The following is a 115,343-nucleotide window of genomic DNA, read 5'->3' as shown; positions in this document are numbered from 1 at the left end:
CAGGCAGCCCCAGAGCAGGAACTTGTCCATCCGGTTCTGATACCAGACGCTCAAAATCGTCAGCGCCACCGCAAGCAAACATAAGCCCGCCGCGAAAAATAGCGTGTTCTGGTCTAGCTCCAAGATTAGCTCTGCCCCCTTAAAACGCTTGTCGATCCGACAATGTCGGATCAGCGCCTCAACCATTTATTTTCACGCACAGTCTGCCTGAAATCCGCGTTTTGCAGCGTTCGACATGTGCTCTTGCCCATATTGGGCGGGGAGTTTAGCGGCAGAATGGCAAAGAATCGATACTTACTTATTTAAGTTAAGATCAAATTCTTAAGCCCCGCGCACGCCACGTGGAAATTCTTTACTTCTCCGCGCAAGCCACTCCTGCATAAACAGAGCGTAACAACTGCTTTATCTTCAATCTTTTCAATGAGTTTCAGCGCTCAACAAAAATCCTCTTGCCTATAAATTTACGCAAAGAGGCTTTTGCCATAACCGCTTATTTGCCCCGCATCTGCTCGCCAGCATTCTTAGCAAAGCGCAGGTTCCAGAAGGTTGCCGTCAGCGAAATGCCGGTAACGACAAGAAAAGCTGTCGAAAAATCGGACATGACGGGCACTTCGCGGGCATGCAGATTCATGGATGCATGAAGAACGAGCGCCGCCACGCAAACCCCGACTGAAAGCATGAGCTGCTGGAAGGTCGAATAGAAGCTGTTGGCCGAACTCATGCGCTTTGCATCCACCCGGTCGTAGGCCACCGTGTTATAGGCGGTAAACTGGAACGACATTGAAAACCCCGACATGGCAAGCACGATGAAGATCAGCCAGTGCGGCCATTCCGGGGTAAAAAAGGCGCAGATCGCGTAGCTGCACGCGGAGAAGATGCCGTTGACCACCAGCGATGTCCGAAAACCAAATCGCCGGATGATCCGCGGTGCAAAGGCTTTCATTGCCAGCGCGCCGAGCGCAGTCGCAAGCACCATATTGCCCGCCGCCACCGCCGACAGGCCGAAACCGATCTGAAGCATCAGCGGCAGCAGGAAAGGATGCGCGCCCTGCGTGATGCGGGTGATCGACCCCGCAATCATCGATGTCCCGAAGCTTTCAATCCGCATCAGCGAAAAGTCGAGCATCGGCGCAGGATGACGGCGGGAATGAACGATGGTGGCAACACCGAAGACCACACCGACGACAAAAAGTTTCAGCGCAAAATTTCCGCCCTCGGGATTGCTCGCCGTTTCCAGACTGAACAGCAAGGCACCGAGCGCGATCCCAGAGAGGATCAGACCCACGAAATCGAACGGTTCACGCGTTTCGCTTTTATATTCGCCGATGTAGAGCGACACGAAAACCATGCCGAGAATGCCGATGGGGACATTGATGTAGAAAATCCAGCGCCAGTCCAGATATGTCACGAACAAACCGCCAAGCGGTGGCCCAAGGATAGGTCCCATCAGGGCTGGCACCAGCATCCAGGACATGGCAGCAATAAGATCCTTGCGCTCAACAGAACGGATCAGCACCAGACGCCCAACCGGCAGCATCATCGCGCCACCAGCGCCCTGCAGCAGTCGGGCCGCCACGAGACAGGGCAAGTTCGGCGCCTGCGCGCAGAGCACGGAGCCCAGAATGAAGATTGCAATCGCGAACCGGAAAACTGTGCGCGTGCCGAAGCGGTCGGCGATCTTGCCGCTGGCCGGGATGAAAATTGCAAGGCTGAGCAGATAGGAGGTCAGGGCAACGCTCATAGAAGGCGCGCCGACATCGAAATCGCGTGCCATGGTCGGCAATGCCGTGGCCAGAATGGTCGCGTCGAGCTGTTCCATCAGCATGGCGCTGGCGACGATCAGTGCAATGATGCGAAAATTACTCTTGCCCTCCGAAGCGGTGGCTCCGGCGGTTGAACTCTGGCTCTCGAGGCTGATACTCATGGCTATTCCAGCTCAGCGGCAATAAACGGGCGACCGCCGTCAAACATTGATGGCGGAAATTCACGAGCCTGGCTTATTCATCCGGGAAAGGTGGTGCGCGCCTTTGGGAGATATCCATGCCGCAAATGACGGTCGGCTCAAAAGAAACTGCGAGCAATAAACAATCTTGCTGACCGTCGAGGCATATATCACAGATCGCGGCGAAACAAAGCCGCTCAAGAGAATTTGACCTCGGATTCATTTTTGGATCAGGGCGTCGTCGCGCTTGCGGTGCGCTTGAGCGACAGGCTTCGCTCACGGAACATAGAGAACAGGCCAGCGCCAACGACGATAAAAGCACCAGCGATAACGTTCCATGTCAGTGTTTCGTGGAACACCAGCGTTGCAATAAAAGCGGTTATGACCAGCTGGAAATAGGTCAACGGCTGCAATTCGCCGGCTTCAACAGTGTGATAAGCGCGAATGAGGCAATAATGGCTGGCAATGCCGCAGATGCAGAGCGCTGCCAAACAGAACCAGTCATGCGGCGCGATGGGCACAATGAAAAAGACGCCGACCGCAGTCAGCACCACGACGCCGCCGATCCCGGTGTGGAAGAAGCTGGTCATGGCGCCGTCGTCGCGGCTGACCGCGCGCGTTGCCACGACATAGATTGCCAACAGCGAGGCCGAGGCCACGGCGAACAGAACATTGGCGTTGAAGTGCGCATTGGCCGGATTGATGATCAAAAGCACGCCGCATAAGCCAAAGATGACCGCTATCCAACGCGACCAGCCGACATTTTCGCCTAGAAATAGCGAGGCAAGCATGGTGACCAGCAAAGGCGTACTCTGAAAGATCGTCTGAGCAATAGCTAAACCGGCCCGGCTCAGACCAAAAATGGCCGTAACAACACCCGCAGCCAGTATGACGCCACGAGCAATCTGGAGAAAGGGACGCTTCGTAGACGCCACCTTGGCAATCCCTCCGGACCGCATGGCCAGCAGAATGACGACCGCCGCGAACACCCAATAACGGACCATCGCGATGAAGATCGGTGAATAAGCCGCGCCAAGATGTTTCGACAGGCCGTTCTGCACCGCAAAGATCGCCACGGAGACGATCTTGAATAAGTAACCTTGGCTCTGGGGGGACATACGCTACACTCAAAACCGCCCGCAACAGGTGAAAATTTGCCTGAAGGAATGAGTTTGAGTAATCCCTAAATAACCGGATTGATACAACAAAACCCGTTATTTTTCGCAGTCGAAAGCGTAGGAATTTGAATTCATCTATGGATCACGGCGTTGTCGCGCTTGTGGTGCGTTTAAGAGACAGGCTCCGCTCCCGGAACATGGAGAACAGACCAGCGCCAACCACAATGAAAGCACCGGCGATCACGTTCCATGTGAGAGTTTCGTGGAACACCAGTGTGGCGATAAAGGCGCCGATGACCAGTTGCAGATAGGTCAGCGGCTGCACGTCGCCCGCTTCGAGAATGTCATAAGCGCGGATAAGGCAATAATGGCTCGAAATGCCGCAAACACAGAGCGCCGCCATCCAGAACCAGTCATGTGGCGCGATGGGGACGACATAGAAGACACCCACTGCCGTCAATACCACGACACCACCGATCCCGGTATAGAAGAAGCTGGTCATAGCATCGTCATCGCGGCTGACTGCACGCGTCGCCACGGCGTAGATCGCAAACATGAAGGTCGCGGCGACGGAAAACAGGATGTTTGCATCAAAATGTGCATTGACGGGATTGATGATCAAAAGCACGCCGCACAGGCCGATAATGATCGCGGTCCAGCGACGCCAGCCAACCTTTTCGCCGAGAAAGGGTACGGAAAGCATGGTGACCAGCAAAGGCGCGCCCTGAAAGACCGACTGTGCCATGGCCATTCCGGCCCGGCTGAGGCCGAAAATAAAGGTGACGATTTCCGCAGCCAGTATCACACCGCGGACGATCTGCAGAAAGGGACGCTTCGTGGAAGCGACCTTGACGATACCGCCGGACCGCATGGCCAGCAGAATGACGAATATAGCGAACACCCAATAGCGGATCATCGTGATGAAGATCGGCGAGTAATGCGTGCCAAGATATTTCGATATGCCGTCCTGCGCCGCAAAAATGGTCACCGCGAGGATCGTGAAGAAGTAGCCTTGGCTCTTGGGGGTCATACGCCATACTCTAAGCCGCCCGAAACGGGTGACTGTCTGTCTTGAGGGGAATGAGTGTGAGTAATCCGAACTGCGCCCGATTACTATAACAAAGCCCAATATTTTTTGCCCGTAGCAACGGAAACCCGATTTCACCTACCTTTAACGTCGAGGAAGCATCACGCGCCTAGCTTCCTGTTTGCTTGCTTTTTTGCACGTTCCGGCCACCAGCGAGGGGCCGAATATTGCAGCCTGTCGCATGTTGTGCACGCCGCATAGGGAACAGATTGCCCGTGTACAGGTTTATCCACCGCTGCGGGGCAAGACAGAAAGTGAGACTATGCAATGAAAAAGGCTCTTATTCTTACAACGGCGGCGTTTCTTGCAACAACCGGTCTGGCCGTTGCGCAGGATGCTGTCATCATCGAAGTGCCCCAGTCTGCACGTGATTATGTCATCGCTCATCCGGTGGATCCGGTTGTCATTCCGGACGATATCGCTGAAGGCTACGTGGTGCCGGAAGCCGTTGTCGTGCGCCCCATCCCGGACAATCCCGACTTCGGCTATATCTATGTTAATGGCGAACCGGTGATCGTTTCGATGCAGAACCGGCAGGTCGTCTATTATGACGAAGCGCCCAATGCGGGACCACCCGTGCCCGTTGTGCCGGATGATGTCGTGACCTTCGTCGAGAGCCATCCGACCGACCCGATCACAATCGAAGGCGATGTGACGGAAGGCATGGTGATCCCGGAGGACGTGCCGCTTGTGGCCGTCCCGGACCAGCCGAATTATTCTTACGTCTATATCGATCAGCGTCCGGCACTCGTGGAGCCGCAGACGCGCCGCGTTATTTGGGTGAAGTAATGCCCTTTGATCCCCGCGCTTCAATGCGCGGGGGTTTTCCGGCTTCAGCCTGCTGGCTGATTCCTGTACCTTCCGTCAGATCTTCGCTGCTTTCGTCGCGTTTCAGGCCGTAGCCGGTGCAAGCCGCGCGCGCCCTCCTGCCGACCGGCTTTTTTCTTCCCACGGAATACCTTCCCCCACGATACAATCATTAGCGACTTGCGCAGTCACGACCTCATAAAATATAGATAATTTCGGAATCATATCTATTAAAAGAGGGATATTCGGCTAGATGATTGAGATTAATGAGATAATTCGCAAAAATCCGGACAATGATTCAAGCGGGAAACAGTGCGAGTCGCACAATCTTGCTAAAATTATCTATAATTTACCGTTCATACAGCTGATCTTCCGCGCGCAGGAAATTCACCGGCAGCATTTTGACCCCGACGCCATTCAGATGAGCAGGCTGCTTTCGATCAAGACGGGCGGTTGCGCGGAGGATTGCGGCTATTGCAGCCAGTCGGCGCATTATCCAACCGGATTGAAGGCTTCGAAGCTGATGGAGGTTGAGCGCGTGCTTGCCGAAGCGCGCAAGGCGCAGGAAGGCGGCGCGACACGCTATTGCATGGGAACGGCATGGCGCAGTCCAAAGGACCGCGACATGGACATGCTTGTCGCCATGGTCGAAGGCGTCAAGGCAATGGGCATGGAAACCTGCATGACCCTTGGCATGTTGACGCCTGAACAATCGGTCCGCCTCTCCGACGCCGGGCTTGATTATTACAACCACAATATCGACACGTCGGAACGCTTCTATCCCGAGATCATCACCACCCGCACTTTCGAAGACCGGCTGGAAACACTGGCCAATGTCCGCGATGCGGGCATCAAGGTCTGCGCGGGCGGGATTCTCGGCATGGGCGAAACCGTAGACGACCGCATTTCGATGCTGGTCACGCTGGCCAATTTGCCAACACCGCCCGAAAGCGTACCGATCAACATGCTGATCCCTATCCCCGGATCGCGCCTTGCCAATGCCGAGCCCATCGACCCGTTCGATTTCATCCGCACCATCGCGCTGGCCCGCATTCTCATGCCGACATCTTATGTGCGGCTTTCCGCAGGGCGCACCGATATGAGCGATGAAATGCAGGCGCTTTGCTTCTTTGCAGGCGCCAATTCTATCTTTGTCGGCGACACGCTTCTGACCGCCGACAATCCCGGCGAAGACCACGACAGCGCGCTTTTCCGGCGGCTCGGCCTAAAGCCGATGTCCCTGGAGCAGTCGCGTTGAGCCGTGCCGCCATGGGCCGTTATCAGGCGACGCTGGAGGGCCTCGCGCGGAAATCGCGCCTGCGCAGCCTTTCCCCGCAACAGGGCGTCGATTTTACCTCAAACGACTATCTGGGCCTCGCCAATTCGCCCCGCCTCAAGGCCGCTATCGCTGATGCTCTCGACCGCGGCGTTCCGGCGGGCGCTGGCGGATCGCGGCTGCTGCGTGGCAATCACCCCGAGCATGAAGCGCTTGAAAGTGAAGCGGCTGCCTTTTTCGATGCGGAAAAGGTGCTCTATTTCGGCAGCGGTTTCGCGGCCAATACGGCGCTTTTCGCGACCCTGCCGCGGCGCGGTGACCTGATCGTCTGTGACGCACTGATCCACGCCAGCGCCCATGAAGGGATTTCATCCAGCAAGGCGGACGCGGTCTTCGTACGACATAATGATGTCGATGCTTTCGATACGGCAATCACGGACTGGCGGCGCAAGGGCGGCAAAGGCCATCCGTGGGTTGCGGTTGAAAGCCTCTATTCCATGGACGGCGATATGGCCCCCATCGCAGAGCTGGCCGCACTGGCAGCCCGCCATGACGGATTTCTGGTCATCGATGAAGCTCACGCCACGGGCATTTATGGCTCGCAAGGACGTGGGCTGGCGGCAGACCTCGAAAATCGCGACAATGTGCTGGTGCTGCATACATGCGGCAAGGCGATGGGCCTGTCCGGCGCGCTGCTTCAATTGCCCGCCATATTTGGCGATTATCTGGTCAACCGCGCCCGCAATTTCATCTACTCGACTGCGCCGTCGCCCTTGATGGCAGCCGGTGTGCGCGAAGCATTGCGCGTGATCGCAGACGAACCACAGCGCCGCCAGCAACTGCAAGACCTGACTGGCCTCGCCGGGTCGCCGGTCGTTTCGCTTCTGGGTCTGAAGTCCAGTGGTTCGCAAATCGTGCCGATCCTGATCGGTGACAATTGTCGCGCCATGCGGATTGCCGAAACGATGCGCGCCGAGGGGTTCGATATCCGGGCGATCCGCCCTCCCACCGTGCCGGAAGGAACCGCACGGCTCAGACTATCCATCACGCTCAATGTCAATGAAAGCCAGATTAGCCAGATGTTCGAACGGCTTTCCATAGCAATCGGGAAAGACAGATCATGACAACGCGCTTCGTCGTCTCCGGCACGGATACCGGCATCGGCAAAACGGTCTTTTCAGCCGCGCTCACCGCCGCCCTCGACGGCTCTTACTGGAAACCGGTGCAGTCCGGTCTCGACGCGGAGACCGACAGTGAAGCGGTAGCAAAGCTCGCCGGCCTGCCCCAAAATCGCATTTTACCCGAAGCCTATCGGCTCTCTGCACCGCTTTCGCCCCATCAATCGGCAGCGCTGGACAGCACGGCAATCTCCGCCGACGCACTCACTGTCCCCGAAATCGACGGACCGCTGGTGATCGAAGGCGCAGGCGGGTTGCTGGTGCCGCTTTCGGATCAGCTGGTTTTTGCCGATATATTCGCGCAGTGGCAAATCCCGGTCATTGTCTGCGCCCGGACCAATCTCGGCACGATCAATCACACGCTCCTGTCCGTCGAAGCGCTGAAGCATCGGCGCACGCCCATAGGCGGCATTGCCTTCATCGGTGATGAAAACCCCGAAACCCAGCGCATCATTGCTAAAATGAGCGGTGTGCGCGTTCTCGGTCGTCTGCCATTGCTTCCGTCACTCTCCGAAGGCGCATTGATGCACGCCTTTGAAGAGAATTTCGATCTCGGCAGTTTCGCAGAGGTGTGCGCATGAAGCGGCAGACCGTCTGGCACCCCTTCACCCAGCATGCGCTGGAACCGGAGATGCAGCGCATCGTCTCGACGGATGGCGTTTATCTGATCGACGAGAACGGCAAGCGCATTCTCGATGCAATCTCCTCCTGGTGGGTCATTACCCATTGTCACCGCCACCCTCTAATCATGCAGGCAATCCGCGACTCCACGGAGAGCTTCGATCAGATCATCTTTGCCGAATATTCCCATGCGCCTGCCGAACAACTGGCAGAAGGGCTGATTGAAATCGCGCCGCCCGGCCTGCAGCACGTCTTTTATTCGGATAGCGGTTCGACAGCGGTAGAAGTCGCGCTGAAGATGGCGCTCGGCTATTTTCACAATACGGGCCAAGCACGGGACCGTATCGTCGTGATGGAGCACAGCTATCACGGTGATACTATCGGCACCATGTCCACCGGCGAGCGCGGCGTGTTCAATGCCGCCTACGAACCTTTGCTGTTTGGCGTCGACCGGCTGCCCTTTCCCGAAAAGGGCAACGAGCAGCGCACACTGGACATGTTCGAGCAACATTGCAGGGCGGGCCACGTGGCGGCATTGCTGATCGAACCGCTTGTCCTCGGGGCGGGTGGCATGAAAACCTATCGCCCGGCGCTCCTGACCGCTCTGAAAGAGATCGCCGAACGCTTCGACTGCCTGCTGATCGCCGATGAGGTGATGACCGGCTGGGGAAGAACCGGAACGCTGTTTGCCTGCGAGCAGGCGCGCATTACTCCGGATATTATGTGCTTATCCAAGGGGCTGACCGGCGGTGCCTTGCCACTGGCCGCAACGCTCTGCACCCCGGCGATCTTCGACGCGCATCTATCGACCGACCGCCGAAAGAGCTTCTTTCACTCTAGCTCCTATACCGCCAATCCGATTGCCTGCGCCGCCGCCGTCGCCAATCTTGATGTCTGGCGACAGGAGCCTGTCTTAAGCCGCATTCGCTCCATTGAGGAGTTTCACGAACACAATCTGACGCGCTTTGCAGGCGACCGGCGTTTTGCGAATATCCGGCAGGCGGGAACCATTGCCGCGCTCGATATTGTTGTGCCCTCCGGCGGCTATCTTGCAGAAATCGGCCAGCATATGCGCAAGCTATTCAGAGAGCGGAACTTGCTGATCCGTCCGCTTGGTAATGTGATCTATCTGATGCCGCCCTATTGCGTGACCAGCGAGGAGTTGACCACGCTTTACGACGCGATTGACGAAGTGGCATCCATCGTGACGGGGCAGCCACAATGAGCCCGTGCCGCTCCTCGCGCATGGCAGGCTTCGGCCACGCCGTGCCCGAACGTTGTGTGGAGAACCGAGAGATCGAACAACAGCTCGGTCTTGAACCGGGCTGGATCGAACGTCGCACGGGCATCCGCTCGCGCTATTGGGCAGGCGATGGCGAGACCTTGAGCGGGCTTGCGGCCATGGCGGGAGACAAGGCGCTGAATAATGGGGGCATCGCTCGTGAAGAGGTCGCGCTGACATTGCTTGCCACCTCGACACCGGATCATCTGTTACCGCCGTCAGCTCCGCTGCTGGCTCACAAGCTCGGCCTTGCGCGGTCAGGTGCCATTGATCTGGCGGGCGCTTGTGCGGGTTTTCTTTATGCCCTTACCCTCGCTGACTGCTTTGTACGCACGCATGACCGCCCCGTGCTTGTGGTCGCCGCCAATATTCTGAGCCGCCGTATCAATCCGGCTGAGCGCGCAAGCGCCGTCCTCTTCGCCGATGCAGCAGGAGCCGTCGTACTGGTGCCGGACGAAGACCCGCAACGCGGGCTCCTATCCGCTGATCTGTCGTCAGACGGAAGCGGCTATGACCTGATATCGATCCCATCCGGCGGCAGCAATCAGCCTTTTTCGCCCAGCTTGGCACCAGAGCAGTTTCTGATGACGATGCGCGATGGTCGCGAGGTGTTTTCCCGCGCAGTCGATCTGATGACCGCGACTTCCAGAAATGCGCTTGAGAAAGCAGGAATCGAATCGGCACGCATTGATCACTTCATCCCGCATCAGGCCAATGCGCGTATGTTTGATGCGGTCGCCCATAATCTGGGAATCGACCCGGCTAAAACAGTCAGGACAATCGCAACCTTTGGCAACTCCTCCGCCGCGACGGTTCCACTGTCGCTATCGATTGCCAATGAAAGCCGAGCTTTTGCACAAGGCGAAACGCTTCTGCTCACCGCCGCAGGCGCTGGTATGATGGGCGGCGCAGCGGTATACGTCGCTTAATCCCGGATTTAACCCACCCACCTCATGGCCCGACAGACTGTGAGTTAATTATTAGCCTTCAACATATTTGACTTTACAGTAAAGTGAAAATATCTTCTGTAATATCAGTCTCTTGACGAACGCATGAGGCGTGGGAGGGCCTGAGAAACATGGATAGAAAATTGAATGTGAGTACCGAAACGGTGCTCGACGCCACACGAAAAATGCTGTCCCAGCACGGTTCGGCTGTCAGCCTGGAACTGGTGGCAGCAGAAGCAGGTCTGACACGCCAGACCCTTTATAACCGGTTTGGCAGCAAGCAAACCCTTCTGCGCGCGGCTTTCGACGATCTGCGCCAGCAGATTCATACGCGTTTGGACAATGCACCTTGGGAATCAGAACCCGAAGTTCTGCTCCCGGTGATCGCCCGCATCGTGGCGGACAGTTTTCTGGATCTGGCAATGGCTAAATTGCTGCGCGCCATGATTCAGGCTGTTGAGGACATTCCGGAAATCAGCGTCAGTCTCAGGTCGGACCAGACCGGACAGGTTCTGAACAAAATGATCGAATATCTGCAGGAAAAAACCCAAGCTGGCGAATTTTATGTCACCGACCCGGAAACACAGGCCATGCTTTTCCTGGGCAGCATAAACGGCTTTCTATTCCCACGCTTGCTGCTTGGGATCGTCCCTCCCGACGAAAGGGTCAATCAGAAACTCATCGATGCATCCATCGAAAGTTTTCTCCGCATCTGGCGAAGCCCGGAATAATATTCTTTCAACCTGCCCGCTTCCCGCTTGTTTCCACCGACAAGCGATCCTACGATATCGCAATTCACCGGCCCACTGCGCCCTTCCCACACAGATCAGCAGCAGTCTACAGCGTATCACGCTCGCCGGTGCCATGGGTTACCGTCGGAAGACAAACGAATTAAGGACTTGAGAAATGACCGACAAGCAGGCCTCGAAAGCAATGTGGACCTATTACAAGGGCGAGTGGCGCGAAGGCGACGTGCGCATTCTGGGTGCGGCATCGCACGCGACCTGGCTTGGTTCTGCAGTGTTCGGCGGCGCGCGCCTGTTCGAAGGCGTCACGCCGGACCTTGACCGTCACGCAGCTCGCGCCAACGATTCCGCCCGTGCGCTGGGGCTGGCGCCGACGCTTTTGGCCAATGACATTGAAGCACTGGCCCTCGAAGGCCTGAAGAAATTCGCGCCCGGCACTGATGTCTATATTCGCCCCATGTACTGGGCCGAAGAAGGCGACAGCAGCACGGTTGCGCCGCTCGCCTCCTCGACCGATTTCGCCTTGTGCCTAGAAGCCATTCCGATGGTCGAGCCGAAGGGCTTTACCATCACCACGACCTCGTTCCGGCGTCCTTTTCTGGAAGTCATGCCGGTCAACGCCAAGGCGGCCTGCCTCTATCCGAACAACGGCCGCATGCTGCTCGAAGCCAAGGCCAAGGGTTTTCACAATGCAATCGTGACCGATGTGCTGGGCAATGTTGCGGAAACGGCAACCTCCAACATCTTCATGGTTCGCGGCGGCGAAGTCTTCACGCCGGTGCCGAATGGCACCTTCCTCAACGGCATCACCCGCCAGCGCGTCATCAAGCTGTTGCGCGCTGCTGGCGTGACCGTGCACGAAACAACGCTCAGAATAGAAGATTTCCGTCAGGCCGACGAAATCTTCTCAACCGGCAATATGAGCAAAGTTGTGCCGATCATCGGCTTTGATGATCGCAAGCTCGATTACGGCGCTGTCACCAAGCGCGCCCGCAGTCTCTATTGGGAATGGGCGCACGCCTGATTTTCTGCCACGAACTCCTCGCTCTTAACGCTCCGGGCTGTCCTGCCCGGAGCCAATCCCTGACAGCGGCTGGCGCATGATCGAACATACCCCCCTCTATCTGGCAGTCGCTATTACGGCGGCATTTCTGGTCGGCATGTCGAAAGGGGGCCTGCCCTCGGTCGGAACGCTCGCCGTGCCGCTGATGGCGCTCGTCATCTCGCCTGTCACCGCCGCCGCGTTGTTGCTGCCGATCTACGTTATCAGCGACATGTTCGGGCTTTACCTCTACCGGCATCATTATTCAGCGCGCAATCTCGCCATTCTCACGCCAGCAGCCATCGTCGGAGTCGGCATCGGCTGGCTGTTCAGCTCGCACCTTTCCGCCACCTTCATCGGCATGCTGGTCGGGCTGGTCGGCATTCTGTTCTGCCTGAATGCCTGGGTTGGCGCACGTTATCGCCGAAAGGCCCGTAAGGCCGATGTTCCGGGCGGTATTTTCTGGGGTATTCTCACCGGCCTTACCAGTTTCGTGTCGCATTCCGGTGCGCCACCCTTTCAGATGTATGTGCTGCCACAGCATCTGGAAAAGCTTGTCTTCGCGGGCACATCGACGATCCTCTTCGCCATCGTCAACGCCGTGAAGCTGGTGCCATACTGGCAGTTGCAGCAGTTTTCCAATCTTGATCTGTCGATGGGCCTCTGGCTGATCCCTTCCGCAGTGATCGGCACTTTTGCCGGTGCTAAACTGACCCGGCTTCTGCCTGACGGTCCCTTCTTCCTGCTCGTGCAACTGACGCTGTTCGGGCTTTCCATCAAGCTGATAGCCGATTGGGTCATGCCGTATTTCTTTGGTTGAGGGTCTTGCGCCAGTTCTTGCCAGATGCCTTCGCTTCCGCCACCATGCGCACAAAATGCGGGGAGGAATACGGGAATGGCTGATGCGGATGCGATCATTATTGGCGCGGGGCTCGCGGGCCTCGCCGCAGCGAACGAACTGACCAGCGCGGGCAAAACGGTCATCCTGCTGGAGCAGGAAGGCGAAAACTCCATCGGCGGTCAGGCCTTCTGGTCGCTGGGGGGCCTGTTCATGATCGACACGCCGGAGCAACGCCGTCTTGGCATCAAGGACAGTTTCGATCTTGCTGCGCAAGACTGGTTCGGCTCGGCGCAGTTTGACCGGCCAGAAGATCTCTGGCCCCGAAAATGGGCCGAAGCCTATCTGCAATTTGCCACCGGTGAAATGCGCCCATGGCTGCGCAGCCTTGGCATGCGCTGGTTTCCCGTGGTCGGCTGGGCCGAACGCGGCGGTGCGCTCGCTCATGGGCACGGCAATTCCGTACCGCGTTTTCACGTCACCTGGGGGACTGGGCCGGGTGTGGTAGCACCGTTTGAACAGCGGCTGCGGACCGCAATGGCGAAGGGCCTTGTGACCCTGAAATGCCGTCACCGTGTCAATGAAATCACCACCGAAAACGGACGTGTCACCGGCGTTTTCGGCGAAGTGCTGGCCCCTTCCACGGTAGAGCGCGGGCAACCATCTTCCCGAGAGGTGATTGGCGAATTCGCATTTGGCGCTGACAACGTTATCGTCACGTCCGGCGGCATTGGCGGCGATCCCGAACGCGTGCGCCGCGCATGGCCGCGCGAAAGGCTCGGCAACCCACCGAAAGAAATGGTGCTTGGTGTTCCGGCCCATGTGGACGGGCGCGGCATCGATATGGCGGTCGAAGCGGGCGGGCACGTCATCAATGCCGACCGCATGTGGCATTATACCGAGGGTCTGCGCAACTGGAACCCGATCTGGCCCAATCACGGCATCCGCATCCTGCCCGGTCCATCGTCCATGTGGTTCGACGCTCGCGGCAACCGTTTACCGGCCCCCTATCTGCCCGGCTTCGACACCCTCGGCACACTCAAGCACATTCTCTCCACCGGCTATGATTATTCGTGGTTCATTCTGACCGAAAAGATCATTCGCAAGGAGTTTTCGCTTTCCGGTTCCGAACAGAACCCGGACCTGACCGGCAAAAGCTGGAAACTGCTGCTGAAAAGCCGCCTCGGCAAAGCCCCGCCGCCGCCCGTCAAAGCTTTTATCGACAACGGCGCCGATTTCATAACCGCCAAGACGATTGAAGAGCTGGTCGCAGGCATGAACAATTTGAGCGGTGAGAAACTGCTCGATATGCGAAGCATTCGCGACCAGATCGAAGCGCGGGATCGTGAAGTGGTCAACCGCTACACAAAGGATGCGCAGGTCATGGCGATCCATAATGCACGCGCCTATATCGGTGACCGGCTGACACGCGCTGTACCGCTTCACGCGCTGCTCGATCCGGCCAACGGCCCGCTGATCGCCGTCAAATTGCATATTCTGACCCGCAAGACGCTGGGCGGTCTGCACACCAATCTTCAGTCGGCAGTTCTGGGCGAGAATGGCGAGCCGGTTCCCGGCCTTTATGCGGCAGGCGAGGCCGCGGGTTTCGGCGGTGGCGGCTATCACGGTTATAACGCGCTGGAAGGCACATTTCTTGGCGGCTGTATATTCTCCGGGCGGGCGGCAGGCCGGGCAGTCGCTTCAATCTGAATTGCCAGATAACTTCTGAAAAACCAGCAACCAACTGATTTCAAAAAATTTTCAACCGAATTTCTGCCCGCGAACCCATGGCGCGCTGTCCCGTTTTCTATATGAGATTTTTATATCGCGGCCCGTTTCCCTGTCTCGAAACCCTATGCCGTAAGGTCACATAATCCCTGCATGGCAAAAGCCTTCACAACAGGGAGCCCCGCAAGGGGACGACATTATGGACATCGCCGTCCTGGCAATCGGCATCGGCTTCTTCGTTCTGCTCTTCGGCTATCTGCGCATCTGCGAAAAGCTTTGAGGCCGTAACATGCTGATCGAATATATCGCTGGCGCTTTGGTCGCCATCTTCATCGCGATCTATCTTCTTTATGCGCTCATTCGCCCAGAGCGGTTCTGACCGACCCGCGAATAGCGGCCCTATAGGGGCTTGGGAAAAACCATGACAATCAATGGATGGATACAGATCCTCGTTTTTTGCGGGATCATCATTCTGCTCGTAAAGCCGCTTGGCTTCTATATAACGCGTGTCTTCAACGGTGACCGGACATTCCTTTCGCCGGTTTTCGTGCCTGTCGAACGCGGGCTATATCGTCTTGCGGGCACTGGCGAGCGCGAGGAACAGCACTGGACGAGCTACACCGCCGCCATGCTGCTGTTCAATCTGGCCGGGTTCCTTCTGCTTTATGCGATGCAACGGTTTCAGGGCGTATTGCCCTTCAACCCCATGGGCATGAGCAATGTGCCCGCCGACCTCGCCTTCAACACCGCCACCAGTTTTGTCACCAACACCAACTGGCAGAATTACGGCGGCGAAAGCACCATGTCCTATCTGACCCAGATGGCCGGACTGACGGTGCAGAACTTCGTCTCTGCTGCAACGGGCGTTGCAATCGCGATGGCGCTTATCCGAGCTTTCTCGCGCAAATCAATGAAAACGCTCGGTAATTTCTGGGTCGATCTCACGCGCTGCACGCTCTATATCCTGCTGCCGATCTGCATCGCGATCACGCTCGCCTTCGTCGCGCTTGGTGTGCCGCAAACGCTCGGCGCTTATGCGCAGGCCACGACGCTGGAAGGCGCGCGGCAGGTCATCGCGCTTGGGCCTGTTGCCTCGCAGCTGGCAATCAAGATGCTCGGCACCAATGGCGGCGGCTTCTTCAACGCCAATTCCGCACATCCGTTTGAAAACCCCGACGCCATCTCCAACATGATCCAGATGGTCGCGATCTTCGCCATTGGCGCATCGCTGACCAATGTCTTTGGTCGCATGGTCGGGAATGAAAAGCAAGGTTGGGCGATCTTTGCGGCCATGGGCGTGCTGTTCGTTGCAGGCGTAGCCATCTGCTATTGGGCAGAAGCAGCCGGCAATCCGCTGATCCACGCACTCGGCATCGACGGCGCGAATATGGAAGGCAAGGAAGCCCGTTTCGGTATCGCCATGTCCGCCCTTTTCGCGGTGGTCACGACTGCCGCATCCTGTGGCGCGGTGATTGCCATGCATGACAGCATGATGGCGCTCGGCGGTATGATCCCGATGATCAACATGATGCTCGGCGAAATCATCATTGGCGGTGTTGGCGCAGGCTTCTACGGCATTATCCTGTTTGTCATCGTGGCGATTTTCGTGGCTGGCCTGATGGTCGGTCGCACGCCTGAATATCTGGGCAAAAAGATCGAGGCCAAGGAAGTCAAGATGGCGATGCTGGCCGTCCTCTGCCTGCCGCTGTCGATCCTTGGCTTCACGGCAATCGCTGCCGTTATTCCGGTAGGCTTGAGTTCGATTGCCAATCCGGGACCCCATGGATTTTCGGAAATTCTCTACGCCTATACGTCGGGCACCGCCAATAATGGCTCGGCCTTCGGCGGCCTCTCCGGCAACACGCCCTGGTACAACATCACCATCGGCCTTGCCATGCTGATGGGACGGTTCCTCGTCATTGTTCCGGCCATGGCCATCGGCGGATCGCTGGTCGCCAAGAAAATCGCCCCGCAATCGGCAGGCACCTTCCCGACCCATGGTCCATTGTTCGTGGGCTTGCTGATCGGCGTCATTCTGGTTGTCGGCGGGCTCATCTTTTTCCCCGCGCTGGCGCTGGGACCCATCGCCGAACACCTCGCCTTGATCCAGGGAAAGACCTTCTGATGCTGAAACCGTCGAACTGCATTCTGTCGATCCTTGCCGTGATGTTCATCCTGTTTCTCGCCATCCGGCTGATCTGAGCGTCCGCTTCGCAAAACATCTACTGGAGCCTCGTTATGAGCCAGTCCAAATCTGCGAGCATTCTCGATGCCCGCATCCTTATCCCGGCGGTTGGCGATGCCTTCCGCAAACTGAACCCGAAAAGCCTCGCCCGAAACCCGGTCATGTTCGTCGTGGCCGTCGTTTCGTCCCTCACCACGGTGCTGCTTGCAAAAGATATCGCGACCGGTGGGGCCAGTGTCGGCTTTTCATTCCAGATCGTGCTGTGGCTGTGGTTCACGGTGCTGTTCGCCAATTTTGCCGAAGCGGTTGCCGAAGGGCGTGGCAAGGCGCAGGCGGAATCCCTGCGCCGCACGCGCACCGAAACACAGGCCAAACTTCTGAACGGCGACAGCAAGACCGATTACAAAACCGTACCCGGAACCAGCCTCAAGGTCGGCGATATCGTTCTCGTTGAAGCAGGCGACATCATCCCCTCCGATGGCGAGGTGATCGAGGGTGTCGCTTCGGTCAATGAAGCCGCCATCACCGGCGAATCCGCGCCCGTCATCCGCGAATCCGGCGGCGACCGTTCCGCCGTCACCGGCGGCACGCAAGTCCTGTCCGACTGGATCAGGGTGCGTATCACTGCGGCTCAGGGCTCAACCTTCATCGACAAGATGATCAGCCTCGTGGAAGGCGCTGAACGTCAGAAAACCCCGAACGAGATCGCGCTCAACATCCTGCTGGCAGGCATGACACTGATCTTCGTTCTGGCCGTGGTGACGATTCCAAGCTTCGCGACCTATGCGGGCGGCTACATCCCGGTCATTGTTCTGGTTGCCTTGTTTGTAACCCTGATCCCCACCACCATCGGCGCGCTGCTGTCGGCTATCGGCATTGCGGGCATGGACCGTCTGGTGCGCTTCAATGTGTTGGCCATGTCGGGCCGCGCGGTGGAAGCAGCAGGCGATGTCGATACTCTGCTTCTCGACAAGACTGGCACGATCACGCTCGGCAATCGTCAGGCAACCGCCTTCATGCCGGTAACCGGCATCAGCGAACAGGAACTGGCCGACGCAGCACAACTGGCCTCGCTTGCCGATGAAACGCCAGAAGGTCGTTCCATCGTGGTGCTGGCCAAGGAGAAATATGCCATTCGCGGTCGTGATATGCAGAACCTCCATGCGACATTCGTGCCCTTCACGGCGCAGAGCCGCATGAGCGGCGTCGATATTGACGGCTCGTCCATCCGCAAGGGCGCCGTGGATGCCGTGCTGAAACACGCGACTTCGGATGTAAAAGACGTTCACGAACTGCAAGCCATCGCCGACACCATTGCCAAGGCTGGCGGCACGCCGCTTGCCGTGGTCAAGGACGGCAGGTTGCTTGGCGTCATCCATCTGAAGGATATCGTCAAGGGCGGCATTCGTGAGCGTTTTTCCGAATTGCGGCGCATGGGCATCCGCACGGTCATGATCACCGGCGACAATCCCATGACCGCAGCGGCAATCGCGGCGGAAGCGGGCGTGGATGATTTTCTGGCGCAAGCAACGCCAGAGAACAAGCTAGCACTAATCCGCGAGGAACAGGCCAAGGGCAAGCTTGTCGCCATGTGCGGCGACGGCACCAATGACGCGCCTGCCCTTGCGCAGGCCGATGTGGGTGTCGCCATGAATACTGGCACCGTGGCGGCCCGCGAGGCCGGCAACATGGTCGATCTCGACAGCGATCCGACAAAGCTCATCGAGATTGTTGAAATCGGCAAGCAGCTTTTGATGACGCGCGGCGCGCTGACGACCTTCTCCATCGCCAACGATATCGCCAAATATTTCGCGATCATTCCGGCCATGTTTCTGGCTTTCTATCCGCAGCTCGGCGCGCTCAACATCATGAACCTCGCCACCCCGCAAAGCGCCATTCTCTCGGCCATTATCTTCAATGCTCTCATCATCGTGGCGCTGATCCCGCTTTCGCTGAAAGGCGTGAAGTACAAGGCCGTTGGCGCAGGCGCCCTACTCTCGCGCAACCTGCTCATCTACGGCCTCGGCGGCGTTATCGTTCCGTTCATCGGCATAAAGGCCATCGATATGGCCATTATTGCCCTTAGCCTCGCATAAGGATTTTCACCCATGTTGAAGCAACTTCGTCCGGCCTTGGTCATGATCGTCGCGCTGACCGTGGTTACCGGGTTCATCTATCCGCTCGGCATGACAGGCCTCGCGCAGGCAATCTTTCCGCAGCAGGCCAATGGCAGCCTGATCGAGAAGGACGGCAAGGTCATCGGTTCTGAACTGATCGGACAGAATTTCGCCGGTGACCGTTATTTTCACGGTCGCCCATCCGCCGCCGGCAAGGATGGCTACGATGCGTCCAGCTCCGGCGGCTCCAATCTCGGGCCAACCAATCCCGCTTTGATCGAGCGGATCAAGGCCGAGGCAGAAACCTTGAAACAGACAACGCCTGACACAACGATCCCCATCGATCTCGTGACCACCTCGGCCAGCGGCCTCGACCCGCATATTTCGCCGGAAACAGCGCTTTATCAGATACCCCGTGTTGCCAAGGCGCGGGGCATCAGCGAAGCCGCGCTGCGGGGCATTGTCGAACAACACGTGGAAGACCGCGAGCTCGGTTTTCTCGGCGAAGCTGTGGTCAACGTCCTGAAACTCAATCTTGTTCTGGACAGAACCGCAGCTAAATAAAGTAGAATACGGGCGGCACAAACGATGCCGCCCGCTTCGCAGGAGCATTATCAGTAATGTCGGACGACAGTCGCGCTGACAACACCCGGCCTTCTCCCGATGCCCTGCTCGAACAGGCGGAGCGCGAAACGCGTGGCCGCCTCAAGATATTTCTGGGCGCAGCGCCCGGTGTCGGCAAGACCTATGAGATGCTGATGTCCGGCAGGGCGCGCAAGGCCGATGGCGTCGATATCGTCATCGGCGTCGTCGAAACCCATGGTCGCCGCGACACTGAAGCCCTGATCGACGGGCTGGAATTGGTCCCGCGCGCCCGCGTCGCCTATCATGGCCATGAACTGGAAGAGATGGACATCGACGCCGTGCTGGCGCGCCGTCCACAGCTGGTTCTGGTGGATGAACTCGCCCACAGCAATGCGCCAGGCAGTCGTCACCCCAAGCGCTATCAGGATGTGGAGGAAATCCTCGGACAAGGGATAGACGTTTATACCACGCTCAACATCCAGCATGTCGAAAGCCTGAACGACGTGGTGGCGCAGATCACACGCATTCGCGTTCGCGAGACGGTGCCGGACAGCATTATCGACCGCGCCGACGATATCGAGCTGATCGACCTCACACCCGGCGACCTCATCAAGCGGCTCAATGATGGCAAGGTCTATCTTCCCAAGACAGCAAAGCGCGCAATCCGCAATTACTTTTCGCCCGGCAATCTGACCGCGCTGCGTGAACTTGCGCTGCGACGCACCGCGCAGCGGGTGGACGAACAGCTTCTCACTCATATGCGCGCCCACGCGATCGAAGGTCCATGGGCTGCAGGCGACCGCATTCTCGTTGCGGTTGACGAAAGGCCGCGCAGTGCATCGCAGGTGCGCTATGCGCGCCGTCTCGCCGACCGGCTGCGCGCGCCCTGGGCGGTCATTCACATTGAAACGCCACGCTCGGCCAATATGTCGGAGGATGAAAAGGATCGGCTGTCGGCGACCATGCGCCTTGCCGAACAGCTGGGCGGCGAGCCGATCATCATTCCCGGCCAGTCGGTGGCCGAAGACATTATCCGCTATGCCAACACGCATAATTTCACGCAGGTTGTCGTCGGCAAATCGGCCAAGCCGCGCTGGCGCGAAATTGTCGAAGGCTCGGTCGGGCACGACCTGATCCGCCGGGCGGGCGCCATAGATGTGCACATCACGGCAGGCATCGATCAGGATGCGGTCAGCACCGCCCGCAAGGTCAAGACTGCCGCGCCATCGGCAAGCCTGCAAATTTTGCCCTATGCGATTGGCACGGCAGTCGTCGGAGCCGCGAATGGCATCGGGCTGCTGCTCGACCAGTTTCTCGATGTTCGCAGCATAGCGCTGGTCTTCGTGGTCGGCGTGCTTGGCGTCGCGGTTACGCTTGGTCTTTGGCCTGCGCTGTTCGTTTCCATCATCAGCGCCTTCGCCTATAATTTCTTCTTTCTGCCGCCGCTTTACACGCTGTCCATCGCGGACCCGGAAAGTGTGGTGGCGCTCGTCTTCTTCCTCCTTGTCAGCTTTGTGGCCAGCAATCTGGCAAGCCGCGTGCAGCGTCAGGCGGCATCGGCGCGCCAGCGCGCGCGTATGACAGAGGATCTCTATCTTTTCAGCAAAAAGCTGGCGGGCACCGGCTCGCTGGACGATGTGCTTTGGGCAACAGCCTTTCAGATCGCATCCATGCTGAAGGTGCGTGCGGTCATCCTGCTGCCGGAGCGCGAGAGCATAGCGGTGCGCGCCGGATATCCGCCGGATGACACACTCGATGATGCCGATATTGCGGCCGCCCATTGGGCTTGGGAGCACAATCTGCCCGCGGGACGTGGTGCCGATACGCTGCCCGGTGCGCGCCGTCTTTACCTGCCGCTGCGCACCGCGCGAACTTCAGTCGGCGTCATCGGTCTCGACAATGACCGTCAGGGACCGATCCTCACGCCCGAACAGCAAAGACTGTTCGAAGCGTTGGCCGATCAGGCCGCCATCGCCATCGAGCGCGTGCAGCTGGTGGAAGATGTCGAGCGCGCAAGACTTGCCGCAGAAACCGACAAGCTGCGCTCTGCACTCCTCACCTCGATCTCGCACGACCTGAAAACGCCGCTTGCGGCCATCATGGGTGCCGCCACCACATTGCGCGAATATCACGGCTCTTTGCCCCCTGAAGATCAGGCCGATCTTTATCAAACCATCGTGGATCAGTCGGAGCGCCTCAATCGCTTCATCGCCAATCTTCTCGACATGACCCGTATTGAAGCGGGGGCAATGGAGCCGAACCTGTCTCCGCATTATGTCGGCGATATTGTCGGCGCTGCCCTGCACCGCGCCGCCAAAATTCTTGCGCGTCACGCGGTGCGCGTGTCTGTGCCCGCCGATCTGCCGATGCTGCGGCTGGATGCGGTTCTGTTTGAACAGGTTCTGTTCAATCTTCTCGACAATGCCGCGAAATACGCGCCGGAAGCCTCTGAAATTGCTATCGAAGCCCATATCAGCGGCACGCGGCTCATTCTAGAGGTCGCCGATCAGGGGCCGGGCATCCCCGCCGATGACCGGGAACGGATTTTCGACAGCTTCTATCGCGTTCGCAAAGGTGATCACGTACAAGCAGGCACAGGCCTTGGCCTCTCCATCGCGCGCGGCTTTGTCGAAGCAATGGGCGGCACTATCACAGCTCGCAATCGCAGCGACCATGACCACAATCGGTCTGGCGCAGTCTTCGTCATCTCACTGCCGCTTCCATCCGGCGACGCTGAAACGGAAACAACGCAATGAATACGCAGAGCGTCAAAGTGCTGATCGTCGATGACGAACCGCCAATCCGTAAGCTCCTACGCGTCGGACTGACCACCGAAGGCTATACGACCGTTGAGGCGGCCAATGCAGCCGAAGCGATAGAGAAGCTCGAGGCTGAAAGCCCTGACCTTGTGCTGCTCGACCTTGGTCTGCCGGATATGGACGGCCACCGGCTCTTGCTGCAATGGCGGCAGGAAGGGCGCAACCTGCCCATCCTCATTCTTTCAAGCCGCACCGACGAGTTGGGTATCGTCAAGGCGCTGGAACTCGGCGCCGATGATTATGTGACCAAGCCCTTCGGCATGCGCGAACTAGCAGCGCGCATCCGCGTGGCACTCCGCCACAAGCTGCAACAGCAAGGCGAAAAGCCGATTTTCCAAAGCGGCGGACTTTCGGTCGATCTGGTACGCCGCATCGTGAAAGTCGATGGCAACGACATCAAGCTGTCGCCCAAGGAATACGATATTCTGCGCCTTCTCGTGCAATATGCGGGTAAGGTTTTGACGCATCAATTTATTCTCAATCAGGTCTGGGGTCCGGCGGCAGATGTGCAATATCTGCGCATTTATGTGCGCCAGCTTCGTCAGAAGATCGAAGCCCTCCCCGACCAGCCGCAATATATTCTCACCGAAACCGGTGTTGGCTATCGCCTGCGCGAAGCCGACGCCCTATAATCAGAAAGACACTGAGAAGGCCGGTAACGGAGGACATTCGATGGTCGAGTTGACGAATAATCTGGAGAATCTGGAATTCATCATTGCCAAGGCGCGCGAATATGACGTGCAGGTGCCAGCGGTGGACGAAGACTCCGGTTCCAATCCCGGTGACGACAGAGATGTCGATATTCTGGATGCCTCGCTCGACAATCCGACCCGAAAAGAGCTTTTCGCGGCCATTCGTTCCCTCAATGAAGACCAGCGCATAGAATTGCTCGCCTTGATGTGGGTGGGACGTGGCGATTTTTCGCCCGAGGAATGGGACGACGCCCTGTCCACCGCAAGCGAACGCCATAACGGGCGCGAGGCAAAATACCTGATCGGAACACCGCTTTTGGGCGATTATATCGAGGAAGGCCTTGTGTCGCTCGGCATCGATGTCGAAGCCTACGATAATGAATAAGAAAAATTGATGATTCCATCCGTCCTTCTGTTTTGACGCTGCCATATCCGGGCATTAAGGTTGCCCGCAAATACGAGCCGGTTCGATTTGGATCGGCTTGCAGAACAACATATGGGAATTCAAAAACGACGGAGGAAAGCGCCATGCTTCAAAAGAACTTGGTTCAGAAAACGGATTTTTACATCGACGGCGCTTGGCGAGCTCCAATTGAGGCCAAGAGCATTGAAGTTGTAAATCCGGCCAATGAAAAGCCCTATGCGGTGATCTCGGGTGGTTCGGCTGGCGATATAGACCTCGCCGTGGCTGCTGCGCGCAAGGCTTTCCCGGCATGGGCCGAAACGCCAGCGAAAGAGCGTATCGCCTATATCCGCCGCATCGCAGAAGTCTACGATTCCCGTATGGAGGAAATGGCCAAGGCCATTTCGCTCGAAATGGGCGCACCGATCACGCTTGCGCGTGAATCACAGGCTGCAGTTGGCGTGTCGCACATCAAGGCTTTTGTCGCTGCCTTCGAGAATTTCGAGTTCGAAGAAATTCTCTCTCCGAAATTTCCAAACCAGACCATCGTGCATGAACCTATCGGCGTTTGCGGGCTGATTACGCCCTGGAACTGGCCGATGAACCAGATTGCGCTGAAGGTCATCCCGGCGATTGCGGTTGGCTGCACGGTCGTGCTCAAGCCATCCGAAATCGCGCCTATGTCGGCGATGCTGTTTGCGGAGTTCGTCGATGCCGCCGGTCTGCCAAAGGGCGTATTCAACCTCGTCAATGGCGAAGGTCCCGTGGTCGGTGAAGCGCTGTCGCAGCACCCGGATGTGGACATGATGTCGTTCACCGGCTCCACGCGCGCGGGCACGGCGGTTTCTCGCGCCGCAGCGGCGACCGTCAAGCGCGTTTCGCTGGAACTCGGCGGCAAGTCGCCCAACATCGTCTTTGCCGACAGCGATCTGGAAAAGACCATTGAGCGCGGCCTTGCCCATTGCTTCGAAAACACTGGTCAGTCCTGCAATGCGCCGACGCGTATGCTGGTCGAGCGCTCGGTCTATGACAAGGCCGTCGAACTCGCCAGGAAGGTGACCGAAGGCACCAAGGTCGGGGATCCGGCGGAAGAAGGCGATCATATCGGGCCGCTTTCCTCGTCGATCCAGTTCGAAAAGGTACAGAAGCTGATCCAGAAAGGCATCGATGAAGGCGCGCGCCTCGTTGCTGGCGGCACGGGCCGCCCGGATGGCTTCACGGAAGGCGACTTCGTCAAGCCGACCGTCTTCGCCGATGTGAACAACGACATGACCATCGCGCGCGAAGAAATCTTCGGGCCGGTTCTGGCCATGATCCCGTTTGAAACGGAAGAAGAAGCCATCGCCATCGCCAATGACACGCCTTACGGCCTTGCCGCCTATATCCAGACCGGCAGCCCGGAACGCGCCAAGCGCGTTGCGCGCAAGCTCCGCGCCGGCATGATCCAGATCAACGGCACGTCCCGCGCTCCGGGCAGCCCGTTTGGGGGATACAAGCAGTCGGGCAATGGTCGCGAAGGCGGCAAATGGGGTCTTGAAGACTTCATGGAAGTGAAGCTCATCAGCGGCTGATCTGAACCAGCAGATGTTAAACATGAAAAAGCGCCCCTAAACGGCGCTTTTTTCTTTATAAAAGCTTGCTCTTCAAACCGGACAGCTCAAGCAATCGGCGTGGATGGCAACAAGGCCTGCAAGGCATCGTAACATGCCAGCACGGTTTCCATTTGCGCGGTGTGGCCTTTGATAAAAGCGTCCCCATAGATTGTTTGATCGGGATATTCCGTGATGAGCGTCAATGGCACCCTGTGGCGGTCATCGACGCCGACGAGGCACGGGAAGCCGTTGATGATGCGGAAGCCCGTTTCGCCAGCATGTTGCTCGAAAAGCTTGATCCGCGCGTTGTTATAGGCAACCAGCCCGTCAGCCGCGGCCAGATGTTTCGTCACGCGGTCGATCAGTTCTTCTGCTTGCCTCTCCCAGGAGGCATGGTGGCGGATGATCAGGAAAAAGCCCTTCGGCAGCGTCCACATGGCAAAGGAACGCGGCACATAGCCGGAAAGCGGACGCGTCCATTCATGCGACGGATAACCGTGCAGGTTGACGTGCAGTTTCGCATCAGTCCGCTTTTCCGCCTCGACACGACTGGCCTTTTCGTAAAGCCCTTCGCCGCTGCGATATTCCAGATCATCACCGAACGCCGTATAGCGCGCCGCATGATGCATATGATGCGGCTGAAGCGCGCAAAGCCGCTTGTGTATCTCGTATCCGTCGGGATTTTCCTGAGGGGAGATCGTGAAATGCGCGCCTTCGCGCGCAGCAAGCCGGTTGGCTGCGCGCAACGCGCCGACAACGCCCGTCGTCTCATTGGCATGCTGTCCGGCACTGATCATCATCGCGGCATCGCTTCCCTTAATATAAGCCGCGCGCACCGTTCTGCCCGAACGGGTTTTCGCCTCAAAGGACTCACCGCCCAGACGGACGATTTCACGGCGGATCTGATGGGCGGAAAGCGGTGCTTGCGCTGTCTCCAGAACCTGTTCCGCAGTCAGCATATCATCGGTTGAAAGCGGGCGTGTTTCCACTTTGACCGAAGGTTCAGCATAACGGAAGCGGACTTCCGGCACAATCTGGCCCGGCTGCAAGCCACGGTCGCCAAGGGGGCGACCGGACTTTTTCTGAAAGACTTCGAGCAGCGAGAAATAAATATCCTCATGCATGGCCTCGGTCAGGCTCAGCGTCTCCTCATCGTGAGGCAGGCGGCGGTCGGTGATCGGCAGACTGACGGCGATGTTCAGCTCATCGAAATAGGGTTCGCCACGTTTCCAGTCATGGGCGGCGATGGTTGAGACAGTGTCATGAAACAGCTTTTCATACGAAGTCTCATAGCGCGCGCTTTCTGTCTTGCCGTCCTGCGTGACAGTCAGCCAGCCGGTTGGCGAGACCAGCGTTTCGCCGATGAAATCCACATGCACGCGGTTCGGCGCAAAAACGCGATGGTTCTCGCTACGGCCATCGGCAAAGACCAGATCGACGTCATAATGAAAATCGTCTTTGCCCGACCCGGCGAAAGTCACCTCCATTTTCGGCAGCAACGCAGACAAGGGATAGGTTTCGAGCAGGAAACGGTTCTGTACGCAGGCCTCATGACGCGGATAGCGGATCACAGCCGACTTCAGCGCCCCGCCATCCACTTCCTCCAAAAAGAAATGCAGAAGCGGCTTGTAAGCCGAATAGAGTCGCGCCTCGACGCCCGCTTCGCGCAGCTTCGTCTCAGCGGCAAAGCGGCTCGGTTGATCATCGAACAACCAGGCTTCCACCTTCGCGCCGCGCATTTCCGGTTTCAGAAAGTGCTCGACAAGCGCATGAACGGTGCGCTGATAGGTTTTCTCAAAAAGCACGCTCATCGGGACGTCCTGCCCATGGGATCGAATTGGGGACGAGGCTGTCACACAGCCAGTCGCCAAGAAGATTTTGGAATATAACCCGAAAAGGGTGAAACGGTTTTCGGGATGTGCGTATAAACAAATACTGAGAGCACGTCACGCAAACAGCTAGAAATTTGTGTAAGGGAGCCAGCAATGAGCGGAACGGAACGCGGCGTATGGGACTTCTGGATCGACCGCGGCGGTACGTTTACCGACATCATCGGGCGTGATCCGCAAGGCCAGCTCCATGCACGCAAGGTTCTCTCGGAAAATCCGTCTGCCTATAAGGATGCCGCCGTGCACGGCATTCGCCTGCATCTTGGCCTCGAGACCGGCGAGCCAATTCCTGCCGGTATCATCGGCGAAGTTCGCATGGGCACGACGGTTGCCACCAACGCGCTTCTGGAGCGCAAGGGCGAGCGGCTGGCCCTTGTCACCACCAAGGGTTTTCGGGACGCGCTGCGCATCGGTTATCAGGAACGCAAGAAGATTTTTGCGACCGAGATCATCAAGCCGGAAGCGCTCTACGAACAGGTCGTGGAGCTGAACGAGCGCGTTCAGGCAGACGGCACGGTTGAAACGGCGCTCGATCCCGCCGAGGCGGAAGCCGTACTGGTTGCGCTGAAGGAACAGGGCTACAAATCCGTCGCCATCGCCCTCATGCATGCTTATAAGTTTTCCGCGCATGAGGCTGAAATTGCCCGCATAGCGCGCAGTCTCGGCTTCGAACAGGTCTCCGTCAGCCACGAGGTTTCCCCACTGATCAAGCTGGTCGGGCGTGGCGACACCACGGTCGTCGATGCCTATCTGTCGCCGGTCCTCCGCCGTTATGTTGCTCAGGTATCCAACGAGCTGGACGTCGAGCGCACCGGTGCGCGTGTCATGTTCATGATGTCGTCGGGCGGTCTCACGGCAGCCGATCTGTTCCAGGGCAAGGATGCTATCCTGTCGGGCCCGGCAGGCGGTGTTGTCGGCCTCGCCCGTACCGGCGAAACGGCTGGCTTCCCGAAAGTCATCGGCTTCGACATGGGAGGCACTTCCACGGACGTTGCGCATTTCGATGGCGAATATGAACGCGCTTTTGAAACGGAAGTGGCTGGCGTGCGCGTTCGCGCGCCCATGATGCTGATCCACACCGTTGCCGCAGGCGGCGGCTCGATCCTGCATTATGATACCGGGCGTTTCCGCGTCGGCCCGGATTCCGCAGGCGCCAATCCCGGTCCGGCCTGCTATCGCAATGGCGGACCGCTCGCTGTTACCGACGCCAATGTCATGCTGGGCAAGCTGCTGCCGGATTTTTTTCCCGCGATCTTCGGCCCCGAGCAGAACCAGACGCTCGATGTGGAACGGGTGCGCGAACTCTTTTCCGCGCTCGCAGCCGACATTGGCGATGGCCGCTCGCCGGAAGCGGTTGCCGATGGCTTCATCCGCATTGCGGTTGCCAATATGGTGGAGGCGATCAAGAAAATTTCCGTCCAGCGCGGCTATGACGTGACGCGCTATGCGCTCAACTGCTTTGGCGGTGCAGGTGGTCAGCACGCCTGCCTCGTGGCGGATGCGCGTGGCATGAAGAATATTCTTCTTCATCCGATGTCGGGCCTGCTTTCGGCCTATGGCATGGGGCTGGCCGATATTCGCGCAACCCGCCAAAAGGCGCTTGGCGTCGCACTCGATCCGGCTGCCCCCGCAGCCCTGAAGGAGTTGGGCGAAGAACTGGCGCAGGAATGCGTTGCCGAACTTCTGACCCAGGGCATTGAGGCCGCCGCCGTACAGCGTCATCTGCGCGCGCATATCCGCTATGCGGGCACCGACACGGTGCTGTCCGTTGAAGCCTCCTTCCCCGCAGAGGACAATGTGAACCGGCTTCGCGCCGAGTTCGAGGCCGCCCACAAGCGTCGTTTCGGCTTCATTGCAGAGAACAAGGCTCTGGTTATCGACGCTGTGGAAGTCGAAGCCGTGGGCGGGGGCGCAGGCGAAACCGAAAGCGCCCAATCGCTCGACAGCGATCTGGAAGCTGCGACCGCCAAGCGGACCCGATTCTTCTCGCAAGGCGAGTGGCACGATGCGGGCGTCGTCCTGCGCGAGCAGATGCAGCGCGGCCAGACCGTTACCGGCCCGGCGATCATCATCGAGACAAACCAGACTATCGTTATCGAAGATGGCTGGCAGGCCCGCCTGACTGCCCATGACCATGTGGTACTGACGCGCATCAAGGCGCTGCCTGCCCGCTCGGCCATCGGCACCGAAGCCGATCCGGTCATGCTGGAGATTTTCAACAATCTCTTCATGTCGATAGCCGAGCAAATGGGCGTCACGCTTCAAAACACCGCCTATTCGGTGAATATCAAGGAAAGGCTCGACTTTTCTTGTGCGGTTTTCGACGCGGCCGGCAATCTCGTCGCCAATGCGCCGCATATGCCCGTCCATCTGGGCTCCATGGATGCGTCCGTTGCCACCGCCATCCGCGAAAACAGCGACATCAAGCCGGGCGACGTGTTTCTCATCAACGCGCCTTATAATGGCGGCACCCATCTGCCCGACCTCACCGTCTGCACCCCGGTTTTCGATGACGACAATCGTGAAATTCGCTTCTGGGTGGCAAGCCGTGGTCACCACGCGGATATTGGCGGCATTGCGCCAGGCTCCATGTCACCGCTTGCGGTCAATATCGAGCAGGAAGGCGTCTATATCGATAATTTCAAGCTGGTGGATCGCGGCGCCTTCCGCGAGGAGGCGCTCGCCGCTCTCCTGACCGGAGCCACCTACCCCGTCCGCAATCTGACGCAGAACGTCAATGATCTGAAGGCGCAGATCGCCGCCAATGAAAAGGGCGTGGCCGAGCTGAAAAAGATGATCGGTCTTTTCGGCGAGGATGTCGTGAAAGCCTATATGGGCCATGTTCAGGACAATGCCGCAGAAAGTGTGCGCCGCGTGCTCGACAAGCTGCCGGACGGCCATTTCACCTATGAGATGGATCAGGGCTGCCAGATCGAGGTGCGCGTCACCATCGACAAGGAAAAGCGCGAAGCGACTGTCGATTTCACAGGCACATCGGAACAGCGTTCCGACAATTTCAATGCGCCGGAACCCGTGACCCGCGCGGCTGTGCTTTATGTCTTCCGCGTGCTGGTCGAAGGCGACATTCCAATGAATGCGGGCTGCCTGCGACCAATCAGGATCGTTGTGCCGGAAGGATCGATGCTCTCGCCACAGTATCCGGCGGCGGTCGTGGCGGGTAACGTCGAGGTCAGTCAGGCTGTCACCAACTGCCTGTTTGGCGCGACCAAGGCGATGGCCGCAGCACAGGGCACGATGAACAATCTGACCTTCGGCAATGACGAATATCAGTATTATGAAACCATCTGTTCCGGCGCGCCCGCCGGTCCCGGCTTCAACGGTGCGGATGCGGTGCACACCCACATGACCAATTCGCGTCTGACCGACCCGGAAATTCTGGAAACCCGATTCCCCGTCTTGCTGGAAGACTTTCATATTCGCAAAGGCTCCGGCGGCAAGGGCAAATGGCATGCGGGCGACGGCACCAAGCGCACCATCCGCGCGCTGAAGACGCTTGAATTCGCCATTCTTTCCGGTCATCGCCGCGTAGCGCCTTTCGGTCTGGAAGGCGGCGAAGCCGGTCAGACCGGTCGCAATGAAGTGCGCCGCAAGGACGGTTCCATCGATGTACTCGGCAACTGCGACCAGACTGTTCTGGAAGCGGGCGAAGCCTTTACCGTCATCACGCCGACGGGCGGCGGATTCGGCAAGCCTGAGTAAATCGGGTAAAATCAACGCTGGAGCAACAGGCAAGCGAACGCTTTTTCCACCCTACCGATCCACGTCGGAGAATGATAGAATTATCAACCCGAATTTGACATATAATTAGCAATTCATCCTAATAATTGTGCCTTAACGGTCGTTTTGGACGCATCTTTAGAATTAAATTTCTGCGATCAATAGAACATCAACCAGTTCACGGATACCGAACATGAAATTCGCTCAGATCATCGCTACCGCAGGCATTATTCAGGCAGCTCTCTTCACCGGCGCAATGGCCGGAGAAAATCTCGACGCCATCAAGTCGGCGGGCGTTCTGAAGATCGGCACCGAAGGCACCTATGCGCCCTTCACCTATCACGACAAGGACAACAAGCTCGTCGGCTTCGACGTGGAAATCGGTGAGGCCGTGGCGGCCAAGCTCGGCGTGAAGCCGGAATTCGTCGAAGGCAAGTGGGATGGCCTCATCGCCGGTCTCGACGTCAACCGTTATGATGCCGTCATCAATCAGGTCGGCATCACCGAAGAGCGCAAGAAGAAGTTCAACTTCTCCAACCCTTACATCGTTTCCAAGGTTGTTCTGATCGTCAACGACAAGAACGACACGATCAAGGATTTTGCCGATCTGAAGGGCAAGAAATCGGCACAGTCGCTGACCAGCAATTACGGCAAGCTCGCCAAGGAGGCCGGTGCGGAACTCGTCGCCACCGATGGTTTCGACCAGTCGATCCAGCTCGTTTTGACGGGTCGCGCCGATGCGACGCTCAATGACAGCCTGTCCTTTCTGGACTTCAAGAAGCAACAGCCGAAGGCTCCAGTTAAGATCGTGGCCGAGAAGGAAAACGCTGACGCTTCGGGCATCATCGTTCGCAAGGGCGACGACGATCTCGTCGCAGCCATCAACAAGGCGCTGGACGACATCAAGGCCGACGGCACCTACGACAAGATCGCACAAAAGTATTTCGGTCAGGACGTTTCCAAGTAAGCTCCCGAACGCCGGAAATAGAGAAGCCGGAACCCCGTTCCGGCTTCTTTTATTGTGGCGATAAACAATTACTTCTAGGCTAAGCGCCGCTTTTAGTGTCTGAATCAAAAAGCGGCAGGCCGTGGCGAAAAATGGTGATTTCGAGAACCGGAGCGCAGCGTACTTTTGGGTACGTGAGCACCGGAAGCCCCGCATAATCCCGAAAAGTTGCAGACTTTTCGGATCAGATTATGCGAATACAAAACTCAATTGCCATTTGCAGACCGGCGTGGCGACTTTTGGATCAGACACTCAGCGAAGGAGCCGAACTAAGTGCCTGACTGGCTACAACTCATGATCGAGTCGCTACCGACCCTTCTCTGGGCGGGGCTGATCTTCACCATTCCACTGACCTTGCTGTCCTTCATCTTTGGTCTGGCGCTGGCGCTGTTGACAGCGCTCGTCCGGCTTTTCGCACCGGTCTGGCTCTCGTCCATTGCGCGCTTCTATGTCTGGATATTCCGTGGCACGCCGCTGCTGGTGCAGCTTTTCGTGATTTTCTATGGCCTGCCGAGCGCGGGCATCTATCTCGACGCCTTCCCGGCGGCGCTCATCGGCTTCACGTTGAATGTCGGCGCCTATAGTTCAGAAATCATCCGCGCGGTGATCTCGTCCGTGCCCAAGGGCCAGTGGGAAGCCGCCTATTCCATCGGCATGAGCTGGCGTCAGGCGCTGACCCGCACCGTGTTGCCGCAGGCGACCAGAACAGCCGTGCCGCCGCTTTCCAACACGTTCATTTCTCTTGTGAAAGATACGTCGCTCGCCGCAGCCATCACCGTGCCGGAGCTTTTCCAGTCGGCGCAGCGCATCGTCGCCACGACCTACGAACCGCTGATCCTCTATATCGAAGCCGCGCTGATCTATCTGGCGCTGAGTTCGGTTCTGTCTGCCCTGCAGATACGGCTTGAGCGACGCTTCGGGCGTTACGGCGGCACGCTGGAGACAAACGCATGATCGAGCTGAAACATATTGTAAAGCGTTTCGACGACGCCGTTATCCTGAACGACATCAATGTCACGATCGCGGAAGGTTCGGTGACGGCTCTTGTCGGGCCGTCAGGCGGCGGCAAGAGCACGCTCCTGCGCTGCATCAACCTGCTGGAAGTGCCGACATCCGGCACCTTGTCGCTCGGCGGACAGACACTGACCTTCGAACCGGGACGCAAGCCAAGCTGGCAGGCCATTCAGTCCATCCGCCGCCAGACGGGCATGGTGTTCCAGAATTTCCAGCTGTTTCCGCATCAGACCGCGATCCAGAATGTCATGGAAAGCCTCGTCACCGTGCTGAAATGGCCAAAGGCCAAGGCCCGCGAGCGCGCCATGGAATTGCTGCAGAAAGTGGGTATGGCGCACAAGGCCGATGCCTGGCCGTCGACCCTGTCCGGTGGACAGCAGCAACGCATCGCCATTGCGCGCGCGCTGGCGCCTTCGCCACGCGTGCTGCTTTGCGACGAGCCCACCTCGGCGCTCGATCCCGAACTTGCCTCGGAAGTGGTGGACGTGCTGAGCAAGCTTGCCAAGGAAGGCACGACGATGGTGATCGCCACCCACGATCTGCGCCTTGCTTCCAAGATTTCCCGGAATGTCGTGTTTCTGGAGTCGGGCAATATTGTCGAAACCGGCTCTGCGCATGAAGTTTTCACGCGCCCCTCGCGCGAGCGTACCAAGCAGTTCGTCGCAACCATCAACGCCGCGCACACTTACGACATTTGACCGACCATTTTGCTTTCAAAAAATGGGCTTTCGCGTCTGCGGAGGCCCTTTCAATTTTAGCGTTATCGCAATTCAGTCGTTGTTTTCAAAATTTTCCGCAGAGTCTCACCGGCCTGCCCCTTGGTAAAAGAGGAAACCGCTGTTACATTAAGGGCAACGTAATAATTGAAGTGTCCAGCTTGCGTCCTCACGGTTCGCGCGGCGCTTATAAGGATCAGTACCTTGAAAAACCCCGAGGAGCGCCCCGTAGAAAAGGCGCATCAAGGGGCGTCCGGCGGACAATCGGGAAATGCTCAGGCCCGAAATCCGTCTAATAACGGCAAGCGCAAACCGCGCAAGGCAGCCGTTGCAGAAGCGGGCAATGCGCGTAGCGCACCCGATTCAGGACGCCCAAAGCCGCAAAGTGAAGCGGATGACAAGGGTTCCGGCAGCCAGCGGAAGCGTGCGCGCCGTCGTCACCGTGGCAAAGCGGGACGGCGACCGGAAGCAGCCATTGCGCAAAAAGCTGCCGAAGAAACTGCGCTTCAGGAAGCAAAGTCTCCCGGTAAAATCTCGAATCGCCGTAGGCGTGCCCGCAAGAAGAAGCAGGCGCAGCAGCAGAATAATGCCGCGCCGCGGGCCGCTGAACACACCACCAAGCAAGGCCATGAAGCGCCGCGCCGTGACAATCACGCGCAGGCGTCGTCTCAGTCCAAGCGCAAGAACGGCACGGCACAGCCGCCACGCCACAACCACGCCGAAGCGCCGCTTTATGCAGCACTTGACCTCGGCACCAACAATTGCCGCCTGCTGGTCGCATCGCCGACCCGACCGGGCCAATTTCGCGTTGTGGATGCATTTTCGCGGATCGTGCGTCTCGGCGAAGGCTTGAGCGCAACCGGCAGACTGAGCGACAACGCCATGCAGCGCGCCATCGAAGCGCTGAAGATCTGCCGCGACAAGCTGGCCGGAAAGAAAATCCGCCGTTCGCGGCTGATCGCGACGGAGGCTTGCCGCGCGGCTTCGAACGGCGAAGAGTTTCTGGTGCGGGTGCGCGAGGAAACCGGGCTTGAGTTGGAGATCGTCGATCGCCAGACGGAAGCGCGCCTTGCCGTTTCAGGTTGCGGAACCCTCGTTGCGCGCGAAACGGAAGCGGTCGTTCTGTTCGATATTGGCGGCGGTTCGTCTGAAATCGCGCTGATCGACGTTTCGCAGCGCCGCTCGCCGCGCCTTGCTGAACATATCATGGCCTGGACCTCCCTCCCCGTGGGCGTCGTCACGCTTGCCGAGCGTTTCGGTGGACGCAATGTCACGCAGGAAAGTTTTGAGGCGATGGTCGGTCATGTGACCGAACTTCTGTCCAGCTTTGCCGAACGGCATTGCCTTGGCCAACTGGCTTCAAGCCCGCGTTTCCATTTGCTCGGCACATCCGGCACCGTAACCACGCTTGCGGGTATTCATCTGGGTCTCGAACGCTATGACCGTCGCAGGGTCGATGGCATGTGGATGGGCTCGGACGACGTGACGCAGATGACAAGCCGGCTTCTCTCCTGGGATTTCGATGCGCGGGTGGCAAATCCATGCATCGGCGCGGACAGGGCCGATCTGGTTCTCGCGGGCTGCGCTATTCTCGATGCCATCCGCAAGGTCTGGCCGAGCGAAAAACTTCTGGTGGCGGATCGTGGTTTGCGTGAAGGCATTTTGACCGAACTAATGTCGCGCGACGGCGCATGGCGGCACAATCGCGCGCAATTGCGCCAATAAATGCGCTGTTGGCGCTAGAACAGGCAACTGAAAATGAGCAAAGCAGGCGGAAACAAGGGCGGCACGAAAACGGGCGGACGCGGCGGTGCGGGCACCAGCAATCTGCACGTGCGCGTGAAGAAAAAGGCAGGCACGATCAAGGAATCCTCGCGCCGCTGGCTGCTGCGTCACCTGAACGACCCCTATGTACACAAGTCCAAGCAGGACGGCTATCGCTCGCGCGCAGCCTACAAGCTGATCGAAATCAATGACCGCTACAATCTGCTCAAGAAGGGTCAGAAGATCATCGATCTTGGGGCGGCGCCAGGCGGCTGGTCGCAGATTGCGGCCAAGATTGTCGGTTCCACTGACGAAGACCCGCATGTTGTCGGCATCGACTATCTGCATGTCGATCCGCTGCCGGGCGTCATCCTGCTGGAAATGGACTTTCTCGACGATGAAGCGCCGCAGAAACTTATGGAAGCGCTTGGCGACAAGCCCGATATCGTCATTTCCGATATGGCGGCACCAACCACCGGTCACCGTCGCACCGACCATCTGCGCACGGTGCATCTGTGCGAAGTAGCGGCTGATTTTGCGGTTTCCGTGCTTAAGCCCGGCGGCCATTTCCTGACCAAGACCTTTCAGGGCGGCACGGAAAACGAGCTTCTGGCTATGCTGAAGCAGAAATTCCGCTCGGTTCATCACGTCAAACCGCCCGCATCGCGCGCGGAATCGGTCGAGCTCTATCTGCTCGCACGTGACTTCAAAGGCTGATTTTCAAACGAAATGCAAAGTCACGACAGGGGCCACCACGGCCCCTTTTATTTGCCCGCTGACGAGTTTGCCGCTTCGACTACGGCACGCTCCGTGCTCTTCGGTTTAACGACAGTCGGCCCGGCCAACTCGTGACCGGCATCGGGCGAAAGTCGCGCAAACCAGAAGAATGCGACAGCAGACACCAAAGCAACGACGATGAATCCGACATGGAAGTCGACTAAGGCGAGCGGCGCGCCGCGCACGCCGCTACTGATTTCCAGCACGCCGCCAGCAAGGGCAACACCAATCGCCAGCGAAACCTGCTGCGCAACGGCGGTAATCGGCGTCGCCTGACTGGTCTTTTCATCTGGGATTTCGGCATAAGCCAAGGCATTGACGCCCGTGAAGAACAGGGAGCGCGCAAAGCCGCCAACCAGCAGGAAGCCGAGAATGATCCAGATCGGCGTCATCGGCGTGAACAGGCTGTTGACCGCAATGAAGCCCGCCGAAATGATCGAGCCCGACATCAAAGCGCGCCGGAAGCCGATCCGCGCGAAAATCCGCTTTGCACCGAACTTCATGCTGATCGCACCGATGGCCGACACGAAGGTTATCATGCCCGACTGGAACGGTGTGAAGCCGAAGCCGAGCTGGAACATCAGCGGCAGCAAAAACGGAATTGCACCGATGCCGAAGCGGAAAATACTGCCGCCGAACACAGCCGAACGGAACACCTGATTGTCGAACAGCCGCAGATCAAGCAGCGGATCGGCGCTGCGCCGCGCATGGATGATATAAAGTACCGAACAGACGATACCGATGGCCAGAGTGACAAAGCCGACAGCGGGCGGCAGCGCAGGCAGGCTCACAACCGACAGGCCGAAGACCACGCCGGACATGGCAAAGCCGGATAGGACGAAACCCGACCAATCGAGGCGTTTCACGATGCGCTCGTCATTATCGGGCAAATAACGCGTGGCAAACCAGATACCAACAGCGCCGATGGGCACGTTGATCAGGAATATCCAGTGCCATGTGAGAAAGGTCGTGATGAAACCGCCGACCGGAGGGCCAACCAATGGGCCGACCATGGCGGGGATCGTCAGCCACGCCATTGCGGAAACGAGTTCGCTGCGCGGTGTTGAGCGCACCAGCACGAGACGGCCAACCGGCGTCATCATGGCGCCGCCCATGCCCTGCAAGAAGCGGGCGATGACGAAAGCGGTCAGAGAGTTTGCCGCCGCACAGGCAATCGAGCCGACGACGAAGACGGCAATTGCGGCCCGGAAGACATTCTTGGCGCCGAAACGATCAGCCATCCAGCCGCTGACGGGAATGAACACCGCTAGCGCAACGAGATAGGCCGTCAGCGCCAGCTTGAGCGCAATGGGACTGGTGCCGATATCGGCGGCGATCGCTGGCAAAGATGTCGAAATAACATTCGAATCCATCTGCTCCATGAAAAGAGCAATCGCCAGCACAAGTGGAATGATGCGGTTCACAATGAATATCCGAATAAGCCGTGCTTTTTAAATAAAGCCCGGCGAAGCTATGTCGAGCTTATAGATAGATTGCTAGCCAATTTTTTCTCACATTGTGTTGACTTGGGACCAATTTTCTCGGTTCGCCGGATCAAAAACACAGCGACAGCATTTATGTGAACAAAACCGCTCGTTCTCTCACGGCAAATTTCAGTCGTTCACATTTGTGTAAAGCGGGGTTGCGCTCACCGTAACGGACTGTTACATTCGGTAACAGTTTCACGAAGCTTCGAGTCTGGAAGGGGGATCCCGGCTCAAGGAGGTAGGAAATGAACGATATTACGAGAACTGCACTTGTTTATGGCATGATGATCATTTCGCTGAACACGGCACTTGCAATCGGTCTGTTGGGACTTGATTTCCTGCGCTAACTTGGCCGCCACATGAGGCTGGGCCAGTGTTTATGATGATCCCATATCGAATTTGATTTTGCCCTCCAGGCAAATTATGAAAAAGAGCGCTTCCGATTTTTCGGAAGCGCTCTTTTCAGTTTTAGAGGCCTTCGCGCTTTTAGAAGTCAATCACGCGCCTTTATCGTAGACAAATTTCAGGCCTTCCCCGAGCTTGCATTTGAAGATTCTGGTTTCTCCAATTTGGTCATGCGTCTTTGCAGAGAACCTCCAAATGATTATGTTCGCTGTTTCATCGGGCAGAACCCGATAACGGACAAACTGTTCAACCGGAGTGTCGTCGCGAACAGTCTCACGATTATACGCATACACAATTGCTTCATCCGGTGCAGGTCTGCTTAAAAAGGCGTCGATGACTAACCCACCGGTAAAGCCCTCAGGCTTTAACTTCATGCCCGATGTCTGCTCACACTTATCCAGCTCTAACAGCGATGTTGTCCGCTGCCCGGCGAACAGATGCTGTTTCAGCATTCCGAACTGATCAATGGCTTCTACGGCATGAGCGGGACAGATCCCGCTCATGCCGATAACCATCAGTAACATACCGATCTTACAGCGCATCTTGTGACCTTTCCTTTGATCATGATGCGCTCAAGGCTAAACCTCTCATAAACAAACACTATTCCAATAATTAGCTTACTAATTGTACCTCGATCAGAGTATACGCCCCTGACTGGTCGGGTCGAAGAACACCGCCTTGTCGAGATTGAAGGCGAGCCGCGAAGCTTGCCCGGCAGCAATACGCGCATCGGCGCGCAGGCGGGCAACCACATGCTTGCCGCCGAGACGGGTCACCGCAAAAGTGTCCGACCCTGCCGGTTCGACCACATCGATCAGGCAGTCGCCCTCCACAACCGCGCCTGCATTGCGATCCGCACCGTCGGGATCAGTCAAGGCTTCCGGGCGAATGCCGAAGACAACCTGCTTGCCCACATAGTCGCCAAGAGCTTGCGGCGCGTTTTTCAGCGGAAGTGTCAGAGCCTGACCGTCACCGCGATCAAGCGAGATTGCATAATCGGCGCCATTCTTCTCGACAGCAGCCGTCAGCAGGTTCATCGCAGGCGAACCCATGAAATCCGCCACGAACATATTGGATGGATTGTTGTAAATCTCCGCAGGCGTACCGAATTGCTGCAACACGCCGTCTTTCAGCACAGCGATCTTGGTCGCCAACGTCATGGCTTCGATCTGATCGTGCGTCACATAGACGATAGTTGTCTTCATGCGGCTATGCAGCCGCTTGATTTCGGTGCGCATATCCACACGCAGCTTCGCATCGAGGTTCGACAGCGGTTCATCGAACAGAAACACCTGCGGATTGCGCACAAGCGCCCGCCCCATCGCGACACGCTGGCGCTGGCCGCCGGAAAGCTGGCTCGGCTTGCGGTCAAGCAGATGGCCAATCTGCAACATATCGGCAACTTCCTGAATAGCCTTGTCGCGCTCGGGCTTCGGAACTTTACGGATTTCCATGCCGAATGCGATGTTTCCGGCAACCGTCATATTCGGATAAAGCGCATAGGACTGGAAGACCATGGCGATATCACGTTGGGACGGGTGCAGGCCGGACACCGATTTGCCGTTGATGGAAATATCGCCGGACGTGATCGGCTCGAGCCCCGCAATCGTGTTGAGCAGTGTGGACTTGCCGCAGCCCGAAGGACCGACGAGAACCAGAAAGCCGCCTTCCTCGATCTCGATATTGATGTTCTTCAGGATCGAAACGGTGCCGTAGGACTTGTAGAGATCGGTAATTTTCAGAAACGACATAGTGAACTTATCCCTTGACGGCGCCGGACATCAGACCGCGCACAAAGTAGCGGCCGGATACGATATAGACGATCAGCGTCGGCAGAGCGGCCAGAATGGCGGCTGCGAAATGAACGTTATATTCCTTGACGCCTGTGGAAGAGGAAACGAGGTTGTTGAGCGCCACCGTCATCGGCGTGGAATTCGCGCCGGAGAAGGATGCGCCGAACAGGAAGTCGTTCCAGATATTGGTGAACTGCCAGATCACGGACACGACGATGATCGGCCCAGACGAAGGCAGCAGAATACGCCAGAAAATCTGGAAGAAACTGGCCCCGTCAATCTGCGCAGCGCGCACCAGTTCGGTCGGGAACGCTTCATAATAGTTACGGAAATACAGTGTCGTGAAGCCTAGACCGTAAATGACGTGCACCATGATCAAGCCCCAGATCGTTCCGGCAATGCCGAAAAGACCAAGCATCCGCGCCATGGGGATCAGCACGATCTGGAACGGAATGAAGCAGGACAGCAGCAGCAGGCCGAAAAAGACATTCGAGCCGCGAAAGCGCCATTTGGTCAGCACATAGCCATTCAGCGCACCAACAATGGTGGAGATCGCCACGGCGGGAACGACCATCAGAATGGAATTGATGAAGAACGGCTTCAAGCCGGTCGGCTGCACGCCGATCTGCGCCGTCGACCATGCCGAAAGCCAAGGCTCGATGGTCCATTGCTGCGGCAGGTTCAACATGCCGCCCTGCCGGATTTCTTCCAGCGGCTTGAACGAGTTGACCAGCATCACATAGAGCGGCAACAGATAGTAGACGGCGAAGAGCAGCAGCGCGGTATAGATCAGCGCACGCGTCAGCTTGCCGCTGTTGATGGCGTTATCTTGCGACTGGGCGCTCATGACCGCGACCCTCCGCGAATTTCCGAATAAAGATAGGGAATAATGATCGAGAAGATCATCGCCAGCATGATGATCGCCGACGAAGCGCCGATGCCCATCTGGTTACGAGTGAACGTATAGGAATACATGAATGTCGCCGGAAGTTCGGTGGCCTGCCCCGGCCCGCCGCCGGTCAGCGCGATGACAAGATCGTAGGCCTTGATCGCCAGATGGGCCAGCACCACGAAGGCCGACAGAAAAACCGGGCGCATCAAGGGAATGATGATGCGGCGATAGATCGTGCCGGTCGAAGCCCCGTCGATCTGGGCGGCCTTGATGATTTCATTGTCAACACCGCGCAGACCCGCAAGGAACATGGCCATCACGAAACCGGACGATTGCCAGACCGCGGCAATCACCAGACAGTAGATCGCCATGGTGTTGCTCTTGATCCAGCCGAAGCTGAAGCTCTCCCAGCCCCACAGATGCATGGTATTTTCAAGCCCGATGCCGGGATCGAGAAACCACTTCCATGCCGTGCCGGTCACAATGAAGGACAGGGCCATCGGATAAAGATAGATCGGACGCAAAAAGCCTTCGCCACGGATCTTCTGGTCAAGCAAAATGGCCAGAAACAGACCGATCACCGAGCAGATGATGATATAGAGCGACGCGAAAATCGCCAGATTGGTGATCGCCCGCCACCAGTGCGGCAGCGCCCAGAGCTTCTCATAATTGGACAATCCCACGAAGCCGTAGGATGGCAGCATGCGGCTGTTGGTCAGCGAAAGCACGCCAGTATAGATGATAAACCCATAGACGAAGACGAGGACGATCAGGAAGCTTGGAGCCAAGACCAGCTTGGGGATGAATTCCTGCAATCGGCTGTTACGCTGCATATTTGCGCCACCCAGTTTGCGCCGCTCGTAATGCCCGATGAACAGGCATTCGAGACGATCGTTTCAGCGGCATTTATGCATGACCGGATAACGTCCCGGCTGCTAAATGCGTTGGTCCCACGATGCCTTCACTGGTTCCGATGGAACCATGCGCGACAACATCATGCAATGCTTGTTCTAAATTCCGAGATTACTGATCCGGCGCGTTGCAAGGCCCGCTCTGGAACCCTGGGGCCGGATAAAAAACGTCCGAGAGGTTTAAGCTCCCGGACGCCTGTTCAGCGTATTACTTCGCAGCAGCGACAGCCGAGACGAGTTCCTTGACAGCATCTTCAGAAGAAAGCTGTCCGTTGAACTCGCGGGTCACCACGTCGTAAATCGCGTTCTTGACGGCTGCCGGATTGGCATAGCCATGCGCCATGGAGCCCAGCATCGTGCCCTTGCCATCCGCTTCCTTCAGGTCGGCGATGGCCTTCTTGCCGCAAGCGTCGAAAGCAGTATCCGGCACGTCGGTACGTGCAGGCGCCGAGCCCTTGACCACGTTGAAGGCGGACTGGAAGGTCGGGCTTTCGACAGCCGAGGCCATTTCCATCTGAGCCGGGATCTTGTCATCGGCAACCTTGAACATCGCGAACATGTCGGAGTTGAAGGTCACAGCGCCCTGCGTGCCCGGATAGCGCATGCAGACGAAATCTTCGCCCGGCTTCTTGCCAGCCTTCACGAATTCGCCCTTGGCCCAGTCGCCCATGAACTGCAGACCGGCCTTGCCTTCGATGACCATGGCCGAAGCCAGATTCCAGTCGCGACCAGAGAAGTTGTCATCGACATAGCTGCGTAGCTTGGTCATGCGGTCGAAAGCCTGCTTCATCGTATCGCTGCCCAGGGTTTCCGGGTCGAGATCAATGAAAGCCTTCTTGTAGAAGTCGGTGCCGAACGAAAGGACGACGGCGTCAAAGATCGTCGCATCCTGCCAAGGCTGGCCGCCATGGGCGATTGGCGTGATCCCCTGTTCCTTGAACTTGTCGAGAAGCGCAATCAGCTCATCCCAGTTTGCGGGTTCCTTGCCGCCTGCCTTGTCGAGCGCGGCCTTGTTGATCCACATCCAGTTGGTGGTGTGGACGTTCACAGGCGCGGCAATCCAGTGATCTTCATACTTGGCGAATGCCTGCAACGGCGCTGGGATAACCTTGCCCCAACCTTCCTTGTTGGCAACTTCATCGAGATTGCCGAGTGCGCCCTGCTCGGCCCAGTCGCGAATGTCGAAACCGAGCATCTGTACGGCGGCCGGTGCGTTACCAGCAGTAACGCGGGCGCGCAGAACGGTCATGGCTTCGGTGCCGCCACCGCCTGCAACAGGCATATCGGTCCAGCTGATGCCCTTCTTTTCGAGGTCCTTCTTGAGAACGTCGAGCGCGGCAGCTTCACCACCAGCGGTCCACCAGTGCAGAACTTCAACATTCTGCTTGGCATCAGCAGCGTTTGCGACAGGTGCCATTCCGGCGAGCAAAGCGCAGGCGGCGGTGCCCATAGCGGCGAGTTTCAGAAGTTTATGCATGTCTACCTCCCGTAGAAACAAACGAAACTTGTATTTTCATCGTCCGCGCCTGAAGGCGCAAACCGAAGCCGGTCGTTGCATAGACCCAGCCCCTCCTCATTCACTGCCGCAACCCGGTGCAGAGAAATGATCTCCGCCGGATACCCCGGCCAACTGACGCGACGCTCTTCGATGTCCTCCATGCCATCTTTACGCCGCCTCACCCCGACTGACAACGTTGTCTTTTATGGATGAACCACATCCAGACGACAAGATGTGCCTCTAGGATAGGCTGAAACCGGGGATAGGTGTCAATATCCCCGATATGATAAATAGCGAGAAATTTAATCGATTAAAATTTGCAGTCTAATTCTGCGGGCTATTTCTCATGATAAATGAAGCGTTTAGTCCCTTTTCTGCTCGCCTCGCAACCATCGTCTAAACCCTCGCGTGACAGTAAATCGGAAATGCCGATACATCCTGTTTAATGGGATAAAAATCCTGTGAAATGGCTGGACAAAATCGCCTCGCCCACTTAATTTGAAGCCGCTTACGCAATAGTGCGTGGGCTTGTTCTCGGGGCGGGGTGAGATTCCCCACCGGCGGTATGGAAAGCGATTTCCAAGCCCGCGAGCGCCTGAAAGGCGGAAGCTGATTCGCTTCTCCTGTCAGGGTCAGCAGATCCGGTGAGATGCCGGAGCCGACGGTATAGTCCGGATGAAAGAGGGCAAAAGAGCGTGACGATTTGCGTCTCCCGACGCGAGCAATGCGTTCCTTTGTGCGCCCTGATTCTAGTTTCTTGAGGAACCTATGAACCAGAGCTATCCGAACAAGACTTCCTTCAAAGTAGCATTCATTCAGGCCCGCTGGCACGCCGACATCGTCGACGAAGCCCGCAAGAGCTTTATCGCCGAACTCGCCGCCCAGACCGGCACCAATGTCGAAGTCGAAGTCTTCGATGTTCCCGGCGCATATGAAATTCCGCTTCATGCCAAGACGCTCGCCAAGACCGGCCAATATGCCGCCATCGTCGGCTCGGCTTTCGTCATCGACGGCGGCATCTATCGTCATGATTTCGTGGCTACTGCCGTCATCAACGGCATGATGCAGGTGCAGCTGGAAACCGAGGTGCCAGTGCTGAGCGTCGTTCTGACCCCGCATCATTTCCATGACAGCAAGGAGCATCACGACTTCTTCTTCAACCATTTCAAGGTGAAGGGCGTCGAAGCTGCTCATGCGGCCCTGCAGATCGTCGGCGAGCGCAGCCGTATCGCCGCATTGGTCTGATCATTTACAGGAACGGCCCCGCCATGCGGGGCCGTATCTCAGTCGGCTACAATACGCTCGCCATGGGTATAGATGTCGAATTCCTCGCCGCGCACGATGGCGACCAGGGTGAGATTGGCCTCCTCTGCCGTGCGAATGGCAAGTGCCGTGGGCGCTGAAATAGCCGCCAAAACCGGCGCACCAAGCTTCACTGCCTTTTGCACCATTTCAACGGATACCCGGCTCGTGATCACGGTGATGCCGTGTTCGGTCTCGACCTCGCTGCGCGCCAGAGCGCCAACGAGCTTATCCAGCGCATTATGTCGGCCAACATCCTCACGCGCAGCAATCAAACCTTGCTGTGGCCTGTAAAAGCCTGCGGCATGAACGGAATGGGTGATCGCATTCAATTGTTGTTCGCGTCCAAGCGCCGCCATCGCCACAGCAATGGTGCTCGCCGAAAAGCGCTGTTTGTCGGCCTTTAGCGGCGTTACCGGGCGCAAGGCCTGCTCGATGGAATCGATGCCGCATAGTCCGCACCCGACCGGGCCCGCCATGAAGCGGCGACGCGCCGCCAGCCGCTGTTCGGGCAATTCAGCAAGGCACATCTGCACGTCAACGCCTTGCGCGAAAGCGACAAGCTCGATGCTTTCAATCTGGCTGGCGTCGTCGATAATACCTTCGGTCAAACTGAACCCGACAGCAAAGTCCTCCAGATCGGAGGGGGTCGCCATCATCACAGCCTGTGTCGAGCCATTATAGCTCATCGCGATGGGCACTTCCTCTGGAACCGCGCGATGCCCTTCCTGGAAACCCGAGACGCGATGTGCAAGGCGCGCCACATCCTGACTGATTTTGGGTATCGTCATGTCACTCGCCTGCTGTTTTCGCATCCCGACATATTGCTACAGTTTGATGTGGCATCATATCGGGTTTTATGTAAGGTGCCAGCGAACAGGCATGCAGCACAAAGCAATTCGGCCACGGTCGATTACGTATTTGTGTATGAAAAGCAGCGCCGATAGCGAGGATAAAATGGATATTCGCCAGATCGACGACAATTACTCAGTCTCGGGCCAGATCTCGCCCGACGACGTGCGCGACATTGCAGCAGAAGGCTTTCAGACGATCATCTGCAACCGTCCGGACGGCGAAGGCGGCCCGGAACAGCCGGATTTTGCAGAAATTGCGCGTGTTGCAGAGAAAGCTGGCCTCGCCACCTATTATATTCCGGTGGTTGGCGGCCAGCTGACGCAGGATGATGTCGATGCCATGGCGGCGGCTCTTGACGGGGCGGAAGGCCCTGTCTTCGCCTATTGCCGCTCGGGCGCCCGTTCTACGAATATTTACGGGATCGTACAGAGCCAAAAGCGCGGATAAAGAACGAACGCAGGCTATAAGGGCGGTGAGTGCGCAAGGGCATTGTTTCAGTTTTTGCAAACATGAGGCTCACCGTCCCGAAAGTCGCGTGCGGCGACCGAAGACGCCCTGCTGGTTATGGGCGCAATACTGACGATAATAGGAAAGACCGGCGCGAACCACAGTGGCGGCAACGCCACCGGCGACGAGCATCCAGCCGATTGCCTGCACCCAGTCGAACGTATCCAACCCGCCGCTCAGCGCGACGACCACGACACCGGCCCACAGAAGGGCCGCCGTGCGACGCCAGAACACCGGGTTGAGTTCATCGAAAACCGCCTTCCACAGCGAGTGGACGAGGCAGGCGAAGAAAAGAGCCGCGGCCAGCCCGATGTTGAGCAATTCGACCGGGAGCCATTGCTGCGAAGTAAGCATAGTATCTATCATCCAACTTAAGCCGCGATACGTCAGGTCAAAAGCCGCCACATGGCTTTTCCTTCCGAACCGAAGGTATTGTTTGCGTTCCTTTGCACCGTGCTTTTCAAAACGATGTCGTTTCTTGCCCGATGCTTCAGCCCATTGAGCTGTCAATTTGTGGCTTCAACGTGTTAGAAGCACGGAAAGCTCCACGTAATAAATTCACTTATTATTGCGATCACGCGAAATATCGTGTTGAAAACATTATACTATCCCGGCTCCCTTCCGAAGCGAAAAACGCCCCAATCCCCTTGATAGTCTTGCAGAATCCGCTTTCACGCATTGCGTGTGCAGGCCCCCACCCACGCTCCAAAAGCGCGTCGCGCTACTATCCTGTAACAGGGTTGTAACAATTTGGCAGAGTATTCAGCCCCGCCGCAGGGGGCAAAACTTGGGTTTATTCACAACACCAAGCAACGAGTTATGGTATCACTCGTCCACAAATTTCTTGTAAGGAACCATTTCCGATGGGTCGGTCGCGCCGGGTGCGTGGGCAGGACGCCCGAACAAAAACCCTTGCACCTGCGCGCAGCCCTCTTCGATCACCATGCGGTGCTGATGAAAGTTCTCGATGCCCTCGGCAACGACCGGTAGGTCGAGGCTACGTCCGAGCCCGACGATTGCCCGCACGATAGCGTGGGAGCTTACATCGGTTTCCATCGTATTGATGAAGCTGCGGTCGATCTTGATCTTGTCGAATGGAAAACTCTGGAGATTGTTCAGCGACGAATAACCCGTGCCGAAATCGTCCATCACGATGCGCACCCCGAGCTTCTTGATGCGGCGCAGCAATTCCAGCGTCGTCGGCCTGTCCTTGATGAGCGCCGCCTCCGTGACTTCCAGTTCCAGCCGGTAGGCCTGAAGACCGGTTTCCTCCAGAACGGCGGCAACCGTTTCCGGCAGATTGGTCAGGCGAAACTGGATGGGAGACACATTGACGGCAACCGTCAGGTGCCGGTCCCAACTCGCCGCCGTCCGGCATGCTTCCCGCAGCACCCATTCTCCAAGCGCGATGATCACGCCGGTTTCCTCGGCAATCGGAATGAACACTTCCGGCGGAATCGTTCCGCGCTCCGGATGGGCCCAGCGCAACAATGCTTCATAGCCTTTACAGGAACCGTCAGCGGTTCCGATCAGTGGCTGGTAGGCGATGGATATCTGCCCGCGTGACATGGCCTGGCGCAGATCGGCTTCCAGCTGCCGTCTCTCGGTGATCTCGCGATCCATTTCAGGCGAATAGAACGCAACCATGCCCTTGCCGCTGGTCTTGGCGCGATAAAGAGCGACGTCGGCTGCATGGCGAAGCGTTTCAGCATCCCGGCCATCGGTGGGGTAGATTGCGACACCGATGCTGACGCCCACCGCCGTCTGATCGGCGATCATGTTCATTTCCTTTTTGAATTCATCCAGTATCCGCTCGGCAAGCTTGCGCGCGCCGGATGGCTGCGGCACGCCGACCTGCAGGATCACAAACTCGTCGCCGCCAATGCGCGCCGCGGTGTCGACGCCACTGATCGTGCGGCGCAGAATATTGGCAACGGTTTTCAACACCCGATCGCCCTGCGCATGGCCGAAAATATCATTCACGGCCTTGAACCGGTCGAGATCAAGCGCGAAGACGGCGCAACGCTGCTGCGAGCGCCCGCCGACCGCATTGGACAGGCGCTGTTCGAAAAAGGCGCGATTGGGCAGGTCGGTCAGCGCGTCATGGTTCGCCATATGCTCGATCTGGCGTTGCGCGGCGCGCTTTTCCGTTAGGTCGCGCACGGCAAGAACCTCGCAAGCCTTGCCCTGATATTCAATCGTATGGACGGCGAGTTCGAAAATCCGCTCGTCATTTTCCTGCCGGGGTGTTGCCTCAACCGCAGTCGTGCGCGGCGTAGCGGCGGGCAAACCATCCGCCGTCAGCAACAAATCTTCCGGCGAACGCCCGATCAGTGCCCTTTCGGTGCTGTTCATTAGTCGGGAGAACCGCGCATTCACTTCGACAATCCGGTCATCGCGAATGACTGCAAGCCCATCCAGAGTGGCATTCGCAAAGCCCTTCAAATCCGTCATGTAACGGTCGATGAACACGGCTGCGACCGTCATGAAGGCGATGAAACAGGAGACTGTCGCAACCGCACCAACGATCCACATGCGGCCCGTGTCCAGCGGATCGGCCGCAGGCAGGCTCGGGTCGGGTATCAGAGTGCTGGACGACATGGTTGTGAAATGCAGGACGCAGATGGAGCTCACACCGAGAACCGTGGCCAGGGAGAGACGCATCCAACGACCTGAGAGGCGCATCACCTCGAAAGCTCCAGCCAGCAACAAAGTGGAGACGACCGCACCAACAATGATCGGCACCGTGTCGAATTCAATGGTCGCAGCGGCTTTGACAGCAGCCATGCCGGTAAAATGCATTGCCGCGATCACCAGCGCACCGCAGAAACCAGCCAGCAGATTTGTTTTCATGCTGTTGAAATCGAACAGGCGCAGCACGACCCAGAAACCGGCAATCGCAATAACGGCTGAAAGGGTGGTGATGATGAGATCAAACTCTATCGCCACCGTGCCCTGATAGGCCAACATCGCCACGAAATGCGTGGCCCAGACGCTCAAGCCTCCCGCAAAAGCGGCGGTCGCAAGCCAGCTCTCACGGCGATGATCAGCGCATTCTCCAGCTCGCGCGAGGAGAAGGAAAAAGGCAAAGACGCCAATAAGGGAAATGACCGCAGCCAGAACGACGATGGGTCTGTCATGTTGTAAGGATATGCATTCGATAACTTTGAACATAACACGCCCCCGCTTTCGTTTGTGCAAGGCCGCCGTCGGCCCTGACCGAAGCATTTTTGTGTTTTTGTTATACAACACATAATTGTTTAGCGCACACTACTTAAGCAATTATAAATCAGGCCTGACAGTTCATCCGAACCAAAAGTGTAAAGTCTATACTTAATTTGTTTATTATATTAGACCCTAATAATATTATTGAACTTGTTTGCCAGACCTGCGCCCCACACGCGCGAGCAGGATCACCGGCACAATGCCGATCACCACAATTGCGAGTGCGGCAATCGACGCTTCTTCATATGTACCGCGCGCCGCTTCGCCGTAAAGATGCGTCGCGAAAGTTTCCATATTAAGCGGGCGAAGAAGCAACGTTGCTGGCAACTCTTTTACGCAGTCCACAAACACCAGCAATCCAGCAGCAACAATTGCCGTCTTCGAGAGCGGCAGATGAATGGAGCGGAATGTCGCTGTCACGTTTCGTCCAAGCGTGCGCGATGCGTGATCGAGCGATAGCGGAATGCGCTCCAGCCCGGCATCGATACCGCCTGCGGCGATGGCCATGAACCGCACGGCATAGGCATAGACAACCGCGGCGCCCGAACCGATCAGGATCAAACCGGCGGGCACGCCGAAAAAATATCCCGCCAGCTGGTTGAAGACATGATCGAAGCTGCCGGAAACGACCAAAATACCGATGGCGATCACCGTACCGGGCGCGGCATAGCCCATGGTCGAAAGGCGGTAGAACCAGCGGGAGGCCGCGCCTGGAAACAGACGCACCGCATAAGCCACCATCATGCCGCAGACGAGCACGATCGCCGTCGCAATCGACGCCAGCACTATTGTGTTGAACGCTTCCCCGGCAAGACGCGGCGATATGCCTGCGAAGCGCGCACGCTTGGTCGCTTCAATGAGCAGATAAAGCGCCGGTCCGACAAAGCCTATAACGACCGGCAGCGACCCAGCAGCAAGAAGCCAAAGCCCCTTCCCTGCGGAGACTTTCGACGGCTCGAAACCGCGCGAATGGCGGATGTTGGAGGCAAAGCGTTGCTTGCGCCGCGCCCAGCGTTCCAGTGAAACCAGCGCGACTACAATCAGCAACAAGGCCAGCGCGAGCTGTGCTGCGCCCGGCAGATCGGACCGCGTGATCCATGTTGTGTAGATGGAGACGGTCAGCGTGCGCACGCCGAGAAACTCGGCCGCACCGACATCGTTCAGCGTTTCCATCAAGGCGAGGCTGACACCAACCGCAACAGCCGGGCGCGCCAGCGGCAGTGCCACACGCCAGAAAATACCGCGACGACTGACGCCAAGCGTCCGCGCCGCATCCATCAGGCTCGCCGACTGGGTGAGAAACATCGCCCGGGTCGGGATATAGACGTAAGGATAGAGGACAAAACCCAGCAGCAGAATGCAGCCGGTCATCGAGCGAATATCCGGCAAGCGAAACTGGCGCGGGCTTTCAAAGCCCAGCACATAGCGGATTGCCCCCTGCACCGGACCTATCGGATGAAGAATATCCAGATAGGCATAGGCGACGATATAGGTCGGCACCGCCAGCGGCAGCAACAGCGCCCATTCCAGAACGCCGCGCCCTCGAAAGTCATAGGCCGTCACCAGCCACGCCATCGACGTTCCGACCAGCGCCGCGATACAGCCGACGCCGAGCAGAAGAATGATCGTATCTGCAAAGGCTGTCGGCAATAAGGTGGAGAGCAGATGCTGCCACAGGCCTGCCGAACCCTGCAAAGCCTCGCGAGCGAGCGCCACAACCGGCAGGAATACGAGAAGCGCGGTTACCGCGGCAGCCCACAGCCAGACGCGCCCCGCCCTTGATGGCCGGAAAAGCGAATGTCGTGCTGTGGCGGGCATATTTTTCATGGTGCTCGTCATAATGAAACGCCGGCGCATGAAGCACCGGCGCTTTGTTCATACAGTCATTCCGGTTTTAATTGTCGAAACCAACCTTATCAACCAGTTCGCTCGCTTCCTTGCGATGGCTGACGATTTCAGCCAGCGGAACCTTGTCGATCTTCAATTCGCCGAACGACTTTACAATCGCATCGACCGGAGCGCCGGGCTTCACCGGATATTCGTAATTCGCCTCGGCATAGATCTTCTGTGCTTCGTCGGAAACCAGATATTCGAGAAGCTTGACGGCCTCTTGCTTGTGCGGGGCATTCTTGGCCACGGCTGCGCCGCTGATATTGACCTGCGTGCCGCCGTCCTTGAAGGTCGGGAGAATGACCTTGATCCCCTCGCCCCACGTCTTCTGCTCATCGCCGCCCTTGCCCGAACGCATCAAGCCGACATAATAGGAATTGGCAACGGCGATATCGCAAATACCGCCGACAATATCCTTGGCACCATCGCGGTCACCACCCGCAGCCTTGCGGGCCAGATTGGCCTTCAGGCCGGTCAGCCAGGCTTCGGTCTTTTCCGCGCCGTAATGCGCAATGTAATCGGCGAAAAGCGCGGTATTGTAAGGATGCTGACCGGCGCGGATGCAGATCTTGCCTTTCCACTTCGGGTCGGACAGGTCTTCATAATTGATGGCGTCGAGTTCCAGATCCTTGGCGGCATAAACCACGCGGGCGCGCAGCGACAAGGCATACCAGTTGCCCTTGGCGTCTCGAAGCTGTTCCGGCACGGCTTCATTCAGGGTCTTGGATTCGACCGGCTGGGTCAGCCCCTTTTCCGCGAGATCGACGAGATTGCCCGCATCGACCGTCATCAGAATATCGGCGGGAGAGCTTGCGCCTTCCCATGCGACGCGTTCCGCCAGACCGTCCTTCAGGAACACGGTATTGACCGTGATGCCCGTCGATGCCTTGAACGCATCAAGCAGAGGCTGAATGAGGCCCGGTTCGCGCGTCGTGTAAATATTCACCTCATTGGCGGAAGCAGCTCCGGATAGAAATGTCGCTGCAACGAGAGCAAGGCCGGCACGCGCTAAAATGGGCATATTACCTCCGTTTGGAATAGTTCCAAATTAAATGATGAGTGATGCAATCAACTTATATTAGCTGTTTCTGGTTCGGTCAATCGCCACGCCGGGCAAAAGAGAACCAATCGAAATCAGCTGTGGAAGATCAAGGCTTTATCGCGGTTGAAACGAACAAACACATGCGTGACGGTGCCTGGCACGTGAATGGGCGTGCGCAGACGCAAGCGCAAGGGTGCGGCGGCGGCGTGGAGCACCAGCTCCTCCGTTTCACCCAGAAAGCTGCGCATCTCGATCAGGCAGCGCAGATCCGCGGGACCGGCCTCTTCGTCGGCTACGATATCCAGATCGCTGGGCCGCAGATAGACGGACACGTCTTTGCCGGATTGCAGTGCTTTCGGCGCCTTGAAAGAACCGAAAGCGGTTTCAACCGCGCCATCTTGCAACACACCGGGAATGACGTTGAAATCGCAAAAGAAATCCGCCGCATAACGGCTTTCAGGCCGATCATAAAGATCACGCGCCGTGCCGCTTTGGACAATCTCGCCCGAACGCATCAGCACGACGCGATCACCGGTAGAAAGCGCTTCTTCCGCCTCATGCGTCACGATGATTGCCGTGGTGCCAAGCGCGCGCAACAGGCTGACCGTCTCGCGGCGCACCTTTGCCCGCAGGCCCCGGTCCAGATTGGAAAACGGCTCGTCCATCAACAGAAGATGCGGCTTCGGCGCGAGCGCGCGTATCAGCGCCACGCGCTGCTGCTCGCCGCCCGACAGCATATGCGGATAACGGTCGGTCATATGCGACAGGCCGACAAGGTCAAGCAGCTCGCGCACCCGGTCCTGAGCCGCATCGCGGCGCATCCTGCGCAGACCGAACAGGACATTGTCGCGCACGGTCAAATGCGGAAACAGCGCGTAATCTTGAAAGACCACACCGATATTGCGCTTGTCGGGTTCCACAAATGTAGTTGGAGAGGCCAGCACCTTACCGCCCATGGCCAGCGAGCCGCCATCTGGCGCGTCGATACCGGCGATAATGCGCAGCATGGAGGTCTTGCCGCATCCGGAATGGCCGACGAGACAGATGATTTCACCGGCCTGCACGTCAAGGGACACATTGTTGAGCGCAAGGACAGAGCCAAACTGGCGGGTAACGCCCGAAAGCGTCAGTGCCGGACCAGACGCTCCCGCGTCTTCCTTCAATTGCTCAATCTGATTTCGCGCGTCCATGCCTGACCGGAATCCCCTTGTCCATTCCGACGCATATAAAGCGAGTTTGCTGGCTTCGCCACTAAAACCGGACAGAATGCCTCAAGAACCGGATAGCCGCCCCATCTTTTTCGGATTTCGATATTGCTTTGGGTATCAACTTGGTTGATTGCGAGCAAAAAGCGGAGCATGTTCCGCACACTTCCGCATGCCCAATCACACTTCAGGAGAATGACCATGGGGCCCGTCACGGACAAGGTCGCGACCGCCGAACGCCTGCCGCAAGAAACGAAAATCGCCATTATCGGCGGCGGCGTTATCGGTGTTTCTACTGCCCTGTTTCTGGCCGAACGTGGCATCCCGGTTGCCCTGTTCGAAAAGGGTGAGATCGCGGGCGAACAATCGAGCCGCAACTGGGGCTGGTGCCGCCGCACAGGCCGCGATACCCGCGAAATGCCGCTGATTGTCGAAAGCATGCGCCTGTGGGAAAGAATGAACCAGCGCACGGGCCGTGAAACCGGCTTCCGCATCACGGGCATCGCCTATGCGGCGGAAAAAGCCGAACAAATGGCGCTCTACGAACAATGGATTGCTGCTGCCCGCGAGCACGGTATCGAAACCAATATTCTGAATAGCCAGCAGGCCGAAGCGCTGGCGCCGGGTCTGACCCGTCGCCTTGCAGGCGGAATGATCACGCCGCTGGACGGTCGCGCCGAGCCACAAAAGGCCGTACCCGCCTTTGCCGCCAAGGCACAGGAAGACGGCGCAGTCATCATGCAGAATTGCGCGGTGCGCGGCATCGAGACAACCAATGGCCGTGTGACTGCCGTTCTGACAGAAGGGGGTCGCGTGCGCTGTGAGGCTGTTGTGGTGGCTGGCGGCGCCTGGTCGCGCCTGATCATATCGGAGTTCAATGCCCGCTTGCCACAGCTCAAGGTGCGCTCGTCGGTTTTCCGCACCACGCCGATTGAAGCCGGTGTAGAACCGGCCATCGCCTATTCGGATTTCGCGCTGCGCAAGCGGCTCGACGGTGGCTATACGGTCGCCAGCCTCGGCGGCTCGATTGCCGATATCGTGCCCGACAGCTTCCGCTATCTGAAGGATTTTCTGCCTTCCCTGTCGAGCGGCGAGTGGTTCAATGTGCGCTTTCGTTTCGGACAGCGTTTCTTTGAAGAAGCCTTCCAGTGGAAGCTGCGCCCTGCCGATCAAGTCTCGGTCTTCGAGAAAATCCGCACGCTGGACCCGGAACCGCACCGCGCCGCTAATGCGGCCATTTTGGCAAAGCTGAAACAGGCGATCCCCGCCTTTGCATCGGTCTCGATTGCTCAGGAATGGGCCGGAATGATCGACACCATGCCGGATATCATTCCGACAATTTCCCCGATCCCCGGCGTTGAGGGCCTGATCGTCGCGACCGGCTTCTCCGGCCACGGCTTCGGTATCGGCCCCGGCGCTGGCCGTTTGGTTGCGGATATGGTCAGCGATGAAACCCCGGTGGTCGATCCATCGCCGTTCCACATTTCCCGCTTTTCCGATGGGTCAAAACTGCGCATCGAAACCTGGGGCTAGAGCATAAACCGCTTTCCCCGAAGCCGACAGCTCCGGGAAGAGCGGTGCGAGTTATTCAATCACGCCGCAGGCAAAGCGTGCGCCGCCGCCGCCAAGCGGCTTCGGTTTATCTGCATAATTATCGCCGCCAACATGGACCATCAGGGCGCGACCCTTGATCTCATCCAGCGATTTGAGACGCGGCGAAACCACGCTGCCCGTTACCTTGCCGTCCGCATCAGCCTTCAACAGTGGCAGGTCGCCCATATGACCCTCGCCTTCGGGGCCCATATGGTGCTTGGTATGGCCGGGGTCGTAATGCCCGCCAGCCGCCTCTGCGGGAGCGGTCTTGCCGTCCTTTTCCGCCGGAGCGCAGCTGCCCTTCTCATGGACATGGAAACCGTGTTCGCCCGCAGCTATGCCATGGAGATTGGGGGTAAATTGGAGTCCCTTCGCGGTTTGCGAAATCGTAATCGTACCCAGTTCCTTGCCCTGCCCCGTGGGCAGCGCCTCGAACATTTTCACGCTCACACCGTCCGCAAAGGCGGGCATGGTCGCAAGCGCCAATATCGAACCTAAAATCAAGCTGCGCATCGTCTCCTCCATCCTCAAATTCGTTTCGGGATAAAAACTAACGTATGGATCGGCAAATTGTTCGGTTTACAAAGTTTGCAAATGATTGCGCAGCAGTGGCCCACCGCGCAATCCGGTATTGGGTCAGACCGTTACGAACTGCCCCATCATGCCGACATCTTCATGCTCCAGCACATGGCAATGGAACATGAATGGATGACTGCGCACCGCTTCACGGTCGAAGTGTACCAAAAGTTCGGCCTTGCCATCAATCAGCGCTGTGTCTTTCCATCCCGACTGATGGGCGGGCGGAGCCTTGCCGTTCAAGGTCAGGATACGGAATGAGGCCCCATGGATATGGAACGGATGCGCCATTTCCTTCGTGGTAAGCTCCCATATTTCCCAGGAACCCATCTTGGCTTCGACATCGATGCGCTTCATGTCGAAAGGCTCTCCCGCTATCGCCATGCGTACGCCGGATGTCAGCGCCTCGACCGCAGGACCGATATCGGCTGATGTTCTTGTGCCATGCGCCATGTCGTCATTGGCTTGACTGCCCTGCATGGCACCCATATCCATATTGCCCATATTGTGGCCAGCATGCGGGTCTGCGGCAGGCATTTGCATCATCAGCTTCGAATTCTCAGCCAGGCGTTCATCGAAAAGGAATGAACGCCTGCGCACCGATTGTTTAGGGTCTGCCGCTTCCGGCGCTTCAATATCTGCCGGTATGTCTTTGACGCCTCCCTCAAGAGCGCTATCGACACTGAACCGCATCAGCATCTGGTCTTCGCCGCCGCTATCATCGCTGGCGGTTAGAAGTTCGACATCCTCGCCCCCTTTCGAAAAATCGACCAGCGCCTCGTAGCGTTCGCCGGGGCTGATCGTCAGGCGCTCGACGGCTTCCGGTTTGCCGGTAAAGCCGCCATCCGAAGCGAACACATGCAGCGGACGGTTATCGCTGAAACGCACATGGAAGTTGCGCGCATTGGCGCCGTTGAGAATGCGCAGGCGCACCACTGCCGCGGGCACCTTCGCTTCCGGCGAAATAACGCCATTGACGATCAGCCGATCTCCGCGAAAGCCATGCATCAGATCCATGATATCGGGCTGATACACCTTGTCCCCTTCGATGACACGGCGGTCCTGAAGCACCAGCGGAATATCGTCCACACCATAGGTTTCCGGCAGGCCGCGCTCGGCATCCTTGCCGTCGCTCACGATCATCAGCCCGGCAATGCCCATATGCGCCTGACGGGCAGTGCCGCCGTGCAGATGCGGGTGAAACCAGTTGAATGAGGCTGGCTGGTTGACCGTAACTTTGGGCTCCCAGCGCCCTCCCGCCGCAACGAGATTGTGCGGCCCGCCGTCGAGGATGGACGGGACGAACAGTCCATGCCAATGGAGGGTTGTCTCCTCATCCATGCCGTTTTCGACGGCAAGCGTGACGCTTTCGCCATTCTTGAGGCGCACGACGGGACCGAGATAGGTTCCGTTGATACCGGCGGACGCCGCCTCGCTGCCCGGCGCAAACGAATGGCGGCCTTTGCCAATCTTGAGCCTGACGACGCCCGCGGCATCGGGTTCCAGCAAGGGCGGCATGGGCAGGCTCTGGCCCTTGGTTACCGGGACCATTTCCATAGCGCCATGGCCCATAGTCTGATGCGCATCCTGCGCAAAGCCGGTCAAAGGGCGAATGGCGGCAAAGCTTGCCGCGCCCGCGCCAAGCGCGAGCAAGCGGCGGCGAGTTAATCCACGCATGGTGAAGTCTCCAAATAAAATTCCAGACAATAATCCTGTCGCCGCCGATGGATCGACAGCGTTCTGAGCGATTAAACCGGAAGTGCTATTGGAGGTCGCAGAAGGTCGTGACCGGGATGGCTGCTCAGTGCGGCAACGAGCGGCGGAAGACCGAAATCCTGTGACGGTGCCAGCACGCCGATATCGGCAGTCAACTGAACAATACAGCCGCAGGTCATCATCACACAGGCGGGGGGCGCTTTCGCACCATGATCCGTGGGCGCTTGCTGTCCAGCATGGTTCGACGCGACCATAGCACTGGCAGCGGATTGTTGTTCACTCACGTGGCAGCCAACGGAAACGCCTGCCGTCGGCATATCGTGGGCCATCGCATAGCAAAGCTGCGTGGAAACCAGAAACAGCAGCGACAGAACGGCAACCAGCATACGCGACGGCACGTGCAGGACGGAAAGCCCCCACAAGTTACGTCTACCGCTGATGTTCTGTTTCAAGAACTGCATATCCGCATCCGAATTGATGCCCAATTGGTACCGACCCGAATCTAGGGATGCTGTGCGACAATTGAAAGGCCTATTCTTACCTCCCATGATTTTGATAGCACTTTCACTTTTCTTTCGAAAAGAAGAGTTCCGCGTTCATAAAATTACGCAAAACCCCTTTTCTGCTTGCGATTCCGTATCACACGGTTTTAAAGAACCGCATCGAGGCTGCTCCCAATTATAACGGCCCACAAAAACGGATAAGAAAATGACTGTCGCTCAAGCGGTTGTTCCGCAGCAAAATTCCGCGCGCCGCGTTCTGGCCGCAAGCATGATCGGCACAACGATCGAATTCTTCGACTTCTATATTTATGCAACGGCCGCGGTGATTGTATTCCCGCATCTGTTTTTCCCGGCCAGCGATGGTAATTCGGCGCTGCTTCAATCACTTGCCACTTTTGCTATCGCCTTCTTTGCCCGCCCGATCGGCGGCGCGCTGTTCGGTCATTTCGGTGACAGGATCGGCCGCAAGGCAACGCTGGTTGCTGCACTTATGACCATGGGTATTTCCACGGTCGCCATCGGCTTCCTGCCGACCTATGAATCCATCGGCGTCTGGGCCGCTCTCCTGCTGGCGCTGTGCCGTCTCGGCCAGGGCCTCGGTCTCGGCGGTGAATGGGGCGGCGCAGTGCTGCTCGCAACCGAAAACGCACCGGAAGGCAAGCGCACCTGGTACGGCATGTTCCCGCAGCTTGGCGCGCCGGTTGGCTTCATTCTGGCAACGGGCATTTTCCTGTTTCTGGCCGAAGTTCTCACCGAAGAACAGTTCTTCGCCTTTGGCTGGCGCGTTCCGTTCATCGCCAGTGCAGTTCTCGTCGCGGTCGGCCTCTTCATTCGCCTGAAGATCGCTGAAACGCCGGAATTCCAGAAGGCCATCGACAAGGCAGAGCGCGTTGAAGTGCCGGTTGCCACGCTGTTCAAGCAGCACAAGCTGAACCTTTTCCTCGGAACCATCGCGGCGGTCGCAACCTTCGTGCTGTTCTACCTCATGACCGTGTTTTCGCTCGGCTGGGGCACGCGCGCGCTCGGCTATAGCCGTGAAGAATTCCTCGTCCTGCAGATGATCGGCGTCGTGTTCTTCGGCTTGACCATTCCGCTGTCAGCTATCCTGTCCGACCGCTACGGCATGCGCCCGGTCATGGTCATCGTCACGATGCTGATTGGCGTCTACGGTCTGATCATGGCTCCGCTTTTCATGGGCGGCACGGCTGGCGTTCTAGCCTTCCTCATCATCGGCTTCGGCCTGATGGGCATGACCTATGGTCCAATCGGCGCAGCCCTTGCCGAACCGTTCCCGACGTCGGTTCGCTATACCGGCGCATCGCTGACCTTCAATCTGGCCGGCATACTCGGCGCATCAGTCGCGCCCTATATCGCGACTTGGCTCGCCACCCATTATAGCTTCGACTATGTCGGCTATTACATGGTGGTTGCTGCCCTGATCTCGCTGATCGGCTTTGCCTTCATCTCATTCAAGCGCGGCAGATAAGGCCACGCCTGAAAGCAAAAAAGCCCGCGTGGAGCGATCCACGCGGGCTTTTTTCATTTCCGTTTGCCGAAAACTTATTCGACGTCGGCAGCTTCCAGCGCAATCGACACCGACTGGATGATCGCGGCAAAACGCGCCGCTGTCTGGATGACTTCCGTCGTCACATTGGCCTTGCGCAACACATCTTCATGCGCGTCGATGCACATGCCGCAACCATTAATCGCCGACACCGCGAGCGACCAGAGTTCGAAATCGACCTTGTCCACGCCCGGATTGCCGATCACATTCATGCGCAGCTTGGCTGGTAGTGTGCGGTAATCCTTGTTCGAAGCCAGATGCACGAAGCGGTAATAGACATTGTTCATGCCCATGATGGATGCAGCCGACTTTGCAGCCTGAATCACTGATGCGTCGACCTTGCCCGCGGCTTCGGCGGTCAGCGCCTTGCGCACATCCGCATTGCGCGAAGCGATGCCACAGGCCACGAACAGACCGTATTTCTGCTGCGGGGTCAGCGTTTCGTCGCTCGCCATGGACGACAGGTTGAGGCGGACATCCTTGGCGAAATCCGGGATTTTTGACTTCAGGTCGTCAATCGACATGGAACCCTCTTATTGCTTATTGCTGGATAAAAGAAAGGCGGGCCTGAACCCGCCTTTTGATTGCAGTGCGTAGCAGATCAGGCTGCCTTCAGCGTCTCGCCACCGACTTCGCGGTTGCAAGGGCATAGTTCATCGGTCTGCAGAGCATCGAGAACGCGCAGCGTATCCTTCGGAGCGCGGCCAACATTGAGGTTGGTTGCGTAAACATGCTGGATCGTGTTGTCCGGATCGACAACGAAGGTGTAGCGGTAGGCAACGCCATCCGGCGAACGAACGCCGAGACCGTCAACCAGCGAACCATTGGTGTCGGCAAACGACCAGATCGGCAGCTTGTCGAGGTCCTTGTGGTCGCGGCGCCATGCGAGCTTCACAAATTCATTGTCGGTGGAACCGCCGAGGACAACAGCGTCACGGTCTTCGAAATCCGAAGCCAGGCGGGCAAATTCAGCGATTTCCGTCGGGCAGACGAAGGTGAAATCCTTCGGGTAGAAGAAAATGACCTTCCACTTGCCTTCGAAGCTCGTTTCCGTCAGCTCTTCGAATGCCGAAACGCCGTTTTCTTCATGATGGTTGAAGCCGGGCTTTACGCCGGTGACCTTGAAAGAGGGAAGCTTATCGCCAATACCGAGCATTTTAACACCTGCCTGTAGATTCTATAACTATTCAGAAAATTCAGAATTTTCAGAACTTTCTGCTTGCGAGTCATCTATAGTCGGCTTACCCCTATCGGTCAAAGCGATTAAAGCGATTGTTCATATCGATTATAACGATAAGCCCTTCATTTCATGCTCAATATCAGCGTCCGCCAGCTCCACTATTTTCTCTCGCTCGTACAGGCAGGGTCGTTTTCGCGCGCCGCGGATGCCGTCGGCGTCACCCAGTCAACCTTGAGCGCTGCTATTCAGGCGCTGGAAGCGGAACTGGGCGTCACATTGATCGACCGGACGGGCCGACGCATGCAGCTACTGCCTGCCGGAGAAGATTTTCTGGCCCGCGCCCGTGATATTGTTGCGCGCATTGAAGAATTGCCCGCACATGCCCGTCAGGCCGAGCGCCCGCTGACCACGCGCCTGCGGCTGGGTGTTATTCCATCTGTCGCACCGTTTTTCCTGCCGAAAGTCCTGCCTGCGACAGCCAAGGCCTTTCCCGAGCTGCAATTGACCGTGCGTGAAGGGCTGACGCGCAGCCTGCTTGAGAGTCTGCGCTCCGGCACGCTGGATGTGGCGCTTGTGGCGCATCCCTATGATCTCGACGAGTTCGAAATGGCGGAGATCGGGCGTGACCCGTTCTTTCTGGCCGTGCGCCGCGACCATGCGCTTGCCAACAGGGACCGCGTCGATGCCGACGATCTGCTGGACGAACCTTTCCTGCTTTTGGAAAGCGGCCATTGCCTGCGTGAACATGTGATGGCGGCCATCGGTTCGAAGCCTGCGCAAAGCGGCGGCGATGTGCATGCCACCAGCATCATGACGCTGGTTCAGCTCGTGCAGTTTGGCATGGGTGTCACGCTGCTGCCGGAGTTGGCGGTCAAGGCCAATGTGGCGCGGGGCACTGATCTCAGCATTGTGCCCTATGAGGGCAAGAACAATTTCCGCTCGCTGGTTCTGGCGTGGCGGGCCAATGCCGCGCGGCGCAACGAATTCCAGTTATTCGCCAACCATCTGCGCGACAACTGCATGGGCAACGAAGCCTGATGGTGACTACAACACGCCCCAGGCGCGAAAGCGGCCTCGCCCGGTCATTTCCCGCACATTGAGCTCGCCGATCAGCTTCAACGCGCCCTGCTGCGTGACTTGCAGTTCCTTCTCGATCATCTGGCTGGAAACCAGCGGATTGCTCAGGATCATCTCCATCAATTGCGGCAAACGCGAATTGGATCGGCGACCCTTCAGCTTGCGATGCATCTGCTCGCGCGCCAGCATGAGGCGGTCATGCTCCTTCATGCCCGCTTCGGCAGCCTCTTCGATTGCCGCCAGAAAAACCTTGAGGCGCATAAGCCGGTTTGGCGAACGGCGTTCGTTGGGCTTTTTCGTCTGCAATCCGACACTGATCGCTGGCAGGTGATTGGCGGCAATGCCGGACTGGCGTAGAAAGGAAGCCGTCAACAGACGGCCAATCCACGACGAACGCTGCACCACCTGCATGGAAAACCAGGCGTCATGCATGATTGCAGCGCGCAAGAGCGGCGGCAGATGCCGGGTTGAATCGAAGATAGCGCGCCATTCCTGCAGACGCTCGGCTTCGTCCCAGTCGTCCTCATAGATCAGCGTATCGCGCGGCAAAGGCTTGGGCTTGCGCGCTTCACTGGTCACGCCTTTCAACAGGGCGTCCGTTCGCGCCAGAAGCGCATCGATATCATCGAGCAGCGGATCGCTGTCGTCATCGTCGGACAGAGCGGATGGCTCCGGCTCTGGTGTTTCAGCGACGTCGGGGTTAAGCCCCAAGAGCTGCCGCATACCGGCGGGGCTTAACGCCCAACCTGCCGCACGGCCTGCAATCTGGCGGCGCATACGCAGCACCGCATGGGCGACGGTCAGGGCATGGCTGGGCGTGCGGCTGTCCATCAGCGCATCATGGAGCACCAGATCCTCCAGATGCACCAGTTCGCCTTCCAGCCACATGGACGAAACGGCGTCCTGCATATGCATGCGCCGTATCAATCCGTCACAAATGGGCGAACGCGCCAGCCGCTCGTCCAGCCGTGTCAGCGCGGCAGTCGCGCTGGTCACGGCAAGGAAAAGCTCCTCAAGCGGCAGGTCATCGATTTTGTAAGCCATATCCGCATATCGCAGCCTCGCGGCGGGAAAGGCAAACGGAAATCAACGCTTAAGCGAGAACGTCCGCAACTTTCACACGGCGCCCCTCTTTGACCGAGCGCAATGCCGCCTCGGCCAGAGCAAGGGCCCGCAAGCCATCCTCGGCGGAAGGCGACGGCGCTTTGCCGCTATCCAGCGCATCAATGAAAGAAGCAATTTCCGCCGCATAGGCCTGCGTATAGCGTGTCATGAAGAAATCATGCAGCGGCGGGCGGGTATAACCATCCTTCGAAGCGATTTCTATCGACACCGGACGCTGGTTTTCCGCCGACGCAGCGCCCAGCGAACCATGCACTTCGATGCGCTGATCGTAGCCATAGGAGGCGCGGCGCGAATTGGAAATTACGCACTGACGGCCAGACGCCGTGGTGAGGATGACGCTGGCGCTATCATAATCGCCGAGCTCACCGATCTTCGGGTCCACCAGCACCGAGGCCGAGGCCGACACATTCTCGATTTCCTCGCCGAGAAGAAAACGCGCCATGTCGAAATCATGGATCGTCATGTCGCGGAATATCCCGCCTGAAACCTTGATATATTCAGCTGGCGGCGCGCCCGGATCGCGGCTGGTGATCGTCACCATTTCGACCTTGCCGATCTGGCCATCGTCAATCGCCTTGCGCACGGCGACAAAATGCGGATCGAAACGGCGGTTGAAGCCGAGCATCACCTTCGCGCCGGGTTCCTCGATGACTTTTAGACAGGCGCGCACGCGGGCAATATCGAGATCAATCGGCTTTTCGCAGAACACCGCCTTGCCAGCCCGCGCAAAGCGCTCGATCAGGTCGGCATGGGTGTTGGTCGGCGTGCAGATCAGCACGGCGTCAACATCATCCGACTTTTCGATCTCCTCAATTGTGCGGACTTCCGCACCGGCAGCGTCGGCAATAGCGTGCGCTGCCGCTTCATTGGGGTCAGCAACTGCGACCAGTCTCGCGCGCCTGTCCGACGCTATTGCGCCCGCATGAACCTTGCCGATGCGACCTGCGCCAAGCAGTGCCAGACGTGTCACCATTGCCTTATCCCTCCCAGGAAACCGCCGTTGGACGGCTACAAAAATGCTTGATATTCCAACCGATGCATTTACCGCTAGAATGTCCCGTTTATTGGGGATCGCGCGCAAGACATATTGGAATATTTATTCTATTTTGCTAGAATGTAGTATAAAGATTGTCAAGATACCGTTTTTGGAAAGTCCGCAATGGATACAGTTTCCGCTTCATCCCCAGCCCCAACCACCGTCAAGGAATTCGAAGCGCGCCTGCTGGACGTTTCCGACCGTCTGCCGAAACGGCTGAAGCAATGCGCGGATTATGTCGCGGCCAATCAGGACCGCATCGCGGTTTCGACGGTCGCGGAAATGGCCGATGGCGCGGGCGTGCAAAGCTCGGCCTTCATGCGGTTTTGCCAATTGCTGGGCTTTTCCGGCTTTTCGGAGATGCAGAAGCTTTTCCGCGAATCCTATGCCGGCGGCTGGCCGGACTATTCGACCCGTCTGGAGCATTTGCGCGAGACGGCGGCGAACAGTGCGCCTGCCCTGCTGGCGGAATTTGCCGAAGCGGGCCGCACATCGCTCGAGGGCCTGCTCAAGACCATAGAACCGGAAGCGCTGGAAAGGGCCGTCGAGATTCTCGCCCGCGCCGAGACGATCCACCTCGTCGGCATCCGCCGCGCGTTTCCGGTGGCAAGCTATCTCGCATATGCGCTGGAAAAGATGCAGGTTCCGGCCATGCTGCACAGCGCCGTCGGCAAGCTGGAAAACTTGCACGCAATCCGCAAGGGCGATGTGCTTTTGGCAATCACCTTTTCACCCTACTCCGCCGAGACCATTGAAATGGCAGAAGCCGCTGCCGCGCGCAGCGTCGATGTGGTAGGCATCACGGATACCATCGTCAGCCCCCTGAGCAAGCTATCACGCCAGACCCTGCTGGTGTCCGAAGTGGATTTCGGCGCGTTTCGTTCCCTTTCCGCCACTCTCTGCCTTGCTATTGCGCTTGCGGTTGCCGTCGGCACGGCTCGCCAAACGGGCTAATTCTATTTTTAAGTTGAAATAGAATAATAAATCCATTTTAATCAGAAATGGAATAACTGCTATGCGCACAGAATCGCATTGCGGTCATCGTAAGAGATGCCGAGGGAGGAAGCGCATTTCATGGAGAAGCCGCTCGACTTGATAACGATTGGCCGGTCTTCAGTGGACCTCTATGGCGCGCAGATCGGCGGCCTTCTTGAAGATATGGCTTCCTTCAACAAATATGTCGGCGGCTCACCGACCAATATCGCGACGGGCACCGCCCGGCTCGGCCTCAAATCCGCGCTGATCACGCGGGTCGGCGACGAGCATATGGGGCGTTTCCTGCTGCGCGAGCTGGAACGGGAAGGCGTCGATACCCGTGGTATCATCACCGATCCGCAGCGTTTGACGGCACTCGTCATTTTGGGCATCCGCGACCAGCAGCATTTTCCGCTCATTTTCTACCGCGAGAACTGCGCGGACATGGCGCTCTGCGAAGATGATATCGACCCAGATTTCATCGCTGAGGCCGGATGCGTACTCGCAACCGGCACTCATCTGTCGCATCCCCGCACCGAAGCCGCTGTCCTGAAGGCGCTGCGCCTTGCGCGCCAGAATGGTAGCCGCACCGCGCTCGATATCGACTATCGCCCCAATCTCTGGGGTCTGTCGGGCCATGGCGACGGTGAAAATCGCTTCATCGAATCTGCTGCCGTCACGGCCAAGCTGCAATCGAGCCTGCCGCTTTTCGATCTCATCGTCGGCACGGAAGAAGAGTTTCACATTGCAGGCGGCTCCACCGATACGCTCGCTGCCCTCAACGCCGTTCGCAAGATCACCGATGCCGTCCTTGTCTGCAAACGAGGTCCGATGGGCGCGGTGGTTTTCGAAGGCGATATTCCGGACGATCTCGACAAGGGACAGAGCGGAGAAGGCTTTCCCATCGAAGTTTTCAATGTGCTGGGCGCAGGCGACGGCTTCATGTCCGGCCTGTTGCGCGGCTGGCTGAAAGGCGAAGACTGGCCGACCAGCCTGAAATTCGCCAATGCCTGCGGCGCATTCGCCGTCTCCCGGCATGGCTGCACGCCCGCTTATCCAAGCTTCGAAGAAATGCAATATTTCTTCCGCACCGGCATTCGCAATCAGGCGCTGCGCAAGGATGCGCAACTGGAACAGGTGCACTGGTCCACCAACCGCAATGGTGACTGGCCGCATATGCGGGTTTTCGCTTTCGACCATCGCATCCAGCTGGAAGAAATGGCTGCCGAGGCTGGCGTGGATAACGCCAAGATCGGCGCGTTCAAACGTCTCTGCCTCGACGCCGCCTTGCAGGTTTCCGGCGGCAGCAGCGGCTATGGCATCCTGTGCGACGGCAGGTTGGGCCGGGAGGCGCTCTACCGTGCGGCTGGTTCCGGCCTGTGGATCGGGCGACCGACCGAATGGCCGGGATCGCGTCCGCTAAAGCTGGAACCGGATCTCGGAGCCGATTGCGGCGGGCTGGTGGAATGGCCGGTGGAACATGTGGTGAAGCTCCTCTGTTTCTACCATCCGGACGATACGGCGGAGATGAAGGCCGAACAGGAAGCGACCGTCCAACGGTTGTTTACGGCGGCGCGCCGCAACCGGCTGGAATTTCTGCTGGAGGTCATTCCGTCCAAGGCAGGCCCGGTCGATGACGAAACTACCGCCCGCGTCATCCAGCGTTTCTACGATATCGGCGTCTATCCCGACTGGTGGAAGCTGGAACCGATGAAGACCAAGGCGGCCTGGGCCAATGCCTGTGAAGCCATCACCCGCAACGATCCATACACGCGGGGTATTGTCGTTCTTGGGCTTGATGCGCCAGCGGAGGAGCTGGAATCGAGCCTCGCGGTAGCTGCGGGCTTCGATCTTGTGAAAGGCTTTGCCGTCGGCAGAACCATCTTTGGTGACGCAGCGCGCAAATGGCTCAACGGCAAGATCAGCGACGATGAGGCCGTTGCCGAAATGGTCGCGCGCTACAAAAACCTGTGCGATGTCTGGGACAGAGTGCGCAGACACTGATTCATATCTCGGGAGGAGACATGACAACCGTTCGACTGACCGCCGCGCAAGCGCTGGTGCGTTATCTCGCGAACCAGATGACGCCGGAAGGCGACACATTTATCGCGGGCGTCTGGGCCATTTTCGGTCATGGCAATGTGGCGGGGCTGGGCGAAGCGCTCTATGGCATCCGCGAGCAGCTGCCGACATGGCGCGGCCATAATGAGCAGACCATGGCCCATGCGGCCATTGCCTATACCAAGCAGCTTGGCCGCAAGCGCGCCTGCGCCGTTACATCCTCCATCGGCCCCGGCGCGACCAATATGGTGACGGCGGCAGCACTTGCCCATGTGAACCGCCTGCCCGTTCTGCTTATTCCCGGCGATGTTTTCGCCAATCGCGGCCCTGATCCCGTGCTGCAGCAGATCGAGGATTTCGGCGACGGCACCATGACCGTCAATGACTGTTTCCGCCCGGTGAGCCGCTATTTCGACCGCATCACCCGGCCGGAACAGCTCCTCACCGCCCTGCCCCGCGCCTTCCGCACCATGACCGACCCGGCCGATAGCGGCCCGGTGACGCTCGCCTTCTGTCAGGATGTTCAGGCGGAAGCCTATGACTGGCCGCTGGAATTCTTCGCGCCGAAAGTCTGGCATTGGCGTCGCCCTCCACCGGATGAGCTGGAACTGGCAACCGCCATCGCCGCCGTCCGCAGCGCGTCCAAGCCTGTGATCGTCGCGGGCGGCGGCGTGCATTATTCCGGCGCGCACGATGCATTGAAACAATTCGCCGAAGCGCACGGCATTCCCGTCATCGAAACGCAGGCTGGCAAATCCGCGCTGCCATGGGATCACGCGCTCAACTTTGGACCCGTCGGCGTGACGGGTGCCGACAGCGCCAATGCCATTGCCGCCGAAGCGGATCTGGTGATCGGCATTGGCACCCGCTTTCAGGATTTTACCACCGGCTCATGGGCGCTGTTCAAGCATCCGGGTCGCAAACTGCTATCGCTCAACGTTCAGCCCTATGACGGGTCGAAACACAATGCTTTGCCACTAGTGGCAGATGCGCGGATCGGTTTGCAGGCGCTCGCAGCCGGGCTTTCAGGCTACAAGCGCCAGCCGGTCGACACGCGCTTGAAAGACAAATGGTTCGCCGATGCCGACCGTATCACCGCAGCACCAGCGGAAGGCAATGCCCTGCCGACCGACATGCAGGTCATCGGGGCCGTGCAGCGCCAGTCACGCGAGAACACGGTCGTCATGTGCGCAGCCGGCACGATGCCGGGCGAGTTGCATCAGCTCTGGAAGGCCGGGCGCGCCATGTCCTATCACATGGAATATGGCTTCTCCTGCATGGGCTATGAAATTGCCGGCGGCCTTGGCATCAAGATGGCGGAACCGGATCGCGACGTTATCGTCATGGTCGGCGACGGCTCCTACATGATGGCGAATTCCGAACTCGCCACCGCCGTCATGCTGGGCCAGAAAATCACCGTTGTCCTGACCGACAATCGCGGCTTTGGCTGCATCAACCGGCTGCAAATGGCGACAGGCGGCGCAGAGTTCAACAATCTGCTCGACCACGCCGCCCATGTGAATCCGTTGCAGATCGACTTTGCCGCACATGCCCGCGCCATGGGTGCCGACACGCGCAAGGTTACCTCCATCAAGGAGCTGGAAGCGGCCCTCGCCGAAACACGCGAAAGCCCACGCACAAGCGTGATCGTCATCGATACTGATCCCTACCCGACGCCCGACACCGGCGGCTGGTGGTGGGACGTTGCCGTGCCGGAAGTATCGGAGCGCGAACAGGTGCGCGCTGCCCGCCGTGACTATGAAGCCCAGCTGAAAGAAAGAAACTGACCGATGATCCTTTACGGCACCAATCCCATTGCCTGGTCCAATGACGATGACCGCAGCCTTGGCGCGCATATCACACTGGATCAATGCCTTGATGAAGCAGCGAGAATCGGCTTCGACGGCATAGAAAAGGGCCATAAATTCCCGCAGGAACCACAAGCGCTCAAGGCTGTGCTGGAACCGCGCGGGTTGCGTTATGTTTCCGGCTGGCACTCGCTCAACCTGCTTGTCAATTCGGTCGAAGACGAGAAGGCCGCGATGCAGCCAGCGCTCGATCTTCTGAAGGCCATGGGCTCAAAGGTGATCATCGTCTGCGAAACCTCCAACGCCATTCATGGCGACAACGACAGGCCGCTTGCCGAACGCCCCGTACTGGAAGAGGCCCGGTGGGCAGCTTTCGGCGCTGGCGTCGAGGCTCTCGCAGTCCATGCGGCTGCACAGGGGATCGCGCTTGTTTATCACCACCATATGGGCACGATTGTGCAAAGCGAGGACGAAATCGACCTGCTGATGCAGCATACCGGCCCGGCGACCAAACTCCTGCTCGACACCGGGCATTGCCTGTTTGGCGGCGGCGATCCTGAGCGGGTGGCGAAAAAGCATATGGCGCGCGTCGGCCATATCCACGCCAAGAATGTTCGACCGACCATCGCCACCGAAGTCAGCGACCAGAGCCTTTCCTTCCTTGAAGGGGTGCGTCGCGGCGTTTTCACAGTCCCCGGCGACAAGGATGGCGCGGTCGATTTCGTGCCCGTTTTGGCGCAAGCTGCCAAGCACAACTATAGGGGCTGGCTCGTCATCGAAGCCGAACAGGACCCGGATATTCGCAATCCGCTCGAATATCAGACGCTGGGGCTGAAATCGCTCAAAGCATTCGCCAGGGAAGCAGGGCTCGACAAGGGAGACTGAGACATGGCCAATCTGTTACGCAAGCCGCAAGGCACGCATGGCAAAGTCCACGACATTACGCCGGAAAGCGCCGAATGGGGCTATGTCGGGTTCGGTCTCTACCGGCTGAAACCGGGCGACACGGTCTCCGAACGGACCAACGCCACCGAGGTCATTCTCGTGCTCGTGGAAGGCAAGGCCAGAATTACCGCATCGGGGGAAGATTTTGGGGAGATGGGCGAACGCATGAGCGTGTTCGACAGGCTGCCGCCGCATTGTGTCTATGTCCCGGCGGAAAGCGATTGGATCGCGATAGCAACGACCGATTGCGTTCTGGCCGTCTGTACGGCCCCGGGCAAACCCGGCCGCAAGGCGCAGAAACTCGGGCCCAAGGGCCTGACGCTGGAACAGCGCGGCAAGGGCGCCAACACGCGCTACATCCACAATATCGCGATGGAAGGCCGCGATGTCGCCGACAGCCTGCTGGTGACGGAAGTTTTCACACCGCAGGGAAACTGGTCGTCCTACCCTCCGCATCGGCATGACGAGGACAATTATCCGGAAATGACTTATCTGGAGGAAACTTACTATCACCGGCTCAATCCGGCGCAAGGCTATGGCATCCAGCGCGTCTTTACCGAAGACGGCAGCCTTGATGAAACCATGGCCGTTTCAGATGGCGATGTCGTGCTGGTTCCGAAGGGGCACCATCCTTGCGGCTCGCCGTATGGCTATGAGATGTATTATCTCAATGTCATGGCAGGCCCACTACGCAAATGGCGCTTCAAAAACCACCCCGATCACGACTGGATTTTCCAGCGTGATAATCCAAGCTCGTAGAAGGTGAGAGTAAAAACCGTAAGACTGTCAGCTTGATCAAAAAGCCTGAATTCCTCAAATTGAAATAGATATTATTTTAATCATTGAGGAAAAACATGCCTAAAGTCGTAGCTATTTTTAACGAGACGGTCGGAACGCATATGATGTGTCTGCATGAACCTCTAGCGGATCAGACCTACGCCGTTATGCATTTAGACTTATCAGGACAAATCCATCACGAAGGTTACGATGATTGGAATATGTATATAATCGATGAAACGAGTGTGGATTCTAAAAATCAAATCGTTTTCAGCTTAGTGATGAACCCGCGCGAAGCCAACCTTGTCTTGCGGCACGATTCAGACCCCACCAACCCCACTGGCGCGGCTAGAGCGTGGGCCATTAATACTGGCATTTCGATTCCTGCACCTCTTACATACAACGAAGACGCAGGGACGATCACTACAGGTTCCGGAACGAACTTACTGTATCTTAGCACCAACCGAAGCGACCCCTACGATAAGTATGTTTATTTTACTAAAACGTCGCCGGACCGCTGGAAAATCGAGTACCTCAGACCCTGAATCATAATGTTGGAGCGAATTCAACGGGTTAAAAAAGCACCTCAAAAGCTCTACATCGCTCCATCTCGCCTAACATCGGGAGTGTAGACCCGGTACCGGAAGGAAGCCGAAAGCTAACGTATTGAAATCTCTCTATTCATTTTGGAACAGGCTCTCAGATAGCGCAGAAAAGGGCGGCTCGAAAGCCGCCTTTCCAATTTCCAGAACGAGACCGATCAGCCAATTGCCATCAGGCTGGCATTGCCGCCCGCAGCGGTCGTGTTGATCGAGGTCGAGACCTCTTCCAAAAGCCAATTGAGGCAGTAAGCGTCGTCTTTTGCGGCCAGTTCTTCCGTCGATGCTGCCTGCGTCAGAACCAATGGTCCCGGCAGAGCTGCGATCTTCTGGTTGACCTCAAGAATGCGCGCGCTGTCGCCTTCGACAAGCGCACCGGCGAAAGGCACATCCGCCTGCCAGTCCTTGCTCCAGCTGATGCGCGCAGCGACGCTGGCGGGCAAGTCCTTCAGGCTTGCCTGCAAGCCGGAAGCTGCGTCGATTGCCACCGTGTTGCCGGTGGCGAGCGCCGCCGTCAGCTGGCGATAGAGACCGATCTCGGTCTGCGGTACCAGCAGGATGCGCCCACGCGGATGCAGCGCATAGAGATTGCGTTCGCCGACCGGACCTGGCAGCTCGATATCGAGACCGAGCGCCGAATTGCTTCCGGTCTCACGCGCTGCCTGCGCCAGATCATTCATGCCGCGCTGGCCGAGCCACTTGGCGAAATCCTTGAGCGCGGCATCGGTATGGACCGAGCTGTGACGCGGCGGGATCGGAGCGGTATCGACCAAGCGTCCGAGATAGAGCGGACCACCCGCCTTCGGACCAGTGCCCGAGAGGCCGCGCCCACCAAATGGCTGCACGCCGACAATCGCACCGATGACGTTACGGTTGATATAGATGTTACCGACGCGGATGCGGTCGGCGACATTGGCGATGGTTTCATCAAGACGCGTATGCAGACCGAAGGTCAGGCCATAGCCCGTCGCATTGATATCGTCGATCAGGCGCTCCATGTCGTCGCGCTTGTAGCGGACCACATGCAGAACCGGACCGAACACTTCACGCTTCAGATCGCGCAGTGTTTCGATTTCGATGATGGTCGGCGCAACAAAGGTGCCCTTGGCCGTTTCCGGTCCAAGCGGAAGCTGTTCGACCTTGCGGCCAAGCTCACGCATGCCCTGAATGTGCTTTTCAATGATGCCCTTGGCTTCCTCGGTGATGACCGGGCCGATATCGACCTTCAGCTTGTCGGTGCGTCCGATGGACAATTCGCGAAGCGCGCCCTTGAGCATGGTCAGAATGCGGTCCGCCACATCTTCCTGCAGGCAAAGCACACGCAGCGCAGAACAGCGCTGACCGGCACTGTCGAAAGCGGAAGCGATCACGTCGAAGACGACTTGTTCGGCCAGAGCCGAAGAATCGACGATCATGGCGTTCTGGCCGCCGGTTTCGGCGATCAGCGGGATCGGCTTGCCATTCGGCAGCAGACGCGAAGCAAGCTGCGCCTGAATGAGACGCGCAACTTCCGTCGAGCCGGTGAACATCACACCACAGGTTTCTGGTGCTGCAACCAGTGCCGCACCGATACGGCCATCGCCGGGCAGAAGCTGAAGCGCTTCCGCCGGAATACCGGCTTCATGCAGGATGCGCACGCCCTGCGCGGCAATCAGCGGCGTTTCCTCGGCAGGCTTCGCCAGAACCGGATTGCCAGCGACAAGGGCTGCGGCAATCTGGCCGGTGAAGATGGCGAGCGGGAAGTTCCACGGGCTGATACAGACGATTGGCCCCAGCGCCTTGTGGGCAGCGCCGAATGTGCGGCGCGTTTGTTCGGCGTAATAGCGCAGGAAGTCGATGGCTTCCCGCACTTCTGCAATGGCGTTCGGCATGGACTTGCCGGCTTCGCGCATCACGAGGCCGAGCAGTTCAGGCATGTCGCGCTGCATGATGTCGGCGGCGCGGTCAAGGCAGGCGGCGCGCTCGGCAGGCGCGACAGCCGACCAACTTGCAGTTGCTGTCTTCGCAACAGCCATGGCCTTGGCCACATCGGCGGCATCGATTTCCGTGACCGTGCCGACAACGTCTTCGCGGTCGCCAGGGTTCAGCACCGGACGGCTCGCGCCCTTGACCGCGATGCCAGCAATCTGCGGCTCGGACGTCCATTTGCGATCAGCCGTGGCTTCAAGCTTTTTGCTCAGTGAGGCGAGCGTCACTTCGTTGGACAGGTCGAAACCAGCGGAATTCTGGCGAGCGCCATAGAGACCTTCCGGCAGCGCAATCTGGTCATGACGCGCACCGACGACAGCCATGGAGCGCACGACCTCAACCGGATCGGCAACGAGTTCATCGACCGACACGTTTTCATCGCCAATGCGATTGACGAAGGACGAGTTTGCGCCGTTTTCGAGCAGACGGCGAACCAGATAGGCCAGCAGCGTTTCATGCGTGCCAACCGGCGCATAAATGCGGGCCGGACGGCCAAGCTTGGACGGGCCGACGACTTCGTCATAAAGCGGTTCGCCCATGCCATGCAGGCACTGGAACTCGAACTGGCCGGTTTTGAAATCCTGCCCGGCGAGGTGATAGATCGTCGCCAGCGTCTGCGCATTGTGGGTGGCAAATTGCGGGAAGACGGCATCGGTTGCCGCCAGCAGCTTGCGGGCGCAGGCGATATAGGAAACGTCGGTGTGCACCTTACGGGTATAGACCGGGAAATCTTCCAGGCCGTCCACCTGCGCGCGCTTGATTTCGGCGTCCCAATAGGCGCCCTTGACCAGACGCACCATGACGCGGCGCTTGTTACTCCGCGCCAGATCGATGATGAAATCGAGCACGAACGGGCAGCGCTTGCCATAGGCCTGCACCACGAAACCGATACCTTCCCAATCGGCCAGATCCGGATCTTCGATCAGGCTCTGCAACAGATCGAGCGACAGTTCCAGTCGGTCGGCTTCTTCGGCATCGATGTTGAGACCGATATTGTAGGACTTAGCAATGGCCGCGAGCGCCTTCACCTTGGGCAGCAGTTCACCCATGACGCGTTCGCTCTGCGAGCGGACATAACGCGGGTGCAGCGCCGAAAGCTTGATGGAAATGCCGGGACCGTCATAGATGCCGCGACCGGCGGAAGCGCGGCCAATGGCATGAATCGCGGTTTCGTAATCCTTGTAGTAACGCTCGGCATCGGCAGCGGTGGTCGCGGCTTCGCCCAGCATATCGTAGGAATAACGGAAGCCGCGCTCTTCCAGCGGCTTGGCGCGCTTCAGCGCTTCGTCGATGGTTTCACCGGTGACGAACTGCTCGCCCATCATGCGCATGGCCATATCGACGCCACGGCGGATGACCGGCTCGCCGCAGCGGGCGATAAGGCGCGTCAGCGCAGCCGAAAGGCCGCGATCATTGACCGTGTTGGTGAGCTTGCCCGTGACGACGAGACCCCAGGTCGCCGCATTGACGAACAGCGAGCGACCGCCGCCAATGTGAGACTTCCAGTCGCCATTGGAGATCTTGTCGCGAATGAGCGCGTCGCGGGTCGCCATGTCGGGAATACGCAGCAGCGCTTCGGCAAGGCACATCAGCGCCACGCCTTCCTGGCTCGACAGCGAATATTCATGCACCAGACCTTCAACGCCGGTGCCTTTGTGCTTGGCGCGCAGCGCCTCGATCAGCTTGCGCGCCGTTGCGCGCACCGCTTTGCGGGTTTCTTCCGGGAGCGTCGCCTGCTCCACCAGAGCCGTTACGCATTCCGCTTCCGAACGGCGATAGGCGCTCGTAATGATCTGACGCAGAGCGCTCTGCTCGCGGATCGGCGGCGCGAAATTCTGGAAAACCGGATTTTTGGGCGCGGGAATTTTATCGGTCATGGTGCAAGGCTCGCAAAAGAGAACAGGCCCGGGCATATAGGCCCAGTTTACCTCTGTTTTATTTGGGCGCACACTATCATCGGTGCAAATTGCATTCTGCCTTGATTTGAACCATATAGAGGAAAAACGATCTTATTATCGCGATCTATAAAGGCAAAATGAATGCGAAAAATAGAGTCTGTAGACGATCTGGATCAGTTCGACCGGCGCATTCTGGAAGTACTCAGCGAAGACGGCAGAATTCCGGTGACGGAGTTGTCGAAAAAGGTCGGCCTTTCCAAGACGCCATGTCAGGCGCGACTGAAAAGACTGGTCGATGAAGGCTATATACTGGGCTTTCGCGCGGCGATTGATCCGGAGAAACTAGGGATCGATCACATCGCCTTCACGACGGTCAAACTGTCGGACACGCGCGAGGCGGCGCTCGACGCTTTCAACACCGCGGTCCGCAAGATACGCGAGGTTGAAGAGTGCCACATGATCGCAAGCTCGTTCGACTATCTGCTAAAGGTGCGCACGCCCAATATCCGTCGCTATCGCGAAGTGCTGGGCGAGAAGATTTCCAGCCTGCCCAACGTGGCAAGCACATCGACATTCGTGGTGATGGAATCCGTCAAGGATAATCGGCCAGTGAGGGTCTATCCGGGCGCTATTTAGAGCGCGTTTCGATCTGATTGGATCGGATCGGCGCTCTAATTCTTTGTTTTAACGCGCATCTTTTCCGAAAACCGTTTCACACTTTTCGGGATGCGCTCTGACCAAACGAAAATGGCGGGCAATGCCCGCCATTCCATTTTCCATTGCTGGAAGTGATTAGTTCAGGCCGAGCGTACCGCGCAGCGTGGACAGGTCTTCGGCCAGCGTCGTCACTGGACCAGCCAGCGCCTTGCGGTCGTCTTCCGACAGCTTGTCGTAGGTCTCGTAACCGTCGCCCTTCTTGTACTTGGCAAGAATATCGTCAACGGTCTTGAAGTTGGCTTCGACCTTTTTGATCAGGTCCGGATTTTCCTTCTCGATCAGCGGCTTGAACAGCTCGACGATCTTCTGCGCGCCATCGACATTGGCCTTGAAATCCCAAAGGTCGGTGTGGCTGTAACGGTCTTCCTCACCGGAAATCTTGCCAGCGGCCACTTCTTCCATGAGCGCGGCTGCACCACCCACGACCTTTTCAGGCGGAACGGTCAGATCCTTGACGCGCTTCTGGAGTTCCAAGACGTCGGCATAGAGCTTGTCCGCAAAAGGCGTCAGACCATCGGTCGTGTTCTGCGCGAACAGACCATATTCAAGACGGTGGAAACCGGTGAAGTCTTCCGACTTCTCGCCATTTTCATGGTCGTCGGCGCGGCTGTCGATGGATGCATCGAGATCGGCGAAAAGTTCGGCAATCGGCTCGATCTTTTCATAAGAGACGCGCGAAGACGGATAGAGTTCCTTGGCCTTCGCCAGATCGCCAGCCTTGATCGCATCCGTGAAAGCCTTGGTGTCCTTCACGAGAATGTCGAGGTGCTCCTGCACATAGACCTTATAGTCGGCAATCGGCTGAACGAGGTCGAGCGGCGAAACCTCGGCCTTGGCAGCGCCGAAGCTGAGCGAGAGCGCGACGGCGCAGGCCGATGCTAGTAATGGCAGACGATACTTCATATTGAGTCTCTCCATGATGATATTACATTACCCTCCGGCGTTTTGCGGCCCGCTCGCCGCAAGCAATCCGCGTGCGTAATAGTCCTGATCGTCCTTCACGCCCGGCAGCGCGAAGAAATATCCGCCGCCGATGGGCTTGATATATTCTTCCAGCGGCTCGCCATTGAGACGGTTCTGGACGGTGATAAAACCTTTTTCGAGATCGGCCTGATAGGCGATAAACAGAAGCCCCATATCGAGCTGACCCGACTTGGTGACGCCGTTCGAATAGTTGAACGGACGGCGCAGGATCAGGTTTTCATGCGCCTTGGCGTCACGCGGATTGGCCAGACGGATGTGCGAATCCATTGGCGTGACCTTGCCGTCTTTATCCTTGGCGTAATCCGGCACATCGGTTTCGGTCTTGCCGTCGAATGGCGCGCCGCTATCCTTGCGGCGACCGAAAATCGTCTCCTGCTCCTGCAGGGGCGTGCGATCCCAGCGCTCCACCATGTTGCGAATGATGCGCACCGCGACATAGCTGCCATTGGCGGCCCAATCGGGTTCATCGCTTTCCTTCTGCACCCAGACGACCTGCTGCATCAGCTTTTTGTCGGACGCATCCGGATTGGCCGAACCATCGCGGAAACCGAGGAAGTTGCGCGCGCTTTCCTTGGCTTTTGCCGAATGCGGCGGCTGCACCGGCACGGTGCCTTCCTGCTTCCAGCGCACCATCAGCAGATCCGGCATGTTCTTCATGATATCGCGGAGCGCATGAATATTGGTGTCCGGCGTGTTGGAGCAGAACTGGATCATCAGATCGCCGTGGCAGAGATCTTTCTGCAAGGCGTCATTGGGAAAGCCGGTCATGCGCTGCAGCCGCAGCGGCTTCACCGGCTTCAGACCGAAACGGTCGTCGAACAGCGAATGGCCGAGAGCGACCGTCATGGTGAGATTGTCCGGCGTCACCGTCGGGCCAAGAATGCCTGAATCCGCTGGCGGAAACTTTGCATCGAGCTGCTGCGGCTCGCCGCCCTTCATCAGAAAGGCTGCGCGCTCGGTCAGGAGCTTGAACATCCGCTCAAGTTCACCACGATCCCGCGCCAGAACGTCGAAGGCGGCAACCAGACCAGCCGCCGGTCGCGCATTGACAATGCCCGGCTGGTGAACGCCATGGAAAGGCTGGCTTTCATGCATCTTGTCGCTTTCCGGCGCATTGGTCACACTGTCTGAAGACAGCGCATGGGCCGGTTGCGGGTTCAACACGCCTGCCACGGCGCCGGCAACGCCGGTCGCCCCGGCGCCAAGCAGCAATGCGCGGCGTGAAGGTGAAACAGGATTATCAGTTTTCAAAAATTTCTTGGTCATTAATCCACTCCCAATTGATCGCGGAGTTTAGAGAATTGGGCGGCGAGCGAAGCGGTGCCGTCCTTGATCTTCGTCTTTTCATCGGACGAGAGATTGTCATAGGCCTTGAAACCATTGCCTTCGGCATTGGCGCTCAACAGAGCCTTCACGGTAGCCAGTTCCTTGTCGATGCCTTCAAATGCCTTCGCATCGACCTTGTCCACGATGGGACGCAATACATCAGCCGTCTTGGCCGCGCCGTCTATGAGCCCGGCAAAAGCCCGTAAATCCGTGTGGGCATAGCGGTCCTCACCCGTATCGCCCGCCGTGGAGGCGAAGCGATCAAGCGCCGATGCGGTGCCTGCCAGCATGCGATCCGGCGAAATACGCAGGGCGCGAATACGCTCCTTCAGCGCGCCCGCATCCTGCACCAGCTTGTCGGCAACCGGGGCCAGACCTTCCGCCGATTTCTGCTCGAACAGGCCATATTCGATACGATGCAGGCCACCGAAAGCCGCATCCTGCTCACGCTTTTCGAAATAATCAGCGCGGGCATTGATGGCCGTATCCAGATCGGAGAACGCTTCCGAAACCGGTGCAATGCGGGCATAGGCGGCGCGGGCTGGAGCATAGGCGGCCTGCGCGGCTTCGAGATTGCCGTTAGCAACCGCAGCCGAAAGATCGCCAGTCGCCTTCTGGAATTCCGCTACTTCGGTTGCAAGATAGATTTGATATTCCGCCAGCGCGCCGATGAAGGCGGTCAGCGGCAGTTTCTTGCCTTTTTCGGCATCGCTTGCAGCGGACGGCGTCACCGTCAGCTTGCCGCGCGGATTGGACAGCAGGCCGCAGGTAATCTGATATTCGCCGGGTGCGAGTTTCGCGGTGATGGTCTGCTTGAAACCGGGCGCAATGTTTTCGCGCTCTTCCAGCACCATGACCCCATCGAGAATTTCCCATTCAACAGTACGGTCGGACTTGTTGACGATCTCGAACACCGAGCGGCCCGCAGGAACCGTCAGCTCGTTCGGCTCGCAATTTTTCGCGTTGATCGCCACCTGAATTTTGCCTTCGGCATCGGCATGGCGCGCCTTGTCGGAAACGCGCGAAGCGTAGTAAAAGGCCGCGCCCGCCACCACGAGCAGCAGCACGGCCAGCACCAATCCGATACGAACCAAATTGCGGGAAAACGGTTCGGTGGCTTTTGAATTCGTCATGAAAATCTCTTTGACTAGGCGCTATGCTTGGCCGGTGTACCCTGAACAGGCACAGACGACGGCATCAGGAAAAGAATGAGCGCGGGAACGAGGAAGGCGACATAAGCCACGACCTCGCTCACCGTCGGCGTGGCGATGTAGCCGAAGATACCGGCCAGAACCGAACCGAGCGCGCTGTCGAGCGGAAGGATGTCGCTTGCGTCGAAAACCACTGCCTGCAAGTGGTTCCAGAGACCCGCTTCATGCAGCGCCATCACCGAATTGGCCAGAATACCGGCGGCGATAATCAGGATGAGAACGCCTGTCCAACGGAAGAAACGGCGCAGATTGAGCCTCAGGCCGCCCTTATAGATGGCATAGCCGACGGCGGCGGCAAGCAGCACGCCCAACAGCGCGCCCAGCGGTGCTGCGGGTCCTTCGCTTTGCTGGAACGCGGCCAACAGGAAGAACACCGACTCAAGTCCCTCGCGGGCGACCGCGAAGAACACCATCAGGATAAGACCAACGCCTTTATGCGTCGGCGTTTCAAAGGCTGCATCGATGGAATGGTGCAGCTCTGCCTTGATGGAGCGCGCAGCCTTGCGCATCCAGAACACCATGGAGGTCAGCACGAAAACGGCGATCAAGCCGATGGTGGCTTCGAAAAGCTCCTGCGCCTTTTGCGGAAACTCCGCGCTCAGAATTTGCAGGATCGCGCCAACGGTGAGCGACATGGCCAGCGCCAGAAGAATGCCGATCCAGACAACGGGCATCCAGGCGCTGCGTCCCGTCTGATGCAGATAGCTCGCGATGATGCCGACGATCAGCGCTGCCTCCACGCCTTCGCGGAACATGATGAGAAACGGTACGAGCATTTCGATCTATCCAAACAGACAGAGAAACCGGCCCACCCCTTTGACCTGTTCTCGATCGGCCTAAGCCTTCTTCAATTGGTCACCTTTTATAATCAGCAGGATGCCACTGCAAGAAAAATGAACATGACTATGTTAGGAATGTTTTAGAATTATTCTAATGATTTCATGCATTTATGGGAGCAATTCAGGCAAGCCCAATGAAATCCCTGATTTGGCCCCAGTCGACTCAGGAGCTATCCTACGGAAAAGATTTTGCATTTTAGCGACCGCAACCTGATCCGAAATGAAACACAACCCTCGTTTGCATCGTTAGCCGCGACCATAAATGGGTGAAAAAGTTCATAATCTTTCGAAATCGTCAAAAAAAAGCGGCTAAGGGGTTGAACAATGAGGCGGACTGATCCATATCGGGGTTACTTACCGCTGTGCCTCCTCCCATTGCGCGCGGTAAGTGTTCCCCTCTGGAGGTTTGCCCAAGTGGCACCTTCATAACTAAGCCGGACTTCTTAGTCCGGCTCTTTTTTTGTCTAAAACCCAGATAGCTAGGCATCTACGGAGTTTATTGCGCAAAAAAAAGCGCCGCATTTCTGCGGCGCTTTCGAATTTTTACACGCCAGATGGCGATCAACCATAGGCTGCAACTGGCGGGCAGGAACAGATCAGATTTCTGTCGCCGCCCACATTGTCCACACGGCTGACCGGTGGCCAGTATTTTGCTGTCGCGTCGAACTCGCCGCCAAGAGCAATGGCCGGGAAAACAGCTTCCTCACGGGTGTAAGGGTGCGTCCATTCGCTGGCCAGCGTATCGCCTGCCGTGTGCGGCGCATTGGCGAGCGGATTGTCATCCGCAGGCCAGACACCATCGGCAATCTTCTTTGCCTCGCCCGCAATGGCAATCATCGCATCGCAAAGACGGTCGATTTCCGACTTCGGCTCGGATTCCGTCGGCTCGATCATCAGCGTACCGGCAACCGGCCACGACATGGTCGGCGCGTGGAACCCATAGTCGATGAGGCGCTTGGCCACGTCTTCCACAGTCACGCCCGCGCTGTCCTTCAAAACACGCGTATCCACAATGCACTCATGCGCCACGCGATCATGCGCGCCCGTATAAAGGATTGGATAAGCGTCCTTCAGGCGATGCGCGATGTAGTTGGCGTTGAGGATCGCAGCTTCAGTCGCCTTCTTGAGACCCGCGCCACCCATCATGCGGATATACATCCACGTAATGACCAGTATCGACGCGCTGCCGAATGGAGCTGCCGAAACGGCGTGCTTGGAACCGAGATCGACATGGCCCGGCAGATAAGGCACCAGATGCTTGGCAACACCGATCGGACCGACGCCCGGACCGCCGCCGCCATGCGGAATGCAGAACGTCTTGTGCAGGTTCATGTGGCAGACATCGGCGCCGATGTCGCATGGGCGCGCAAGGCCGACGAGTGCATTGAGGTTTGCGCCGTCGAAATAGACCTGACCGCCATTGTCATGGACGATTTCGCAGAAAGCCTTGATGCCTTCTTCGAATACGCCATAGGTCGACGGATAGGTGATCATGAAGGCGGCGAGATTATCGCGATGCTTCTCGGCCTTGGCCTTGAGATCGTCGATATCGATATCGCCATCCGGACGGCAATTGACCACGACAACGCTCATGCCTGCCATCGATGCGCTGGCCGGATTGGTGCCATGCGCCGACGATGGGATCAGGCAGATGTTGCGATGACCTTCGCCACGCGACTGATGATAATGGCGGATGGCCAAGAGACCCGCATATTCGCCCTGACTGCCCGCATTCGGCTGCAGCGAAACGCCAGCAAAGCCGGTGACCTCGCAAAGCCATGCTTCGACGTCGGCCGTCATCTTCGCATAACCTTCGGTCTGTGCCGCAGGCGCGAAGGGATGCAGATTGGCAACCGTGTTCCAGCTCACCGGCATCATTTCTGCCGCCGCATTGAGCTTCATGGTGCAGGAACCAAGCGGGATCATCGCGCGGTCAAGCGCCAGATCCTTGTCGGCCAGACGACGCAGGAAGCGCATCATCTCGGTTTCCGAACGGTGCGAATGGAACACATCCTGCGTCAGGAAGCCTTCACCGCGGCCATTGCCCGGAACGAGAACCGTGTCGCCTTCAACAGCCTTCGCGCCGAACAGAACAGCGAGTGCGGCCAGATCGTCTTCGGTCGAGGTTTCGTCGAAAGTCACACCAACCGTGTCGGCATCGATGATGCGCAGCAGACGACCGCCCTTGTCGGCTTCGTCGGCGATCTTCGCAGCCTTGCCAGCCACCTTGATCGAAACCGTATCGAACAGGCTGTCACCGGCGATTTCGACGCCAGCGGCCTTGAGGCCAGCGGCGAAGCGGGCAGCAAGACTCGCCACACGTGTTGCAATCGCCTGCAAGCCTGCCGGACCGTGCCAGATGGCATAGGATGCCGCCATATTGGCGAGCAGCGCCTGCGCGGTGCAGATATTCGAGGTCGCCTTGTCGCGGCGGATATGCTGTTCGCGGGTCTGGAGCGCCAGACGATAGGCCGCGCGGCCATGCGCATCGACCGACTGACCGACGATGCGGCCCGGAATGATGCGGGTGAGCGGCTCGGACACGGCGAGATAAGCGGCATGTGGGCCGCCAAAGCCCATCGGCACGCCGTAGCGCTGCATGGAGCCGACAGCCATGTCGGCACCCCACTTGGCAGGGGCTTCCATGATCGTCAGCGCCAGCGGATCGGCGACGGCGATAACCAGCGCACCCTTGGCCTTTGCGTCGGCAATAACGCCGGAGAAGTCGCCATAAACGCCCCTGGTATCCGGCCATGGCACGATGACCGCAGCGGTGTTGTCGTCAACGGTGCTGCCAGCCTCGACAAGCCAGCCAAGCGGTTCGGCGCGCGTATTGACGACATCGACAGTCTGCGGATGCAGATCGCCCGCCAGAAGTACGCGGCTGCGCTTGTCGCGGTGATGACGGCACGCAACCCCGACCGCTTCCGCAACAGCCGTCGCTTCATCCAGCAGCGAAGCGCAGGCAACCGGCAAGCCTGTCAGTTCGGCAACGAGCGTCTGGAAGTGGAACAGCAGCTCCAGACGACCTTGGCTGATTTCCGACTGATACGGCGTATAAGCCGTGTACCAGGCCGGATTTTCAAACAGGTTGCGCTGGATCACCGGCGGCGTATGCACGCCATGATAGCCCGCACCGATGAAGCTCTTCTTCACCACGTTGCGGCCCATGATTTCATTCAATTCGGCCAGTGCCGCATGTTCGCTCAAGGGTGCTGGCAGATCGAGCGGGCGGTTGAGGCGAATGGACGCCGGAACGGCCTGCGTGATGAGGGTTTCTATGGACGGAAGGCCGAGCGCGGCCAACATGGCGCGCTCGTCTTCAACTCTTGGCCCGATATGACGGGCAACAAAGGGAAGAACCTGCTGGGTCATCGCTTTATCCTACCAATGCGTCGTAACCGGCCTTGTCGAGGAGACCGGAAAGCTGGCCTTCATCCGAAAGCTTCAGCTTGAACAGCCAGCCATCGCCTTCGGCAGCCTGATTGATCAGAGCCGGATCGGACGACACGGCTTCGTTGACTTCCACCACTTCACCGTCAACCGGCGCATAAACGTCGGAAGCGGCCTTGACCGATTCCACAACCACAATGCCCTCGCCCTTGGTGGCGGTGCGACCGACTTCCGGCAGCTCGACGAAAACGAGGTCGCCCAGCTGTTCCTGTGCGTGGATCGTAATGCCGACAGTGGCGACGCCGTTTTCGACGCTGATCCACTCGTGATCTTCGGTGAACAGGATTTTGGCCATGGAAATTATCCTTTGCGATAGCGATGCGGTGTGAAGGGAAGAGCCGAAACGTCAACGGGAACCTTGTTGCCGCGAACGTCAGCGAAAACACGTGTGCCGGGGGTAGCGAGGCTGGCCTCCACATAACCCATGGCAACCGGGAAACCGGCGGAAGGACCGAAACCGCCCGATGTGACCGTGCCGATCTGGCGGCCGCTTTCATCGAACAGGTCTGCGCCGCCGCGTACCGGCTGGCGGCCTTCCGGCTTGAGGCCGACGCGCTTGGCGGCAGGCCCCTTGGCAATGGTGTCGAGCACGGGTTTGGCGCCGTTGAAGGCAGCCTTCTCGCGCACAGGCTTGGTGATCGCCCAGGTGAGACCAGCGGAAACCGGGTCGGTTTCCGGTGTAATATCCTGTCCGTGCAGGCAAAGCCCGGCTTCAAGGCGCAGGCTGTCGCGGGCGGCAAGGCCGATCCACGCAACGCGCTCATCGGCGAGAAGCCTGGTCGCCAGCGCGCGCGCCTCATCGGCAGGCAGGCCGATTTCAAAACCGTCTTCGCCGGTATAGCCCGAGCGGGTCATGAACCAGCCCTGCTTCGGCTCAAAGCCACTCATAAAGGCAAGATCGGCAGCGCCGGCCAAACCGGCATCGACGATAACGCTTTCGGCTTCCGGGCCCTGGATGGCGAGGAACACGCGGTCGAGCGGGTTGACCGTGACCTGCTTGGCCGAAGCAGCTTCGTTCAGATGCTCGATGTCGGCATCGGCATTGCCCGCATTGGCAACGACCATGAAGCGGTCTTCACCGAGGCGTGTGACGATGAGATCATCGAGAATGCCGCCCTTGTCATTGAGGAAGAAAGTATATTTCGACTGGCCGGTTTTCAGCACGGTCGGATCGAGCGGGCAGGTTTCCGCCAGAAGGGCTGCGGCATCGCTGCCGGAGACTTCGACCAGCTTCATGTGGGAAATGTCGAAAAGGCCCGCATGGTCACGCGTATGAAGATGCTCCTTCATGACGCCCAGCGGATAGGTGATCGGCATGTTCCAGCCTGCAAAGCCGCCGAAGCGCGCGCCAGCCTGTTCATGCAAATCCTGCAAAGGCAGGGTATTCAAATGTGCGGTATCGCCCATAACAACTCCAGAGTCGCACGTATGCCTTCCGCAAAATGCGGTAGCTTCGTGCCCCTCTGTCTCAGGCCTGAGAGACTCGCATAGCAAAGCGCTATACTTACACCTTCGGCGCGGAGTTTCCCCCGACTTTCCAGAGTTGTCTTACCCGTCTGCGGTTCCTTGTACCTGAGAGATTTCGGGCGATTTCCCCTTCGGCGGCCAGTTGGCGCTCTCCCGCAGACAGACAGTGAAAAAGCATTTGTAAAACCTATGCTTCGGCACCCGACACAAATCCCTTAGCTTAATCCGCTTTGGGAGTCATGTAGAATTGTGGTCTTCAACCGACAATTTCCAGAAGTTTTGCGACAAAACTTGAGCCGCTATGCCTCTCGCCTGAGGATTGGCCATCCTGCATGTATAAATCGGAGATTTTCACTAGCTATGCGAAAAATGATAGCGGTGAAGGCTCCGTGTAGCCTGGAATGTGGTGATTTGGCCAAAGGGAACGGTAATTGTGATAACATAATGACCGATCTGCGTAAAAAACATGCAATCTCCAAGCTTAATTGCACATCAGCTATGCAAATCTGGCTCTCCTTTTTCAGAACGCACAAGCCTATATGCTGTTTGCAACACAGAGAGATAGATTTTACTAGGTGAGAGAAATGAACCTGATCCGCTCGTACAACAATTGGCGCCGTTACCGTACAACCGTAAACGAACTGAGCCGCCTGAGCCCACGTGAACTGAACGACCTCGGCATCCTGCCTTCGGAAATTCCGTTCGTCGCACGCAAGGCTGCTGCTCGCTAAAAAGCCGAGAAAAGCGCCATCAGAAGGCATCAGCCTTCTTTCAGGATCGCGACCTCCAAACCGCGCGGTCCTTATGGTTTCCAGAGCATTCAATTGCTCAAACAAGTTATCGCCGGGGTTTCCTCCTCCCATTTTTCCCTGGCGATCAAAAGACCGGACGTCCTCCTCCCCCTTGTCCGGTCTTCCCCATAAGCACCCGTCGCTCCTCCCGCGACGGGTGTTTTTGTTTATGCCGTCTTGTTCAGCTTTCCTGTGAGGCAAGCTCTGTCGTGCCACTGCGGTCCAGCAGCATTGAAATGCCGAACACAACCAGACCGGCCAGAGCCAACAGCGCGCCGACCGTGCCGGTCGATGTCCAGCCATAGCCCCATGCAATCGCCAGACCGCCGAGCCATGCGCCAATTGCATTGGCGAGATTGAGCGCTGAATGGTTGAGCGCCGCCGCGAGCGTCTGCGCATCGGCGGCCACGTCCATCAGGCGGGTTTGCAGTGCAGGCACCAGCGCAAAGCCGCCGCCGACCAGAAGCACATTGAGAAAAGCGGTGAGCGGATGCTGCATCAGCAGCGGGAATGCCAGCATCACCGCCATGTCGTAAAGCAGTACGATCCCGACGGTTCCCATGACGGAACGGTCAGTCAGCCGGGAGCCGACAATATTGCCCAGCACCATGCCAAGACCGAACATGACGAAGACCAGCGGCATCCATTTCACATCGATATGCGAAACTTCCGTCACGGTGGCGGCGACATAAGAAAAGACCGAGAACAACCCGCCTGTGCCGATGGCACCAATGGCAAGCGTCAGCAGCACCTGTTTGCGGCGCAGCGCGCCCAGTTCACGCAGCGGCGACGCGCCTTCAGCGGCGGGCAGCTTTGGCACATAAAGCGGCACCATCACCATGGTCAAAATGGCAATCAGACCGACAGAGCCGAACAAGGCGCGCCAGCCGGCCACCTGCCCCAGCCATGTCGCCAGCGGCGTGCCGCACAACGTGGCGATCGTCAGGCCCATCATGACGCGTCCAACCGCCTGCGCCCGCTTGCCGGGTTCCGCCAGCGATGCGGCAACCAGCGATGCGACGCCGAAATAAGCGCCATGCGGAAAGCCTGCGATGAAGCGCATCATATAAAGGCTGGAATAGTCCTGCATGAAAGCGCTGGCGAGATTGCCGAAAGCAAACAGGCCCATCAGCAGGAACAGGAGCTTGCGGCGGTCCAGCTTCGCGCCGATGACGGCCAGCACCGGCGCGCCGATCAGCACGCCCAGCGCATAGGAACTGATGAGATGCCCGCCCGGGGGGATCGAGACATTGAGACCGCGCGCAATACCCGGAAAAAGCGCCATGATGGCGAATTCACCGGTGCCGATGCCGAAACCGCCAATGGCAAGCGCGAGTTCCGCCATGCGCTCGGACGAGCGCGGCGAAGGTTCCCGCATCGCAGCGGAAGACTGAAATTCTGACATGAATGGGCCTGAAGGGAGTGGAGGAGTTCCACACACCTACCACCCATTTCATGCGAAGGCGATACGCCTTCTTGTCACGCGTAAAGTTCGAAAGCGCGTCCCGAAAAGTGCGAAGCGGTTTTCGGATAAGATGCGCGCGATAGATCAACCAGCGGCGACGACTTCGATTTCGACCTTGAATTCCTCGCGGGTAAAGCCGGAAACCATCATCAGCGTCGAGGCGGGCGCTGGCTGCGGAAACAGCCGGTCGCGCACGTCCATATAGGCGCGCATATAAGCGCGGTCCGTTACATAGGCGTTGATGCGCACGACATTGGAAAGCTCCATGCCGCCATCGCGCAAAATGCGACGGATATTCTCGAAGCAAAGCTCTGCCTGCGCGCCTGCATCTTCCGGTACGCTTCCGTCCGGCGCGATACCGAGCTGGCCGGAGCAAAACACCAGTTCGGCACCGGCTTTCACCTTCACGCCATGGCTATAGGCGGCAAAGGGCGCCGCCATGTCGGCAGGCAGCAAATGTTGCAATGTGCTCATCGAATAATCCTTATGATTTGGAGGCGCTGGCCAGAAGTTCCTTCAAGCGCGGCGCGCCCGCTGCAATATCGGCTTCGGTGGGATTGATCCCGGATGCCAGCAGGCGGCGGGCAATCATATGATCCGCCGGGCGATTGATGGAATCGACCGCCACCAGCCTGTCACCGGCAAAATGGAAAACCGAAAAGGCATTATCGTCGGGATTGCCTGACAGAATATGACGGTCGACTTCGAACGACAGGCCTGCCGTCTGAAGCTTCATGTCGCCCTGATCGGACCAGAACCAAGCCACTTCGCGGAACGGCGTGGCGCGACCGACAATGCTGCGGGCCACATGCTTGGCTTGATCGGTCGCATTCTGCACCGATTCCAGCCGCACGCGACGACCGGCATGGAAATGATCGTAGCTCACACAATCGCCGATGGCGTAAACATGATCCACAGATGTGCGCATATGCTCGTCCACGACAATGCCGTTGTCGATGGTGAGCCCCGCGGCAGCGGCAAGTTCCACATTCGGCAGTGCGCCAGTGCCGATCACCACGATATCCGCCGGGAAAACGGTACCGTCACTGGCCTTAACGCCCGTGACATGGCCGTTTTCGCCCTCAATTGCCATCACACCAAGTCCGGTATGCAGCGTGATACCGGCGGCGCGACTGCGCGTTTCGACATGGGCCGAGATTTGCGTCGCCACCGAGCGGCCCAGCACACGCGGGGCCGCCTCGATCAACACGGTATTTTTGCCGAGCGAAATCGCGCTATGTGCCATTTCAAGCCCGATAAATCCGCCGCCGATGATCACGACATTTGCAATCGTCGGCATCAGATCGGCGATGCGGCGTGCATCTTCCATGCGGCGCAGCGTGACCACGCCGTCAAGATCGACGCCCGGCATATCGGGAATGCGCGCGCGGGCACCCGTTGCAAAGACCAGATCGGACCAGTTCAGCACACGACCGTCGTCGAGGGTCACCGTGCGCTCATTCAGCGATACGCCCTCGACCCGATGCCCGAACAGCATCTCGATATTATTGTCGCGATAGGCGCTTTCCGGACGCAGCACCAGAGCGCCATGTTCCGGCGCTTTGAGATAAGACTTGGAAAGCGGCGGCTTATGATAGGGAATATCCGCCTCATCGTTGATGAGGACAATGTCTCCGGCATAGCCTTCCTGACGAAGGCTGATCGCGGCCTGCGAGCCCGCATGGCCCGCGCCTATAATAATGCATCTCTCGTCCATAGGACCTCCGGAACTTTCCGCGCATCATAGTCATGTGCTGGTCTGTCGCGTGGCGCATCTACCACGGATTCACATCTTAATTGCACGCCGCTCGCGATTTTTAAACATTTAGTTTGACCAATCGGTCAGATTGTTTAGTAAGGTTCCTGCTTCAATACGCCAAAAGTGCATCCCGAAAAGTGTGAAGCGGTTTTCGGACAAGATGCACTTCAGAACCAACTTGGAGCGCCGCCTTGAAACGATATTGGTCCGATTACACGAGCGAGGCGTTTTCGCGTCTCGAGCGCGACAAGCTCGTGGCGGTGCTGCCCGTTGGCGCAATCGAGCAGCACGGACCGCATCTGCCGATGTGTGTAGATGCCGCCGTCGCCGACGGCATGGTGGCGGAGCTGATCAAGCGGTTGCCCAACACAAGCAATGTTCTGTTCCTGCCGACACAAGCCATCGCCAAGAGCAATGAACACAAGCGCTATCCCGGTACGCTGACCTTTTCAGTCGAGACCGTCATCCGCATGTGGTGCGAGATCGGCGCCTGCGTGGCGGCAAGCGGCGTGCGCAAGATGGTGCTGTTCAACAGCCATGGCGGCAATATTCCGGTGATGGACATTGTCGCCCGCGAATTGCGCGTGCAGCACAATATGATGGTCTTCTGCCTCAACTGGTTCGGTCTTGGCATGCCCGATGGCGTTTACAATGAGCATGACCTGAAGCATGGCATCCACGCTGGCGACATGGAAACATCGGTGATGCTGGAAATGCATCCGGATCTTGTGGCGATGGAAAAGGCGCAGGATTTCCGCACATTGACGGAAGTTTTCGCCGACGACTACAAGCATATCAGCCTCGGCGGCGGCGCCAAGCCCGCATGGCAGATGCAGGACATCAATGCCTATGGCGCAGCAGGCAATGCATCGATTGCGACCGCCGAAAAGGGTCGCAAGACCATCGATTTCGCCGCTGACCGGCTGATTGAAGCGCTGGGCGAGATCGAGCGGGCGCCGCTCTCCTGGCTCGACAACAATCCCGCTTGGTAAGGACGATGAGCGTGGCCCCCAACTCGCAGAACCAGCCGCCCCTGATCGACATCAACGGCGTCTATAAGCAGTACGGCACCGGTGTTATGGCCGTGAACGACATGTCGCTCAAGATCGAGCAAGGCCAGTTCGTGAGCTTTCTCGGGCCTTCGGGCTGCGGCAAGAGCACGGCGCTGCGCATGATCGCCGGACTGGAATCGGTTTCCGCTGGCGAAATTCGCGTCAATGGCCACGCCCCGGGCAAAGGTTCTTCCGGTGCGCAGGACATCGGCTTCGTGTTTCAGGAACCGACGCTGATGCCTTGGGCCAGCGTTTATGACAATGTCTATCTGCCGCTGCGGCTTTCCGGCGTTTCGCGCAAGGAAGCCACGCCCCGCATTGAAGAAGTGCTGACACAGGTCGGCCTGTCGCGCTTTGCCAATGCCTTTCCGCGTGAGCTTTCGGGCGGCATGAAAATGCGCGTTTCCATTGCGCGCGCTTTGGTGACGCGGCCGCGCCTGCTTTTGATGGATGAGCCTTTTGCCGCGCTCGACGAGATGACGCGCTTCAAGCTCAATAATGACGTGCTGCGCCTTTGGCAGGAACACGGGCTGACCGTCATCTTCGTGACCCACAGCGTTTACGAGTCAGTCTATCTTTCCAACCGCGTGATCGTGATGGCGGCGCGTCCAGGCCGTGTCGTGGCCGACATTCCCATCATCGGCACTTATCCGCGGGCTGAAAACTACCGCACCACGGATTCTTACGCGAAATATTGCGCCAAGGTTTCCGATACGCTGACCGCGACGCTTTCCTCTGAAGATATCGATCATTGAGGACCAGCAGATGAACCAGATGCAAAACGAACTGCCAGTCCTCAATTCCGAACAGGATCGTCTCGCGCGGCGCGAGCGCACTCTGCGCATTCTCATGCCGACGCTGGCGATCATCATCGCGCTCGGCATATGGGAAGGTCTGGTGCGCTTCTATGAAGTGCCGCATTACCTGATCCCGGCCCCGTCACTCATTGCCGAAACGCTTTTCAAGGACGGTCCGTCGCTGATGGCCTCCATGTGGTTCACCGTCAAGCTGACGCTGATCTCGCTTGCCTGCGCTATTATTGGCGGCGTTCTGCTCGGCATGGTGTTTGCGCTCTCGCGCCCGATTGAAATGGCTTTCTTCCCCTTCGCCGTCATCCTTCAGGTGACGCCGGTGATCGCCATCGCACCGCTTATCCTGATCTATGTGCGCGATACTTTCTCGGCCCTGCTCATTTGCGCATGGATTGTCGCTTTCTTCCCGATCCTTTCCAATACGGTGATCGGGCTGCGCAGCGCCGACCACAATCTGCGCGATCTGTTCAAGCTCTATCGCGCCTCGCCGTGGCAGCGCCTGCGCTATCTGCTCGCGCCAAGCGCGCTGCCCTATTTCATGGCGGCCCTGAAAATCGCAGGCGGCCTGTCGCTGATCGGCGCTGTGGTGGCTGAATTCGTCGCGGGCACCGCAGGCCAGAGCACCGGCCTTGCCTCGCGTATTCTCGAATCGAGCTTCCGCAATGAAATCCCGCGCATGTTTGCCGCGCTCTTCCTGGTTTCGCTGCTCGGCATCGTGATCTTCCTGATCACCAGCTGGCTGTCGCGCCTTGTCCTCGGACGCTGGCACGAAAGCGAAATTCGTAGAGAGCGCTGACATGTTGAAAGGCGTTGCCATCGCGGGCCGTCCGGGCCGATATGACCTGCATGTCGAGCATGGCCGCATTGCCGCAATCACGCCGTCGCAGGCGACCGACGGCGGTTTCATCACGCCGCTTTTGGCCGATGTGCATGTGCATCTCGACAAGACCTTCACGATCCAGCGCATTGCGCAAAATGGCGACACGAAAGTCGAATGCCTGTTCGACGCCATCGACCTGATGAACACCGACCGCCAGAACTGGCACGCCGAAGACATTCGCGCCCGCGCCACACGCGGCCTCGAGGCGGCTTTTGCGCAGGGCGTCGGCGCTATTCGCAGCCATGTGGATTGGACGAGCCCGGAAGTTCCGACTGCTTGGCCTGTTCTCAACGAACTGCGTCAGGAATGGAAAGACCGCATCGACCTTCAACTCGCGGCCCTCGTCCATGGCGATCTGGTGCTGGAAGCCGGTCGTGATATCGCGGCCCGGGTCAAAGCCGATGGCGGCGTGCTCGGGGCGTTCTTCTATCGCAATGCCGATCTTGCAGCCAAGATTGAGGCAATGTTCTGTCTCGCCGTCGAAAACGATCTCGATCTCGATTTTCACGTCGATGAAGGGCTGGATGTTGAAGCCGACGGTTTTTCGCTGATCGTCGATGCTGCCCATCGCCATCACATGGCGGGCCGCGTGCTGTGTGGCCATGCTTGCTCGCTTTCGCTGCGAACAGCGGAAGAACTCACGCGCATTCTCGATGCCGCCGCGCAAGCGGGTGTCGCGCTTGTCTCGCTGCCCACCACCAATCTCTATCTGCAAGACCGGATCGGCGGAAAATCGCCGCGCCTTCGCGGCGGGGCTCCGCTGAAAGAAGCACGTCTGGCCGGTGTGGAAACCATGCTCGGCTCCGACAATGTGCGCGATGCCTTCTACCCCTATGGTGACTATGATCCGCTCGCGATTTTGCGCCTTGCGGCCCCTGTCTGTCATCTGGAGCCGGACGCTTGGCTTGACAGCATCACCACCCTGCCCGCGCGCCTGATCAGAAGCGAGCGCGTGCAGGCGCTGTCCCCAGGCGGTGCCGCCAATTTCATCTGGCACGACGCCGAAGACCTCAATGATCTCATTAGCCGTCCGCAAGCCCTCCGCCGTGTCTGGCGCGACGGCATTGTCTCGGACCATGTTTACGGGAGAAACCCATGAATTCTGTCGCCCCGCAGCGCATCTATGACTGGGCCGCATTCCGCGCCGAAATCGACGGCATCCGCATCTATGACGACCCCAAGCAGGTCGAGCTGCGCTCCCGCGATTATTTCTGGTACAGCCCGATCCTGACCGAAGATATCGGCCATTATGTCGGCGATCTGGTCGTCATTCCGAAGGATCAGGACGAAGTGCGCCGCGTGGCGGCAGCAGCTGCGAAACTGCGCATTCCGATCACGGTTCGTGGCGGCGGCACCGGCAATTACGGCCAGTGCGTGCCCCTTGAAGGCGGCGTCATTCTCGACATGACCAAGATCGACCGCATCATCGCCATCGAGCCGGGCAAGGTGCGCGTTGAAGGCGGTGCACGCATTTCGCGTCTTGATGATGCCGTGCGCGAAACCGGACAGGAACTGCTGATGTATCCGTCCACCCGCCGCATTGCCACCATTGGCGGCTTCTTCTCCGGCGGTTCGGGCGGCATCGGCTCGCTGCGCCACGGCATGTTGCGTGATGATGGCAATGTCTATTCGGTCAAGGTTCTGACCGTCGAGCCGGAACCGAAAATTATCGAGCTGACGGGCCGCGACATCCACAAGGTCCAGCATGCTTATGGCACCAATGGCATCATTCTGGAACTGGAAATCGGGCTGACCAAGGCGACCGACTGGATCCACACCGCAGCACTTTTCGACAGCTATGAAGCGACGCTGAACTTCTGCCTCAAGGCGCTGGAAGAAAATCTGGATTGCTATCTTCTGACCACCGTCGATCGCCGCTTCGCCCGCTTCTACACCAAGTTCGGCGATCTGTTCCCATCCGGCAAGGATGCTGTTTTCGCCATGATCGCGCCGGAGGAGCGCGAGCGCTTCGCAGAGCTTGCGACCGCGTTCAACGGCGAGGTGTCATTCTCCATGACGCTGGACGAATTGCACAAGGCTGGTCTTCAGCCTGCCTATGAATGCGGCTGGAACCACACCACGCTTCAGGCCCTGAAGGCGGAACCGGGCTGGACCTATCTTCAGGTTGCCTATCCGCGCCCCTTCGACCCGGCATTGGTCAATCGCCAGATCGAGCGCTATGGCGACACGCAATATATGCACCATGAAATGGCGCGCCTTGAAGGCGAAGTGCAGATTTTCGGCCTGCCGCTGGTGCGCTTCGAAACCCGCGACGCGATGTATAAGCTCATCGGCGAGCTGGAACAGGTCGACGGTTGCGACATTTACGATCCCCATGCCTATACCATCGAGGATGGCGGCATGAAGGAAATCGACAGCGTGCAGATCGAATTCAAGAAACTGGCCGACCCTTATGGTCTGCTCAATCCTGGTAAAACGCGCGGCTGGACCGCCGATATGGCACTTTCGAACTGATAACAGGGGAACAACACCAATGAAAAAAGCACTCTTTGCGGCAGTCGCCGCTTTCTCGCTTGGCCTTTCCGCACAGATGGCCTTTGCGCTCGACAAGGTGACGCTTGGCACCAACTGGCTGGCACAGGCCGGTCACGGCGGTTTCTATCAGGCGCTCGCCGACGGCACCTATGAAAAATACGGCCTCGACGTGAAGATCGAGATGGGCGGACCGCAGGTCAATAACCGCCCGATGCTGGCCGCAGGCCGCCTCGACTTCCTGCTCACCGGCAATCTGCTTCTGTCCTTCAACAATGTCGCCAATGGCGTTCCGACCACGGTTGTGGCTGCCTTCTACCAGAAGGACCCGCAGGCGCTGATGGCGCATGACGGCGAATACAAGGATTTCAAGGATCTGGTGAACGCACCGACCATCCTGATTTCCAAGGACGGCCAGTTCTCGTTCTGGCCCTGGCTGGTGAAGGAATTCGGTTTCAAGGACGAACAGCTGCGCCCTTATGGCTATAGCCTCGCCCAGTTCCTCGGCGACAAGAAGACCGTGCAGCAGGCCTATGCGACTGCCGAACCGCTTTATGCGGCCAAGGAAGGCGCAAAGGTCAAGACGTTCCTGCTCGCCGATCAGGGCTACAACACCTATGCGAACACCATCGAAACGCGTCAGGAACTGGTCGAGAAGAACCCCGACCTCGTGCAGCGTTTCGTGACGGCTTCGATCGAAGGCTGGGTCAACTTCATGTATGGCGACCACAGCAAGGCCTATGAGATGATCCTCAAGGACAATGCGGATATGAGCAAGGAAACGCTCGACGCCGAATTGGCCAATCTCAAGGAATTGCAGCTCATCGACAGCGGCGACGCTCTCACCAAAGGCATTGGCGCCATCGACATGAGCCGCGTCAAGGCGTTCTACGAGCTGGCGCGCAAGTCCGGCATCGTCAGCGGCGGAGAACTCGACATGAGCAAGGTTGCAACCGACGCCTTCGTCAACAAGAGCGCTGGTCTCGACATCAAGAAGAAGCTCGGCCAGTAAGCCCCAACGAAAACGGAAAGCCGCCTGCCTGTTTGAATGCCCGGCGGCTTTCCCTCCCGACCACGGTTAGAGACATGGCTATCGACGACGAGAATGACGACATCGAGCCGACCGGACGAGACAAGGTTCTCGACCGCCGGCGGCGCATTCTCGGCGCTATCCGCACCGCCGCGATTGACGAATTCGCGGAAAAGGGTCTGGTCGGCGCGTCCACGCAGGGCATTGCGCATCGCGCCGGTCTGACCAAGCCGCAGCTGCATTATTATATTTCCAGCAAGGAAGAGCTCTACGAAGACATCATCGTCTTCATTCTCGACCAGTGGGAAGATATTTTCCTCGATGCCAGCGCTGAAGACGATCCGGCCAAGGTGATCCGCCAATATATCCGGGCCAAGCTCGCCTATAGCCAGAAGAACCCCAAGGCATCACGGCTTTTCACCACCGAAATCGCCAATGGCGCGCCTTATCTCAGTCGCCACTGGAACAAGCATGTCGCCGCCACCCATAGCGCGGTCAAGCTGATCCAGTCATGGGTGGATGACGGGCGTATCAAGCCGGTCGATCCGCTGCTGTTCCAGATGCATATCTGGGCGGTGACGCAGCATTATGCCGATTTTGAAACGCAGGTGCGCAGCATGATGGAAGTGGGCCAGGACGACCCGCTGGATTTCGAGCGCATTGAAAAAGAAGTCTCGACGCTGTTTCTGCGCGCCTGCGGGCTGGAGTAGCTATCGCAGTCCTTCCAGTTCCGCGATGCGTGCCGCGCTGTCCTTTTCCAGCATCCGCGTCATTTCACGAATGAGCGTTTCAGCCAGCACGAACAGGGCCGCCGACGAATCCCAGGCGGAAGGCACCGCCGTGCGGCCCGCCAGAACGTGGCGCGCAACGCGGGCAATCGGTGATAGCCACTGATCGGTCACGAGAATAACCTCCACACCCCGCGCCCGCGCCTTTTCCGCAAGCTTCAAGAGACTTTCCTGATAGCGGCGAATGTCGAAGACAACGAGCACGTCGCGCTTGCCCATATCGAGCAACCGGTCGCGCCAGATACTTTCCTGACCGCCGAGATGAAACACATGCGGGCGGATGATGGTCATATGTGCCGTCATATATTGCGCTATCGGGTCAGTGAAGCGGCCGCCGATCAGATAAATATTGCCCCTGGCATTCGAAAGTGCCGCCACCGCCTGCCGCAACTGTTTCGCGCCAAGGTGACGGAACGTCTCGCGGATATTTTCCTGCGTGTGCTCCACCGCGGGATAGGCCGCGTCCGGGCTCTTGTCCGAGTTTTCATTGCGATGGTGCGGCGACTGCAATTGCGCGGCAAGCTCGTTTTGCAGATGCGCCTGAAACTCGGGATAGTTCTGGAAACCGAGCCGGTTCACGAAACGCAGGATCGTCGGCGAACTGACGCCAGCCTGCGCGGAAAATTCCGCCACCGTCTTCAAACCCAGCATGGGATAATTGGCGATCAAGGTCTGCGCTGCGGCACGTTCCCCGGCGGGCATCGTATCAATCCGTTCATTGATGCGTTCGGCGACGCTGGCGCTTTCCGACAAGACGTTTTCCATTCCAGTTTTGGCCCGACAACACTTGTGCATTGCGAGCCAAATTATATTTGACAAATTATCATACGGCGTATCAAATAATCCGCAATAGCGCAGAATTTTAAAAAACGTAACATAAGTTACAGCGCGGGGAACAAACCAATGGCGGACGAGCGAGAGAGACGCCCAGCTTCGCATGAGCCGGTTTTTGTCGTCAACGAAACAGGGGCAAGCCCCTGGCTTTTCGTTTGCGAGCACGCTTCCAATTATGTGCCGGAACGTTTCGACGGTTTGGGTCTGGGCGAGGATGCCCTGCGCGCCCATATCGCCTGGGACCCCGGTGCGGTTGAGGTTGCACGGCATCTGAGCGCCGCGCTTGACGCGCCGTTGGTTGAGTCGCGCCTGTCACGCCTTTTGATTGATTGCAACCGTCCGCTCGACGCACCGGACCTCATTCCGGAAGTCAGCGAGATGACCGTCATTCCGGGCAATCACGAGCTGAACTCGCTCGAACGCACGGCGCGAATCGACATGTCGCATCGCCCGTTTCATGCGCGCATCGAACAGTTGATCGCGGCGCGCGCGGCACGCGGCCTGCCGTCGTGGATCGTCACGATCCATTCGTTTACGCCGGTCTATCGCGATGTGGCGCGGCCCTGGCAGATCGGCATTATTCACGACGCAGATGACCGTGTGGCCGCACCGCTGATTGAAGCACTCAAGCAGGATTCCGCGCTCAATGTCGGGGTCAATGAGCCTTATGCGCCCTCCGACCGCGTTTACTACACGCTGGAACGCCATGCGCGCCCGCGCAATGCGCCCTGCGTCATGATTGAAATCCGCAACAACGAAATCGCCGACGCAAAGGCGCAGACCGCATGGGCTTCGCGGCTTGCGGAGATCTTCCGCAACCTGAAAGCCTGATCAGGTTTTATGACAAAAGAAGAAGACTGAAAGTACCATCCGCATGAGTGAGTAGAGAGCAGAAATCAAAGGGGAACAACCATGAGCTCAGATTACTCCGATAAAGACAAAAGCGAGGACATCAAAGTCCTGCATGGCATGGGTTACGCTCAGGAGCTGCAACGTTCCATGAGCCGATTTTCGAACTTCGCAATTTCATTTTCCATCATCTGCATCCTGTCTGGCGGCATCAACTCCTTCGCCCAGGCCATTTCCTCGGTCGGCGGCGCCGGCGCAGGTATCGGCTGGATTGTCGGCTGTCTGATTTCCGGCATGTTCGCCCTGTCGATGGCGCAGATCGCTTCGGCCTTCCCGACCGCCGGCGGCCTCTATCACTGGGCATCCATTCTCGGCAACCGATTCACCGGCTGGCTGACCGCATGGCTCAACCTGCTCGGGCTGATCACGGTTCTCGGCGCGATCAATATTGGCACGGCTTTCTTCTTTCAGGGGACATTCGGCCACCTGATCGGGATGGATACCTCCGCCGGGCATATTGTGCTCTTCGTCACGATTATCACCATCGGTCAGGCCCTGTTCAACCATCTCGGCATCAAGGTCACGACATTCCTGACCGACATTTCGGGCTATATCATCTTCCTCACCACCGCCGTTCTGGTGGTCGGCTGTCTGGTCTATGCGCCCGCGCTGGATTTCTCGCGGTTGTGGACCTTCACCAACTATTCCGGCGCAGCGGGCGGCGAAGTCTTCCCGCAGAGCGACAATATGGGCTACCTATTCCTGCTCTGCCTGTTGCTGCCGGTCTATACGATCACCGGTTATGACGCCTCGGCGCATACGTCCGAGGAAACCATCAAGGCAGCCCATACGGTTCCGCGCGGTATCGTATCGGCAGTGTTCTGGTCTTCGTTGGTCGGCTGGATCATGATCTGCGCCATCACGCTGGCCATCCCGGACATGAATGCAGCAGCTGCGCAAGGCTGGGGCATGTTCTTCGGCACCATGGACGCCATTCTGCCCGGACCGTTGAAGAATGTGATCTATTTCGCCATCGTCATCACGCAGCTACTCTGCGGTCTGGCGACGGTAACCTCCGCATCGCGCATGTTGTTTGCCTTCTCTCGCGATGACGGCATGCCGATCGGCTCCAGGACGCTGGCTAGTGTTTCGCCAAAATACCGCACGCCTGTTGCCGCGATCTGGACTGCTGCCTTTCTCGAAATCATCTATGTTTTCGCGGCGCAGTTCGTCTCCATCGGCGGCACCAATCTCTACACCATCGTCGTCAACTCGACGCTCGTCTTCCTGTTCCTGTCCTTCACCATTCCGCTCGTGCTGGCGATCTTCGCCTATGGCACGCCGAAATGGCCGAACCCGGGACCATGGGCGATGTCGGGCGGTCTCTACAAGCTGGTGACGTTCCTGTCGGTCGTCGGCATGGCGGTGATCTTCTACATCGCCGTGCAGCCGCCAAATGACAAGGTGCTGTGGATCGTTGTCGGCTTCGTCCTGCTTGCCGGTGTTCTCTGGCTGACCGTCGAGAACAAGCGCTTCCAGGGGCCGCCGGTCGGCGACCGGATCGCCAAGCGCGCTGCTGAAATCGCAGCCGCGGAACGGGCCGTGGGCGAGACTGCCCACTAACCAGCAACTCTGGCCGGTTCACCCGGCCAGAGCTTCCCATCGGATAATTTTTGGAGAGCACAAGAATGGCTGGATCCCTATCGTTTGAAGAACTCAAGAAAGCCGTTTCCGCCGGAGATATCGATACGGTTCTCGCCTGCATCGTGGATATGCAGGGGCGCCTGATCGGCAAGCGCTTCTATGCGCCGTTCTTCGTGGAATCCGCCTATGACGAAACCCACGGCTGCAACTATCTCCTTGCCGACGATATCGACATGGAGCCGGTGCCGGGTTACGAGGCCGCAAGCTGGGACAAGGGATATGGCGATTTCGTCATGAAGCCCGATCTTTCCACCATCCGGCTTGCGCCATGGCTGGAAAAGACCGCCATCATCCTTTGCGACGTGCAGGATCACCACCATCACGACCTGGCGCATTCGCCGCGCGCTATTTTGAAGAAGCAGCTCGCCCGCCTGCATGAGCGCGGCTATCGCGCCTATTTCGCATCCGAGCTGGAATTCTATATTTTTGACGAGACCTACAAGACGGCCCGCAACAAGCATTGGCAGGCCATGGAAACGGCCTCGCCCTATATTCAGGACTATGTGATCCACCTTACCACCAGAGAAGAGCCGGTTCTGCGCGCCATGCGCAATCAACTGGCTGCGGCAGGCATTCCTGTCGAGAATTCGAAGGGCGAATGGGGTCCGGGCCAGGAGGAGCTGAATGTGCGTTATGCCGAAGCGCTGGAAATGGCCGACCGGCATGTGATCATGAAGACCGCGATGAAGGACATTGCCGAGCAGCACGGCAAGTGCATCACCTTCATGGCAAAATATGATTACAACAAAGCGGGCAGTTCCAGCCATGTGCACAATTCGGTCTGGAGCGCTGACGGCAAGGAGCCGCTCTTCTTCGACCCGAAGGCGCCGCATACGATGACGCCGCTGATGCGGTCATGGGTGGCTGGACAGCTGAAATACGCGACCGACTACACCTATTTCCTCGCGCCTTACATCAATTCCTACAAGCGCTTTCAGGCGGGCACCTTTGCGCCGACCAAGATCACGTGGAGTGAGGATAACCGCACGGCGGGCTTCCGTCTCTGCGGTGAAGGCACCAAGGCGATCCGCATTGAATGCCGTATCGGCGGGGCAGACCTCAATCCTTATCTCGCTTTCGCCGCGCTGATCGCCGCCGGGCTTCAGGGCGTGGATGAAAAGCTGGAACTGGAAGAGCCTTTCGTGGGCGATGCCTATGGCGCGGTGAAACTCAAGGAAATTCCCTATACGCTGCGCGAAGCAGCCCTTGCTCTCAAGAACTCGTCTTTCCTGAAAGAGGCGCTGGGTGAGGATGTGGTCAGCCATTATGTTCACACTGCTCATTGGGAGCAGATCGAATATGATCGCCGCGTGACCGATTGGGAACTGCATCGCGGCTTCGAACGCTATTGATCAGCCCCGGATATAGAATGACATATGAAGGACATGCCCGATGAGCGGCACCGCAAAGATCATCTCGCCTATCGACGGGTCGGTTTATGCCGAGCGCCCATTTTTGAGCGAAACCGCCATCCAGTCCACCGTTGCTGCCGCGCGCGCGGCGCAAACCACCTGGGCTGAACTCAGCATAACGGAGAGGGCGCGCTATTGCCGTGCCGCGCTTGCAGCGCTGGCCGCGCTGCAGGACGAAATCGTGCCGGAGATTGCCTGGCAGATGGGGCGACCGACGCGCTATGGCGGCGAAAATGGCGGCGTGCAGGAACGCGGTCAGTACATGATCGACATTGCCGGGGAAGCGCTGGAACCTTATCTTCCCGCGCCAAAAGACGGTTTCCGCCGTTATGTCAAGCACGTGCCGCTTGGCGTGGTGCTGGTGATTGCGCCGTGGAATTATCCCTATCTCACCGCCGTCAATACCATCATTCCGGCCCTGATGGCGGGCAACAGCGTTATCCTCAAACACGCGACGCAGACGCTTCTGGCTGGCGAGCGCTTTGCGCAGGCTTTTGAGAAGGCCGGGCTTCCCAAGGGCGTTTTCCAGAATGTCGTTCTGGATCATGCCTCCACCGAAAAGCTACTGGCATCGGGCGCGGTCGATCATGTGAATTTCACCGGATCGGTCGGCGGCGGACGGGCCATTGAAAAGGCTGCCGCAGGCACATTCATGACCATGGGGCTGGAGCTTGGCGGCAAGGACCCGGCCTATGTCTTGCCCGACGTCAATCTCGACCACGCCGTGGCCAATTTGGTCGATGGCGCCTTCTTCAATTCCGGGCAATGCTGCTGTGGTATCGAACGCATCTATGTGCATGAAGATGTCTATGATCGTTTCGTCGATGGCTTCATTGACCTCACCCGGCAATATGTCGTCGGCAATCCGCTGGATGCGGGCACGACGCTTGGGCCGATGGCGCAGGCGCGTTTTGCCGATCTGATCCGTGAGCAAAAGGCGGAAGCGCTGCGCAAGGGCGCCAAGGCGCATGTGAACATGAAGGTCGAAAATGACAGCGCGGGCTCGCCCTATATCGCGCCGGAAGTGCTCACCCATGTCGATCACCAGATGAGCGTCATGCGGGAGGAAAGTTTCGGCCCTATCGTCGGCATCATGAAGGTGCGCAACGATCAGGAAGCGCTCGCCCTGATGAATGACAGCATTTACGGCCTCACCGCTTCGCTGTGGACCACAGATACGGACCGCGCCGCGGCTTTGGGTGATCGCATTGAAACCGGTACGGTTTTCATGAACCGTTGCGACTATCTCGATCCGGGCCTTGTCTGGACGGGTGTCAAGGATACCGGCAAGGGCGCTTCCCTTTCGCCGATTGGCTACGGCAATCTGACCCGACCAAAATCCTTCCACCTGCGTGAAAAAATCTGAACTGATCCCTGTTCTGCCCCACTTTGAAAGCAATTGATATGACGACACTGACCGCGAAATGGAACTTCCCGACCACCGTTCTCTTCGGACCGGGGCGCATCAAGGAACTGCCGGCCGTTTTGAAGGCGGCAGGCATTGCGCGCCCGCTTTTCGTCACCGATCCGGGTCTGGCGAAACTTCCCGTGGTCGCGTCCACGCTGGCCGTTCTCGATGCGGCAGGCGTTCAGTATGGGGTGTTTTCCGATGTGAAGCCCAACCCGGTCGAAAGCAATCTCTATGCGGGCGTCAAGGTTTACCAGGACGGCAAGCATGATGGCGTCATCGCCTTTGGCGGCGGTTCGGCGCTCGACCTTGGCAAGCTGATCGCCTTTCAGGCGGGCCAGACCCGCTCGGTCTGGGATTTCGAGGATATTGGCGACTGGTGGACCCGCGCCGACAGCAACGCCATCGCTCCGGTGATCGCTGTTCCAACCACCGCCGGCACTGGCTCGGAAGTGGGCCGCGCAGGCGTGTTGACCAACGAAGCCACCCACACGAAGAAAGTCATTTTCCACCCGAAAATGCTCCCCGTTACAGTCATCGCCGATCCTGAACTTTCCACCGGCATGCCGCCTTTCATAACGGCTGGCACCGGCATGGATGCGCTGGCCCATTGCCTCGAAGCCTATTGCGCACCGGGTTTTCACCCGATGGCAGATGGCATCGCGGTTGAAGGCATCCGTCTCGTGTTCGAAAATCTGCCCAGGGCCTATGCCGACGGCAACAATATCGAGGCCCGCGCCAATATGATGGCCGCAGCCGCGATGGGCGCAACCGCCTTCCAGAAAGGTCTCGGCGCGATCCATTCACTGTCGCATCCGATTGGCGCGCTCTACGACACCCATCACGGCATGACGAATGCCGTCTTCATGCCCTATGTGCTGCACCACAACCGCGCCGCTATCGAAAAGCGGATTGAACGGCTTGCGGATTATCTGGGCATCAAGGGCGGTTTCGACGGCTTCGTCGCTGCCATCGTAAAACTGCGCAGGGACCTTGGCGTGCCGAACACATTACCGGAATTCATCAAGGGGCTGGAGATGGACGATGCCCGCAAGGATCTGATTGCCGAGATGGCAATCGTCGACCCGACAGCTGGCGGCAATCCGACCGAACTGACAAAACAGGATGCCTTGAAGCTTCTTGAAAATGGCCTGCTTGGCAACGGTTGAGAAGGGCGCAAATTTCCGCAAAACTGTGTAATGTTTTGCTTGCAACAAAAATATAGAAAGCTAATAGTTAGTCTGGCAAAACACGCATCGCACCGAAGCGGGGGGCGATGCATCTGGAGAGCGGGTTCTTGGGGAGGAGCCCGCTCTCCTTTATTTTAGTGCTAGAGCGGTTCCTGTAATGACGGAATCGTCGGGACCGCTCTATCTGTTTTTTTCCCATTTTCCGACGCCAAACCGCTTCGCACTTTGGCTGGAAATGCTTTAGTCATTGGATCGATAGTCAGCGCGGGTGATGCCGTGCCGCTGCATCTTGTCGTAGAAGGTCTTGCGCGGAATGCCGAGCGCCTTGATCGTTTCCTGCACATTGCCGCCGTGGGCGGCGAGCGTCTCGCGGATCAGCGTTTCCTCATAACGTTCCAGACGCTTCGGCAAGGGCTCGTGATCGTCCGACGCAGGGCGACCCACGCCATTGGCGGCGGCTACGCCAAGCGCCACCCGGTCGGCAAAATGCGACAGTTCGCGCACATTGCCTGGCCAGACATGGCTCATCAGATGACGATGTGTGGCGGCGTCGATCTCTGGCACATCGCGATTGAAACGCTTTGCCGCGCGCGTCAGGAAATGCGCAAAGAGCAGCGGAATATCCTCGCGGCGCTCCCGCAGCGGCGGTATAGAAAGCGTCACTACATTGAGCCGGTAATAGAGGTCCTCGCGAAAATCGCCGCGCTGCGCCGGATCGCCAAGATCGATCTTGGCGGCTGCCACCACACGCAGATTAACCGGGCGGATTTCATTGGTGCCCAGTGGGGTGATCTCGCGCATTTCAAGCACGCGCAGCAATTTCACCTGCGTTGCCGCGGGCATGCTTTCAATCTCGTCGAGAAAAAGCGTGCCGCCGCTCGCATGTTCGATGCGCCCCATCCGCTTTTTCTGCGCGCCGGTAAAAGCACCGGCCTCATGGCCAAACAATTCGCTTTCAATCACGGTTTCCGGCAGTGCGCCGCAATTCAGCGCAACGAAATTGCCTTTGCGACGGCGGCTCCAATTGTGCAGCAGTTGCGCTACGACCTCCTTGCCGCTGCCGGTTTCGCCTGCCACCAGCACGTCCACATCAGTATCCGCAATGTCGCGCAGCGTCCGGCGCAGGTTTTCCATTGCGGGCGTCTGACCGATCAGCGGCAGATCACCTTCGGCATCGGCTGCAGCCGCGCGCAGCGCCCGGTTTTCGAGTACAAGCTGACGCTTTTCTCCGGCGCGGCGAATGCTGTGCACCAGCCGGTCGGCTGCAAAGGGCTTGGCTATAAAATCATAGGCGCCGTCCTGAATGGCCTGAACCGCCATCGGAATATCGCCATGGCCGGTGATGAGGATTACCGGCAGATCGGGATCGACGGCCTTGATCCGCGCAAAGAATTGCAGGCCGTCAATCTGCGGCATCCGCACGTCGGAAACGATGACACCCTCAAAATCCGCTGTCACATCTGCCAGCGCATCCACGGCACTGCCGTAATCGGTGACCGAAAAACCGGCAAGCTCCAGCGTCTGCCGCGTGGCGCGGCGCAAGGCCTTGTCGTCATCGACAAGGATAACGGAGTGAGAATGGTCCATCATGCTTTTCTCAATTCGACACGGAAGACCGTACCTTCGGCACGGCTTTCCGCAGATATGGTCCCGCCATAATCGGTGACGATTTCCTTGACGATCACCAGACCAAGGCCGAGGCCCTTTTCTTTTGACGTATTGAAGGGCGAAAACAAGTTGTCCCGAATATGTTGCGGCATGCCCGGCCCGTTATCGGATACGGTGATCAGCACCGTGTCGCTTTTCTCCAGGGCGCGCACCTCGATACGCCCGTCATTGCCTTTGACTTCAACCGCCTCCAGCGCATTCTGAAACAGGTTGATGAGGACCTGTTCCAGCCGAAGCGAATGCCCGACGACGCGCAGATCGGGTGGTGGCAATTCAATATCCAGCTGATCCATACGACCGGAAAAACGGCTGCGCAGCAGCACAAGCGCGCCCGATATGACCTGACTAAGCGGTGTTGGTTCCGAAGGCGAACGCCCCTTGCGGGCAAGGGCCTTGAGGTCGCCCGTGATGGTGCCGATACGGTCGGTCAGTGCGGCGATTTCATCAAGATTTTCCGTGGCTGCATCCAGTTGCTTCCGCCCGATGAAGGTCTTCGCATTGTCCGCATAGGCCCTTATCGTCGCGACGGGCTGATTGATTTCGTGCGCAACACCCGCCGCCACCTGCCCCATGATCGCGAGGCGGTTGGCGTGAACCAGATCCTGCTGCACGCCCTGCAACATGGTTTCCGTGCGGTGGTGGTCGCTGATTTCGGCTTCGAGCCGATCTCTTGCCAGACTGAGATCGCGGGTTCGTTCCTCGACGCGCTGCTCCAGCTCCAGTTGTGTGCGCGCTGCGGCTGCGATACGCGCCACCACCTTCTGCCGCCTGCGCAGCAGCAGCCCGGCAATGGTCGCAATGGTTGCCAGAATGATGAAGGCAACCAGCCGCGCCTCGCGCACCGCTGCGGGAATCTGAGGTTTCGTCGGGGCCATGCTGTACATCTGCCAGGGCGTAGACGGCACTGTGGAATGAATGGCCAGAAACTGCGTGCTGCGCCCTTCGCCCGGCAGTTGCGCATTCATCAGCAACACATCGCCCTCACCCACCGGGGTCATGGACAAGGGCAGGGGTTGCAGCGGCACATCGCCAAACTGAAGGCTGTCACGGATGGATTGCGATTGTTCCGGACCGATCCGACCGATGGTCATGAAACGCCATGACGGCAGACTGGTTATGAGTGCGATGTTGCGCTCGTCCGTCACGAATGTGGGACGGCCCGCATTGCGCCAGTCCTGTTCCAGATCGTCGAATTCCAGTTTGACGACGATGACGCCGAGCGGCCCATTTGGGCCATCAACACGCCGCGAGATATAAAGGCCGGGGCGAAAGCTCACATTGCCGAGCGCAAAATACTCGTCGCCGCCATTGGTCAGGGCATCCCGAAAATAGGGCCGGAACTTGTAATCATTGCCGACAAAGCTGACCGGTCCACGCCAGTTGCTGGCCGCAATCGCGATGCCGTCCATCCCCACCAGATAGATCACCGCCGCCTGCGTGCCCTCCGCAAGCGTTTCCAGTTTCCGGTTTGCGGGGTCTATCTTTGCAACCGTCTTCTCCTGAAGCGCCGATGCGAGCTCCTGATCTTTCGACAGGACAAGCGACAAGGCACGCTGCTTTTCAAGCACCGCCCGCAGCAGCGCCGTGTTCAGATTGGCGTCGATGCGCGTCTGTTCGCTCAGAGCCACAACGGCCCGCTCATGGGCCGTGTTGCCGACCAGCCAGAATGCGAGCGCGAAGAACATAGCGCAGATGAGCGCAAACAGAGCCCACGCCCGGCGATTGGCGGCTCGAAGATCAGCTTCGTCAATGATGGGCGGCACAAGCTTGTTCATCAAAATTAGTGTGCGATATTTCGCACAAAGAGAAAAGGGAAATGTGTAAAAGTTCGCACAATATTGGGTAAGCTCAACACTGCATTTCTAATAATATTTATATTATTCAATAGGATAATCGATGCCACACAAACTGGCACGGACATTGCAATTAGAACCTCCAACAGCGGTTGAGCGCCGTTGAAATCCCAGACTGAAAGGCTCGGGAGGCTGGATGGAATCCGGACTGAGCCACACGGAGGACACTATGATTGCAGTTCCGACTGGCACGGCGGATGAACCGCGCGGCCGCATCCCGCTTTATCGGCATCTCTATTTTCAGGTTTTGGTCGCGATTGCCGCGGGTATCCTGCTCGGCCATTATTATCCCGAGCTTGGCACACAGCTAAAGCCGCTGGGCGATGCCTTCATCAAGCTTGTGAAGATGATCATCGCTCCCGTCATCTTCCTGACGGTTGCAACCGGCATTGCCGGAATGACCGACATGAAGAAGGTCGGTCGTGTTGCCGGCAAGGCGATGATCTACTTCCTGACCTTTTCCACGCTCGCGCTGATTGTCGGCCTCATCGTCGCCAATGTCGTGCAGCCTGGGGCTGGCATGCATATCGACCCGGCCTCTCTCGACCCCAAGGCTGTGGCAGACTATGCCACCAAGGCACATGAGCAGAGCATTACCGGCTTCCTCAGCAACATCATCCCGACGACGATTGTCGGCGCTTTTGCTGAAGGCGACATTCTGCAGGTGCTGTTCTTCTCGGTCCTGTTCGGCATTTCGCTTGCACTCGTTGGCGACCGCGGCAAGCCGGTCACCGACTTCCTGCATGTCCTTACAGCGCCAGTTTTCAAGCTGGTTTCGATCTTGATGAAGGCTGCCCCCATCGGTGCCTTCGGCGCGATGGCTTTCACCATCGGCAAATATGGCATTGGCTCCATCGCCAATCTCGCCATGCTGATCGGCACTTTCTACCTGACCTCACTGCTTTTCGTGCTCGTGGTCCTGGGTGCCGTGGCGCGTTATAACGGCTTCTCCATTCTGGCGCTGATCCGCTATATCAAGGAAGAGTTGCTGCTGGTGCTCGGCACCTCCTCGTCGGAAGCCGCCCTGCCAGCCCTCATGAACAAGATGGAGCGGGCCGGTTGCAAGCGCTCGGTGGTCGGCCTCGTCATTCCAACTGGCTACTCGTTCAATCTGGACGGCACCAATATCTATATGACGCTTGCCGCCCTCTTCATCGCGCAGGCGACAGACATTCCACTGTCCTTGAGCGACCAGATCCTGCTGCTGCTGGTGGCAATGCTCAGCTCCAAGGGTGCGGCAGGCATCACCGGCGCGGGCTTCATCACACTGGCCGCGACCTTGTCCGTTGTTCCGGCTGTGCCGGTGGCCGGCATGGCGCTCATTCTCGGCATCGACCGTTTCATGTCGGAATGCCGCGCCCTGACCAACCTTGTCGGCAATGCCGTTGCTACCATCGTCGTTGCACGTTGGGAAAACGAGCTGGATCAGGACAAACTCGCAGCTGCATTGGCTGGCGCGCCGGTCATCACCGACGCCATGCCGCAGCTGGAGCCTGCGGAGTAGACCTTTCCTCCCCCCAAGCAGAAACGGCCCGCTTCATGCGGGCCGTTTCTTTAGAGCCTGAATCAAAAAGCGGCCTGTGTGTGCGAAAATGGTGATTTTCGAGTACCGGAGCGGAGCGTACTTAAGGTACGTGAGCAGCGGAAGCCTCGCATAATCCCGAAAAGTTGCAGACTTTTCGGTTCAGATTATGCAAAAGCAAATCTCAAATTGCCATTTGCAGCCACACAGAGCGGCTTTTGGAACAGGCTCTTAGATACCGCCGCCCTCGCCGAGCGAACTGAAATGCTCGATCATGCGGTCGACTTTCGGCGTCACGCCAGTGAACAATTCGAACGCGCCGACGGCCTGAAAGACGGCCATGCCTCCGCCATTCACGACACTACAGCCGCGCTTTGCCGCTTCGGCAAGAAGCTGGGTCTGAAGCGGGAAATAGACAATATCCGCCACCCAATGGCGGGGCAGCAGAAGACTTGTATCCAGTGGCACGCCGGGATGTTTGGCCATTCCGGTCGGCGTGGCATGGGCCAGCCCATCGGCAGTCTCCAGCGCGGCGGCGATATCGTTGCCCGATTCAAACCGGCAGGTTTCATGCCTCGGTGCGAGTTGCGCAATCAGCGCTTCGGTTCGGGCCGCATCCAGATCGAAAACCTGAACGGTTCGCGCGCTCATCGTCGCCAGTGCATGGGCAACGGCCACTCCCGCCCCGCCCGCGCCGATCAGCACGACGTTATCGACGGGGGCATCAGGCAGCGCCTGCCGGAAACCCTGCGCAAAGCCCCACCAGTCGGTGTTGTAGCCCGTCCTGCGACCGTTTTTGAATGTCACCGTATTGATCGAACCGAGAGCCGCCGCATCCGGCGACAGTTCATCGACAAACTGGATCGCCGCCTGCTTGCAGGGATAGGTGATATTCAGCCCGGCAAAGCCGTCTTTCTCCGCCTGATCCATCAGTTGCGGCAGCGCTTCCACGCCCACGCCCAGCACCGAAAGATCGAACCGATCATAGCGGTAATCGATGCCGTTCATGCGTCCTTCATGCATATGCATGGCAGGCGTGCGAGAGGCGCCGATGCCGCTGCCAATCAAGCCCACGCGAACCGACCGCGCCACTGTTTCCGTCACGGAATTTACACTCCCCCCCTACCGTCCCGCCATTTTCGCAAAGCAGGTTTCCGATTTCAGAAAATGTACGAACTGGTTAGTAACGTCAATCGAATAGGACGACTATTTTTGCGAAGCGCGCGGAAATGAAGGCAGTATTCGAGGCGCTCAGTCCGAATCATAAAGCGGCAGGCCGCGCCCAGCTTTCACGACCTCAGATAAGCCAGGATCATATCCGCGATCAGCTGGCGATGGCGCGTTCTGTATTCGTCAGCCATCAGGTCCCGGTCGAAAAGCGCGCCGAATGTGTGCCGGTTGGCAACCCGGAAAAAACAGGCGGCGCTGATCATCTGGTGCAGGTCCACCGGATCGACCTTCTGCGTGAAAACACCGCTTGCCTCGCCGCGCGCCAGAATCTCGGCAATGATCCCGATCACGCCGGAATTGGTGCGTTGGAGAATGCTGGAATTCTTCAGATGCTCGGCGCGATGAATGTTCTCGATGCTGACCAGCTGGACGAAATCGGGATTGGCGTCGTCATGATCGAATGTGGCCTCGATCAATCGCCGCATCGCTTCTTCCGGCTCGAAATCCTGAAGCTGAAGGCGGCTTTCCAGCGCCCTGATCTTGGCATAAGCGCGCTCCAGGACGGCGAGATATAGCCCTTCCTTGTTGCCGAAGTAATAATAGAGCATCCGTTTCGACGTCTTGGTCTTTTCGGCAATCGTATCGACACGGGCACCCGAAAATCCCGCATGAACGAATTCCTCGGTCGCGACTTCGAGGATATTTTCCTTGGTGCTGTCGGGATCGTTTTTCCGTCCCGCACGGTCCTGTGCAAGCTCCACTGCGCTGTCCATCGTGATCGTCTGGCTGCTTTCAAAATGTACGAACTGGTGCGTTATATAGGCGCATAGCGTCACAAGGGGCAAGCGCGAGGCACTCACGGCGTGCCCTACAGCATTTCCAGCAAAAGTGCGTAGCGGTTTTGCTTAGGATAATGCGTAAAAGAAAAGGAGCCGGAAAACCGGCCCCTTCTCAAAGTTCGACAGGCTAGATGCAACTCTATTTGCCTGCCGCCTGCGCGGCATAAACATAGCTGTCATAGGTATATTCAGCGACGCGGAACCACTCAAAACCCTCGTCGCGGAATTTCTTCCAGCTTGGATAGATCTTCGCCCAGGCTGGATTCTTTTCCATATACTCGGCATAGAGTTCGAAGGTGACCTTATATGCGGCATCCAGCACATCGCGCGGAAGAGGCCGCAAATTTACGCCCTTCGACACCAGCGAACGGATTGCAGCGGTGTTCTTCACGTCATAGAGCGAAATCATGTTCTGCGTTGCGGCTTGGGCAGCGCTGTTGAGCGCCACCTTGTAAGCTTCCGGCAGGCTTTCATATTGCTGCTTGTTGACGAAGAAATGCACCGAAGCGCCGCCTTCCCAGAACGCCGGATAGTAGTAGTAAGGCGCGATCTGATAAAAGCCGAGCTTCTCGTCGTCATAAGGGCCGACCCATTCGGCGGCATCGATGGTTCCGCGTTCGAGCGACGGATAGATGTCGCCGCCCGGAAGCTGCTGCGGCACCACGCCAAGGCGCGACATGACTTCACCGGCAACGCCGGCAATGCGCATCTTCAGACCTTTCAGGTCTTCGAGGCTCTTGATTTCCTTGCGATACCAGCCGCCCATCTGCGCGGCGGTGTTGCCACCGACGATGCCGACAACGCCATAGTCAGACAAAAATTCATTATAAAGTTCGTTGCCGCCGCCATGATAGAGCCACGCATTTTGCAGGCGCGTATTCATGCCAAAGGGAATGGCGGTGCCGATGGCGAAAGCCGGGTTCTTGCCGGTGAAGTAATAGCCGCATGTATGCGCGATTTCGACCGTATTGGCCTGCACCGCATCGATCGCCTGCGGGCCTGGCACCAGTTCGCCTGCCTGAAACACCTGTATCTGGAACTTGCCGTCCGTCATCTTCGACAGGGCATTGGCCATATAGACGGCGCCGCCATAGATCGTGTCGAGATTGTTCGGGAAGCCCGATGTCAGACGCCAGCGCAGCGTCGGCAGTTCATCAGCGATTGCCGGTGTGGCAAGCGCCGCACCGCTTGTTGCGGCGGCGGCGCCGATGGCCGCACCCTTGGTCAAGAATGTACGGCGGTTCAAATCCTGTTTCATGTTTTCCTCCTCCAAAACTGTTTCACTTATAACCGGCGCGATAACTGGTCTCCCCCCTCGGTTACTGCGCTGGCTTTTCCGGTTGTCCGAAGCTTGGCTGCGGCGATCCGAATGATGGTGCGGGCAGCGGATCCTTGGACGGCGAAGGCGCACCGAATGGGGCGGGCGCAGTGCCGAACGGATTGCCGCCATCCGCGCCGGGCATCGGCACGTTGATCTGGATCGTCGACGGATCGGCGACCAGATGGCCGGATTTGTAATGCGTAACGATACCGGGAAACGCGATGATAACCGCGACCATCACCAGCTGGATCAGCAGGAACGGGATCGACCCCATATAGATCTGACCCGACGTGACCGGCTGGATGGTGGCACCCGTGACCTTGTCCTTATAGGCGCGCGATGGCGCCACCGAGCGCAGATAGAACAAGGAGAAGCCGAACGGCGGATGCATGAACGATGTCTGCATGTTCACGGCCAGCATGACGCCGAACCAGACGAGATCGATGCCGAGCGCGTCGGCAACCGGTGCCAGAAGCGGGATGATGATGAAGGCCAGCTCGAAATAATCGAGGAAGAAGGCCAGAAAGAAGACCAGAATGTTAGCGACGATCAGGAAGCCGACTTCACCGCCGGGAATCGACGTCATCAGATGCTCAACCCAGACGTGACCGTTGACACCATAGAAGGTCAGCGAGAACACACGCGCGCCAAGCAGAATGAAGATGACGAATGACGAAAGTTTTGCCGTGGCGTAAAGCGCCGAGGTCAGCATCTTCATGTTCAGGCGGCGATTGATGATGGCAAGCAACAGCGCGCCGACCGCGCCCATCGCGCCGCCCTCGGTCGGGGTGGCCACGCCGATGAAGATCGTGCCCAGAACGAGGAAAATCAACACCAGCGGCGGCACGAGCGAGACTACCACGCGCTGCGCTAGCCTCCATCCCCTCAAGGTGCGGGCCTGCGGCGGCAAGGCGGGAACGGTTTGAGGCCGGAGGATCGACATGCCGATGATGTAAGCGCAATAAACGCCGACCAGCATCAGGCCCGGCACCAGCGCGCCCTTATACATATCGCCGACCGAACGGCCCAGCTGGTCGGCGAGAACAATCAGAACGAGGCTCGGCGGAATGATCTGCGCCAGCGTGCCGGAAGCGGCAATGGTGCCGCTTGCCACCTTGCGATCATAGCCGTAACGCAGCATGATCGGCAGCGAGATAAGCCCCATCGAAATCACCGAAGCGGCAACGACGCCGGTGGTCGCCGCCAGAAGCGCGCCGACGATAATCACAGCAAAGGCCAGACCGCCGCGCACGGGACCGAACAACTGCCCGATCGTGTCGAGCAGGTCTTCCGCCATACCGCTTCGCTCCAGTATCAGCCCCATGAAGGTGAAGAAAGGAATGGCGAGCAGCGTTTCATTCGACATCTGACCGAAGATGCGATCGGGAATGGCCCCGAACAGATTGACGGGCAAAAGCCCCATTTCGATGCCGACGAAACCGAAAGCAAAGCCGACAAAGGCAAGCGCAAAAGCCACTGGATAGCCGAGCAAAAGCACGACGATCAGCGAGAGGAACATCAGCGGGGCGAGATTTTCCGCGAAGAAAGCAACCATATCCGTCCCCCTTCAGAGCGCTTGTGCTTCTGCATCTTCAGCCGCCACCGTATCCGGCAGCCGCCCTTGCAGAATGGCAATGCGTTTGATGATTTCGGACAGGCCTTGCAACGCCAACAGTCCAAAACCGATGGGGATCAACGTCCAGACCGGCCAGAGCACCAGCCCGCCGGTATTGTTGGAAGTCTCGCCGCTGGAGAACTTCGCTTCCACGATGGGCCATGAAAGATAGATCGTGATGAAGCAGAAGGGCAGCAGGAAGATAATGGTGCCGAAAATTTCCACCAGCAGCTGGGTGCGGCGCGAATAACGGCTATAAAGCAGATCGACCTTCACATGCTCGCTGTGCAGCAGCGTGTAACCGGCGGCAATCAGGAAAACCGCCGAGAAAAGATACCACTGCGCCTCCAACCACGCATTGGAGCTGACATTGAAAAGCTTGCGCGAAACCGCATTGATGGCGCTGATCAGCACCGCTACGAGTATCAGCCAGGATACTGCTTTTCCGATAGAATTATTGGCCGCGTCGATAGCGCGCGACAACGCCAGCAAAACTGACATTGCTCCTCCCCTCTTGTTTCGGCCTCCTCAAGCCGTTTTCGGGGAGGATAAGTGCGCGGGAATCCACCCGCAAGCAGACGATAGTCGCATGAAAGCACAATTACCCACTAGTGGGTACTTTCGTCTTCCAGCGGCTAACTTTCTGAAAAGCCAAGCCGGTTTTCGATGGCATAACGGGTCAATCCGGCTGTGCTGGCGATGCCGAGTTTCTTCTTGATGTTCTTGCGGTGAGTCTCGACTGTCGCTTCCGATATGCCAAGCGCCGAGGCGATCTCCCGATTACTCCTGCCTTCAGCAACCAGAACCAGCACATCGTTTTCGCGTGCAGACAGGCCCTCCGCCTTCTTCTCCGCATTGTCGAGAAGCGCTTCAGAAACGCCGGAGGAAAAATAGGTTCCGCCGGATGCGACCGCATGGATGGCGGCGACGATTTCACTCGTCGATACATCCTTCAGCACATAGCCCGAAGCGCCGCGCATGATCGAGGTCGAGATATATTCGCGACTGTCATGCATGGAGAGCATCAGGATGCGCGCGCCGGGCAGCTGCCGCTTGAAAAGCTCGATGGCGTCGATGCCGTTGAGAAGCGGCATATTGATATCCATCAGCACGACGTCGGGCTTGGCTGACTGCGCCATTTCCAGCGCCAGACGCGCATTGGAGGCCGCACCAGCGATTTCGATATCGTCATAGGTTTCAAGCACGGCGCGCAAGCCATCGAGAACCAGCGGATGGTTATCGACCAGCAATACGCGAATCTTGCATTCTTTCGTCATGCGACTTCCGGTTCGGACATGGGCGGTTTCATCATGGATGGCTTCGTCATAGGTCTTTGGACTGCCGAGAGCGGCAGGCGCGCGGTCAACTGCGTACCATCAGTACCGGTTTCCACCAAGAGCACCCCGCCGAAATGTGCCATGCGTTCCTGCATATTTCTGAGGCCAAGCCCGGATGCTGCGCCTTTCAGATCGTGACCAGCAAAACCATTGCCATTGTCGGTCACCGTCATCGTCACGCGCCCGTTCGAATCCCAGAGACGCACCTTCACCGAACTAGCGCCCGAATGCCGCTCGATATTCGTCAGCGCTTCCTGCGCGACCCGATAGAGCGCCGTGCTCGGTTCCGGTTTCAGATTGACCCGCAGTGTGTCGGCCTCAAAGCGGGTCTCGATGCCTGTCCTTTCCGCGAAATGCTCGAAAAGCGCTTTCAGTGCCACCGTCATACCCAGATCGTCCAGAATGCGCGGTCGCAGGTCATGCGAAAGCCGCCGCACTTCCTTGATCGCGCCGTTCAGCACATCCGAGGCCTTCTCGATGGCCCTCGGTGCACCGTCGCTGCCCGTGTGCACCTGGCGGCTTGCCAGATCGATGGCATAGCGCACGCCGACCAGATTTTGAGAAATGCCGTCGTGCAGTTCCCGCGCCAGACGGGCTCGCTCCTCCTCCTGCGTATCGATGATGCGCTGGGCAAGCTCCTTGAGCTTGTTGTCCGCCATGCGCCGCTCACGCAGGTTCAGCACCATACACGTTGCGAAAACCAGCATGACCGCAGGCACGGCGATGAGGCTGACCACCAGAAAGGTGTTGCGGATATTGGCGCGAAAATCGGCATTGGCTGCCGCCGTCTGGGCATAGACATCATCCAGATAGACGCCGGTTCCGAGCATCCATTTCCACTTGTCCAGCCCAACGGCAAAGGACAGCTTGTCGGCCATTTCACCGCTGGACGGTTTTTCCCATTTATACTGGTGCAGCCCGCCGCCCTGCTTTGCTTTGTCGATCAGATTGGCGATGACATGGTCGCCATCGGGATCGACCAGATCGAGCCAATTCTGGCCGGGGCGAAAGGTCTGGCGCGGGTGCACGACATTGTTGCCGTCATAGTCATAGACGAAGAAATAGCCGTCGCGACCGTAATCGAGCGAGGTGAGAATACTCGTCACCTTCTGCATGGCCACAGTATCGTCGGGGCCAGCCTCGTCATAGATTTTCTGGATCGCAGACAGCGCCAGATTGGTGAGGTTCAGAAGCTCGGTCTCCTTCGCCTTCAGCATGTTCTTTTCAAAGGT

At 58.2% G+C, this 115,343-nt stretch carries 96 protein-coding genes and 2 riboswitches (2 of these 98 cut by a window edge); of the genes, 50 read left to right on the top strand and 46 right to left on the bottom strand.

What is annotated here, in order from left to right; all coding sequences use genetic code 11:
• From JAU75_RS10740 to JAU75_RS10725, 4 genes are all read right to left on the bottom strand, one after another.
• On the bottom strand, nt 1-123 hold the start of the coding sequence (locus JAU75_RS10740; RefSeq protein WP_199056518.1) for a GGDEF domain-containing protein. The gene continues 1,023 nt to the left of window position 1, outside the view; the window shows 123 of its 1,146 coding nt (coding positions 1-123); its start codon is at nt 121-123; its stop codon lies off the left edge, out of view.
• A gap of 367 nt (nt 124-490) precedes the next feature.
• Nucleotides 491-1,924, bottom strand: a complete 1,434-nt coding sequence (locus JAU75_RS10735; protein ID WP_199056517.1) for an MDR family MFS transporter — start codon at nt 1,922-1,924, stop codon at nt 491-493.
• 248 nt (nt 1,925-2,172) lie between these two features.
• A complete protein-coding gene (locus tag JAU75_RS10730; protein WP_199056516.1) occupies nt 2,173-3,060 on the bottom strand; it encodes a DMT family transporter in 888 nt (295 codons plus the stop codon).
• A 142-nt stretch (nt 3,061-3,202) separates the two neighbouring features.
• Nucleotides 3,203-4,090: a DMT family transporter gene (locus JAU75_RS10725; protein ID WP_199056515.1), complete on the bottom strand. Its 888-nt coding sequence runs from the start codon at nt 4,088-4,090 to the stop codon at nt 3,203-3,205.
• 324 nt (nt 4,091-4,414) lie between these two features.
• Between JAU75_RS10725 and JAU75_RS10720 the strand changes: the two genes are divergently transcribed.
• Complete coding sequence (locus JAU75_RS10720; RefSeq protein ID WP_199056514.1) at nt 4,415-4,936, top strand: DUF1236 domain-containing protein; 522 nt, start codon at nt 4,415-4,417, stop codon at nt 4,934-4,936.
• Here the strand turns inward: JAU75_RS10720 and JAU75_RS10715 are convergent.
• The gene (locus JAU75_RS10715; RefSeq protein ID WP_199056513.1) at nt 4,920-5,099 is read right to left on the bottom strand and encodes a hypothetical protein; all 180 of its coding nucleotides are present in this window, start codon (nt 5,097-5,099) and stop codon (nt 4,920-4,922) included. The two genes, JAU75_RS10720 and JAU75_RS10715, sit on opposite strands and share 17 nt — an antisense overlap.
• A gap of 117 nt (nt 5,100-5,216) precedes the next feature.
• On the opposite strand from JAU75_RS10715, the gene bioB reads away from it, so the two are divergent.
• From bioB to JAU75_RS10630, 17 genes are all read left to right on the top strand, one after another.
• Nucleotides 5,217-6,212: a biotin synthase BioB gene (bioB, locus tag JAU75_RS10710; protein ID WP_371836155.1), complete on the top strand. Its 996-nt coding sequence runs from the start codon at nt 5,217-5,219 to the stop codon at nt 6,210-6,212.
• Nucleotides 6,209-7,354 carry an 8-amino-7-oxononanoate synthase gene (locus JAU75_RS10705; protein WP_199056511.1) on the top strand — a complete coding sequence of 382 codons (1,146 nt, stop codon included), beginning with the start codon at nt 6,209-6,211 and terminating at the stop codon, nt 7,352-7,354. Before bioB ends, JAU75_RS10705 begins: the two co-directional genes overlap by 4 nt.
• Nucleotides 7,351-7,989: a dethiobiotin synthase gene (gene bioD / locus JAU75_RS10700; protein WP_199056510.1), complete on the top strand. Its 639-nt coding sequence runs from the start codon at nt 7,351-7,353 to the stop codon at nt 7,987-7,989. The genes JAU75_RS10705 and bioD overlap by 4 nt, the downstream gene beginning before the upstream one ends.
• Entirely contained in the window at nt 7,986-9,254 is a 1,269-nt protein-coding gene (locus JAU75_RS10695; protein WP_199056509.1) for an adenosylmethionine--8-amino-7-oxononanoate transaminase, read from the top strand. Before bioD ends, JAU75_RS10695 begins: the two co-directional genes overlap by 4 nt.
• Nucleotides 9,251-10,240: a beta-ketoacyl-ACP synthase III gene (locus tag JAU75_RS10690; RefSeq protein WP_199056508.1), complete on the top strand. Its 990-nt coding sequence runs from the start codon at nt 9,251-9,253 to the stop codon at nt 10,238-10,240. The genes JAU75_RS10695 and JAU75_RS10690 overlap by 4 nt, the downstream gene beginning before the upstream one ends.
• 149 nt (nt 10,241-10,389) lie before the next feature.
• Nucleotides 10,390-10,989: a TetR/AcrR family transcriptional regulator gene (locus JAU75_RS10685; protein ID WP_199056507.1), complete on the top strand. Its 600-nt coding sequence runs from the start codon at nt 10,390-10,392 to the stop codon at nt 10,987-10,989.
• A gap of 175 nt (nt 10,990-11,164) precedes the next feature.
• A complete protein-coding gene (locus JAU75_RS10680; RefSeq protein WP_199056506.1) occupies nt 11,165-12,028 on the top strand; it encodes a branched-chain amino acid aminotransferase in 864 nt (287 codons plus the stop codon).
• A gap of 76 nt (nt 12,029-12,104) precedes the next feature.
• Nucleotides 12,105-12,866 carry a sulfite exporter TauE/SafE family protein gene (locus JAU75_RS10675; protein WP_199056505.1) on the top strand — a complete coding sequence of 254 codons (762 nt, stop codon included), beginning with the start codon at nt 12,105-12,107 and terminating at the stop codon, nt 12,864-12,866.
• 75 nt (nt 12,867-12,941) lie between these two features.
• A complete protein-coding gene (locus tag JAU75_RS10670) occupies nt 12,942-14,594 on the top strand; it encodes an FAD-binding dehydrogenase (RefSeq protein WP_199056504.1) in 1,653 nt (550 codons plus the stop codon).
• Nucleotides 14,595-14,901: 307 nt separating this feature from the next.
• Nucleotides 14,902-14,991, top strand: a complete 90-nt coding sequence (gene kdpF / locus JAU75_RS10665) for a K(+)-transporting ATPase subunit F (RefSeq protein WP_078336841.1) — start codon at nt 14,902-14,904, stop codon at nt 14,989-14,991.
• 42 nt (nt 14,992-15,033) lie between these two features.
• Nucleotides 15,034-16,737 (top strand): potassium-transporting ATPase subunit KdpA, encoded by a 1,704-nt coding sequence (gene kdpA, locus JAU75_RS10660; protein WP_199056503.1) that lies wholly within the window; start codon nt 15,034-15,036, stop codon nt 16,735-16,737.
• A gap of 113 nt (nt 16,738-16,850) precedes the next feature.
• The gene (gene kdpB, locus JAU75_RS10655; RefSeq protein ID WP_199056502.1) at nt 16,851-18,893 is read left to right on the top strand and encodes a potassium-transporting ATPase subunit KdpB; all 2,043 of its coding nucleotides are present in this window, start codon (nt 16,851-16,853) and stop codon (nt 18,891-18,893) included.
• A 12-nt stretch (nt 18,894-18,905) separates the two neighbouring features.
• Nucleotides 18,906-19,478 (top strand): potassium-transporting ATPase subunit KdpC, encoded by a 573-nt coding sequence (gene kdpC / locus JAU75_RS10650; protein ID WP_199056501.1) that lies wholly within the window; start codon nt 18,906-18,908, stop codon nt 19,476-19,478.
• 56 nt (nt 19,479-19,534) lie between these two features.
• Nucleotides 19,535-22,255, top strand: a complete 2,721-nt coding sequence (locus JAU75_RS10645; RefSeq protein WP_199056500.1) for a sensor histidine kinase KdpD — start codon at nt 19,535-19,537, stop codon at nt 22,253-22,255.
• Nucleotides 22,252-22,950 carry a response regulator transcription factor gene (locus JAU75_RS10640; RefSeq protein ID WP_199056499.1) on the top strand — a complete coding sequence of 233 codons (699 nt, stop codon included), beginning with the start codon at nt 22,252-22,254 and terminating at the stop codon, nt 22,948-22,950. Before JAU75_RS10645 ends, JAU75_RS10640 begins: the two co-directional genes overlap by 4 nt.
• Before the next feature lie 40 nt (nt 22,951-22,990).
• Nucleotides 22,991-23,395 carry a DUF3775 domain-containing protein gene (locus tag JAU75_RS10635; RefSeq protein ID WP_199056498.1) on the top strand — a complete coding sequence of 135 codons (405 nt, stop codon included), beginning with the start codon at nt 22,991-22,993 and terminating at the stop codon, nt 23,393-23,395.
• 143 nt (nt 23,396-23,538) lie between these two features.
• Nucleotides 23,539-24,984 (top strand): aldehyde dehydrogenase family protein, encoded by a 1,446-nt coding sequence (locus tag JAU75_RS10630; RefSeq protein WP_199056497.1) that lies wholly within the window; start codon nt 23,539-23,541, stop codon nt 24,982-24,984.
• Between the two features lie 86 nt (nt 24,985-25,070).
• Here the strand turns inward: JAU75_RS10630 and JAU75_RS10625 are convergent, their stop codons facing one another.
• Nucleotides 25,071-26,816 (bottom strand): peptidase M14, encoded by a 1,746-nt coding sequence (locus JAU75_RS10625; RefSeq protein WP_199056496.1) that lies wholly within the window; start codon nt 26,814-26,816, stop codon nt 25,071-25,073.
• Between the two features lie 174 nt (nt 26,817-26,990).
• Here JAU75_RS10625 and JAU75_RS10620 point away from each other — a divergent pair, with 174 nt between their 5' ends.
• The 6 genes from JAU75_RS10620 to JAU75_RS10595 all read left to right on the top strand — a co-directional run bounded on the left by JAU75_RS10620 (nt 26,991) and on the right by JAU75_RS10595 (nt 35,849).
• Nucleotides 26,991-30,614: a hydantoinase B/oxoprolinase family protein gene (locus tag JAU75_RS10620; protein ID WP_199056495.1), complete on the top strand. Its 3,624-nt coding sequence runs from the start codon at nt 26,991-26,993 to the stop codon at nt 30,612-30,614.
• 211 nt (nt 30,615-30,825) lie between these two features.
• Nucleotides 30,826-31,599, top strand: coding sequence for an amino acid ABC transporter substrate-binding protein (locus JAU75_RS10615; RefSeq protein ID WP_199056494.1), 774 nt, complete (start codon nt 30,826-30,828; stop codon nt 31,597-31,599).
• 312 nt (nt 31,600-31,911) lie between these two features.
• Nucleotides 31,912-32,592: an amino acid ABC transporter permease gene (locus JAU75_RS10610; protein ID WP_199056493.1), complete on the top strand. Its 681-nt coding sequence runs from the start codon at nt 31,912-31,914 to the stop codon at nt 32,590-32,592.
• The gene (locus JAU75_RS10605) at nt 32,589-33,350 is read left to right on the top strand and encodes an amino acid ABC transporter ATP-binding protein (RefSeq protein WP_199056492.1); all 762 of its coding nucleotides are present in this window, start codon (nt 32,589-32,591) and stop codon (nt 33,348-33,350) included. The genes JAU75_RS10610 and JAU75_RS10605 overlap by 4 nt, the downstream gene beginning before the upstream one ends.
• A gap of 222 nt (nt 33,351-33,572) precedes the next feature.
• Nucleotides 33,573-35,093, top strand: a complete 1,521-nt coding sequence (locus tag JAU75_RS10600) for a Ppx/GppA phosphatase family protein (protein WP_199056491.1) — start codon at nt 33,573-33,575, stop codon at nt 35,091-35,093.
• A gap of 33 nt (nt 35,094-35,126) precedes the next feature.
• A complete protein-coding gene (locus JAU75_RS10595; protein WP_199056490.1) occupies nt 35,127-35,849 on the top strand; it encodes an RlmE family RNA methyltransferase in 723 nt (240 codons plus the stop codon).
• A 47-nt stretch (nt 35,850-35,896) separates the two neighbouring features.
• Here the strand turns inward: JAU75_RS10595 and JAU75_RS10590 are convergent, their stop codons facing one another.
• From JAU75_RS10590 to JAU75_RS10565, 6 genes are all read right to left on the bottom strand, one after another.
• On the bottom strand, nt 35,897-37,333 hold the full coding sequence (locus tag JAU75_RS10590; protein WP_199056489.1) for a DHA2 family efflux MFS transporter permease subunit: 1,437 nt from the start codon (nt 37,331-37,333) through the stop codon (nt 35,897-35,899).
• Between the two features lie 560 nt (nt 37,334-37,893).
• Nucleotides 37,894-38,343 (bottom strand): VirK family protein, encoded by a 450-nt coding sequence (locus tag JAU75_RS10585; protein ID WP_199056488.1) that lies wholly within the window; start codon nt 38,341-38,343, stop codon nt 37,894-37,896.
• A 93-nt stretch (nt 38,344-38,436) separates the two neighbouring features.
• Nucleotides 38,437-39,552, bottom strand: coding sequence for an ABC transporter ATP-binding protein (locus tag JAU75_RS10580; protein WP_199056487.1), 1,116 nt, complete (start codon nt 39,550-39,552; stop codon nt 38,437-38,439).
• 7 nt (nt 39,553-39,559) lie between these two features.
• Entirely contained in the window at nt 39,560-40,441 is an 882-nt protein-coding gene (locus JAU75_RS10575; RefSeq protein ID WP_199056486.1) for a carbohydrate ABC transporter permease, read from the bottom strand.
• Nucleotides 40,438-41,319: a carbohydrate ABC transporter permease gene (locus JAU75_RS10570; protein WP_199056485.1), complete on the bottom strand. Its 882-nt coding sequence runs from the start codon at nt 41,317-41,319 to the stop codon at nt 40,438-40,440. The genes JAU75_RS10575 and JAU75_RS10570 overlap by 4 nt, the downstream gene beginning before the upstream one ends.
• A gap of 286 nt (nt 41,320-41,605) precedes the next feature.
• Nucleotides 41,606-42,874 (bottom strand): ABC transporter substrate-binding protein, encoded by a 1,269-nt coding sequence (locus tag JAU75_RS10565; protein ID WP_199056484.1) that lies wholly within the window; start codon nt 42,872-42,874, stop codon nt 41,606-41,608.
• A gap of 547 nt (nt 42,875-43,421) precedes the next feature.
• Nucleotides 43,422-43,586, top strand: a riboswitch (FMN riboswitch).
• A gap of 77 nt (nt 43,587-43,663) precedes the next feature.
• Between JAU75_RS10565 and JAU75_RS10560 the strand changes: the two genes are divergently transcribed.
• Complete coding sequence (locus tag JAU75_RS10560) at nt 43,664-44,140, top strand: 6,7-dimethyl-8-ribityllumazine synthase (protein ID WP_199056483.1); 477 nt, start codon at nt 43,664-43,666, stop codon at nt 44,138-44,140.
• A 38-nt stretch (nt 44,141-44,178) separates the two neighbouring features.
• Here the strand turns inward: JAU75_RS10560 and fdhD are convergent, their stop codons facing one another.
• Complete coding sequence (gene fdhD / locus JAU75_RS10555; RefSeq protein WP_199056482.1) at nt 44,179-44,988, bottom strand: formate dehydrogenase accessory sulfurtransferase FdhD; 810 nt, start codon at nt 44,986-44,988, stop codon at nt 44,179-44,181.
• A gap of 166 nt (nt 44,989-45,154) precedes the next feature.
• Between fdhD and JAU75_RS10550 the strand changes: the two genes are divergently transcribed.
• Entirely contained in the window at nt 45,155-45,499 is a 345-nt protein-coding gene (locus tag JAU75_RS10550) for a TIGR01244 family sulfur transferase (protein WP_199056481.1), read from the top strand.
• A 69-nt stretch (nt 45,500-45,568) separates the two neighbouring features.
• Here the strand turns inward: JAU75_RS10550 and JAU75_RS10545 are convergent, their stop codons facing one another.
• From JAU75_RS10545 to JAU75_RS10525, 5 genes are all read right to left on the bottom strand, one after another.
• Nucleotides 45,569-45,913, bottom strand: a complete 345-nt coding sequence (locus JAU75_RS10545) for a hypothetical protein (protein WP_247880450.1) — start codon at nt 45,911-45,913, stop codon at nt 45,569-45,571.
• A gap of 471 nt (nt 45,914-46,384) precedes the next feature.
• Nucleotides 46,385-48,733: an EAL domain-containing protein gene (locus tag JAU75_RS10540; protein ID WP_199056479.1), complete on the bottom strand. Its 2,349-nt coding sequence runs from the start codon at nt 48,731-48,733 to the stop codon at nt 46,385-46,387.
• A 192-nt stretch (nt 48,734-48,925) separates the two neighbouring features.
• Nucleotides 48,926-50,611 carry an iron ABC transporter permease gene (locus JAU75_RS10535; RefSeq protein WP_199056478.1) on the bottom strand — a complete coding sequence of 562 codons (1,686 nt, stop codon included), beginning with the start codon at nt 50,609-50,611 and terminating at the stop codon, nt 48,926-48,928.
• Nucleotides 50,612-50,678: 67 nt separating this feature from the next.
• Nucleotides 50,679-51,695, bottom strand: a complete 1,017-nt coding sequence (locus tag JAU75_RS10530; protein WP_199056477.1) for a Fe(3+) ABC transporter substrate-binding protein — start codon at nt 51,693-51,695, stop codon at nt 50,679-50,681.
• 113 nt (nt 51,696-51,808) lie between these two features.
• Nucleotides 51,809-52,906, bottom strand: a complete 1,098-nt coding sequence (locus JAU75_RS10525) for an ABC transporter ATP-binding protein (protein WP_199056476.1) — start codon at nt 52,904-52,906, stop codon at nt 51,809-51,811.
• A 216-nt stretch (nt 52,907-53,122) separates the two neighbouring features.
• On the opposite strand from JAU75_RS10525, the gene JAU75_RS10520 reads away from it, so the two are divergent.
• The gene (locus JAU75_RS10520; RefSeq protein ID WP_199056475.1) at nt 53,123-54,454 is read left to right on the top strand and encodes an FAD-binding oxidoreductase; all 1,332 of its coding nucleotides are present in this window, start codon (nt 53,123-53,125) and stop codon (nt 54,452-54,454) included.
• A 51-nt stretch (nt 54,455-54,505) separates the two neighbouring features.
• On the opposite strand, the gene sodC is transcribed toward JAU75_RS10520, so the two are convergent.
• From sodC to JAU75_RS10505, 3 genes are all read right to left on the bottom strand, one after another.
• Entirely contained in the window at nt 54,506-55,027 is a 522-nt protein-coding gene (sodC, locus tag JAU75_RS10515; protein ID WP_199056474.1) for a superoxide dismutase family protein, read from the bottom strand.
• A gap of 123 nt (nt 55,028-55,150) precedes the next feature.
• Nucleotides 55,151-56,767 carry a multicopper oxidase CueO gene (gene cueO / locus JAU75_RS10510; protein WP_199056473.1) on the bottom strand — a complete coding sequence of 539 codons (1,617 nt, stop codon included), beginning with the start codon at nt 56,765-56,767 and terminating at the stop codon, nt 55,151-55,153.
• Nucleotides 56,768-56,838: 71 nt separating this feature from the next.
• Nucleotides 56,839-57,267, bottom strand: coding sequence for a hypothetical protein (locus JAU75_RS10505; RefSeq protein WP_199056472.1), 429 nt, complete (start codon nt 57,265-57,267; stop codon nt 56,839-56,841).
• 247 nt (nt 57,268-57,514) lie between these two features.
• Here JAU75_RS10505 and JAU75_RS10500 point away from each other — a divergent pair, with 247 nt between their 5' ends.
• Nucleotides 57,515-58,795 carry an MFS transporter gene (locus tag JAU75_RS10500; protein ID WP_199056471.1) on the top strand — a complete coding sequence of 427 codons (1,281 nt, stop codon included), beginning with the start codon at nt 57,515-57,517 and terminating at the stop codon, nt 58,793-58,795.
• A gap of 74 nt (nt 58,796-58,869) precedes the next feature.
• On the opposite strand, the gene JAU75_RS10495 is transcribed toward JAU75_RS10500, so the two are convergent.
• A complete protein-coding gene (locus JAU75_RS10495) occupies nt 58,870-59,397 on the bottom strand; it encodes a carboxymuconolactone decarboxylase family protein (protein WP_199056470.1) in 528 nt (175 codons plus the stop codon).
• 77 nt (nt 59,398-59,474) lie between these two features.
• Complete coding sequence (locus JAU75_RS10490; protein WP_109367204.1) at nt 59,475-60,029, bottom strand: peroxiredoxin; 555 nt, start codon at nt 60,027-60,029, stop codon at nt 59,475-59,477.
• Nucleotides 60,030-60,182: 153 nt separating this feature from the next.
• On the opposite strand from JAU75_RS10490, the gene JAU75_RS10485 reads away from it, so the two are divergent.
• The gene (locus tag JAU75_RS10485) at nt 60,183-61,091 is read left to right on the top strand and encodes a hydrogen peroxide-inducible genes activator (protein ID WP_199056469.1); all 909 of its coding nucleotides are present in this window, start codon (nt 60,183-60,185) and stop codon (nt 61,089-61,091) included.
• Between the two features lie 6 nt (nt 61,092-61,097).
• Here the strand turns inward: JAU75_RS10485 and JAU75_RS10480 are convergent, their stop codons facing one another.
• Both JAU75_RS10480 and iolG read right to left on the bottom strand, forming a co-directional pair.
• Entirely contained in the window at nt 61,098-62,174 is a 1,077-nt protein-coding gene (locus JAU75_RS10480; RefSeq protein ID WP_199056468.1) for an RHE_PE00001 family protein, read from the bottom strand.
• Nucleotides 62,175-62,223: 49 nt separating this feature from the next.
• The gene (gene iolG / locus JAU75_RS10475) at nt 62,224-63,228 is read right to left on the bottom strand and encodes an inositol 2-dehydrogenase (protein ID WP_199056467.1); all 1,005 of its coding nucleotides are present in this window, start codon (nt 63,226-63,228) and stop codon (nt 62,224-62,226) included.
• 186 nt (nt 63,229-63,414) lie between these two features.
• Between iolG and JAU75_RS10470 the strand changes: the two genes are divergently transcribed.
• The 6 genes from JAU75_RS10470 to JAU75_RS10445 all read left to right on the top strand — a co-directional run bounded on the left by JAU75_RS10470 (nt 63,415) and on the right by JAU75_RS10445 (nt 70,402).
• Complete coding sequence (locus JAU75_RS10470; RefSeq protein WP_199056466.1) at nt 63,415-64,245, top strand: MurR/RpiR family transcriptional regulator; 831 nt, start codon at nt 63,415-63,417, stop codon at nt 64,243-64,245.
• A gap of 120 nt (nt 64,246-64,365) precedes the next feature.
• Entirely contained in the window at nt 64,366-66,270 is a 1,905-nt protein-coding gene (gene iolC / locus JAU75_RS10465; protein WP_199056465.1) for a 5-dehydro-2-deoxygluconokinase, read from the top strand.
• Nucleotides 66,271-66,290: 20 nt separating this feature from the next.
• On the top strand, nt 66,291-68,114 hold the full coding sequence (gene iolD / locus JAU75_RS10460) for a 3D-(3,5/4)-trihydroxycyclohexane-1,2-dione acylhydrolase (decyclizing) (RefSeq protein WP_199056464.1): 1,824 nt from the start codon (nt 66,291-66,293) through the stop codon (nt 68,112-68,114).
• Nucleotides 68,115-68,117: 3 nt separating this feature from the next.
• Nucleotides 68,118-69,020, top strand: coding sequence for a myo-inosose-2 dehydratase (gene iolE / locus JAU75_RS10455; RefSeq protein WP_199056463.1), 903 nt, complete (start codon nt 68,118-68,120; stop codon nt 69,018-69,020).
• A gap of 3 nt (nt 69,021-69,023) precedes the next feature.
• Nucleotides 69,024-69,839, top strand: coding sequence for a 5-deoxy-glucuronate isomerase (gene iolB / locus JAU75_RS10450; RefSeq protein ID WP_199056462.1), 816 nt, complete (start codon nt 69,024-69,026; stop codon nt 69,837-69,839).
• Between the two features lie 95 nt (nt 69,840-69,934).
• On the top strand, nt 69,935-70,402 hold the full coding sequence (locus JAU75_RS10445; RefSeq protein WP_199056461.1) for a hypothetical protein: 468 nt from the start codon (nt 69,935-69,937) through the stop codon (nt 70,400-70,402).
• 215 nt (nt 70,403-70,617) lie between these two features.
• Here JAU75_RS10445 and putA read toward each other — a convergent pair whose 3' ends face one another.
• A complete protein-coding gene (gene putA / locus JAU75_RS10440) occupies nt 70,618-74,301 on the bottom strand; it encodes a trifunctional transcriptional regulator/proline dehydrogenase/L-glutamate gamma-semialdehyde dehydrogenase (protein ID WP_199056460.1) in 3,684 nt (1,227 codons plus the stop codon).
• A 162-nt stretch (nt 74,302-74,463) separates the two neighbouring features.
• Between putA and JAU75_RS10435 the strand changes: the two genes are divergently transcribed.
• Nucleotides 74,464-74,958, top strand: coding sequence for an Lrp/AsnC ligand binding domain-containing protein (locus JAU75_RS10435; RefSeq protein WP_199056459.1), 495 nt, complete (start codon nt 74,464-74,466; stop codon nt 74,956-74,958).
• Nucleotides 74,959-75,114: 156 nt separating this feature from the next.
• Here the strand turns inward: JAU75_RS10435 and efeO (JAU75_RS10430) are convergent, their stop codons facing one another.
• From efeO (JAU75_RS10430) to gcvT, 7 genes are all read right to left on the bottom strand, one after another.
• Entirely contained in the window at nt 75,115-75,942 is an 828-nt protein-coding gene (gene efeO, locus JAU75_RS10430) for an iron uptake system protein EfeO (RefSeq protein WP_199056458.1), read from the bottom strand.
• 27 nt (nt 75,943-75,969) lie between these two features.
• Entirely contained in the window at nt 75,970-77,289 is a 1,320-nt protein-coding gene (gene efeB, locus JAU75_RS10425; protein ID WP_199056457.1) for an iron uptake transporter deferrochelatase/peroxidase subunit, read from the bottom strand.
• A complete protein-coding gene (efeO, locus tag JAU75_RS10420; RefSeq protein WP_199056456.1) occupies nt 77,289-78,482 on the bottom strand; it encodes an iron uptake system protein EfeO in 1,194 nt (397 codons plus the stop codon). Before efeO (JAU75_RS10420) ends, efeB begins: the two co-directional genes overlap by 1 nt.
• Nucleotides 78,483-78,496: 14 nt before the next feature.
• Nucleotides 78,497-79,336, bottom strand: coding sequence for an iron uptake transporter permease EfeU (efeU, locus tag JAU75_RS10415; RefSeq protein ID WP_199056455.1), 840 nt, complete (start codon nt 79,334-79,336; stop codon nt 78,497-78,499).
• 624 nt (nt 79,337-79,960) lie between these two features.
• The gene (gene gcvP, locus JAU75_RS10410) at nt 79,961-82,774 is read right to left on the bottom strand and encodes an aminomethyl-transferring glycine dehydrogenase (RefSeq protein WP_199056454.1); all 2,814 of its coding nucleotides are present in this window, start codon (nt 82,772-82,774) and stop codon (nt 79,961-79,963) included.
• Nucleotides 82,775-82,778: 4 nt separating this feature from the next.
• Nucleotides 82,779-83,147: a glycine cleavage system protein GcvH gene (gcvH, locus tag JAU75_RS10405; RefSeq protein WP_199056453.1), complete on the bottom strand. Its 369-nt coding sequence runs from the start codon at nt 83,145-83,147 to the stop codon at nt 82,779-82,781.
• 5 nt (nt 83,148-83,152) lie between these two features.
• Entirely contained in the window at nt 83,153-84,259 is a 1,107-nt protein-coding gene (gene gcvT, locus JAU75_RS10400) for a glycine cleavage system aminomethyltransferase GcvT (RefSeq protein WP_199056452.1), read from the bottom strand.
• A 142-nt stretch (nt 84,260-84,401) separates the two neighbouring features.
• A riboswitch (glycine riboswitch) is annotated at nt 84,402-84,485 on the bottom strand.
• Between the two features lie 418 nt (nt 84,486-84,903).
• Between gcvT and JAU75_RS10395 the strand changes: the two genes are divergently transcribed.
• Entirely contained in the window at nt 84,904-85,050 is a 147-nt protein-coding gene (locus JAU75_RS10395; protein WP_078336788.1) for a DUF1127 domain-containing protein, read from the top strand.
• Between the two features lie 241 nt (nt 85,051-85,291).
• On the opposite strand, the gene JAU75_RS10390 is transcribed toward JAU75_RS10395, so the two are convergent.
• The 3 genes from JAU75_RS10390 to JAU75_RS10380 form a co-directional block, all read right to left on the bottom strand.
• Nucleotides 85,292-86,515, bottom strand: a complete 1,224-nt coding sequence (locus JAU75_RS10390) for an MFS transporter (protein WP_199056451.1) — start codon at nt 86,513-86,515, stop codon at nt 85,292-85,294.
• A 144-nt stretch (nt 86,516-86,659) separates the two neighbouring features.
• Entirely contained in the window at nt 86,660-87,049 is a 390-nt protein-coding gene (locus JAU75_RS10385; protein WP_199056450.1) for a RidA family protein, read from the bottom strand.
• Nucleotides 87,050-87,059: 10 nt separating this feature from the next.
• On the bottom strand, nt 87,060-88,292 hold the full coding sequence (locus JAU75_RS10380; RefSeq protein WP_199056449.1) for an FAD/NAD(P)-binding oxidoreductase: 1,233 nt from the start codon (nt 88,290-88,292) through the stop codon (nt 87,060-87,062).
• Between the two features lie 233 nt (nt 88,293-88,525).
• On the opposite strand from JAU75_RS10380, the gene JAU75_RS10375 reads away from it, so the two are divergent.
• The 7 genes from JAU75_RS10375 (at nt 88,526) to JAU75_RS10345 (ending at nt 95,311) form a co-directional block, all read left to right on the top strand.
• Nucleotides 88,526-89,326 (top strand): creatininase family protein, encoded by an 801-nt coding sequence (locus JAU75_RS10375; protein ID WP_199056448.1) that lies wholly within the window; start codon nt 88,526-88,528, stop codon nt 89,324-89,326.
• A 5-nt stretch (nt 89,327-89,331) separates the two neighbouring features.
• Nucleotides 89,332-90,141 carry an ABC transporter ATP-binding protein gene (locus JAU75_RS10370; RefSeq protein WP_199056447.1) on the top strand — a complete coding sequence of 270 codons (810 nt, stop codon included), beginning with the start codon at nt 89,332-89,334 and terminating at the stop codon, nt 90,139-90,141.
• A 10-nt stretch (nt 90,142-90,151) separates the two neighbouring features.
• Nucleotides 90,152-90,994: an ABC transporter permease gene (locus JAU75_RS10365; protein WP_199056446.1), complete on the top strand. Its 843-nt coding sequence runs from the start codon at nt 90,152-90,154 to the stop codon at nt 90,992-90,994.
• 1 nt (nt 90,995) lies between these two features.
• Nucleotides 90,996-92,177, top strand: a complete 1,182-nt coding sequence (locus JAU75_RS10360; protein ID WP_199056445.1) for an amidohydrolase family protein — start codon at nt 90,996-90,998, stop codon at nt 92,175-92,177.
• Nucleotides 92,174-93,553: an FAD-binding oxidoreductase gene (locus tag JAU75_RS10355; RefSeq protein ID WP_199056444.1), complete on the top strand. Its 1,380-nt coding sequence runs from the start codon at nt 92,174-92,176 to the stop codon at nt 93,551-93,553. The genes JAU75_RS10360 and JAU75_RS10355 overlap by 4 nt, the downstream gene beginning before the upstream one ends.
• Nucleotides 93,554-93,572: 19 nt before the next feature.
• Nucleotides 93,573-94,583 (top strand): ABC transporter substrate-binding protein, encoded by a 1,011-nt coding sequence (locus JAU75_RS10350; RefSeq protein ID WP_199056443.1) that lies wholly within the window; start codon nt 93,573-93,575, stop codon nt 94,581-94,583.
• A gap of 74 nt (nt 94,584-94,657) precedes the next feature.
• Nucleotides 94,658-95,311, top strand: a complete 654-nt coding sequence (locus tag JAU75_RS10345) for a TetR family transcriptional regulator C-terminal domain-containing protein (RefSeq protein WP_199056442.1) — start codon at nt 94,658-94,660, stop codon at nt 95,309-95,311.
• Here the strand turns inward: JAU75_RS10345 and JAU75_RS10340 are convergent, their stop codons facing one another.
• Nucleotides 95,312-96,154 (bottom strand): MurR/RpiR family transcriptional regulator, encoded by an 843-nt coding sequence (locus JAU75_RS10340; RefSeq protein ID WP_199056441.1) that lies wholly within the window; start codon nt 96,152-96,154, stop codon nt 95,312-95,314.
• A 138-nt stretch (nt 96,155-96,292) separates the two neighbouring features.
• Here JAU75_RS10340 and JAU75_RS10335 point away from each other — a divergent pair, with 138 nt between their 5' ends.
• The 5 genes from JAU75_RS10335 (at nt 96,293) to JAU75_RS10315 (ending at nt 102,765) form a co-directional block, all read left to right on the top strand.
• Entirely contained in the window at nt 96,293-97,054 is a 762-nt protein-coding gene (locus tag JAU75_RS10335) for an N-formylglutamate amidohydrolase (protein ID WP_199056440.1), read from the top strand.
• An 81-nt stretch (nt 97,055-97,135) separates the two neighbouring features.
• Complete coding sequence (locus JAU75_RS10330) at nt 97,136-98,695, top strand: amino acid permease (protein ID WP_199056439.1); 1,560 nt, start codon at nt 97,136-97,138, stop codon at nt 98,693-98,695.
• A 65-nt stretch (nt 98,696-98,760) separates the two neighbouring features.
• Nucleotides 98,761-100,128, top strand: a complete 1,368-nt coding sequence (locus JAU75_RS10325) for a glutamine synthetase family protein (protein ID WP_199056438.1) — start codon at nt 98,761-98,763, stop codon at nt 100,126-100,128.
• A gap of 40 nt (nt 100,129-100,168) precedes the next feature.
• Complete coding sequence (locus JAU75_RS10320; protein WP_199056437.1) at nt 100,169-101,554, top strand: aldehyde dehydrogenase family protein; 1,386 nt, start codon at nt 100,169-100,171, stop codon at nt 101,552-101,554.
• Nucleotides 101,555-101,592: 38 nt separating this feature from the next.
• The gene (locus JAU75_RS10315; RefSeq protein WP_199056436.1) at nt 101,593-102,765 is read left to right on the top strand and encodes an iron-containing alcohol dehydrogenase; all 1,173 of its coding nucleotides are present in this window, start codon (nt 101,593-101,595) and stop codon (nt 102,763-102,765) included.
• Nucleotides 102,766-103,026: 261 nt separating this feature from the next.
• Here JAU75_RS10315 and JAU75_RS10310 read toward each other — a convergent pair whose 3' ends face one another.
• Together JAU75_RS10310 and JAU75_RS10305 are read right to left on the bottom strand one after the other, a co-directional pair.
• Entirely contained in the window at nt 103,027-104,373 is a 1,347-nt protein-coding gene (locus tag JAU75_RS10310) for a sigma-54 dependent transcriptional regulator (RefSeq protein ID WP_199056580.1), read from the bottom strand.
• Entirely contained in the window at nt 104,373-106,229 is a 1,857-nt protein-coding gene (locus JAU75_RS10305) for an ATP-binding protein (RefSeq protein ID WP_199056435.1), read from the bottom strand. The genes JAU75_RS10310 and JAU75_RS10305 overlap by 1 nt, the downstream gene beginning before the upstream one ends.
• A gap of 247 nt (nt 106,230-106,476) precedes the next feature.
• On the opposite strand from JAU75_RS10305, the gene JAU75_RS10300 reads away from it, so the two are divergent.
• Nucleotides 106,477-107,811, top strand: a complete 1,335-nt coding sequence (locus JAU75_RS10300; RefSeq protein WP_199056434.1) for a dicarboxylate/amino acid:cation symporter — start codon at nt 106,477-106,479, stop codon at nt 107,809-107,811.
• Between the two features lie 249 nt (nt 107,812-108,060).
• Here the strand turns inward: JAU75_RS10300 and JAU75_RS10295 are convergent, their stop codons facing one another.
• The 7 genes from JAU75_RS10295 to JAU75_RS10265 form a co-directional block, all read right to left on the bottom strand.
• Nucleotides 108,061-108,933 carry a shikimate dehydrogenase gene (locus tag JAU75_RS10295; protein ID WP_199056433.1) on the bottom strand — a complete coding sequence of 291 codons (873 nt, stop codon included), beginning with the start codon at nt 108,931-108,933 and terminating at the stop codon, nt 108,061-108,063.
• Between the two features lie 185 nt (nt 108,934-109,118).
• Complete coding sequence (locus JAU75_RS10290) at nt 109,119-109,772, bottom strand: TetR family transcriptional regulator (protein WP_199056579.1); 654 nt, start codon at nt 109,770-109,772, stop codon at nt 109,119-109,121.
• 205 nt (nt 109,773-109,977) lie between these two features.
• Nucleotides 109,978-111,096, bottom strand: coding sequence for a TRAP transporter substrate-binding protein (locus tag JAU75_RS10285; RefSeq protein ID WP_199056432.1), 1,119 nt, complete (start codon nt 111,094-111,096; stop codon nt 109,978-109,980).
• A gap of 61 nt (nt 111,097-111,157) precedes the next feature.
• Nucleotides 111,158-112,714 carry a TRAP transporter large permease subunit gene (locus tag JAU75_RS10280; RefSeq protein ID WP_199056431.1) on the bottom strand — a complete coding sequence of 519 codons (1,557 nt, stop codon included), beginning with the start codon at nt 112,712-112,714 and terminating at the stop codon, nt 111,158-111,160.
• Between the two features lie 12 nt (nt 112,715-112,726).
• On the bottom strand, nt 112,727-113,275 hold the full coding sequence (locus JAU75_RS10275; protein ID WP_199056430.1) for a TRAP transporter small permease subunit: 549 nt from the start codon (nt 113,273-113,275) through the stop codon (nt 112,727-112,729).
• A gap of 134 nt (nt 113,276-113,409) precedes the next feature.
• On the bottom strand, nt 113,410-114,051 hold the full coding sequence (locus JAU75_RS10270; protein WP_199056429.1) for a response regulator transcription factor: 642 nt from the start codon (nt 114,049-114,051) through the stop codon (nt 113,410-113,412).
• Nucleotides 114,048-115,343 carry the 3' portion of a cache domain-containing protein gene (locus JAU75_RS10265; protein ID WP_199056428.1) on the bottom strand. The gene runs 117 nt beyond the window's last position, so the window shows 1,296 of its 1,413 coding nt (coding positions 118-1,413); the start codon falls outside the window, past its right edge; its stop codon occupies nt 114,048-114,050. Before JAU75_RS10265 ends, JAU75_RS10270 begins: the two co-directional genes overlap by 4 nt.

It is taken from the genome of Ochrobactrum sp. Q0168, from assembly GCF_016427605.1.
Taxonomy (GTDB): Bacteria; Pseudomonadota; Alphaproteobacteria; order Rhizobiales; family Rhizobiaceae; genus Brucella.
Note: the sequence above shows the minus strand (reverse complement) of the source record. Positions and strands in the feature narration are given on the sequence as shown.

Excerpts from the sequence above, each read along its gene's own strand:
- JAU75_RS10335 (WP_199056440.1), top strand. The coding sequence starts at position 96,293 with ATGGCGGACGAGCGAGAGAGACGCCCAGCTTCGCATGAGCCGGTTTTT.
- efeO (WP_199056456.1), bottom strand. The coding sequence starts at position 78,482 with ATGACGAATTCAAAAGCCACCGAACCGTTTTCCCGCAATTTGGTTCGT.
- sodC (WP_199056474.1), bottom strand. The coding sequence starts at position 55,027 with ATGCGCAGCTTGATTTTAGGTTCGATATTGGCGCTTGCGACCATGCCC.
- kdpF (WP_078336841.1), top strand. The coding sequence starts at position 14,902 with ATGCTGATCGAATATATCGCTGGCGCTTTGGTCGCCATCTTCATCGCG.
- efeU (WP_199056455.1), bottom strand. The coding sequence starts at position 79,336 with ATGCTCGTACCGTTTCTCATCATGTTCCGCGAAGGCGTGGAGGCAGCG.
- JAU75_RS10345 (WP_199056442.1), top strand. The coding sequence starts at position 94,658 with ATGGCTATCGACGACGAGAATGACGACATCGAGCCGACCGGACGAGAC.
- JAU75_RS10520 (WP_199056475.1), top strand. The coding sequence starts at position 53,123 with ATGGGGCCCGTCACGGACAAGGTCGCGACCGCCGAACGCCTGCCGCAA.
- bioD (WP_199056510.1), top strand. The coding sequence starts at position 7,351 with ATGACAACGCGCTTCGTCGTCTCCGGCACGGATACCGGCATCGGCAAA.
- JAU75_RS10670 (WP_199056504.1), top strand. The coding sequence starts at position 12,942 with ATGGCTGATGCGGATGCGATCATTATTGGCGCGGGGCTCGCGGGCCTC.
- JAU75_RS10565 (WP_199056484.1), bottom strand. The coding sequence starts at position 42,874 with ATGCATAAACTTCTGAAACTCGCCGCTATGGGCACCGCCGCCTGCGCT.
- efeO (WP_199056458.1), bottom strand. The coding sequence starts at position 75,942 with ATGAAGTATCGTCTGCCATTACTAGCATCGGCCTGCGCCGTCGCGCTC.
- JAU75_RS10545 (WP_247880450.1), bottom strand. The coding sequence starts at position 45,913 with ATGCTTACTTCGCAGCAATGGCTCCCGGTCGAATTGCTCAACATCGGG.
- fdhD (WP_199056482.1), bottom strand. The coding sequence starts at position 44,988 with ATGACGATACCCAAAATCAGTCAGGATGTGGCGCGCCTTGCACATCGC.
- JAU75_RS10480 (WP_199056468.1), bottom strand. The coding sequence starts at position 62,174 with ATGGCTTACAAAATCGATGACCTGCCGCTTGAGGAGCTTTTCCTTGCC.
- JAU75_RS10485 (WP_199056469.1), top strand. The coding sequence starts at position 60,183 with ATGCTCAATATCAGCGTCCGCCAGCTCCACTATTTTCTCTCGCTCGTA.
- JAU75_RS10355 (WP_199056444.1), top strand. The coding sequence starts at position 92,174 with ATGAATTCTGTCGCCCCGCAGCGCATCTATGACTGGGCCGCATTCCGC.
- JAU75_RS10730 (WP_199056516.1), bottom strand. The coding sequence starts at position 3,060 with ATGTCCCCCCAGAGCCAAGGTTACTTATTCAAGATCGTCTCCGTGGCG.
- gcvP (WP_199056454.1), bottom strand. The coding sequence starts at position 82,774 with ATGACCCAGCAGGTTCTTCCCTTTGTTGCCCGTCATATCGGGCCAAGA.
- kdpC (WP_199056501.1), top strand. The coding sequence starts at position 18,906 with ATGTTGAAGCAACTTCGTCCGGCCTTGGTCATGATCGTCGCGCTGACC.
- cueO (WP_199056473.1), bottom strand. The coding sequence starts at position 56,767 with ATGCGTGGATTAACTCGCCGCCGCTTGCTCGCGCTTGGCGCGGGCGCG.
- iolC (WP_199056465.1), top strand. The coding sequence starts at position 64,366 with ATGGAGAAGCCGCTCGACTTGATAACGATTGGCCGGTCTTCAGTGGAC.
- JAU75_RS10380 (WP_199056449.1), bottom strand. The coding sequence starts at position 88,292 with ATGGACGAGAGATGCATTATTATAGGCGCGGGCCATGCGGGCTCGCAG.
- JAU75_RS10300 (WP_199056434.1), top strand. The coding sequence starts at position 106,477 with ATGATTGCAGTTCCGACTGGCACGGCGGATGAACCGCGCGGCCGCATC.
- JAU75_RS10620 (WP_199056495.1), top strand. The coding sequence starts at position 26,991 with ATGAGCGGAACGGAACGCGGCGTATGGGACTTCTGGATCGACCGCGGC.
- JAU75_RS10360 (WP_199056445.1), top strand. The coding sequence starts at position 90,996 with ATGTTGAAAGGCGTTGCCATCGCGGGCCGTCCGGGCCGATATGACCTG.
- JAU75_RS10470 (WP_199056466.1), top strand. The coding sequence starts at position 63,415 with ATGGATACAGTTTCCGCTTCATCCCCAGCCCCAACCACCGTCAAGGAA.
- iolB (WP_199056462.1), top strand. The coding sequence starts at position 69,024 with ATGGCCAATCTGTTACGCAAGCCGCAAGGCACGCATGGCAAAGTCCAC.
- JAU75_RS10490 (WP_109367204.1), bottom strand. The coding sequence starts at position 60,029 with ATGCTCGGTATTGGCGATAAGCTTCCCTCTTTCAAGGTCACCGGCGTA.
- JAU75_RS10325 (WP_199056438.1), top strand. The coding sequence starts at position 98,761 with ATGGCTGGATCCCTATCGTTTGAAGAACTCAAGAAAGCCGTTTCCGCC.
- JAU75_RS10535 (WP_199056478.1), bottom strand. The coding sequence starts at position 50,611 with ATGAAAAATATGCCCGCCACAGCACGACATTCGCTTTTCCGGCCATCA.
- JAU75_RS10340 (WP_199056441.1), bottom strand. The coding sequence starts at position 96,154 with ATGGAAAACGTCTTGTCGGAAAGCGCCAGCGTCGCCGAACGCATCAAT.
- JAU75_RS10495 (WP_199056470.1), bottom strand. The coding sequence starts at position 59,397 with ATGTCGATTGACGACCTGAAGTCAAAAATCCCGGATTTCGCCAAGGAT.
- JAU75_RS10370 (WP_199056447.1), top strand. The coding sequence starts at position 89,332 with ATGAGCGTGGCCCCCAACTCGCAGAACCAGCCGCCCCTGATCGACATC.
- efeB (WP_199056457.1), bottom strand. The coding sequence starts at position 77,289 with ATGACCAAGAAATTTTTGAAAACTGATAATCCTGTTTCACCTTCACGC.
- JAU75_RS10305 (WP_199056435.1), bottom strand. The coding sequence starts at position 106,229 with ATGAACAAGCTTGTGCCGCCCATCATTGACGAAGCTGATCTTCGAGCC.
- kdpB (WP_199056502.1), top strand. The coding sequence starts at position 16,851 with ATGAGCCAGTCCAAATCTGCGAGCATTCTCGATGCCCGCATCCTTATC.
- JAU75_RS10290 (WP_199056579.1), bottom strand. The coding sequence starts at position 109,772 with ATGGACAGCGCAGTGGAGCTTGCACAGGACCGTGCGGGACGGAAAAAC.
- JAU75_RS10540 (WP_199056479.1), bottom strand. The coding sequence starts at position 48,733 with ATGTTCAAAGTTATCGAATGCATATCCTTACAACATGACAGACCCATC.
- iolD (WP_199056464.1), top strand. The coding sequence starts at position 66,291 with ATGACAACCGTTCGACTGACCGCCGCGCAAGCGCTGGTGCGTTATCTC.
- JAU75_RS10725 (WP_199056515.1), bottom strand. The coding sequence starts at position 4,090 with ATGACCCCCAAGAGCCAAGGCTACTTCTTCACGATCCTCGCGGTGACC.
- JAU75_RS10285 (WP_199056432.1), bottom strand. The coding sequence starts at position 111,096 with ATGAAACAGGATTTGAACCGCCGTACATTCTTGACCAAGGGTGCGGCC.
- JAU75_RS10395 (WP_078336788.1), top strand. The coding sequence starts at position 84,904 with ATGAACCTGATCCGCTCGTACAACAATTGGCGCCGTTACCGTACAACC.
- JAU75_RS10690 (WP_199056508.1), top strand. The coding sequence starts at position 9,251 with ATGAGCCCGTGCCGCTCCTCGCGCATGGCAGGCTTCGGCCACGCCGTG.
- JAU75_RS10275 (WP_199056430.1), bottom strand. The coding sequence starts at position 113,275 with ATGTCAGTTTTGCTGGCGTTGTCGCGCGCTATCGACGCGGCCAATAAT.
- JAU75_RS10615 (WP_199056494.1), top strand. The coding sequence starts at position 30,826 with ATGAAATTCGCTCAGATCATCGCTACCGCAGGCATTATTCAGGCAGCT.
- JAU75_RS10720 (WP_199056514.1), top strand. The coding sequence starts at position 4,415 with ATGAAAAAGGCTCTTATTCTTACAACGGCGGCGTTTCTTGCAACAACC.
- JAU75_RS10315 (WP_199056436.1), top strand. The coding sequence starts at position 101,593 with ATGACGACACTGACCGCGAAATGGAACTTCCCGACCACCGTTCTCTTC.
- iolE (WP_199056463.1), top strand. The coding sequence starts at position 68,118 with ATGATCCTTTACGGCACCAATCCCATTGCCTGGTCCAATGACGATGAC.
- JAU75_RS10685 (WP_199056507.1), top strand. The coding sequence starts at position 10,390 with ATGGATAGAAAATTGAATGTGAGTACCGAAACGGTGCTCGACGCCACA.
- JAU75_RS10385 (WP_199056450.1), bottom strand. The coding sequence starts at position 87,049 with ATGAGCACATTGCAACATTTGCTGCCTGCCGACATGGCGGCGCCCTTT.
- JAU75_RS10525 (WP_199056476.1), bottom strand. The coding sequence starts at position 52,906 with ATGGACGCGCGAAATCAGATTGAGCAATTGAAGGAAGACGCGGGAGCG.
- JAU75_RS10280 (WP_199056431.1), bottom strand. The coding sequence starts at position 112,714 with ATGGTTGCTTTCTTCGCGGAAAATCTCGCCCCGCTGATGTTCCTCTCG.
- JAU75_RS10320 (WP_199056437.1), top strand. The coding sequence starts at position 100,169 with ATGAGCGGCACCGCAAAGATCATCTCGCCTATCGACGGGTCGGTTTAT.
- JAU75_RS10270 (WP_199056429.1), bottom strand. The coding sequence starts at position 114,051 with ATGACGAAAGAATGCAAGATTCGCGTATTGCTGGTCGATAACCATCCG.
- JAU75_RS10680 (WP_199056506.1), top strand. The coding sequence starts at position 11,165 with ATGACCGACAAGCAGGCCTCGAAAGCAATGTGGACCTATTACAAGGGC.
- gcvH (WP_199056453.1), bottom strand. The coding sequence starts at position 83,147 with ATGGCCAAAATCCTGTTCACCGAAGATCACGAGTGGATCAGCGTCGAA.
- kdpA (WP_199056503.1), top strand. The coding sequence starts at position 15,034 with ATGACAATCAATGGATGGATACAGATCCTCGTTTTTTGCGGGATCATC.
- JAU75_RS10350 (WP_199056443.1), top strand. The coding sequence starts at position 93,573 with ATGAAAAAAGCACTCTTTGCGGCAGTCGCCGCTTTCTCGCTTGGCCTT.
- JAU75_RS10585 (WP_199056488.1), bottom strand. The coding sequence starts at position 38,343 with ATGCGCTGTAAGATCGGTATGTTACTGATGGTTATCGGCATGAGCGGG.
- JAU75_RS10695 (WP_199056509.1), top strand. The coding sequence starts at position 7,986 with ATGAAGCGGCAGACCGTCTGGCACCCCTTCACCCAGCATGCGCTGGAA.
- JAU75_RS10625 (WP_199056496.1), bottom strand. The coding sequence starts at position 26,816 with ATGAGCGTGCTTTTTGAGAAAACCTATCAGCGCACCGTTCATGCGCTT.
- JAU75_RS10635 (WP_199056498.1), top strand. The coding sequence starts at position 22,991 with ATGGTCGAGTTGACGAATAATCTGGAGAATCTGGAATTCATCATTGCC.
- JAU75_RS10735 (WP_199056517.1), bottom strand. The coding sequence starts at position 1,924 with ATGAGTATCAGCCTCGAGAGCCAGAGTTCAACCGCCGGAGCCACCGCT.
- JAU75_RS10330 (WP_199056439.1), top strand. The coding sequence starts at position 97,136 with ATGAGCTCAGATTACTCCGATAAAGACAAAAGCGAGGACATCAAAGTC.
- JAU75_RS10390 (WP_199056451.1), bottom strand. The coding sequence starts at position 86,515 with ATGTCAGAATTTCAGTCTTCCGCTGCGATGCGGGAACCTTCGCCGCGC.
- JAU75_RS10675 (WP_199056505.1), top strand. The coding sequence starts at position 12,105 with ATGATCGAACATACCCCCCTCTATCTGGCAGTCGCTATTACGGCGGCA.
- gcvT (WP_199056452.1), bottom strand. The coding sequence starts at position 84,259 with ATGGGCGATACCGCACATTTGAATACCCTGCCTTTGCAGGATTTGCAT.
- JAU75_RS10570 (WP_199056485.1), bottom strand. The coding sequence starts at position 41,319 with ATGCAGCGTAACAGCCGATTGCAGGAATTCATCCCCAAGCTGGTCTTG.
- JAU75_RS10575 (WP_199056486.1), bottom strand. The coding sequence starts at position 40,441 with ATGAGCGCCCAGTCGCAAGATAACGCCATCAACAGCGGCAAGCTGACG.
- JAU75_RS10435 (WP_199056459.1), top strand. The coding sequence starts at position 74,464 with ATGCGAAAAATAGAGTCTGTAGACGATCTGGATCAGTTCGACCGGCGC.
- JAU75_RS10365 (WP_199056446.1), top strand. The coding sequence starts at position 90,152 with ATGAACCAGATGCAAAACGAACTGCCAGTCCTCAATTCCGAACAGGAT.
- JAU75_RS10530 (WP_199056477.1), bottom strand. The coding sequence starts at position 51,695 with ATGCCCATTTTAGCGCGTGCCGGCCTTGCTCTCGTTGCAGCGACATTT.
- JAU75_RS10640 (WP_199056499.1), top strand. The coding sequence starts at position 22,252 with ATGAATACGCAGAGCGTCAAAGTGCTGATCGTCGATGACGAACCGCCA.
- JAU75_RS10560 (WP_199056483.1), top strand. The coding sequence starts at position 43,664 with ATGAACCAGAGCTATCCGAACAAGACTTCCTTCAAAGTAGCATTCATT.
- JAU75_RS10445 (WP_199056461.1), top strand. The coding sequence starts at position 69,935 with ATGCCTAAAGTCGTAGCTATTTTTAACGAGACGGTCGGAACGCATATG.
- JAU75_RS10595 (WP_199056490.1), top strand. The coding sequence starts at position 35,127 with ATGAGCAAAGCAGGCGGAAACAAGGGCGGCACGAAAACGGGCGGACGC.
- putA (WP_199056460.1), bottom strand. The coding sequence starts at position 74,301 with ATGACCGATAAAATTCCCGCGCCCAAAAATCCGGTTTTCCAGAATTTC.
- JAU75_RS10605 (WP_199056492.1), top strand. The coding sequence starts at position 32,589 with ATGATCGAGCTGAAACATATTGTAAAGCGTTTCGACGACGCCGTTATC.
- JAU75_RS10550 (WP_199056481.1), top strand. The coding sequence starts at position 45,155 with ATGGATATTCGCCAGATCGACGACAATTACTCAGTCTCGGGCCAGATC.
- iolG (WP_199056467.1), bottom strand. The coding sequence starts at position 63,228 with ATGGTGACACGTCTGGCACTGCTTGGCGCAGGTCGCATCGGCAAGGTT.
- JAU75_RS10310 (WP_199056580.1), bottom strand. The coding sequence starts at position 104,373 with ATGGACCATTCTCACTCCGTTATCCTTGTCGATGACGACAAGGCCTTG.
- JAU75_RS10630 (WP_199056497.1), top strand. The coding sequence starts at position 23,539 with ATGCTTCAAAAGAACTTGGTTCAGAAAACGGATTTTTACATCGACGGC.
- JAU75_RS10645 (WP_199056500.1), top strand. The coding sequence starts at position 19,535 with ATGTCGGACGACAGTCGCGCTGACAACACCCGGCCTTCTCCCGATGCC.
- JAU75_RS10505 (WP_199056472.1), bottom strand. The coding sequence starts at position 57,267 with ATGCAGTTCTTGAAACAGAACATCAGCGGTAGACGTAACTTGTGGGGG.
- JAU75_RS10580 (WP_199056487.1), bottom strand. The coding sequence starts at position 39,552 with ATGTCGTTTCTGAAAATTACCGATCTCTACAAGTCCTACGGCACCGTT.
- JAU75_RS10500 (WP_199056471.1), top strand. The coding sequence starts at position 57,515 with ATGACTGTCGCTCAAGCGGTTGTTCCGCAGCAAAATTCCGCGCGCCGC.